A 115,343-nucleotide genomic window follows, 5' to 3' on the forward strand; every position below is an offset into this window, starting at 1 on the left:
GCCAGGACATTACTCTGGACGTGAGCCGTCGTATTTACGAAGCTGCACGCTAAGTAATTTAGTCAATTGGTTCTCGTTTTTGAGTATTTGGTCCAGACTTAAACCCTAAATAATTCAGGTTGCAGGATTAGCCAACGCCCCTGCAACTTGAATTATGTGAGTTTAATCATTAAGGAGGAATACATGGCGACTCCAACTGTAATCAAGCTCCAGGATGGAAATGTAATGCCGCAATTGGGCCTCGGTGTCTGGCAAGCCAGCAACGAGCAAGTTCTGATTGCCATCAATAAAGCGCTGGAAGTCGGCTATCGATCGATTGATACCGCCGCCGCGTATAAGAATGAAGACGGCGTGGGCAGTGCGCTAAAACAAGCGGGCATTCCGCGTGAAGAGCTGTTTATCACCACCAAACTGTGGAACGACGATCAACAACGTCCACGCCAGGCGCTGGAAGATAGCCTCGAAAAACTGCAACTGGATTATGTCGACCTCTATTTGATGCACTGGCCGGTGCCGAGCAAAGATCATTATGTTGAAGCCTGGAAAGGGATGATTGAGCTGCAAAAACTAGGCCTGGTTAAAAGCATTGGCGTGTGTAACTTCCAGCTCAACCACCTTCAGCGTTTGATTGATGAAACGGGTGTCTCACCGGTAATCAACCAGATAGAACTCCATCCGTTGCTACAACAGCGTCAACTTCATGCCTGGAATGCCACACACAAGATTCAGACCGAGTCCTGGAGCCCGCTGGCTCAGGGTGGTGACGGTGTGTTCGATAAGAAAATCATCCGCGACCTGGCCGATAAATACGGCAAAACACCGGCACAAATTGTGATTCGCTGGCACCTGGATAGCGGTCTGGTGGTTATCCCGAAATCGGTGACGCCAGCGCGTATTGCTGAGAACTTTAACGTGTTTGATTTCCGTCTTGATAAAGACGAGTTAAGCGAGATTGCGAAGTTGGATAGCAGTAAGCGTCTGGGACCAGACCCTGATGTGTTTGGGAGTTAAGGTTTAGAACAACCCTCACCCCGGCCCTCTCCCTGATGGAGAGGGAGAAAACCGTGGTAATCCTCTTCTGGGGCAGAGGGAGAAAACCGAGCAGTCCCCTCTCCTGTGGGAGAGGGTTAGGGTGAGGGCAGTAACTATGCCGGACGCTTTCTGTTCGCAGGCTTCGACGCAGCTTTAGCCGCTGGTTTTGCACCCACGTTAGGTTTCGCGCCCGCAGCAGGCTTAGCACCAACAGCAGGCTTCGCGCCCGCTTGCGGAGCACGACGCTGATGTGTCATTGGCGTATGTTTTGTCAGTGCCGGACGAGCACCACGATTGTAGCGACGCGCTTCACGCATCTCCTCAAGCGTTGGCGAAGGCACCAGACATTCACGACGGCCACCGATCAAGTGCTTTTTACCCATTTCTTCCAGCGCTTCACGAATCATCGGCCAGTTAGCAGGATCGTGATAACGCAGCAGCGCTTTGTGCAGACGACGCTGGCGGTCACCTTTCGGCACCACAACTTCTTCACTCTTGTAACTGATCTTACCCAGCGGGTTCTTGCCGGTGTAATACATGGTGGTGGAGTTCGCCAACGGTGACGGATAGAAGTTCTGTACCTGATCCAAACGGAAACGGTTTTTCTTCAGCCACAGCGCCAGATTCACCATATCTTCATCGCGCGTACCAGGGTGCGCCGAGATGAAATACGGAATCAGGTACTGCTCTTTTCCAGCTTGTTTAGAGTAGGTGTCAAACAGCTCTTTGAAGCGCTGATAGCTGCCCATACCCGGTTTCATCATCTTAGAAAGCGGCCCTTCTTCGGTATGTTCCGGGGCAATCTTCAGATATCCACCAACGTGGTGCGTCGCCAGTTCTTTGATATAGCGAGGATCTTCTACCGCGATATCGTAACGAACACCGGAAGCGATCAGGATCTTCTTAACACCTTTAATCTCACGGGCGCGGCGATACAAGTTGATCGTCGGCTCATGGTTTGTGTCCATGTGCGGACAAATGTCCGGATAGACGCACGACAGACGGCGGCAGGTTTGTTCCGCACGTGGCGATTTGCAGCGCAGCATATACATGTTAGCTGTTGGGCCACCCAGATCGGAAACCACGCCGGTGAAGCCAGGCACCGTATCGCGCATCGCTTCAATTTCGCTGATGATCGAATCTTCAGAACGGCTCTGAATAATGCGGCCTTCGTGTTCGGTGATGGAACAGAACGAACAGCCACCAAAGCAACCACGCATGATATTCACCGAGAAGCGAATCATCTCATACGCAGGAATACGCGCCTTGCCATACGCAGGATGCGGAACGCGCTTATAAGGTAGAGCAAACACACTGTCCATCTCTTCGGTGGAAAGCGGGATGGCTGGCGGGTTAATCCAGATGTAACGGTCACCGTGTTTTTGCATCAACGCACGAGCACAACCAGGGTTGGTTTCATGGTGCAAAATACGTGAAGCGTGCGCGTAGAGAACTTTGTCGTTTTTAACTTTTTCGTACGACGGCAGCAACACGTAGGTTTTTTCCCACGGTTTCATCGGTGCAGGCTTCACAACAATCGCTTTCGCTTCGTTGATTGGCTTTTCCGGTTTACCGGTTTCTGCACAAGGCAAATCTTCACCGTAAGGGTGTGGAATGGGGTCGATACGACCAGGCATATCCAGACGCGTAGAATCCACGCCAGACCAACCTGGCATCGCTTCTTTACGCATCATCGCGGTGTTACGCACATCGCCGATTTCGTCGATTTTCTCGCCCATTGCCAGGCGATGAGCCACTTCCACCAGCGGACGTTCACCGTTGCCGAAAATCAACATGTCGGCTTTGGCATCCACCAGAATGGAACGACGAACGGTATCAGACCAGTAATCGTAGTGCGCTGTACGGCGCAGGCTCGCTTCAATACCGCCAAGGATAACCGGCACATCACGCCAGGCTTCTTTGCAGCGTTGGGTATAAGCAAGTGAGGCGCGATCCGGGCGTTTACCTGCCACGTTATCAGGCGTATACGCATCGTCATGACGCAGTTTGCGGTCAGCGGTATAGCGGTTGATCATCGAATCCATGTTACCCGCAGTCACCCCGAAGAACAGGTTCGGTTTACCCAGGCGCATGAAGTCTTCTTTACTGTTCCAGTCAGGCTGGGCGATGATCCCCACGCGGAAACCCTGGGCTTCCAGCATACGGCCACAAATCGCCATACCAAAACTTGGATGGTCAACGTAAGCATCTCCGGTAACCAGAATGATGTCACAGCTATCCCAGCCTAAATCGTCCATTTCCTTACGTGACATGGGTAAAAACGGTGCCGGGCCAAAACAGGCTGCCCAGTATTGAGGCCACGAAAAGAGTTCGCGATCGGGCTGGATCAAGCTTATAGAGCTCATAATGCTTCCGAAAAATGAATAAAAAATGATTTAAAAATAACCAAAGCCGGCGATTATACGCTTTTATTGGGTAATAAATGAAGGATTATTGCGGGCGATCAATGTTTTCTTGCCCTCACCCCAACCCTCTCCCTCAGGAGAGGGGGAACACCGAATCTTCCCTCTCCCTCAGTGATCGAGGGCGGACACCGAATCTTCCCTCTCCCTCAGTGATCGAGAGCGGACACCGAATCTTCCCTCTCCCTCAGTGATCGAGGGCGGACACCGAATCGTCCCTCTCCCTCAGTGATCGAGGGTGGATACCGAATCTTCCCTCTCCCTCAGGGAGAGGGCCAGGGTGAGGGCCAGGGTGAGGGTGGTTTACGGCGCAGGCTGCACTAACAACTGCCCAATAGAGCCACGGTCCGCCATTTCCAGCGTTTGGCTGGAATAAAGGAACGGGAAATGTTCCCAGGAAGGTTGGCCAAAGTACACGAGTAGCTCGACTTGCCCATCAACCCAAACCGTATCTTTCCAGCCTCGGTCTTCACCAAACGGTGCCGCACCATTGACGTTTTTAATCAGGAAGCTCACACCTTCGATATGGAAAGATTGCGGCATATCAGCACGCACCGTCCAGCGCTCCCAGGTGCCTTGCTGAGTCTGAATATCAATGCGCTTCATATCCCACAGTTGGCCGTTAATACCAGGGTCATCACCCAGCGCAATATCACGGCTACGTGATGGGTTACCGTTGATAATCTCTTCCGGTAGCAGACGCATTGGTAACGTATCGGTTACCAAAGGCAGCAAACCGGTTGCACGAAGGGTGAGAACCAGCGTGGAGATAAGAATACTTGAGGGTTCAAAGAAGCCACGGATCCTGTCCATGATACCGGCGGCTTCACCGCAGGTTATCGACACCTCTTTGCCGTCGGTCATATCAACCAGAATCTCGCGACGCTCGCCCGGTGCCAGTGAAAGTTGCTTAACAGCAACAGGTGCCGGGAGAAAACCCTGGTCGCTTGAAATCACGTGCATCGCACGGCCATCGCTCATTTGTAGCAAATAGCGGCGCGAGTTCGAGGCGTTAAGCAAACGCAAACGCACCCAACCGCGAGAGACCTCGACATACGGCCCTTGCACACCATTCACCAGCAGCGTATCCCCCACAAAACCACCACTACCCGGCTCTTCATATTCAGGCGCCCCGAAGTTATCAAGACGCTTATCCTGAATGATTACCGGGAAGTCATCGACGCCATAATGGTTGGGAATAGGTAACGATTTGCTGACTTCATCTTCGATAAGCCACATCCCCGCCAGGCCATTGTAGACCTGTTTCGCGGTGCGGTTTGGGGTGTTAGCGTGATACCACAATGTAGCAGCCTGCTGGCGAATTGGCAGAACAGGAGCCCAGTCTACATTTGGCGACATCATTCGTGCCGCCCCCCCATTAACGGGCCTGGCACTTGCAAACCGGCAATCGTCATGGCGATGTTTTCTTGCAGACGATTGCTGTAAATCATCTTCACGTCATCGCCGCTCCATACGCGAATGGTCGGCCCAAGATAACGCCCATTCAAGCCCCAAACGGGTGCTTTAGCGCCGCCAGTAAATGACCAATGTGCCCGTTGTAACGTCAGGAATAAAGGCTGACCACGGCGAGACTCCAGTAAAGGAGGAACGGGTAAAGGTTGCTGCATACCTGCCGCATTTGCCCTCAGTGGCACCGAGCCTGCACATAGTGCGACTCCTGATGCCTGTAAAAACTGACGCCGACTGAGTGACATAATAACTCCATGTGAAACTGACTAACGTGGGGCGGCACAACACGTACCGCCAAAATAAAAGCGCTCGGTGAAACGGATGACAAACCTCTTCGTAGGTCGGATAAGCACAGCGCCATCCGACAAAACTGGCGAAAATGGTGGATGGCGCGACCGCTTATCCACCCTACAGCACCGGTTTAGTGACCTTTGTCAACAATCCGGTTCAGTTCGCTTGTTTGCTTTCAACTCGACCGGAGGCTTCTCGCTCCGCGACTTCTTTATTAAGTTCATCGATTTTTGCCATCATAATTTCACGGCAATCGGTGGCAAGTTTACGCACCTGGTCTTTACCGTAATGGCTGATATCAATCGGCTGCAGCATTTCGACAATAACTAAACCATTATTCAAACGGTTCAGTTTAATTTTATTGCTGGTGTTGGAAACACACACCGGAATAATTGGGACGCCAGCAGCAATTGCGGCATGGAATGCACCGGTTTTAAATGGCAGCAGGCCACGGCCACGGCTGCGAGTCCCTTCCGGGAACATCCACACCGACACATTACGTTTCTGAATTTGCGCCACAACCTGGGAAATGGTGCTGAGCGCTTTGGTACGATTATCACGGTCGATAAGCATATTCCCGGTAAGCCAATAAATTTGGCCAAAGAACGGGATCCACAACAGGCTTTTTTTCCCAACGGTCACCGTCGGTGGCTGCACAATACTAGCCGCCGTCACCATGTCGAAATTATTCTGATGGTTACAGATATAAATCGCCGTCGGATGATTTTCTACGCCCTCAGGCAAACGGGTTTCAACTTTCAAACCAAAGACAGGCGCAAGACGCCCAAAAAGATGACCAAACGTAGCAACATGGCGTGGGTTACGTGGGCTGAACAAGCAATAAATGCAGCCAAAAATGCACACCAGCAGGCAATAAATTATTACGATTATAAAACGTACGATGGATAGCATAACAACCTCAAAAGCCAAAACCGCTGACAAGTATACCCTAAATTCCAGGAGGAGCAGTCGCCCCACCTGCACCTGAAATATCGCGGATATATGACCTGCTTTAGCACAAAACACATCGTTCCGGCGGCCTGACGACCGCCAGAATTCGATTACTCTTCGCTGTCGCCCGCACTAGCACGCTGAGGTGAATCAACTTCAACACGATCAATGCGTTGTAGACCACGCATCAGCGTACCGCGACGACCGCGCTCACCGGTGATTTTCTGCAGTTCTTCTGGACGGAGTTTAATTTTGCGTTTGCCAACATGCAGCGTGACCGTGCTTTGTGGCGGCAAGACAAACAAATGTGCCAGTTTGTCATCACCTTTTGCCGCTTCCGCAGAAGGAATCGAGATAATTTTATTCCCTTTGCCTTTGGAAAGTTGCGGCAAATCAGCGACCGGGAACATCAGCATGCGGCCTGCAGCGGTAATCGCCAGCAGCATATCGTCAGTGCTTGAGATTTCCATCGGCGGCATCACTTTCGCATTTTCCGGCAATGAAATCAGCGTTTTACCCGCACGGTTACGCGACACTAAATCGTTGAAGGTACAAACGAAACCGTAGCCCGCATCAGATGCCATCAGCAGTTTTTGGTCGTCTGGCGCCATTAAGACATGCTCGACAACCGCACCCGGTGGTGGCGTGAGTTTACCGGTCAGCGGCTCACCCTGGCCACGTGCCGATGGTAACGTTATTGGGTCAAGTGCGTAGCTGCGTCCGGTGGAGTCAATAAACGCCACTGGCTGGTTGCTCTTCCCTTTAGCCGAACCAAGGAAGCTATCGCCTGCTTTATAGTTAAGTCCTTGCGCGTCAATGTCATGGCCTTTAGCGCTACGCACCCAGCCCATTTGTGAGAGCACAATGGTGACCGGTTCGGACGGAGTCATATCATGTTCGCTCATGGCTTTCGCTTCACCACGTTCACGCAGCGGTGAACGACGATCGTCGCCATAAGCGTCGGAATCAGCCTGCAACTCTTTCTTCAGCAAGGTATTCATTTTGCGTTCGGACGCCAGAATGCCCTGCAATTGGTCACGCTCTTTTTCCAGCTCGCTCTGCTCGCCGCGAATTTTCATCTCTTCGAGTTTTGCGAGGTGGCGCAATTTCAGCTCGAGGATAGATTCAGCCTGCGTTTCGCTTAATTCGAAACGCGACATCAACACGGGCTTGGGTTCGTCCTCGGTACGAATAATGTGAATCACTTCGTCAATATTGAGGAACGCGACCAGCAAACCTTCAAGGATGTGCAGGCGTTTGAGCACTTTCTCCAGACGATAACTCAGGCGACGGCGCACCGTTTCGCGACGATAAACCAGCCACTCAGTCAGGATTTCCAGCAGGTTTTTCACCGATGGACGATTATCCAATCCGATCATATTGAGGTTGATGCGATAGCTTTTCTCAAGATCGGTAGTAGCAAACAGGTGGTTCATCACCTGTTCGACGTCGATACGGTTGGAACGTGGAACAATCACCAGGCGCGTCGGGTTTTCGTGGTTCGATTCATCGCGCAAGTCTTCAACCATCGGCAGCTTTTTAGCACGCATCTGATTGGCAATTTGCTCCAGCACGCGCGCGCCGGAAACTTGGTGAGGTAACGCGGTAATCACCACATCGCCATCTTCTTTTTTCCAGACTGCACGCATACGCACAGAACCGCGGCCATTCTGGTAGATTTTACGAATTTCATCACGCGGGGTGATGATTTCGGCTTCGGTTGGGTAGTCCGGCCCCTGCACGATATCCAACAGCTCATCGAGCGTGGTTTTCGGCTGGTCAATCAGGGTGATTGCGGCTTTCGCCACTTCTCGCAAGTTATGTGGCGGGATGTCTGTTGCCATGCCGACTGCAATGCCAGTGGTGCCATTGAGCAGGATATTAGGCAGGCGCGCAGGTAGCATTTTCGGCTCCTGCATGGTGCCGTCAAAGTTCGGCACGTAGTCGACCGTCCCCTGCCCTAACTCACCCAGCAAGACTTCCGCATATTTTGACAGTCGCGACTCGGTATAACGCATCGCAGCGAAGGATTTCGGATCATCCGGAGCCCCCCAGTTCCCCTGCCCGTCAACTAACGGGTAGCGGTAGGAGAACGGCTGCGCCATCAGAACCATCGCTTCGTAACAGGCACTATCGCCGTGCGGATGGTATTTACCCAGAACGTCACCGACGGTACGGGCTGATTTTTTGAATTTAGCGCTGTTGCTTAACCCCAACTCTGACATCGCATAGACGATGCGACGCTGTACCGGCTTTAAGCCATCACCAATGAACGGCAGAGCGCGGTCCATAATGACGTACATGGAATAGTTGAGATACGCATTTTCCGTGAATTCGTGCAGCGCAAGGCGTTCTGCACCATCATGAGTTAAATCACTCATTAATTATTCATCCTCAAACTGACGAGCCGCATGTGGCCACAAACGGCGTAATTGCCGCCGATAGTACCTTATCTGGCAGTCGTAGTCACAGAGGAGTGAGTATCTTTGGGTGAAGCACAGCGATAAGAAATGAGCCGCAAATTGCGGCTCATTACAGAGAATTATTTCACTTTAGTAATTTGTTTCACGTCGATTTCAACGGAGTTCCAGTCTTTGTCCACTTCCCCTTGAATTTCAACATTATCTTGTGGGGTGATGGTCTGGCCGTTCCAGCGTTTCTGGTCGATATCGACGTTAATTGTGCCGGAGGTATCGCGGAAGATGTAGTGGTCACCGCCGATGCGGGACTCAATCTTACCGCGCAAAGTGACCCAAGTATCATCAGACAATGACTTCGCCTGTGCCGCCGTGGTATTGCTGCCACTTGGACCGACAAAGCCGCCCGCGGCTTGAGTTTGTGTGGCGGCCGGAGCGGCATTCGGATCAGAGAACCCGCCTTGATTTGCAGCTAGTGCAGGTGCTGCGGTGATTGCGAGAATAGTCAAAATAGCGGCTACTTTTTTCATCGTTTATTTTCCTTATATGAATGAATTTCTGAATGCTATTTAACCGGAGAGATCTTAACGAGATCTTAATTTCTCCCTGAGAAATCGTATTTTTTAGAAAATTGCGCAGCTTGCCGAAGCATCGTATTTTTCCCCTGTACACACCTGCGCAAAAGTTATTAACTTCCGCTAAATAGACAGTAAGGGACAACGCATGCGCGTATTACTCATTGAAGACGATAAGCTCATTGGTGATGGATTAAAAGCCGGACTCACCAAAATGGGCTTTACTGTCGACTGGTTCACCGATGGCCAGCAAGGCCGGTCGGCACTTGGTCTGGCTCCTTACGATGCAGCAGTACTCGATTTAAGCCTGCCAGGTATCGACGGGCTGGATATTCTAAAAACATGGCGTCGTAGTGGCCAAACTGAACCGGTACTCATTCTAACTGCCAGAGACACGCTGGAACAACGGGTTGAGGGGTTGCAGCTCGGTGCCGATGATTACTTGTGTAAACCCTTTGCGTTAATAGAAGTTGCCACCCGGCTGCAGGTTTTAATTCGTCGCAATCATGGGCAAGCACAATCGACGTTATTCCATGCAGGGGTTGAGCTCGACCCGATTAAATTAACTGTCACTCGCGATGGAGGGCCGTTGCAGTTAAAACCCAAAGAGTTTGCCTTGCTGGAATTATTCATGCGTAACGCCGGGCGCGTATTACCACGCACACTTATTGAAGAAAAACTTTATAACTGGGATGACGACGTTTCCCGAAACGCTCTGGAAGTACACATCCATCATTTACGCCGCAAACTCGGTAGCGGCTTTATTCGCACAGTGCACGGAATTGGTTATACGTTGGGCGAAGAATGATAAAAACACTGACTCAAAGTTTACGCGCCAGATTAATTGCCGGGTACATTTTGCTGACCCTTGTAGCATGGGTTGGCGCAAGCATTGCCGCCTGGCATCAAACCAGTAAAACGCTAAACAAACTGTTTGACACTCAGCAGGTGCTGTTTGCTAAACGCCTGAGTGCATTAGAACTGGATGGCGTGCAAGGTGATGCACAATTACCGCGCACTAAAACCATGATTTCCAACCATCGTGGTAAGCAAGACGACGACACGCTGGCCTTCGCCATATATACCGCCGATGGAAAGCTGTTACTCAACGATGGAGACAATGGCCGCAACCTCATCTGGCGCTACCAGCGCGACGGATTTACAGACGGAAAACTAGCTGGCGACGACGATATGTGGCGCATGGTGTGGGTCACCACACCAGATGGGAAATATCGGATTGTGGTGGGACAGGAATGGGAGTATCGGGAAGATCTGGCGCTGGATATTGTATTGTCGCAGATCACCCCATGGCTTATCGCGCTACCGCTGATTTTACTACTACTCGTATGGTTGGTTAGCCGCGCCCTTGCCCCACTTCACAAACTAGCGAATCAGTTACGTACCCGCAAACCTGACGATGACCGCGAGCTCCCGACCCAAACCTTGCCACAAGAAGTACGGCCACTGGTTATGGCACTCAATCAGCTCTTTTCGCGCACCGGGGAATTGATGCAGCGCGAACGGCGTTTTACCTCCGATGCAGCACACGAACTGCGCAGCCCTCTTGCCGCATTAAAAGTGCAGGCCGAAGTCGCGCAGCTTGCGCAGCATGACGAGCCAGTACGCGATCATGCCCTCAATAATCTCAGTGCGGGAATCGATCGCGCCACTCGCCTGGTTGATCAGTTGCTGACGCTATCACGCCTGGACTCTTTAGCGAGTTTGGATGATGTGCAGGAAGTCGCCTTTCAACTCTTGCTGCAAAATGCCGTGATGGACGCCTGGCACGAGGCACTACGTGCAGGCATCGATATTCGTCTTGATGTGCAAGACCCGAGCGTGAAACGTCAGGGGCAACCGTTGTTGCTAAGTTTAATGGTCAGAAACTTGCTGGATAACGCTATACGTTACAGCCCGCGCGGTTGCGTGGTAGACGTCGTTCTGCAAAGTCACGAAATAACGATTACTGACAACGGGCCAGGCGTCAGTCCGGAGTTTTTAACTTCATTGGGTGAACGGTTCTTCCGCCCACCAGGACAGGAAAAAACCGGCAGCGGACTGGGGTTATCTATAGTGCGGCGTATTGCTTCTTTGCATGGAATGCAAGCTCTCTTTATGAACACCAGTAGCGGCGGTTTCGAGGTTCGGATACGTTGGTAAAAAGGGTTTCACATTCGAATTATTGCGTTTTTAGCAAAAGTCTTTGCCTGTATGCGGCATTTTACAGTGACATTGATCACGGTACACTCCGCGCCATACGCAATAATTCGAGGACTAACTATGAGCAACATTCTGATTATCAATGGCGCGAAAAAATTCGCCCACTCAAACGGCCAACTTAATGACACCCTGACCGACGTCGCGGAAAGTTTTTTGCGCGACCTCGGGCATGATGTTTTGGTGACGCGTACCGACAGCGAGTACGACGTCAAAGAAGAAGTCGAAAAATATCTGTGGGCCGATACCGTGATTTACCAAATGCCGGGCTGGTGGATGGGCGCGCCGTGGACCATGAAAAAATACATCGATGATGTATTTACTGAGGGTCATGGTTCTCTGTATGCCAGCGATGGCCGTACCCGTTCAGACGCTGAGAAAAAATACGGTTCCGGTGGTCTGATTCAGGGCAAAACTTATATGCTTTCCCTGACCTGGAACGCCCCGTTACAAGCCTTTGAAGACAAAGAGCAGTTCTTCCATGGCGTGGGTGTTGATGGCGTTTATCTGCCATTCCATAAAGCTAACCAGTTCCTCGGTATGGAAGGCCTGCCGACCTTTATCGCTAACGATGTGATGAAAGTCCCTGATGTTCCGCGTTTTATCGCAGAATACCGCGAGCATCTCGGCCAAATTTTTGCTTAACTGTTGCCGTGTTTAAATGAAGGAGTCAGTCATGCTAACAGTAATAGCTGAAATTCGTACCCGTCCAGGCGCTCATCATCGCCAGGCGGTGATAGATGCTTTTGCAAAAATTATTCCTACTGTGCTCGAAGAAGAAGGTTGCTTCGGTTATGCGCCGCTGGTGGATCATAATGCGCAAGTCGCCTTCCAGACAGCCGCACCAGATTCCGTGTTTATGCTGGAAAAATGGGAAACTGTGGCTCACCTTGAAGCCCATCTGCAAACCCCGCATATGAAAGCTCACAGTGCCGCTGTCAAAGACGATGTTCTGGATGTTCATATCCATATTCTGGAAGACGCGATTAAGTAATCAACTGACGACGAAATAACGGGAGCGGTGTTTACACCTGCTCCTTTTTTTTGGCTGCAAGATTCGCATTTCTTAATACCTGCTAAGCTACTTTTTACCCCAAGTTTGTAGCGAGGCAAGAAATGAAAACGAATATGGTTTCCGATAAAGTTCTAAAACTAGCCAATTTTAATCTTAATCTGTTAACCACTTTTTGTTTGATTTACTCGACACGAAGCATTACTGAAGTCTCTGAAATTCTTGAGGTCACCCCACCGTCTGTTAGCCATGCCTTACGAAAGTTACGTCTTCATTTCGAAGACCCTTTATTTATTCGCCACGGAAACACCATCGCCCCCACTGTATTTGCCGATGACCTTTACACTCAGCTAAAACAAACTTTAGAAATAATGAGTGATTCCATAGCCAGAAGTAAGCAAACCAATAAACGAGAAACATGGGTTATCTATTCTCCATTCTCTGTCGCTGTGCATGACTTGTCATCTGCATTAATTAAAATAAAGCTGGCAAAACTTAACTTTAAAATAAAATACATCGAAACTATTCTCGGCATTCCCGATGCTGTGGGTTTGCTTAATTTGCGTAAAGCTGATTTAGTTTTCTCAGGTGCACCGGTCGTCAGCACCACATTAACCTGCGTCTTATTCTGTGAATTAACACCAGTGCTAGTGTGCCGCCAGGATAATCCTTTTCAAAAAACATCGATTAGCATTGACGATTTAAAAAATATGGATATGGTCACCCATCTCACCGGTGATGAAATGATTTATCAGCGTAAACAATCTTTGCTGGCAACCTTGAAAAATGCCCAGGTTGCCTTTGAAACTAATTCGATATTGATGCTTCTCACCCTACTGTCGGAAACCGATTGTATTGGCTTCATCACCCAGGATGCCTTTACTCGTTATCGGGATATTTTCAAATTAAGGCAATTAACACCCTTATTCCCGGTACAGAAAATTAGCGTCTATCTGGTCTATCGAAAAGAACTGGAGAAGAAAGCCAGCTTCATGCAGTTTTTGGAAGCAATGAAGAATAATTAGGTTATTGAAAGCAATGCCATTAATAAACAACACAACAGCGCAATAATAAAACTAAATCCGCAATTAAACCCGAGTAATCCCATATCTAATTACTGGCCGTATAATGCCTGCGTCCCAGACAGATAAATATCAATCACTTCCATTCCCTGATACGGTTTTATTTCTATTTAATACCGTGCAACTGTCATGCAATGAATTACTGCCGATTTACCGCGGAGAACAATGACATTCCCTTAGCGAGGCCCGGCATATTCAAACCAGACTATCGTAGAGGCACTCGTATGAAAATTATTAAGATATCGCCCGCTAACATCTCCCATAACCGCCACAAAATTGTGCTTAAAACCTCCGCCGGATTAATCGTTGGTGTGCTGAGTTTTGGTTGTGTTGACGTCAGTGCGACCGAAAGGTTGGTGAATACTATTGGTACTGCCGGGATTTGTACCCGGGGTTTATACAATGATGAAACGATAAAAATGAGCGTTGCCAATACCGCAGGCATCAAAATGGGCGACGGCGGGATTGTTTCATTGGCCAGAGGTAGCATCAAGAATAATGCCGTTTCGGCTGCAGGTTCCAAAGACCAAATCGGTGTGCACGTATTTTCTGCAAGCGGTGTCGATTTACTGGAAACCGAGGTATTGCTCGACCCCAAAACGCTGGCAGGTGCAACCATCACCGCCAATGATATGACCGCAATGCTGGTGGAATCAGGGGGGCATCTCAACCTCAAAGACTCGGCAGTCACCGTAGGCGGCGGGGCGAAGGGAAATAATAACCGCGCCGTTGTGGTGTCAGGAGCTGGTTCGCAGGCCGTTCTGGATCATTCCAAAGTACAAACTGCCTCCTGGGGAACGGTGGGCATCACGGTGACACAAGGCGGTGCAGTCAAGCTGACTAATAGCAGTGAAGTCCTGACCACGGGAGCCAGAAGTACAACAACTGGAGGAAGCCACGGTGTGTATGTCAGCGGCACGGATAGCAGGCTAAATGCTGAAAATGCCACCATCAGCACACTTGGAGCCTCAGCCTACGGAATCAAAGCACAAGACAGCAGCCAAATTACTCTCCAAGAAACTGCCATTGATACAGCAGGAGTTTACGGCCACGGCGTACTTTTAGATGGGGCAACAACGCACGGCGACATTGATGGCGGTTCGATTCAAACAGCAGGCAAAGGTGCAGTCGGTGTCTGGGCAAGAACTGGCGCAACGGCTACGCTGCATGATGGCACGGCCATCACCACTGCCGGTGCCGCAGCATCAGCAACCACGCCAGTGGACAATGAAAAGTCCCTCAGTATAAGTCATGTGTTGTTGGCAAGTGACAGCGCGACATCTATCCGCGGAAAGGGTCTACAACTCACCACCACCGCAGCGAGTGCCAGCGCCGCAAGAGCTGAAGACAATGCCCGTATTAGCTTGCAGGATAGTACGATAGAAAGTACCGGCAATGCCTCGAGCACAACCACAACCGCTGCGCTGCATGCGCTTTCTGGCGCAAACATCTCTGGTTCAAATCTGACAATAAACGTTTCTGGCGTAAACCAGGGTGGGAGCCGCGCTGAAGGGGAAAACAGTGCCATCTCCCTTGCTAATAGCACTATCAACGTCAGCGGCCAGGGAAATGCGTTGCACTCAACGGCAGCAGCGCGGGCCCTGGCTGGCGCCTCTGTTTCTGTCATAAACTCGCAAATCAGTACTTCCGGGATGCAAAGCCACGGTATCTCAGTAGAAGGTTCCGGTTCGCATACGCAGGTCAGTGGTACAACGATAGAAACACGCGGCGCACGCAGCTCTGGAATGAATATTGTTGATGGCGCTACAGCCGAGATTAGCGAAAGCAAAATAACCGCCACCGCCGCTCCTAACGCTATCGGGCCGTGGTCTCCAGGGATCTTGCTGCAAGGTGCGGGGTCCTCACTGATTTTAACAGACAGCGAAGTCTTCACCACGCAGAATCCCAGTAGTGGTATTAGCGCCAGTAACGGTAGCCAGCTTGAGGTGAACAGATCACGAATTACCACCTCGGGTAATTACGGCACCGGAATTGGGGTCGCAAATAGCACCGCGTCAATCACCCACACCCATATCAATACTTCGGGTAACGATAATGCGATGGGAATTGTGGCTGATGCTGGCGCAACGGTGAATGTGACGGGAGGAAGTGTGATGACAACAGGCAATGGCTCACCTGTGCAATCCAACCTCACCTTCCCGCATGCCGTGGCTTCCCGTAACGCCGGTTCTTTGCTGACGGTGGATGGCACCACCCTGCAGACAAAAGGTACGCAGGCTTATGGCGCAACGGCAGATGACGGTGGGAATATTATTCTGAAGAATACAACCGTCAAAACTGAGGGTGATAACTCCATCGGTTTGTATGCCGGAATTGGTGCGGCAAAACCCGGTAACGTTAGCCTGACAGCCAGTAATGTCACAATCGAGACACTCGGCAATAATGCGAGCGGCGCATTTGTCGGCCGCAAATATAAAGCAGAAACCGCTGAGATGGCACTGGATAACGTCACGCTAAATACCCACGGCGATAACTCGCGCGGTCTCTGGGCGGAAGCAGGAGCCAATCTACACGCTAAAAATACCGTGGTTCAAACCGAAGGTGCTAGTGCTGCCGGTATTCTCGCCAGCAATGGCGGGTATGTTCAGGGCGATAATATTTCTGTCGCCACCCATGGTGATAGTTCTGCTGCCCTGGCAGCCCAGGGTACAGCCACTAATCCAGGGTTAGCCACCCTCAATAACAGCATTCTGACCAGCGAGCACGGCCATGGTATTGAAACCACGGGTTATGCAGATATTGAAATGCAAAATAGCCGTGTGACGGGAGAAAGCCAGTGGCTGCAGGTAAAAAATGGGGTGATGTTGCCAGGAAATGCCAGCATCAACGCGTCAGGAAGTCTCTTCACGGGGGCTGCACTAACCGAGGAAAATGCGTTTTCTGATGTTTCATTAAACAATACCAGCCTGTGGTTTTTGACAGGCAATTCGGTGCTCAGCCAGTTGACGAATAATCAAAGCCTGATCAACTTCAGTACACCAGAAAATAACCGCTACAAGACGTTGACGGTGAATAACTATCACGGCGACAACGGAACGATTGCGTTAAACACCCATTTGCACAGCGATAATTCACCGTCGGATCAATTAGTTGTCGATGGTGGCCATGCCGACGGCTCCACCAGCCTAAAAATCACCAATACCGATGGCAGTGGCGCTCTCACTCATGGTAACGGTATCAAAGTTGTAGATACCATTAGCGGTGCGACAACGGCAACAGAAGCTTTTAGCCTGCTCAGCAAAGTGAAAGCGGGACCGTATGAATACTCGCTTTACCGTTCAAGTGTTGATGGCAGCAATGAAGAAGCCTGGTATCTGCGCTCGCATAAGCAGTTGCCTGGCATCATTGACGATAGCGAGCTTCCTCTTCCTCTGCCGCCATCACCACCGCCAGCTGATTTCACGCCAGTAGCAGAACCGCCAGTTGATAATCTTAAACCCGAAGCGCCTGCGGCTCCTCAACAGCCGATTGCGGTGCCAGATTATCGGGCAGAAACATCGCTGTATCAGGTCATTCCTCAACAGGCATTACTGTATAGCCGGATGCTGGTCGATAGCCTGCATGAGCGAACTGGCGAACAGTTTGCCAGCGTGGAGAAAATCACTGAGGCAACCGAATCGCCACATATGAGTTGGGGACGGGTGATTTTTAAAAATGGGAAATCCGACTTTGATGGCCCGCAGTCTCGATTCTCATTGAGCGCCATTCAGTTAGGCATTGATTTGTATCGTGAAAGTAAAGATGACGGGAGTTCAAATTTTGCTGGAGTGCTTGGTAATATCGGCAAAATGAGCAGCAAAGTCACTGATACTGACAACGAGTTTGCCGGGCGTAATACCCTGAAATCATGGGGGTTAGGCGGTTACTGGACGCACTTCACACCAAAGGGAAGCTATCTGGATGCCGTCGCCCAATACAACCGACTGTATGTTGAATCCAACCCCACCGATCTCAGCCCAATGAAAACCAAAGGATATGGTTTAAGTGCCTCGCTGGAAGCGGGTTATCCGTGGCAGCCGGACGCTGACGTACAGCGCTTTATTGAGCCTCAGGCCCAGTTGATTTACTCAAAAGTGAAACTGGATAACACCCATGACGAGGCATCTGCGGTTAAATTCGGTAACGCAGATTCCCTGACCGGGCGTCTGAGCCTGCGCGTCCATCAGACCTGGCATCATGATGATAAACAAAAAGTGGAGGAGGAGCGCACCAGAACGACGGCCTGGGTACGTCCGGGGATCCTGCATGAATTCAGAGGAGAAACAAAGACCGTATTTTCTTCTCAACAAGGCGACATTCCATTCGTCACCAACAGCGCCGGAACATGGGGTCAATTAAATGCGGGCGTTGATCATCAGATCAATGAGTCAGTTTCACTCACCGGTTCTTTAAGCGTAGAGAAGTCGTTTGAAGGGGACAGCATCAATTACGGCGGGATTGCGGGTGTAAAAATTAAGTTCTGATAAGGGAAAGAACTGGCGTTTTTATCAGGCGGGGATGTATTGCATCACCCGCCTGATACGATAATTAGACTTCAATATCAGCCATGTCGCCTTTATCTTGCAGCCAATTGCGTCGATCTTCAGAACGCTTTTTAGCTAGCAACATATCCATAATTGCCATGGTTTTATCGTTATCTTCATCGTCAATCGTAAGCTGTACCAGGCGGCGAGTGTTGGGATCGAGCGTCGTTTCACGTAATTGCAGTGGGTTCATCTCACCCAGCCCTTTAAAGCGCTGCACGTTCGGTTTCCCTTTCTTACGTTTAAGTTGCTCGAGCACGCCGGCTTTCTCTTCTTCGTCCAGCGCGTAGTAAACCTCTTTGCCCAAATCGATGCGGTACAACGGTGGCATCGCCACATAGACGTGACCCCCGCGAACCAGAGAGCGGAAGTGGCGCACGAACAGCGCGCATAACAACGTTGCAATGTGCAGACCATCGGAGTCCGCATCCGCCAGGATACAAACTTTGCCGTAACGCAACTGGCTCAGATCTTCACTGTCCGGATCGATGCCGATCGCTACCGAAATATCGTGCACTTCTTGCGATGCAAGCACTTCATCGGAAGATACTTCCCAGGTATTAAGGATCTTACCTTTCAGCGGCATGATCGCCTGGTATTCGCGGTCACGGGCCTGCTTGGCAGAACCGCCTGCAGAATCCCCTTCCACCAGGAACAATTCAGTACGACTCAAATCTTGCGCGGAGCAGTCGGCCAGTTTTCCAGGTAATGCCGGGCCGCTGGTTAGCTTTTTACGCACCACTTTTTTAGCGGCACGCATACGGCGTTGAGCACTGGAAATCGCCAGTTCTGCGAGTTGTTCCGCCACTTGAATATTCTGGTTCAGCCACAAGCTGAAGGCATCTTTAACGACACCGGAAACAAAGGCGGCACACTGGCGTGATGAGAGGCGCTCTTTGGTTTGCCCGGCAAACTGCGGATCCTGCATTTTCACTGACAGCACGTAGGCGCAACGTTCCCAGATATCTTCCGCTGAGAGTTTCACGCCGCGCGGCAGAATGTTGCGGTATTCGCAAAATTCACGCATCGCATCCAACAACCCCTGACGCAGACCGTTGACGTGAGTACCGCCCTGCATGGTTGGGATCAGGTTAACGTAGCTTTCTGTCAGCAGTTCGCCGCCTTCTGGCAGCCATAACAGCGCCCAATCAACCTGTTCAACATCACCGGCATAATTGCCGACAAATGGTGATTCAGGAAGCGTCGGTAAGCCGTTAATCGCTTCGCACAGGTAATCTTTCAGGCCATCCTGATAACACCAACGCTGCTCGGTATTGTTCACTTTGTCAGTAAAAGTGATTTCAACACCAGGGCACAATACTGCTTTGGCTTTCAGCAAATGGCTTAAACGGGAAACGGAAAAACGTGGGCTGTCGAAGAATGAGGCATCTGGCCAGAAGTGAACGCTGGTGCCGGTATTACGTTTGCCGCAGGTCCCGACCACCGCCAGTTCCTCGACTTTATCGCCATTTTCAAAAGCGATGCTGTAAACCTGCGCATCACGACGCACCGTGACTTCGACACGTTTTGACAAGGCGTTAACCACCGAAATGCCAACACCGTGCAAACCACCAGAGAACTGGTAGTTTTTATTGGAGAATTTACCGCCCGCGTGCAGACGACAAAGAATGAGTTCTACAGCCGGAACACCCTCTTCCGGGTGGATATCTACCGGCATGCCTCGCCCGTCATCAATGACTTCTAATGACTGATCGGCATGGAGAATAACATCAACACGCTTCGCATGACCTGCCAGCGCTTCATCCACGCTGTTATCAATGACTTCCTGACCCAAATGGTTTGGACGGGTGGTGTCGGTGTACATCCCGGGGCGGCGGCGAACAGGCTCAAGCCCGGTGAGTACCTCAATGGCATCGGCGTTATAACTGGATTGCGTCATGGTTTATTCGTTCAGATTGCGAAACAGGAATTCGACATCAGGCATTAATGCAGGCCCAGGAAGTCGATGATCTGTGAGAAATAATCTTCGAAGCCTACAAAGGCGTGATTGCCACCGGACTCTACCGTCTGTCGACAGGGGGTGTAGTACGCCACCGCCTGGCGGTAATCAAGCACTTCGTCACCCGTTTGCTGTAACAACCAGATGAGATCTGGCGCTTCTAACGGGTCAACTTGCATGACTTTAAGATCGTAAATATGGCGTGACTCTAGCACATATTGCTGCCCGGTGTAGGGGTTCTCGTTGGTGCCCAGATAATCGACAAGCAATTCAAAAGGCCGTACCGCAGGGTTTACTACTACCGCTGGCAGCATAAAACATTGCGCTAACCAGGTGGCGTAATAACCACCTAAAGAGGAGCCAACAACCCCCAGAGGTTCACCGCCATGCTTGAGTACCAGCGACTCCAGCAGCTCTGCCGCATCGGCAGGATACGGAGGGAGCTCTGGGATAATCATATTGATGTGCGGATGGTTCTGCGCCAGCCAGGCCTGCAAGCTGGTAGCCTTAGCGGAACGCGGCGAACTGTTGAAACCGTGTAAGTAAAGTAGCGTTGACATCAATACCCTTCTGAAGCGGTATCTGGGTTGAACACCGCACCTTTCAGGCGGCAAACCTCAGTGGTCACTTCACCGTTTGGATGAAGTTCCAGCCAACGCCAACCTGGTTCAATAGTGTCGAGCGTGAAGTTTGAGCAGTGCGGCTTAAATTGCACGCAAGTGGATGGCGTCGCCAGCATTCGTCTGCCGTTCCAGTCCAAATCTAGCTCCTGGTGAATATGACCGCACACCAGAGTTTTCACTTTCGGGAATTTTTGCAGAACGTTATCCAACTCTGCGGCGTTGCGCAGGCTATGTTGGTCAAGCCAGCTACAACCCGCAGGAACAGGATGATGATGCAGCAATAGCAGCGTATGGCGTTCAGGTTCAGCGGCGAGTTTACGCTCCAGCCAGTCGAGCTGATAATCGCTCAGTTCACCATGTGGGACGCCAAATACCTGGCTGTCGAGCAGCAGGATTTGCCAGTTATCACCGAGGAAAACTTGCTTCGCAGGTGAAATCCCTGCTTCCAGCAACGAGCTAAACATGGCTGGCTGGAAATCGTGATTGCCTGGCAGCCAAACGCAGGGCGCAGGAATCTCCGCAATGCCTTCAACAAAATGCTGGTAGGCCTGCGCACTGTGATCCTGGGCTAAATCCCCAGTAGCTACAATTAGGTCATACTGACGCTGCTCAGCGAGAATGGCGGCAATAACAGCCTGATAGCTCATCCAGGTATTGATACCAAGCAGCGTTTCGTTCTTTCCAGAGAACAGGTGGGTATCGGTAATTTGCAAGATCCTGATCTGGCCCCCACCGGCCACAGGAAGATTTAACAGGCTTTCCAAATGGTGTCCTTAGGTTTCACCCTCACTAACAAACCGGAACCGCCATCGCTCCATGCGCTAAACAATACCGCAGCCAATCGGCTAGAAACTGATTAATTTGATGCTTTTCGTCGCGTTGATGCAACTTTTTATTAGGATAATCATACCGTGCTTTGAAACGAAAGATCTGCTGACTTGAACACACTTCCGCGACCATGGCGTCATGATAAAGCCTGACCGACATCGACGGTAAGCTCCAGTAGCTTATCGCCGGAACAGTTTGTTCGATTTGTACTAGTGTCGTGTAACGTGTCGACTCAAGGATAGAGAGTCGATATTGAGCGCTACTTACCTGATAAGTGACTTTTTCACCCACTTCGTCATGACGAGGAAGCAAGCGTCGGAGTTGCGCGAAATTGGTTTCGCACAGGCGCATCATTTCAGGGAAGTCAGGTGTATAGCGCTTCATATTTATCGATTCCACTCTTCTCTTAATTTCTCATGATGCAATTGCAGCCAAAGCAGTGCAATGACTGAAGCCGCGTTGTCGATTTTCCCTTCTTCTACTAACTGATAAGCCTGTTCCCGGCTCACGACATGAACACGAATGTCTTCGTTTTCATCTGCCAGACCATGTATGCCATTCGCGGTGGTAGCGTCGACTTCCCCAACCAGGATCGATAAACGCTCGCTGGTCCCCCCAGGACTTGCCAGGTAGTTGATAACCGGTTTGGTGCGACCGACAATCACTCCAGCTTCTTCAGTTGCTTCACGACGCGCAACGTCCTCGACGCTTTCACCTTCTTCAATCATTCCCGCAACAAGTTCGAGCAGCCACGGGCTTTCACTGGTGTCGTACGCGGCAATCCGAATCTGTTCAATTAAGACAACTTCGTCTCGCACAGGGTCATAGGGTAGCAGTACTGCAGCGTGCCCGCGTTCTAAAATTTCACGGCAAATTTCGCCACTCATTTCGCCATTAAACAAGCGATGGCGGAAGCGATAAAGATCCAGAGAAAAAAAACCGCTATAAAGCGTTTCCCGTGCAATAATTTCAACATCGTTTTTGGCTAATGTGACGAGTTGACTGTTTTGCTTAGTCATGATGGGTTCCTGATTTTGATGGTTATGAAATGAGTAATTTCAAGCCAGTTTGACTGCCGTTTCATTTCCTATGTGATAGATTGATGAAAATTAAGAGTCAATGGCACATTACGCCAAGCACCTGAGCTGGCGGACTCTGCTAAAATCGACGATCATTTCCGGCTCTTGTCAGCGCTTACAAATAATTTTTTGCTTCACAACAAGGAATGCAAATGAAGAAACTGCTCCCAATTCTTATCGGTCTGAGCCTAACGGGTTTCAGTGCCATGAGCCAGGCAGAAAACCTGATGCAGGTTTATCAGCAGGCACGTTTAAGCAACCCGGACTTGCGCAAATCCGCTGCTGACCGTGATGCCGCATTCGAAAAAATTAACGAAGCACGTAGCCCGTTACTGCCACAACTTGGCCTTGGTGCTGATTATGAATACACCAATGGTTTTAGCGATGCGAATGGCATCGACTCCAGGGCAGCGAGTGCCTCTTTGCAATTGACGCAAACCATTTTTGATATGTCGAAATGGCGTGCGCTTACCCTGCAAGAGAAATCAGCCGGTATTCAAGATGTCACTTATCAGACAGACCAACAAACACTGATTCTGAATACTGCAACAGCCTACTTTAATGTATTGAGTGCGATTGATGCACTGTCCTTCACTGAAGCACAGAAACAGGCTATTTATCGTCAGTTGGATCAAACCACTCAGCGCTTTAACGTTGGCCTGGTCGCCATTACCGATGTACAGAACGCCCGTGCGCAATACGATAACGTATTAGCAAACGAAGTCACTGCACGAAACAATCTGGATAACGCGGTAGAAACGCTGCGCCAGGTGACCGGTAATTACTATCCATCTTTGGCATCACTGAATGTAGACGGCTTCAAAACCAACAAACCGGATGGCGTGAATAATCTGCTGAAAGAAGCGGAAAAACGTAACCTGGCATTGTTGCAAGCACGTCTGTCTCAGGACCTGGCTCGCGAGCAAATTCGCTACGCAGAAACCGGCCACATGCCAACCGTGGGTTTGACCGCTTCTACTGGTGTTTCCGATACCAGCTACAGTGGTTCTAAAACCAATAGTTCTCAGTACAACGACAGCGATATGGGCCAGAATAAAATCGGCCTGAACTTCTCCTTGCCACTGTACACTGGCGGTTCTGTTAACTCTCAAGTGAAACAAGCGCAATACAACTTTGTTGGCGCAAGTGAGCAGCTTGAAAGCGCGCATCGTAGCGTAGTGCAAACAGTTCGCTCTTCGTTCAACAACGTTAATGCGTCCATCAGTACCATCAACGCTTATAAACAAGCGGTTGTGTCTGCACAAAGCTCCCTGGATGCCATGGAAGCAGGCTATTCCGTCGGTACTCGTACCATCGTTGATGTGTTAGATGCGACCACGACGCTGTATAACGCCAAGCAACAGCTCTCCAGCGCTCGTTATAACTACCTAATCAACCAGCTGAATATTAAATCAGCACTGGGTACGCTTAACGAACAGGATCTTGTGGCGTTGAATGCAACACTGGGTAAACCAGTACCAACCACGGCTGACAGCGTGGCTCCAGAAACGCCAGACCAAAATGCTCGCGCGGATGGTTATACAGCAGATAGCGAAGCAACGACTGCTACAACACCAGCACAAGCGACTCCAGCTTCTGCGACTAGCAGCAAATCAGCTAACCCATTCGGCAACTGATCAGATATTTTGGGGGTGTGGCAACATGCCCCCATCACAACTTACGCATGCGAACGTAAGGCAAAGTAAAGATCTCCCTTCCAACATCCGTCATCGCTTTAATTTCAACCATTCATCCCCTATCCTAAGCACCATAACTACTGGGCTCAGGACAGATAAATGAAACGGACAAAAATCATAAACCACGCATCGTTCCGCAAAAGCTGGAACGCCCGCCATTTGACGCCAGTCGCATTGGCTGTTACCGCTGTGTTTATGCTAGCCGGTTGCGAACAAAATGACGAAACAGTCTCCATGTATCAAAATGCGGATGACTGTTCGCAAGCCAACCCTGGCAAAAGTGCAGAATGTACGACTTCCTTTAACAACGCACTAAAAGAAGCAGAACGTACAGCGCCAAAATACGCCTCGCGTGAAGAATGTATCGCTGAGTTTGGTGAAGGCCAATGCCAGCAAGCACCAGCTCAAGCCAGCGTGGCAGGTGAGCAAGCTCAGGCACAACCACAGCAAAGCGGCAGTTTCTGGATGCCATTGATGGCCGGTTACATGATGGGCCGATTGATGGGCGGCGGGGCGGGCTTTGCTCAGCAACCTCTGTTTACTTCGAAGAACCCTGCAAGCCCTGCTTACGGTAAATATGCCGATGCCAGCGGTAAGAGCTATGGTGCCGCGACACCAGGCCGTACGACAACCGTACCGAAAACGGCAATGGCACCTAAACCTGCCACCACCAGCACTGTGACACGCGGCGGTTTCGGTGACTCAGTGGCTAAACAATCGACTATGCAGCGCAGTAGCAGCGCAACAGGTTCTTCTCGTTCCATGGGTGGCTAAGAAATTATGGAAAGAATCGCGATTACTGAGCGCCCGGACTGGCGCGAGAAAGCCACAGAATACGGTTTCAATTTTCACACCATGTACGGCGAGCCGTACTGGTGTGAAGACGCATATTACAAGCTGACGCTTCCGCAGGTAGAACGCCTGGAAGAGGTCACCGCTGAATTACATCAAATGTGCCTGAAGGTAGTGGAAAAAGTCGTGAGCAGCGATGAACTGCTGGCCAAATTCCGCATTCCTAAACACACCTGGGAATTTGTGCGTCAGTCATGGCGTACCCAGCAACCGTCGCTTTACTCACGCCTGGATATCGCGTGGGATGGCGTTGGCGAGCCTAAGCTTTTGGAAAACAACGCCGACACGCCGACTTCTTTATACGAAGCGGCGTTCTTCCAGTGGATCTGGCTGGAAGATCAGATCCAGGCCGGTAACCTGCCAGCAGAAAGCGATCAGTTCAACAGCCTGCAAGAGAAGATCATTGAGCGTTTTGCCGAGCTGAAACAGCAACACGGTTTCAATCTGGTTCATTTTGCTTGCTGCCAGGACACAGAAGAAGATCGCGGTACCGTTCAGTATCTACAAGACTGTGCAGCCGAAGCCGAAGTGGCGAGCGAATTCGTCTACATGGAAGATATCGGTCTGGGCGAAAAAGGCCAGTTTACCGATCTGCAGGATCAGGTGATTAGCAACCTGTTCAAACTGTACCCGTGGGAGTTCATGCTGCGTGAGATGTTCTCCACCAAGCTGGAAGATGCGGGTGTACGCTGGCTGGAACCGGCCTGGAAAAGCATTATCTCCAACAAAGCATTGCTCCCAATGCTGTGGGAAATGTTCCCGGATCATCCAAATCTGCTACCTTCATATTTTGCCGAAGATAACTATCCGCCGATGGATAAATACGTGGTGAAGCCAATCTTCTCTCGCGAAGGTGCAAATGTGAAGATCATCGAAAACGGCGAAGAAATTGCCCGTGTCGATGGCCCTTACGGTGAAGAAGGGATGATCGTCCAGCAGTTCTATCAGTTACCAAAATTTGGCGACAGTTATGTGCTGATCGGCAGTTGGCTTATCAACGATCAACCTGCAGGTATTGGTATTCGTGAAGATCGCGAGTTAATCACCCAGGATCTTTCACGCTTCTATCCGCATGTGTTCGTAGAATAATTGTTTCTCCCTCTTCCTAAAGGAGAGGGAGAAACATATCAGCCGATTTGTACCGAAAGCATACTCAACGATCCCATCTCTATGCCGTCTACAGGTAACGTAATCGGCTCTTTACCATCCCACGCTCCCAGAACATACAACAACGGCAGGTAGTGATCCGGCGTTGGGTTAGATAACGATCCGCCTTCATGATCTAAGAAGTTCACCAGCGGGTGCTCGTCGACCTGCCCAAGCCATGTGAGGTTGTCTTTAACGTATTGGTTAAACGACTCGGCCCATGGATATGGTGTGTTTTCGCCGTGCCAGCGTGCGGTTCTCAGGTTATGAACCACGTTGCCACTGGCAATCAGCATGATGCCTTGATCGCGCAGTGTTGCCAGTTTTCGACCCATCTCGAAATGCCAGGCTGCTGGTTTCGTGCTGTCGATACTCAGTTGCACCATCGGGATATCAGCATTGGGGTACATCTTGATCAATACACCCCAGGAGCCATGGTCAAATCCCCAGGCTTCTTTATCCTGCATCACCGGAACAGGTGCCAGAAGATCAACTAACTGCTGCGCCAGTTCAGGTGAACCCGGTGCCGGGTAATGCGTGTCATATAACGCTTGTGGGAAACCACCGAAGTCATGAATAGTTTTTGGTGTTTCCATCGCGGTGACACCCGTGCCTTTAGTGAACCAATGTGCTGAGACCACCACAATAGCTTTTGGCCGCGGCAAGGTTTCTCCCAAATGACGCCAGGCTTGGGTATAGTGATTATCTTCCAGCACGTTCATTGGGCTACCGTGTCCGAGGAATAGCGCAGGCATTCGTTGAGTTGTCATGGTGTGTCCTTTAATCAGGTCATTCAGTTTATGAAAACTACAGTACGCGCTTTTGCACAATGAAGAACTCAGATAAGCATGATGAAGATCTTCAGGAAATTTGAATGTAAGCGATGTGTAAAGCTTCCCATCTGGCTCTCGATTTTTATCACACCGCCCATTAATATAAATGAGAATCATTATCAAAAGGAGCAATGAATGTCAGTACCCTTGATTCTGACCCTGTTAGCAGGGGGAGCCACTTTTATAGGTGCCTTTCTTGGCGTTATCGGCCAGAAACCTTCAAACCGTGTGCTGGCATTTTCTCTCGGTTTTGCAGCGGGAATTATGCTGCTTATCTCGTTAATGGAGATGTTACCCGCCGCACTTCACACACAAGGAATGTCACCCGTTTTAGGTTACGGCATGTTTATGTTGGGTTTGTTAGGCTATTTCGCTCTTGACCGCGCCCTACCCCATGCACATCCGCAAGATTTAATGGACAGTAAACCGCAGCCTCGCAATTTACGGCGTACCGCGTTGCTACTGACCCTCGGCATTAGTCTGCATAACTTCCCGGAAGGTGTTGCGACATTTGTGACGGCAAGCAGTAACCTGGAGTTAGGGATGGGAATTGCGCTCGCCGTTGCGTTGCACAACATTCCAGAAGGATTAGCGGTTGCAGGCCCGGTGTACGCGGCAACGGGATCGAAACGCAAAGCTATTTTCTGGGCAGGGATTTCGGGTCTTGCCGAAATTCTTGGTGGTGTGCTGGCCTGGCTGATTCTGGGCACAATGGTGTCGCCAGTCATCATGGCGGCTATCATGGCTGCCGTCGCAGGGATTATGGTGGCGTTATCGGTTGATGAACTGATGCCGCTTGCCAAAGAAATTGATCCCCATAACAACCCAAGTTATGGCGTGCTTTGCGGTATGGCGGTGATGGGGTTTAGTCTGACGCTGCTGCAAACCAGCGGCATTGGTTGAGGAGAAGCCCGGTTTAATAACCGGGCTTTTTGCATTTTAGCTGGCTTTGCGTTCGTGAGTCTGACGGTATTCCACCAGATCTTCAATTGTCACCACAGCCATATTGTGTTCACGTGCAAAGGTGATGCATTCAGGCGCGCGCGCCATGGTGCCATCATCGTTGGTCAATTCACACAACACACCTGCAGGTTTGAAGCCTGCCAGTGTCACCAAATCGATAGTGGCTTCTGTGTGGCCACCACGGGTTAACACGCCACCCGGTTGAGCGCGCAACGGGAACACGTGGCCCGGGCGGTTCAGGTCACTTGGTGTTGCGCCATCAGCAATCGCGGCACGCACCGTGGTAATACGGTCTGCGGCAGAAACACCGGTGGTCACGCCTTTTGCGGCTTCGATAGTCACAGTAAACCCTGTGCCATAAGCACTGGTGTTGTTCTCAACCATCATTGGCAATTCGAGTTGTTTACGGCGTTCTTCAGTCAGGCACAGGCAAACAATACCGCTACCGTGGCGAATGGTCAGAGCCATTTGCTCAACGGTCATGGTTTCGGCTGGGAAAATCATGTCGCCTTCGTTCTCGCGATCTTCATCGTCAAGAACCATTACCCCACGACCTTCACGTAATGCTTCAAGAGCATGTTCCACGCGCTGGGAAGGAGTGCCAAATGCAGAAAGGAGCGTCTGATTCATGGTAAAAAAACCTCATTAAAATTATGGTTACCAGAATCAGGGCAGTCTTAGGAGCTAAAAAAATAACGTGTGCAAGCTTACTAAAGCTTGAGCTTAGTCGTTACTCTCTCCCATCCGGACTATAACCGTCGGCTCCGGAATTACACCGGATCTGCTGACCTCCAGATTGCTCTGGAGCGCTCGCGGGCTTTCAGCGTTCACTGATTTACCGCCGGTGGGGAGTTACACCCCGCCCTGAGAATAAGCAGACTTACTATAACGCCGATGATTTTCTCTGGCAACGCCAAACCTTAGAACATTTCGGGTTTCTAACCGGCCTCACAGGCATTACAATTAGTGTTAATCGCGCAAGACAATCCCGTAAGATTATGGAAGCCACTATGATTGACCCGAAAAAAATTGAACAGATCGCACGCCAGGTCCACGAGTCAATGCCGAAAGGGATTCGTGAGTTCGGGGATGATGTTGAGAAAAAAGTACGCCAGGTACTGCAATCTCAATTAACCCGTCTGGATCTCGTTAGCCGTGAAGAGTTTGATGTACAGACTCAAGTACTGTTACGCACCAGAGAAAAACTGGCTTTGCTGGAACAACGTTTAACCGAACTGGAAAATCGTAGCGTTCAGGCGCCTGTTGTGACTCCGCCGACAGAATCGCAAGAATAATGAATAACACTACTCTCCTGTTCGCAGGAGAGTCTTAATATATCGCCCTGCCTACATATATCAAATAAATATCTTTAGATTTTATTGTCAGATATTTCACCTTCGAATAATCCGAAATAATACTTATTAAAACATACAAAAAAAGCAAAGTATTGTTTTAAAAAACAATAACCTCCACATCTGAAATAGCTATTTTCATCACTCATTGATTTAAGGTTTTATTTTTCATACATTTCCATACCTGCATCAACACTTAAATTAGCACACAAAAAAGCATTCCATCATGCCATATTCAGCCCATCGACAGTGGAAGTTAAAATGATAAACCAACTTATTCCTGATTTAAAAAATGGAACTGGCTCGAAAATAAAAATAGTAGGTGGTGCAGTGGCGGCCTTCGTTATTTTAGGCTCACTATTAGGGTCGTGGTACACCATTGATGAAACGGAACGTGGTGTTTTATTACGTAACGGCGCGGTAGTCGAAGCTATTGACCCAGGCTTGTCGTTCAAAATTCCCTTTATTGAAAGCGTAAAAATCATTTCCGTTCAAAGCCAGGTCACCGTTTATGATTCATTACAGGCTTACAGTAAAGACCAGCAATCTGCGACACTTAAAGTTTCCGTTTCCTAGCATGTTCCACCATCGGATGTCACGAAAGTCTATAGCCAGTATCAAAATGTATCTTCTCTCAATGATCGTCTAATCAGCCGCCAGGTCCCTACTCAGGTTGAGAATGTCTTTGGCGGTTATACTGCGGTTGATGCTGTACAGCACCGCTTGCAATTGGTTAACGATATTTCCAACGCTATTAAGAAAAATGTTATTGGTCCGATTATTATTGATAGCGTTCAGGTGGAAAATATCGATTTCAGTGATGCGTATGAAAAAGCGGTAGAGGCCAGAATGACGGCTGAAGTTCAGGTTAAAACACGGGAACAAGAATTGGCGACCGAACAGGTTCAGGCCCAAATCCGTGTCACTCAGGCTCAGGCAGAAGCTGATGCCCAGTTAGCCAACGCCAAAGCAGAAGCCGAAGCGACTCGTTTGCGCGGCCAGGCAGAAGCCGAAGCAATTAAAGCTCGCGCCGACGCGTTAGCCAGTAATCAAAACCTAATTGAACTGACTAAAGCCGAACGCTGGAACGGTGTATTACCAACAACCGTATTACCTTCTGGCACGTTACCGTTTATTGATACCACGCCAGGTAAATCAGGCCATTAATATTGCAGTTAAACTTGCCAGCCCATGCTCTATGCAAGGCTGGCAATTTATTTAACTATTTTCCTGAATCTTCTTAATAATGTTGGTGGTTGAACACCCATCTTCAAAGTTCAGCACCATCACTTCACCGCCATTGGCCCAGACTTCTTTACTCCCGGCAATATCATCCGGTTTGTAATCACCGCCTTTAACCAACAAATCTGGCAAAATCTGCCCAATTAAGCGTTGTGGTGTGTCTTCTTCAAACAACACTACCCAATCCACGGCTTCCAGTGCACCCAACACGATCATACGTTGATCCTGCGGATTCACCGGACGGGTCTCCCCTTTCAGGCGTTTAGTTGAAGCATCACTATTTACTGCAACAATCAGGCGATCACCCAACTTACGGGCGTTGGCCAGATACGAAACATGGCCGGCGTGAAGAATGTCGAACACACCATTGGTCATGACGACTTTCTCACCACGTTTGCGCGCCGTCGCCACCGCTACTTTCAGTTCAGCTTCGGTCATTACACCAAAACCTGAATCGGCACGGCCACGCACAGCATTTTCCAGTTCAATTGGGGAAACGGTAGAAGTACCCAGTTTACCGACCACCACGCCTGCGGCTGCATTCGCAAAGTAGCACGCTTCTTCCAGGGTGTTGCCTGCGGCAAGGGTTGCCGCCAACACGCCAATTACCGTATCACCAGCACCGGTCACATCGTAAACTTCTTGCGCCTGAGTCGGCAGATGGAATGGCTCGATACCCGGCTGTAACAACGTCATACCATGTTCAGAACGGGTGATCAGCAACGCGGAAAAATCGTATTCCGCGATAAGTTTCATGCCGCGCTCCACCAGCTCTTCGTCATTCTTGCACTTACCAACAACCGCTTCAAATTCAGAGAGATTTGGCGTCAGCAGTGTTGCACCACGATAGCGATTAAAGTCAGTACCTTTTGGATCGATAAGCACTGGCACTTTGGCTGCTCGCGCAAGGCTAATCATATGCTGAACACTTGCCAGTGCACCTTTTGCATAGTCAGACAGCACCAGCGCGCCAATATGTGGCAAAGCCTGGCTAATGCGTTCATGAATCGGTTCTGGGTCAACACCTTCGAAGCCTTCTTCAAAGTCGAGGCGAATCAGTTGCTGGTTACGGGAAAGTACACGCAGTTTGGTGATTGTCGGGTGTGTCGGCACGGAAACAAAATCGCATTTAACGTTCACGCCAGCCAGCGTTTGGCTGAGCGCACGCGCGGCATCATCGATCCCTGTCAGGCCAACCAGGCGAGAATTTGCGCCTAACGAGGCAATGTTCATTGCCACGTTTGCCGCACCACCAGGCCGTTCTTCAATGTTGTCGACTTTCACCACTGGCACCGGAGCTTCCGGGGAAATGCGGCTTGTAGGGCCATACCAGTAGCGATCCAGCATCACATCACCAACTACCATGACGCCTGCACGGCTGTATTCGGGCAGCGTTACTTTCATTCCTGACTCTCCAGAGAGGGATAAAATTTTGTCGCGGATAATATCACAATTAGTGTTAAGCGCATGTTTGCGGCTCACTCAGCCACGTTAGCCAGCTTTTTAGTACCTGCTCGCGTTCTTGAGTGAAAGTATCCATTGCCACATTCCCGGGCAGTTCCTGCAATGCCAGGTGATGGAGTTCATCGCGCAACGTCACATAAGCATGCGTCAGCGCTTTCGCTTCGTCATCACTCATGATGTCGTTTTGCGCCATTAATTCCAGAATGCGCACATTGTCTGACCAACGTGTCAGTTTTGGGGCCTGCGCCGCATAACGTAAAACCAGGTATTGAGTGATAAATTCGATATCAGTGATACCACCTTCATCAGCTTTAATATCAAAGCGTTCGATATTTTTCCCACCCAAATGCGCACGCATTTTTTCACGCATTTCTCGTACTTCAGTTTGTAGTTTTTCGCTTTCACGCCCAAGGCACAAAATATTGCGGCGGATGGCATCAAACTCCCGCTGCAACTGCGGGTCACCATACACAATACGCGCGCGAACCAGAGCCTGATGCTCCCAGGTCCAGGCTTCATTTTGCTGATAATCAGCAAAGGCTTCGGCAGTCGTTACCAGCATGCCAGCCGCACCAGACGGGCGTAAACGCGCATCCACTTCATACAAAATGCCTGATGACGTCCGGGTGCTGAACAAGTGCATCACACGCTGTGCGAGGCGCAAATAGAACTGGCGGCCATCGATTTCACGCTCACCATCCGTCATCACATCCGACGGGCAGTCATGCAGGAATACCAGGTCCAAATCAGAGCTATAACCCAGTTCCCAGCCACCGAGTTTGCCGTAGCCGACGACCGCGAAACCACGCCCTTCACGGTTCTGTAAGTGTTTTGGCTGGCCGTATCGCAAGACCATTTGCGCCCAGGCCTGCTGAACAACCGCGTCAATCATCGCTTCAGCAAGCCAGGTCAGATGGTCACTGACTTTCATCACCGGCAATGTACCGGTAATGTCAGCCGCCGCCACACGTAACAGCTGAGCCTGCTTAAACTGACGCAATGCTTCCAGTTGCTGCTCTTCATCGTCTTCAGGCACGCGCAGTAAATACTGGCGTAGCTCGTCACGATAAGCGTCCGTCGCGGTCGGTTGATAAAGCGTGTTCGGGTCGAGTAGTTCATCGAGCAGCAACGGATAACGCGCTAATTGGCTGGCAATCATCGGTGATGCCGCACACAACGTGATCAAATGCTTCAGTGCTCCAGGATATTCCGTCAGCAGCTCAAGATAGGTGGTACGCGTGACAATGCCGAGCAGCAGCGGCGTCAGGCGTGATAATGGCAGTGGCGCGTCGTGGCGCGAACAAGCTTCACACAGCAAACGCGGCATGAGCTGATCCAGCACCTGGCGGCCACGCGGGCCAATGGTGCGCTTATCAGTGTCCTGGCGGAAATCACTCACCAGACGTAACACTTCGCTACGCGCTTCCGGCGTTAAATGCTCCAGTACTGGCGTATTGGCATCCGCATCCAGCGCATCCTGCCACAGTTCGCGCCACGCTTCGGCGAGCTTATCTTCACCGGGTTCCGGTTCATCGTCGCCAATCAATTCGTTAAATACCTGCCGCACGGCATTCATATGCTGTTGCAGGGTTTCTTGCAGAGAATCCCAATTCTGCGCGTTCATGCCCCACGCCAGGCGAGCCTGGTTTAAATCATCACCAGGCAAGGTTTGAGTCTGCTCGTCATTGATGCTCTGCAACAGATTTTCGAGGCGACGCAGATATAAATAGGCCGCATTCAATTTAACCGCATCAGATTCGGGCAGCAGATGTAATTGCTGGATAGCTTCAAGGGTCGGCAATAATGAACGGGACTGTAAAGCAGGCTCACGGCCACCGCGAATCAGCTGGAAGACCTGGACGATAAACTCGGTTTCACGAATGCCGCCAGCACCGAGTTTAATGTTATCGGTCAGCCCACGGCGTCGCACTTCGCGGGCGATCATTCCTTTCATATTTCGCAGAGACTGAATAACGCTGAAGTCGATATAGCGACGGAAGATAAACGGCCGCAGCATATTGCGCAGTTCCTGGCTCCATGCGTCGTCGGTATCGCCCATGATTCGGGCTTTGACCATCGCGTAGCGTTCCCAATCGCGGCCCTGTTCCTGGTAATAGTCCTCTAACGCGGCATAGCTCAACACTAATGGGCCACTGTCGCCAAACGGACGAAGGCGCATGTCAACACGGTAAACAAAGCCGTCTTGTGTTGGCTGGTCGAGGACTTTAATCAGCCGCTGACCCAGGCGAGTAAAGAACTGTGCGTTATCGAGTTCCCGCCGTCCGCCCTGTGTCGAGCCGTTTTCTGGCCAGGCAAAAATCAGGTCGATATCGGAGGAAAAATTAAGTTCCCCCCCGCCCAGTTTACCCATGCCGAGAATCATCAGCGGCTGTGCGACTCCCGCCTGATTACAGGGTGTGCCCCACTCGCGGCAGCACGCGGCATACAACCAGTCACGAGCGGCAATAATTAACGTTTCGGCCAATACACTCAATTGCTGGAGAGAGCTTTCGGTAGGGACTTGTTGCAGTGTTTGCGCCCAGGCAATTCTCACCATGATACGGCGGCGGAACTGGCGCAGGGCGGTCATTAACGCGGGTTCGCTATCGACACCGTGTAACTCTTGCTGCAACCAGGCGGCATAGTGCTGCCATTCGTCGGCAAGCGGAGGGGACTGTTCCAGCTCCGCCATCCATGCGGGATAAGCCGCCATGCTGTCACAAACAAAATCACTAAACGCCAACACAGCTTGAGCCTCCTGGCTTAGCGTCTGGCGGTCAATATCCTGTGGCAGACGCGCCAGCGCCGCCTGCATATGCTGCTGTAAAAGTGGCGCTTGCGACATCATGGGTGTGTCCCTTACAAACGATATGCTCTAAATAATGGGTAAAGTTACTTCCCGCTATGCAACCAGAAAGGAGCCTGCGAGATCGCTTCATTACGGTAATGTTCAATTTCGACTTGTTGGCGAGTCACAATGGCATGACGCAACCCTTGCCAGTTATCCAGCCACGGTTGCGTTTTCGCATCGTCATAAACGCCTGCCAGCAGGCGAATGGAGCCAGTTTCACGTGCCAGACGCGGCAACTGATCAGCATAGCTATCGCCCAATGGACGCTGGAAAGTTTCTTTCAGTTCTGCGGCATGACGCGAAAGATGGGTATCCGCAAAGCGCTTAAACGAACCGGCCAGTTTGACATTGGCTTTATCGTCGCTAAATTTCTGCCACTGACGCCCAACCAGCCATTCAGTTAGCGCCAGTTTGGCCTGGCTGCTTTGTTCGCTGAATGCCAGTTCAGTTGCTTTCAGTTCTTGTGGAAGCATCGCTTCGTAGGTTGCCAGTAATTCACGCAGTTCTGTACTTGCTTTGCGTGGAACGATGCCGCCGAACAGCGCCAGTGCGTGTCGCACAAGGCCAACCGCCTCCAGCACCTGAGCTTTCGCTTTGCCGTTGCCACGCAACCACAGTTCTTCGTGGTATTGCCAGTGGGAAAGCGCCAGCTCCAGAGATCCTTCCAGACCTTGCTCTACTGTTGCTTTCGGTGGCACTCGCAATACGGTTAACGGCTTAATTTCGCAGTCCACATTTCCCTGTGCCAGATGGTATCCACGTGCGGCTTTGCTCAAGCTACCCTGCCGTATACCCGGTTGTGCAACCAGTTGTTTAGCAAAAGCCAGCACATCCGCCGTTTCGCCTTCCAGCAGCTCAAGCTCCAGCTCACATAAAGGTTCAACCTGTTCGCCGGCTTTCACTTCACCTAAATCCAGCGCCAGTTCGATACGGCTGTTACCGTGCGTAACGACCCATTTTTCACGGGCAAAATCAGTGCTGAATAAAGGATTAAGCTGTGACTGAATTTCGTCAGGGGAAATACCTTCCGGCCAGACTTCTGCCGGGAACAGCGCAAGTGCCAGTTCCGGTGATGTCAGCTCAACGTTGTATTCCGGGCGTTGATGCAGCCCGCCAATGACACGTCCCGCGATTTTCATCGTCATTTCATAGTGGCCGTTATCGCCACGGATACGCAGCCCCATATCATGACGGCGCAGTTGGTTATCGGCAGTTTCATAGTAGATATTGAGCAACTGGCGAGGTTCGCTGTGCTGGCTTTCCAGCGAATTTAAAGTGTTACGAATGGAATCCAGTTCAGCTGGATTAACAATAAATTTGAGCTCGATTTCTTGGGTCATCGTCTTTTTACTTTTATTTGGGTCACATCGGGTTTACACCCGGCGAACTTAATCTTTAACTGGTGGTCAGTAGATAATATTTTTCACCAAATTACCATGAGTGGCGCGTATTTCGACGGGCCACTAATCGCGAGTAAGTGGTCAAATTAACACCAGGATGATTCTCATTCAGGTTTACGGATTGCACCGTCAGACTGATGCCACTACTATCGTTCCACTATTTATGACAATAACGACGAAATCATGCACAAATTCCGCCTAATTTGCCTTACTTTGCTTTCTCTTAGCGTTTCCGTTGTGGCTCATGCCGAAGAAAAACGTTACGTATCGGACGAACTAAATACCTGGGTACGTAGTGGCCCTGGGGACAATTATCGCTTACTTGGCACCGTCAATGCCGGGGAAGAAGTGACTCTGTTGCAGAGCAATGAAGAAAGCAAATACGGTCAGGTACGCGATAGCAATGGCCGTACGTCCTGGATTCCTCTGGCGCAACTGAGCACCACGCCAAGCCTGCGTATTCGAGTGCCAGACCTGGAAAACCAAGTTAAAACGCTGACGGACAAGTTGACTAATATCGACACTACCTGGAATCAGCGTACTGCTGATATGCAGCAGAAAGTCGCGCAGAGCGACAGCGTTATCAGCGGTCTAAAAGATGAAAATCAAGAACTTAAAAACCAATTGATCGTCGCGAAGAAAAAAGTTGAAGCCGCGAATGTTCAATTGGATGACAAGCAACGCGCCATCATCATGCAATGGTTTATGTACGGCGGCGGTGTTGCAGGTTTCGGCTTACTGCTTGGCCTGTTACTGCCACACATGATTCCAAGCCGGAAGAAGAAAGATCGCTGGATGAACTGATCGCCATCCCTGTATCCTACACTTAGGTATTATCGTAATTGGTTAACAGATGCAGGGGCATTGAAGCGTGAAGATTTATCTGGTCGGTGGTGCAGTACGCGATGGGTTGTTGAGATTACCGGTCAAAGATAAAGATTGGGTGGTTGTGGGGGCAACTCCACAAGAAATGCTCGATGCGGGTTATCAGCAGGTGGGCAAAGATTTCCCGGTGTTTCTGCACCCCCAATCGCGTGAAGAGTACGCATTAGCGCGCACCGAGCGAAAATCAGGCCAGGGTTACACAGGTTTTACCTGCTACGCCGCGCCTGATGTCACGCTTGAGCAAGATTTACTGCGCCGTGATCTCACCATCAACGCCATTGCACAGGACGAACACGGCGAGTTTATCGACCCATATAACGGGCGTGCCGATATCGAAAAACGCCTGCTGCGCCATGTCTCTCCCGCTTTTAATGAAGACCCGCTACGTGTTTTACGCGTCGCGCGTTTTGCTGCACGTTACGCTCACCTAAATTTCCAGATTGCTCCTGAAACCATGGCATTGATGTCGTCGATGGCCGCCAATGGCGAGCTTGAGCATCTGACACCGGAACGCGTCTGGAAAGAAACAGAAAATGCGCTCACCACCCGCAATCCACAAGTGTATTTCGATGTACTGCGCAAATGCGGCGCACTGAAAATTCTGTTTCCAGAAATTGATGCGCTGTTTGGTGTCCCTGCGCCAGAAAAATGGCACCCGGAAATCGACACCGGCATTCACGTTTTGATGACGCTGGCGATTGCCGCGCAACTCAGCCCTGAAGTCGATGTACGCTTTGCCACCTTATGCCACGATCTGGGGAAAGGGCTGACGCCAAAAGAGTTCTGGCCGCGTCATCACGGGCATGGCCCAGCGGGGGTAAAACTCGTCGAACGAATGTGCCAGCGAATGCGTGTGCCTAATGAAATTCGCGACCTTGCCAAACTGGTCGCTGAATACCACGACCTGATTCACACCTTCGCTATTTTACAGCCAAAAACCATCATCAAGTTATTCGATGCCATTGATGCCTGGCGCAAACCGCAGCGCATTGAGCAAGTCGCTTTAACCAGCGAAGCGGATGCCCGCGGGCGCACAGGTTTTGAAGCCAATGACTATCCTCAGGGCAGATTGCTGCGTGCGGCCTGGGTTGCAGCACAAAGCGTCACCAACAAAGAGGTCATTGATGCTGGTTTTAGCGGCCCGGCGATCCGCGATGAGTTAACGCGTCGCCGTATTGCCGCTATTCAGGCATGGAAAATGACACTCTAGCGCTAGCAGCTTTGAGCCTCGGTGTTCACCAGGCGTAGCGTCAGATGATCAAAAGCCGTGAGCCTGTGCTTTTTAATCGGTTCTCCCAGTGCGTTACACAACAATGACTTCCAGCTTTGCGGAATGTCTATCGGTTGCGCAGCGGGATTACAGAACCGTAGCAGGGTTTTACCATACAACACGTCTGTTCCGCTCCACACCAGCCCTTGAGGAATCTCATCAATCAGGCTCCAGACGGTGACCGGCTTTTGGGTTATTTCCATATCGAAATTATCCAGCCGGTGAAGGTGCTTCTCTTCCTCCTGCCACTGCCAGAGCAAAGCATTGAAACTGTACTTTTGCTGGCTGATAACCACCGCTGCGGCACTTCTTTTCCCAAGGCTAAGCGCAAATTCGAAATGTAGCCAACCGGTCAAATTCGCCTCCGGTGCCGCAAGCACATGCCCGGAAGCGCGCCCAGGCCGATATAGCAGATCGTCTTTCCCCACAAAACCCGTCCCTCTGAACAACGTCAATCGCAGATCTGACCCGCTATATTCGTACTCTTTCAGACCACGGGCATACACGTGGTAATCCTCGTGGGCGCTGAGCCAGTGCATAAAAGGCTCCGTATCCACTGGCATTTCTGTATAGCCTGAAGCTGAGGTGATGTTCTGGTTATGCCGCTCAATCCAGCCGAACGGCATGTCGGCTTTCACGGAAGTGATCGCCTTACCGGTGTTAATCAGTACCTGCATACGATGCTCGCGCACCTGATTATCAACCGCCAGCGCAAAGCGTATTACGTCGTCTTCCAGTGTCACAACCAGCTCAATGGCGACTGGCCGCTGCTGCGAAACTCTCTCTGTTCGCTGCGAATTGATCGCTTCGGGCAGTTGCAATGTGGCAGATAACCGCAGCTCCTGCTTGCGTTCGCACTGACTGGCACCGAGCCATTCAAACTGGTCAAACAGCCTTTCTTCATCTCCAGCAAGCGGAGAGAAATCATATAAATCGCCATCGTTCGCGATATCCGCCAGCCGTATTAACCGCTCAATGGTGTCGCCGCTGAATTTATCAAGCAGGTCAAGATTTCCGTCCCGCCAGGTGAGTTTGTAGCGACTGTTTTCAATAGCGCTCTGAGTTAGCGGCCGCATAGTGATCATTGAATCTGCCGTGGCGCTCTCCAGCCTGAACTGAGCCATACCCATTGGCGGGACGGTAACATCAGGAATATCAATGTGATTAAGATAATAAAACTCGTCGCTCAAGGTTTCGACTTCACCATTTGGCGTTAACAGCACATGACGTGGGCGATTGATCTTCTGCTGATCCAGCAAGACAAACGGTACGCTGGCACCTTCGTTGTCGAGAATGGAAAATGCGGCGCTGGCCGAGATTAACACCTGGTCGCGGCTGTAAATGCGCGGGCTACTGGTACCATTGGTGAGTAAAAAACGGTAGGTATTCTGGCGATCATGATTTTGCAACAGCAAGCGCGCGCACAAATTATAAAGTGCTTCACCAATCTGCTGCGCCTGGCGGCAACGATGCACAACATCACGATTGGTTTCGTCACTATTACACCCACCCGCACTATCATGGGCGTGAGATTCCAGAAGCAACCGCCACGCTTTTTCGAGCATCTCTTCCGGCACGCGAAAACCATTCGCCCGCGCCAGGGCAATCATCGGTTCGACAAGGGTGATTAAACAGGCCTCAGCCTCATAATTCGCCTTTTTAATGTCATAACGCGAAGAACCGATACTTTTGTGTACCCGAGCCATACGCGGGCTGCGAAACTCGCCCTGGTATATCGACAGTGAATCAGGCTCAATGGCGGCCATAAAAGCCTCGTAGTTACTGACCCGCCAGTCATCCTCCGAGTGGCAACCCACCTGCGCCACCAGCTTTTCAAAATCCTTGTCGCAGCTCACCTGATCGCCACCGATCGGGCAAAGCAGATGTTCGCTATCGCTTAGCTGTTTCATGCGTTCCAGCAGCGGGAAGGTTTCAACATGAAAATGGTTAATATCAAAATTGCGGTATCGCGCCCCACGTTCAGGATGCCCCAGCATGTAACCGTAAGGCATCACGACCGTTTTAACTTGCTCGCCATTGGCGGCCTGCCACATCAACTCTGGCGGCCCCATCAAATCGCGGTCATAACCTCTGCGGATCAAAATATTATTCAGACCAAATGCGCTAGCGAGCTGAGGAATTTGAGCATGTGCGCCAAAAGTGTCAGGCAAATAAAGGACATCCATGCAGTAGCCAGCTTGCTTTGCATGGTAGATACCAATCCGCAAGTTTCGGAACATTGACTCGGTGCTAATAGCAAACAAATCCGGCTGGGTGTACCACGGCCCGACCAGCAAACGCTTGTCTGCCACCAGTTTCCTGACCCGTGCGGTCATCTCCGGTTTGATCTGCAAATAATCAACCAGCAAGGAGCTTTGTGCATCAAGATGGTAGTCAAAGTGCTCGTTCCCCTCTAACGCCTCCACCAGTTCGGTAAATGCTTTTACTGCCAGCACCTGGGTATCGATGGTAGTGAAATACCATTCGCGATCCCAGTGGGTATGCGACACAGCATGAATAACGCGACGATCCTTCTTTTTCATTGGATATTCCTTTTATCTAAGCCAGACAGGGTTGGTAATTAAACGAGCATGACCATCGCGATTAATACGCAGGAAAACAAAGCCTTCCGCTGCACAATCCCCGGACCAGCAGAGATATCCATTGTCGCTTTCCAGCGTTGTGATACCCCTGCCGCTATAGAGCAGAATTTCGTTCGCAGGCTCGGTCTTAAGTTTCACCACCAGTTGCCGCCCGGAAGTGGACTCGCCAATCCCTGCCCTGCTGACACTAAACTCTTCGAGCACCGTGTCATCGCACTGAAACCATGCTCGGCCAGCCTGTAATGCACTGAGAATGGCTTCACGTTCGCAACATTCGGCCCACACCCAGGTATGTGCAAGCGCCAGACCTTTTTCACGGTGGAAATCACTTCCGGCTACCGCAACACAAAATTTCCCGTCACAAAGCTGTTGATACCAGAACTGAAAGGCCTGTTCATTTTGCGTACAGCTATCCCATTCACCGTTCCAAATTTCCAGCCAGTCAAACTCTTTGATTTCACTCAGCCACGGGCAATGCTGGCAAAAAGGATGATTGATACCAATGCGCGCACCGTTTTGACGCGCTTCGCGGATGCGCGCAAAGACAGCGGATTCACTGTCGCAGGGGATGAAATTCTGAACCGGGCGATCGCAACCTACCAGGTTGACATGCCCGCGAGTGGTCGTCAGTTCCATTCCCGGTATCAGGCAAAGCTCACTGTTGATGGCGCTAATTTCTCGGTTTTGAGAGCACGTATTGTGATCGGTAAAAAACAGGTAGTGATAGCCATGCGCCTGCGCCCGCTCAACCAGTTCCCCGACACTCAATTTCCCGTCGCTGTGCAGGGAATGAATGTGTGTATCGCCTTTAAACCAGCGCCAGTGTTTCTTGTGAAAAGTGATATCAACATGAATATCGCAGGTATTGGTTACGTGATGCAGGCCAAGCAGGATGTGCCAGTTTCCTGGCGCAATGGCACTTCGCTGATAACCCGGTGTTGCATAGCATTCGCTAAGTCGCACTGCATCTCTTGCCCCCCCACTCCAGCCATGCACCGTTCCATTCGCCATCATTCCCAGATCAACTGTGTTCCCGAGGCTATAGTGATAGCGAACTTCCAGTCGTTCGATTCCTTCCGGCACACAAAAGGAAATTTGCTGGATCTGCTGCTGATCTTTTGGATATACGGTCAGATGTAACGGCAAGAGTTCGATATATTCTGTGTCGGTGGGTTTCTGAATCGTCATGATATTTTTCCCTTAACAATCCAATAATTCTTTACAATCGCCAGCAATCATTACCACCTCAGCGCCATAAATAATCTGGTAGCCCTTATCACCCACGCGGACGACACCTTTTGCCTGTAATTTTTTCTTCCAGTAATTATCAGCGGCCACTTTTTCGGGATCTTTGACTTCGACCCGTAAGCGAGAAATACAGTTATCAAAAGCAACAATATTTTCCGCACCGCCAAAGGCTTCAATGATTTGATGGGCTAGCATGTCGCCCGGCGTACTTTGTTGCTTATTTTTATAGTCGGCCTTGGTATACAATTTTATTTCTTCTGCTGTATTTTCTTCATCGTCAGGCTCACGACCTGGTGTCATGACATTAAATTTCAAAATGAGAAACCTGAATAGCACGTAATAAATACAAAAGAACAGGGGTATCAGCCAGAGATAGCCCCAACAATTAAGTTTTGAAGGCTGTAGCAGCACCGGTAAAATATCTTTAATACTTCCACCATAAATGGAAACACCTGCCATCTCAGTCAGCACAAAGGCAAGTCCAGTTAATGGCACATGCACCAGGTAAAACAACCACGGCGCGACAAATAAAAAGGTGTATTCAATCGGTTCCGTCACGCCAAAAAGAACCATGGCTGTTAATACCGGAATCAGTAAACCCGCCACCGCTTTTTTATGTTTATATTTAGCACACTGATAGATAGCTAAACCTGCGCCGGGTAAAGCACCAAAATGAATCACGGAACGACCAGACTGAAAACCTCTCACTAATAGTTCAGTTGTTTCCTCGCAAGCGAGTTGAGCCATATAAATATTCGTGGTCCCGCTAACCAACTTGTCGCAGATCTCCATTGACCCGCCCAATTCAGTTAAGCGAATCGGCGTGGTGACCAGATGATGTAAACCAATTGGCAGTAACGATTTATCGACCACCGCCCAAAGGAATGTCCCGAACAACCCGGAATTCCAGATCAATTTGCTGAACTGGGCAAGCACACCGCCTATCGGAGGCCAGATAAAGTAAAAAACAATGCCCAACATTGAACCGGTTAACAGCGCCACAATAGGCACGGTGCGTGTTCCGGCAAAAAAAGACAGCACGATGGGCAGCTTCACGTTATAAAGACGGTTATGCAAATAAGAGGTGACTAACCCGATAAGCAGGCCACCAAAAATACTCATTCGATAGGTAAACATGCCAAGCTCGTTGGTATATATCGAAGCCTTTTGGACTGCACTCACCTGCTCAAAACCTACTTGTTGAAAATAACTCGCACTGGTCGTCTGTGGGGATAAACCGTTTAAACCGAGGATGGTGCTTATGACATAGTGCATCGCCATAAACCCAACCACACCGGAAAACGCGGCCCAGCCTTTCTCTTTTTTGGCCAAACCAAAAGAGACACCACAGGCAAAAAAAAGTGGTAAATTAGTGAAAACCACATCGCCCATCGCTTTCATAATTGTGAAACCAATAAATGGCAAAGACCCCTCATAAATAAAGGAGGACAGATGTAGCGCTGCTATCACCTCTTTATTTGTAAAAGCGCTACCAAAACCCATTAACATAGAACCAATCGTGATAATAGAAATAGGGACTAACATAGCCTGCCCGACCATTTGCATCTGCTGCTTCATTGAAGATCCCTCTTATTCATATATATCAGACAGATTCGCTGCGGCACCTGTACTGACTGCACCCAATCAGTTGAATCATGACGGATATAAATAATGCATTGTGTTAAAAAGAAAAAAGACAGGAGTCACAGATTAATTAACCCTGTCATAGTGAAGTTATCTTTGCTCTCATTTAGATTTAGAAACAAACAATATCCATTACTTCCTGTTACATCCAGAAAATAAAACCACTCAATTAATAAAGCCAGGATAATTACAGTAACCACCCTAGCAAGATTTATTATTTCCTTATGTTATCTACTCTACAAAAAACAGAGATAAATAATCTTATTACACTTCAAAATACATTCATAAAACAAATAGTCTAATGGGACAGGCTCATTTCGCTATAGTCCGTTAAAGTGCCAGTTCAATAGCTAAAAGTTCGGTGATCGCGGCAGCATTCGACAACGTGTGAAGCGGTTCGCGGAATTCGCTGTGCATCAATTTGCGAGCCAGGCGCGAGAAAATCTTCATGTGATTATCTTGTTCCTGTTCGCTCACTGTCAGCATAATGACCAGATTCACATCAACATCTTCGCCCCAATTCAATGGCGCATTTAACCGCAAAAGCGAAATACTGCTGTGCAATACATGCGCTGATTTGCAATGTGGAATCGCCACTGAAAATCCGAGTGCGGTAGAAAACACGGCTTCGCGATCCCAGATAGCCCTTTCCACTAGTGCTCCGGAAACGACACGCTGCTGCACTTCAAGGTTATCAGTCAGTAATTTGATGGCTTCTTCTTTGCTGGACACACTTTTATCCAGCAACACCAACTCCGCCGCCAGCACCGTTTTTTGCGACTGTGCTCGCATGAATTGCTCAACAAGTTCCAGCACTTGTTCGCCGCTCTCACTGGCAATCGCTGTTTCAAGGAGTTGTTGGCATTGCGCAATATCCAGCGAAGTTAGCGCTTCCTTACACGGCGTGATAGCTCCCACCGCCATGCTTAACTGCGTTAATCCCATTCCAATCAGCAGCGGCAACATTTGCTTATCTGCGGCCATTTCGCCACACAAGCTAATCGCCAGCCCGGCGGCCTGCGCACGTTGCGTAATATCACGCATAAGTGCCAAAAACGTCGGGTTGCGATAATCGTAAAGGTGACGCACCTGTGGATTACCGCGATCGCACGCCAGGAAGTACTGTGTAAGGTCATTGCTACCAATAGAGACAAAATCGAGGTATTTCGCGGCTTTTTCCAGTAAATAAAGCGTAGATGGCACCTCAACCATAATACCGAGATGCCATTCACCGACGGAGATATCTTCTTGCTGCAAGGTGTGCGTGACGTGCTGGAACTGGGTGTGTAACCACTGAATTTCCTGGAGCGTGGCCACCATCGGTACCATAATATTTAGCGGGCCAACCGCGCTCGATCTGAGTAAAGCTCGCGCTTGTGTGGTGAATATTTCATGAAATTGTGGATACATGCGCACTGCGCGATAGCCGAGGAATGGGTTCTCTTCTTTGGGTAAATCGAGAAAATCACAAGGTTTATCGCCGCCGATATCCAGTGTACGAATGGTGATTTTTTTGCCTTTCGCCGCACGCAACACTTCGCTATACGCCTGATATTGTTCTTCTTCATGAGGTGGCAGACTGCGTTCACAGAAGAGCATTTCGGTGCGGAACAGGCCGACGCCATCCGCGCCTTTGCTAAACACCTCCTGCGCTTCAACAGCCAGGGCAATATTCGCCAGCACGCTCACCGATGTGCCATCCACCGTCGTAACTTGTTGCCCGCACAGCGATGCACTGCGTGCCGTAATCGCCTGCTGCTTTTCGGTTTCCAGCCGATACCAGCTTTCCATTGCGGCATTGGGATTGGCCACCAGCACACCATGGCGGCTGTCGAGAATCATCATGCTGGCGCTACGCACGAGTGCCTCAGATTGCGTCACTCCGCACAACAACGGCACACCAAATGACCGCGCCAGAATCACGGTGTGGGACGTTTCACCGCCATCGCCCATCACTATGCCTTGCAGATGTGGGTTGCGCAGCCGCAGGAACTGCCCTGGCGTCAGTACGCCGCTACATATCACGATGCTGTCTTCGGTGAGCGTCAGTTGAATTTCAAGTGGCCGCCCCAGCACATTTGCGGCAATGCTCTGGCAAAGATCGCGAATGTCGATCACCCTTTCACGCAAATATTGGCTGCTGCTTTTCAGCAAAGACTCGCTCAGTGTTTGCACCGTCAATGCGATGGCCTGCAACGCATTGCGCGCCGAGGTATGTGACAGCAAGCAGGATTTAAATGCTGGATCGCTCAGCAATTTAAGCTGTGCGGCTAACACCTGCGCAGCACCGCTATCCGACTCGGCTAACATATTCTTCGTTAAAACCCAGGCATCACACAGTTGCTGATGCTGATGTACGAGGTCAGCGGCAGGTTCATGGCGCGACAATTCATGGAGATCGACGCAATCAATATGCACTGGCACACCGCGCCCGATTCCCTTACTCACTCCATTACCACGCACATAGTCCGCGCCCGCATGTTCTATAAATACCGGCAACGGCTGTGAGTGGGTTTCCAGTGAGAAAGCCAGCGGCTCATCGCAATCGGCAAACTCATCACGCATAAAAGCCTGCAACACCTCAAAGGCTGCCTGTTGATCGCCACCTTCAATCAGAAACTGGCACGAGTCGCCGTTAGTAATATCGGCACCAATCATGCCCAGTACGCTTTTCGCATCGGCCTGGGTCTTTTTGCTGAGGTTGATAAGCGTAATCGACGCCGAAAAAGGTTGTGTGCGCTGTTCTATTTCGCTTGCCGGGCGAGCATGGATGCCGTTAGGCAAAGTACAAATAAAGTTGAGGGTTAACATGTGTTTCCCGCCCTAAAATGTGATGACAAAAGTCGCCGGCGCGCACGTTGGCACCGTTTCTGGCTGAGCTTCCAGTGCGGTTTCCGCAAGCGTTGCTGGCATGATTTCACCGTGGGTTTCAGGCACGCCACGCTGCAGCGGTTGAGCTGAGGGGTTCCAGCCACGCACCACCAGCGCATCGCGATGCTGAGCTTTTTTCAGCACGCTGAAATGCAGTTCGGTATCCCAACTTAAGACGCTGAAATGAGGCGGGAAAGTGCGGCCATGAGGATTAGTGCGAAAACGCGACCAGCCAGTAGCCAGCCACGCATGAAGGTTGCCGCGCGCGCGTTCAACGTTGCGCCAGAATGCGTTATCCGCACCGTGATTCATCGCCAGTACACTGAGTTTGAAGTGGTGCATGCCCTGTATTTGCGAATCAGGCGAAGGCAAAACCATACCGGACGCCCGCCCTGGACGGTAAGGCATATTGGCCTGCCCGAGCCAACCGACGCTGCGCAGCAAAGTCACCGCGATAACATCTTGTCTGTTTTGCGGAATTTGATATTCACGCAACCCTTCGGTCACAGCGCACAATCCCCGCTGCGCGTCATACATCATCACCTGGCTTTGCATCGGGTAGAGCGCCACCGGCGCTTCGGTCCATTGCTCGTCCTGCCAGACCGCCATTTCCGACGGCAAGTTTTGGCGTTCAATCAAGCCAAACGGCTGATCGGCAAAATGAATATGACTTTGAGCCGCAGTCGGCAGTAGCACTTGCAATCGGTGGTCGCGCACCGTGTTATTGACGCTAATTGCCACATCCAGCCAGGCGTTGCTGTCGGCAAGCGTGATAGTCATGGTGATATCGAGTGCGGCATCCGCACGCTGTTCACGGCGAGCCGCCAGATCCTGCGGCACCGCTATTTTCCAGCTTAGCGTCAGCGCACTTTGCAGCGCCCCTTGTGTGCCGCTGATTGACGTCAGGAAGCCATTACTGTTGATTAGCCAGTCATCAAACGGCGGCGAATAGTTGTAGTTATCGCCTGCATCGCCGCCATCAACCAGTTGCAGAATATTGTGATAGCTCTGCTGACTGTGCTTGTCGGTTAACGTCAAAATGCCTAGCTCGTCCACTTCCAGCCGCAGCCAGGCGTTTTCCAGTTTGTTTATCGATTTAGCCTGCTGCTCAAAGCCTGCGTTAATACCCTCTTGCAGATACAACGTTTGATAGCCACAGGCAGGAATATTGGCGACCTCCAGCAACAAACAACATTTGCGATACCAGGTGGTTTCGGTGCTGTTTGATAACTCCTGAACGATAATCGACATATCCTGGCGGCCTTCTTCGACAATCTGCCAGCGACACTCTTTGCCTTCGCTGTCGACCACGCGGAAATCTTGTTCCGGTGTGAATATTGTCAGCTCGAGCAGCCCGGCACTCATTTGCGGGTGCGCATTGAAGATGATGATTTTCTTGCCATCTTGCTGCGCTGTAATCCCTTCAGCCAGCATCTTCATATTCAGGTCAATCAACTGGTTCGCCATTTCCAGACCCGATTCAAGGCGATTTTTGACCATCGCGTTAACCCGATCTGAATTGCAGCCACCGATGCTGTCGTGGGCGTGGGATTTCATCGCTTCACGCCAGATATTATCGACGGCATGTTGCGGATACGGCAGGCCCAGCCGCCAGTTGACTGCCAGCAACGGCTCCAGATGCTGGCTCAGTGTCCGTTCCAGGCGGGCGTTAAGTTGCTTGATGTCGATGCGGGTCGAGAAAATACCGCGATGAATACGCATATATTTCGGGCTGAGAAGCTCGCCCTGATAAACCGGCAGAGTCACGTTGGTGCTTTCCAGCGCCTGGAAAAACTGGCTGAAACTACTGCGCACAAAGTGGTAGTCATCCTGCAGTGGGTTAAGCTGCTCGAGCATTGCCGGAACACGATATTCAAACGGCGACTGGTCGTTACCGTTGGGCAGCAAAACGTGGTCGGTGAGGGAGAAACGCGTCTGTTTTTCCAGTATCGGTTCCAGCGTTTTTTGGGCCGTTTGGGGATTGTCAGGCAGCCATTTGGCGCAACCATAGCCCCACGGCAACACGGCGGTGGTGACTTTGCTGCCATCGGCGGCCTGCCAGATAAATTCGCTATGCGCGACATTGTGTTCGCTCCAGCCGCGCCAGATAACGGCGTAGTCGATCGCAAATTGCTGCAAAAACATCGGCAGTTGTGCACTTTGCCCAAAAGAATCAGGCACATAACCGATTGGCATTGTGCCACCGAAACACTGGCAGTCGGCGTGGCCGAGCAATAAGTTTCGGGTTATTGATTCCGCACCAACCACCAGAAAATCGCTCTGTGTATACCACGGGCCAATCACAATACGCCCCTGCTCTATTAACTGTCGTAACCGGGTTTCCTGATGAGGCGCAACACTCAAGTAATCTTCTATAACCACCGTTTGCCCATCGAGAACAAATGGCCCTAAGGTTTTATCTTCTTCCAGACGCTGAAAAAGATCGTCCATAAAATAATAAAGTACCGCTTTTGAATCGTTCTCAGTGAAATACCACTCGCGATCCCAATGGGTATGTTGTACCAGATGAACAATTTTCATACTTCAACCTCATCATGACAATGACTGCATATTTAACCCAGCTGCCATGACTTTATTTTAAATACAGGAAACCCTGAGACTGATGAGTCTCATTGATATTTATTACTGCGCTATCAGCAAACCATTAAATAAAAGTCTAACGGCTCACTTTAAATTTAGGTGCAGCTGCTTTTTCTACTTTATTGCCCGAAGGTGTCGACTGACTGAACACCAGCAGCGAACCCATTGCGACAATTGCTGAACCTACGGCAATAGACAGGATGTAAACCGGCCAGCCATCAACGGCTAACCAACCGTAAAATCCGGAAATTGGCGCATGGTTTACCGCCCCTAAACCAACCGCCATCGCCGCCCCTGTCGCTGTACCGACCACGTTGATAATGATGATCTTTGGATTGGCTAAGGCGAAGGGGATCGCCCCTTCTGAAACACCAATCAAGCCCATTAACGTTGAGGCTTTGCCCGCTTCTTGCAGAGATTCTGGGAAGCGATGCTTCCAGATAAGAGTTGCGACGCCAAGGCCAATCGGCGGGATAATTATCGCCACTTGTGCCGCGGTGTTGGGGTCGTAAATCCCCGAGGCCAGCAGTGCCATTGCGGTGGTAACTGCGGCTTTATTGACCGGGCCGCCAAGGTCAAAGCCCACCATGCCACCGACCACTGCGGCCAGAATAATTTTGTTAGTGCCGGACATCGCCAGCAGCCACGCTTCCATACCGCGATTGAGTGCCGCCAGTGGCGTGCCAATCACAAACGCCATAATGATGCAGGTCAGCAGCGTGCCGCCAACGGGGAGAATGAAAATCGGCCCAGCAGAGGCCAGCGAGCGTGGCAGTTTTATTTTTGCGGTCAGCAAGCGGACCACGTAACCGGCGACAAAACCCGCCGCCAGCGCACCAAGAAAGCCGGTGCCGAGGTTGCTGGCTAACAGGCCGCCGACCATACCTGGTGCAATCCCCGGTTTATTGGCAATCGCAAAGCTGATGTAACCTGCCACAATCGGCAGCATTAATGACAACGCCAGGCCGCCAAAACCATCGAACTTATGCAGCATCTGCACCACCAGGCTTGCGGCCTGTTCGTGGCTGGCATCCCAAATGTTATCAATGCCATACATCGATGCACCGATACGGGCAATACCCATAATGACGGCACCGGCAATGACAAACGGCAGCATGTATGACACACCGGTCATAATGGCGTTTTTCACCTCCGTCCCGGTAGAGGATTTCACCCCGCCACCCTGAAATTTAGCCATTATTGATCTCCTGCTCAATGGCATCAAAGACGGCGTCACCAAACTTAATCGGGTCTGCCACGCTGCATTCCAGCTTTAGCATGCCATCGAAGCGCTCTTTGTTGTTAATGGCCACATCAGCGGCGATGATTACACCATCGGCACGCGCCAGATCCTCCGCGGTAATTTCATTTTCCGACCCCATACTGCCCTGGGTTTCGACTTTAATTTCGTGCCCACGGCTTTTGCCAGTGATTTCCAGAGCTTCGGCGGCCATGAAGGTATGAGCAACGCCAGTCGGACATGCAGCTACACAAACGATGTACATAGTGATTCCTCTCTCAGATGGGCGGGTACAGACAATAAAAAAAGCACAATGGCGATAAGGCGCATTGTGCTTTTTAAGCAGTAAAACAGTCTGTTATGTGAATCTGAATTCGCATCGGACTCGCCACTCAAACGGTGGCACACCAGCAACTGGTGCGCACTGCGAGTGGTGTAGCTAAATGCCAGTTCATGGCGGAGTTGCGCCACTAGTTGGGCCTGAATAGTGGTATTTACAGTGTTGGAAACGAGTGGGGTTTGTGGGCGTTTGGATAAGGTAAACAGGCTCTCGCCAGCACAATCCCACAAGCGTGACCAGCCGCCAGAAAACTCATCTTCGTTATTTTCCTGCGGGTATTCTTCGGCAACACTAAGTGATTGAACGGAGTTGAAACAGCAAAGTCCACTCAGCAATGACCTCACGCTGCTGAATTTCCCCAGCAGGCAGTAAAAGCAGTAACTGATTAATCGGTGGACTATGACGTACATATTTCCTCCAGTCTTGAGCGCATGATAATAGTCATTAACCTGTGGAGTAAATGTGATTGCTCGCACAATTCCCGTTATTCTAATCAACCAAATATTTGGAATAAAAAAGCCACTTAATTAAAGTGGCTTTTGTTATTAGTGGTTAATATTAGAAGAATACGAAATAAACCACTGCTGCGACCGCAAATCGATAAATTGCGAACGGAATGAACGAAATACGTTTAATCAGTTGCAGGAACGTTTTAATGGCAATCAACGCAACTATAAATGCTGTCATAAAACCAACGGCAAACATTGGCAAATCAGCCATGGTTAAGAAACCGATGCTCTTATAAACATCCAGCACGGTCGCACCCATCATCATTGGCACCGCCAGCAGGAACGAGAACTCAGAGGCTGCATAACGGCTGATGCCCATTAACATGCCACCTGAAATCGTGGCGCCTGAGCGCGAGAAGCCCGGCCACAGCGCTAAGCATTGGAAACAACCAATCGCAAAAGCCTGACGATAAGTAATGTCATCCACACCTTCGGCACGCGGAACCTTCGGTTTGAACATCTCAGCGGCAATCAGTAGCACACCACCAACCACCAGCGCATACATGACGTTTACCGGGTTAAATAGCGACTTGATCATGTCATGGAAAACCAGCCCCAACGCTACTGCAGGCACCATGCCCAGCAGAATGTGAATCAGCGTTAAACGCCCGGTTCCGGTACCTTCGTGAGGTTGGCGGCCAAAGTGGATACCGATAAGCCCAAACAGACGGCGCCAGAACATCACCACAACCGCCAGAATCGAACCTAACTGGATAACGACTTCAAACGTTTTCGCCGTGTCACCTTCAAATCCCAGAAGGTGACCAACAATAATCATATGACCGGTGGATGAGACGGGTAAAAACTCCGTTAACCCTTCGACAACCCCAAGAATTGCAGCAATAACTAACGAGTGCAGATCGCTCATTAAAAATCCTCTAACCCCAAAACACACAGAAAAAAAGCGGCGTCTGCCGCGAAAAGATGACAGTTTTGACTAAGCTACGCCTGTTTGGTTTAGCCAATATGAACCTAATGACTTAATTTAAGATTAATGCCACGCTCGATAACTACACCAACATTGGTGGCCTGCGCAACCGCACCTGGTTTACTGACTTTTAAACGTACCCACGGCGAGTTAAAGCGAGTGAGTAGCAGTTGTGCAACCTCTTCAGCCACGCGTTCAACCAATGCAAAACGGCCACCCGAAACATGGCTGATGACTGCATCGCTGACATCGGCATAGCTTAAACAATCTTTTACGTCGTCACTGCTGGCAGCCTGGCGGTTATCCCATGCCATTTCGATATCGAAGACCAGTTTCTGTGAGATCGTTTGTTCCCAGTCGTAAACACCAATTGTGGTGATTACAGTGAGTTGCTCTATAAATACAATATCCATCACGCCCTGCCCGGTTTTTAGTCACGCCAGATACCACTTCCGGCGAAATATGCGTATTATCCACAGATGCAGAGAATACAACGACACTTTCAAAATGGAACAGCGTTATGAGTGCAATCGCGCCAGTCATGATCCTGCTTGCGTATCTTTGCGGCTCAATTTCTAGCGCCATCCTGGTTTGCCGAGTTGCCGGTCTTCCTGATCCACGACAAAACGGTTCTGGCAATCCTGGAGCAACCAATGTCTTACGCATTGGCGGCAAAGGCGCTGCCGTAGCGGTACTGATTTTTGATGTTCTTAAAGGAATGCTACCCGTCTGGGCGGCTTACGCACTAGGCGTGACACCGTTCTGGCTGGGGCTTATCGCTATCGCAGCCTGTATCGGGCATATCTGGCCTGTATTCTTCAATTTCCACGGCGGTAAAGGCGTTGCGACGGCTTTTGGTGCTATCGCTCCCATCGGCTGGGATTTAACCGGCGTAATGGCGGGAACCTGGCTGTTGAGCGTATTACTGAGCGGTTATTCGTCTTTAGGGGCGATTATCAGCGCTCTGATTGCGCCGTTCTATGTCTGGTGGTTCAAACCGCAATTTACCTTCCCGGTTGCCATGCTGTCGTGCCTGATTTTGATGCGCCACCACGACAACATTCAACGTTTATGGCGTGGGCAGGAAGCCAAAATCTGGAAGAAACTGCGCAGAAATAAAGACAAAAAAAAGGAGTGAATTCTCACTCCCTTCTAATGATTCTGGTGAACCTTTACGCAGCAGGTAACTCAGCCAGCGGCCAACGAGGGCGCACAGTCACGCTCAATTCACCCGCTGTTCCGGCTTTCAAACGAATCATGCCAGCATAAGCAATCATCGCGCCGTTATCAGTACAAAATTCTGGGCGCGCGTAGAACACTTCCCCACGGCGTTTTGCCATCATTTCTTCCATACGCGTACGCAGAGTACGATTTGCACTGACGCCACCTGCCATTACCAGGCGTTTAAAGCCAGTATGATCCAACGCACGTTTACACTTAATCGCCAGCGTATCGACAACCGCATCTTCAAATGCGCGAGCGATATCTGCACGGGTTTGTGGATCGGCTTCATTGCCGCGAATAGTGTTCGCCGCGAACGTTTTCAGGCCGGAGAAGCTGAAATCAAGACCTGGGCGGTCAGTCATCGGGCGTGGGAAAGTAAAGCGCCCCGCAGTGCCTTGTGATGCCATTTTTGACAGCATTGGGCCGCCAGGATAATCCAGCCCCAATAGTTTGGCAGTCTTATCAAAGGCTTCACCGGCAGCATCATCAATAGACTCACCTAAAAGCTCATATTGCCCAATTCCCGTCACGCTAATCAATTGTGTATGACCGCCGGAAACCAGCAGGGCGACAAACGGGAACTCAGGTGGATTTTCTTCCAGCATCGGCGCTAATAAATGCCCTTCCATATGATGAACCGGCACAGCAGGAACATCCCAGGCAAACGCCAGCGAGCGACCAATTGTTGCGCCGACTAACAACGCACCGACCAAACCAGGCCCTGCGGTATAGGCGACACCGTCAATATCTTTTGCGGTTAATCCTGCTTCTTTTAATGCTGCCTGAATCAATGGCACTGTTTTGCGAACATGGTCGCGGGAAGCAAGCTCCGGCACCACGCCGCCATAGTCAGCGTGCAGTTTCACCTGACTATACAATTGATTAGCTAATAACCCTTTTTCATCGTCATAAATGGCGATGCCGGTTTCATCACAGGAAGTCTCTATACCCAGTACTCGCATGGCGGTCTCTACCTCAAAGTCTTGGCGCGAAGTTTAAGCTCATGGGGGCTTATTGTAAAACAATGCTCACCTATTGGCCGACGGTGGTGTATAATCCGCACCCCTGGAAGATTCCGGCCTTAAAAGCCAGGTTTCTGGTTGTCCGGTGCTTTACAAAGCAGCAGTAGTTGCAGTAAAATTCCGCACCATTTTGAAATAGCTGACGCCTAAGTCAGCGGCAAACCGAATTTATCAAAGGTGAGAGTTAATGCCGGTAATTAAAGTACGTGAAAACGAGCCATTCGACGTAGCACTGCGTCGCTTCAAGCGTTCTTGTGAGAAAGCAGGTGTTCTGGCGGAAGTTCGTCGTCGTGAGTTCTATGAAAAACCGACTACCGAACGTAAACGCGCTAAAGCTTCTGCTGTGAAACGTCACGCGAAGAAACTGGCTCGCGAAAACGCACGCCGCACTCGTCTGTACTAATTTTCTGGAGGCTCAATCCTCCAAAACAGACTAGTAGTAGTTGTAAAGGCCGTGCTTCCGAAAGGAATGCGCGGCTTATTTTCGTTCATGAACTGACATACTTCCTGCTCTTTCATGTCGCGGTTTTATCGCAATATTGAAAGAAAGCGAGTACCAAACGGGGCCTATGGCTGGACGAATTCCACGTGTATTCATCAATGACTTGCTGGCTCGCACCGACATCATCGATCTGATTGATGCCCGTGTTAAGCTCAAAAAGCAGGGCAAGAACTATCATGCGTGCTGTCCGTTCCATAACGAAAAAACCCCCTCTTTCACCGTAAACGGTGAAAAACAGTTTTACCATTGCTTCGGCTGTGGGGCACATGGCAACGCCATCGATTTTTTAATGAACTATGACAAGCTTGAGTTTGTCGAAAGCGTTGAAGAACTGTCGGCAATGCACAATCTTGAAGTGCCTTACGAAGCAGGTAGCGGACCGAGCCAGATTGAGCGTCATCAACGGCAAAGTCTTTATCAATTAATGGATGGCTTAAACGCCTTTTATCAACAATCCCTGGCTCAACAATCGGCTGAACCTGCTCGTCAGTATCTGGCACAGCGCGGTTTAAGCTCCGAAGTTATTCAACATTTCGCCATCGGCTACGCCCCTCCCGGTTGGGATAACGTTTTAAAACGTTTTGGTGGTAATACCGAAAACCGTCAAGCACTGACGGATGCGGGTATGTTGGTCACTAACGATCAGGGACGTAGTTACGACCGTTTCCGCGAAAGGGTGATGTTCCCCATCCGCGACAAGCGAGGCCGGGTAATTGGTTTTGGTGGCCGAGTGCTGGGCGATGCCCTGCCGAAGTACCTGAACTCCCCGGAAACCGATATTTTCCATAAAGGCCGCCAGTTGTATGGCCTGTATGAAGCTCAACAGAGCCAGCCCGAACCCGCACGTTTGTTAGTTGTGGAAGGCTACATGGATGTGGTGGCGTTGGCGCAATACGGTATTTCTTACGCCGTTGCCTCACTGGGCACCTCAACCACTGCCGACCATATCCAGTTGCTGTTCCGAGTGACTGATACCGTTGTCTGTTGTTATGACGGGGATCGCGCAGGACGAGATGCCGCATGGCGTGCTCTGGAAACTGCACTACCTTATATGACGGACGGCCGTCAGTTGCGCTTTATGTTCCTGCCTGACGGTGAAGACCCCGACACGCTGGTGCGCAAAGAAGGCAAAGAAACATTTGAAGCGCGCATGGAACATGCTCAGCCGCTTTCTACGTTTCTTTTTAACAGCCTGATGCCGCAGGTCGATTTGAGCTCACCGGATGGCCGAGCGCGACTGAGTACTCTTGCATTACCCCTGATTAGTCAGGTACCTGGTGAAACTTTGCGCATTTATCTGCGCCAGGAGCTGGGTAACAAACTGGGCATTCTGGACGATAGCCAGCTTGAAAAATTGATGCCAAAGCTTGCGGAAAACAGCACGCCGCGCCCAGCCCCACAGCTAAAACGCACAACCATGCGTATACTGATAGGACTGCTGGTGCAGAATCCAGAGCTGGCACCGAATGTGCCACCGCTAAACGGTCTGGAGCAGGCTAAGTTGCCAGGGCTGACACTGTTTATCAATTTGGTGAACACCTGTCTGGCACAACCAGGTTTAACCACCGGGCAGCTTTTAGAGCTATATCGCGGTACAGAAGAAGCCGCCACCCTTGAAAAACTCTCTTCATGGGACGATATAGCAGATAAGGACATTGCAGAAAAAACATTCAACGACGCACTCGAACACATGTTTGATTCAGTGCTGGAATTGAGGTTTGAAGAATTGATGGCACGTTCCAGAACTACAGGGCTAACGCCTGCGGAGCGTGAGGAAGTCCGTGTGATAACAGAATCACGCGCGAAAAAGTAATTATTATCGGCTTAACTGCCGAACATTGATCGGGTCAAACCCGAACGCCGCAAGGATGGGCAGCGGCAATAAAATAAGTCAGCCCTCGTTACGTTATTGTTGGCGGTTTCGCCGACCGACACCAACCCTAATACTGAAGTGTGGATACCGTCTTATGGAGCAAAACCCGCAGTCACAGCTTAAACTTCTTGTTACCAAGGGCAAGGAGCAAGGCTATCTGACCTATGCCGAGGTCAATGACCATCTGCCGGAAGATATCGTCGACTCTGATCAGATCGAAGACATCATCCAAATGATCAATGACATGGGCATTCAGGTGATGGAAGAAGCACCTGACGCCGATGACCTGTTGCTTGCTGAAAACTCAAACAACACAGACGAAGATGCGGAAGAAGCTGCTGCACAGGTTCTGTCCAGCGTTGAATCCGAAATCGGGCGTACTACTGACCCGGTTCGCATGTACATGCGTGAAATGGGTACCGTTGAGCTGTTAACCCGTGAGGGTGAAATCGATATCGCTAAGCGTATCGAAGACGGTATCAACCAGGTGCAGTGCTCCGTTGCCGAATACCCGGAAGCGATCACTTATCTGCTTGAGCAGTATGACCGCGTCGAAGCAGAAGAAGCACGTCTGTCTGATTTGATCACCGGATTTGTTGACCCGAATGCAGAAGAAGACCTTGCCCCTACCGCCACTCACATTGGTTCTGAACTGACCACCGAAGAAAACAGTGACAGTGACGATGAGGAAGACGACGACGACGCGGACGATGACAACAGCATCGACCCTGAACTCGCTCGTGAGAAATTTGGCGAACTGCGTACGCAGTACGAAAGAACTCGCGACACGATTAAAGCGAAAGGCCGTGCTCACGCAGACTCTGCCGCTGAAATCTTGCAATTGTCTGAAGTCTTCAAACAGTTCCGCCTGGTACCGAAGCAATTCGATTACCTGGTAAACAGCATGCGCGTCATGATGGACCGCGTTCGTACGCAAGAACGTCTGATCATGAGATTGTGTGTTGAACAGTGCAAAATGCCGAAGAAAAACTTCATCACACTGTTCACCGGCAACGAAACCAGCGAAACCTGGTTCAAAGCCGCTATCGCAATGAACAAGCCGTGGTCTGAAAAACTGCATGACGTTGCTGACGACGTTCATCGTAGCTTGCAGAAACTGCAACAGATTGAAGAAGAAACCGGCCTGACTATCGAGCAGGTTAAAGACATTAACCGTCGTATGTCCATCGGTGAAGCGAAAGCTCGTCGTGCGAAGAAAGAGATGGTGGAAGCAAACTTACGTCTGGTTATTTCGATCGCCAAGAAATACACCAACCGTGGTCTGCAATTCCTCGACCTGATTCAGGAAGGTAACATCGGCCTGATGAAAGCGGTTGATAAGTTTGAATACCGCCGTGGTTATAAGTTCTCGACTTACGCCACATGGTGGATTCGCCAGGCTATCACTCGCTCTATCGCTGACCAGGCGCGTACCATCCGTATTCCGGTGCATATGATTGAGACTATCAACAAACTCAACCGTATTTCGCGCCAGATGCTGCAAGAGATGGGTCGTGAGCCAACGCCGGAAGAACTGGCTGAACGCATGTTAATGCCGGAAGACAAAATCCGTAAAGTGCTGAAGATCGCCAAAGAACCTATCTCCATGGAAACGCCGATCGGCGACGATGAAGATTCGCATCTGGGTGATTTCATCGAGGATACCACCCTCGAGCTGCCACTGGACTCTGCAACGTCTGAAAGCCTGCGTAACGCAACTCACGACGTTCTGGCGGGCCTGACAGCGCGTGAAGCGAAAGTTCTGCGTATGCGTTTCGGTATCGACATGAATACCGACCACACGCTGGAAGAAGTGGGCAAACAGTTCGACGTTACCCGCGAACGTATCCGTCAGATCGAAGCGAAGGCACTGCGCAAACTGCGTCACCCAAGCCGCTCTGAAGTACTGCGTAGCTTCCTGGACGACTAATCACATCGCCCCTCTCAAGAGCCCTCCATCGCGAGGGCTTTTTTATTTCTGCCCGCTAACAATAGCTGAGCAAAATATCAGAAGCGGGAAATATAAGAGTTTGATTAGGCTTTGATTATAAAAGCGGCAGATGTCACGCAATCACTGGATTGCAGCCCAGAGTTACATTATAATCCTGCGCCACGGCCCCTTAGCTCAGTTGGTTAGAGCAGGCGACTCATAATCGCTTGGTCACTGGTTCAAGTCCAGTAGGGGCCACCAAATTTTAGCTTTAAAATCATATAATTAAGCCACTTCAAACGAAGTGGCTTTTTTTTTCTGATTTTCGATGGCGATAGAATGGCGGTAGATTTTTATCGCCATCATAAAAAAACCCGCTCCAGGCGGGTTCTATTACATCCACAGCTGACGCTGACCGGTTGGTAATGGATGTGGTGGCGCAGGATTTACCTTGCCCGGAGTGACGATAAATCGCTCTACGGACTCCATTGTTACAAAAGTGCAACTGCAATTTATGTTAGTGCATTGGTGATAACGCTCTTTAGTATTCTCACTAAGATAGCGGCTTGTACGCGCATGTGCTGCGTGCTGACACTGTGGACAATGAAACATAATCACCCCAAAACTCCCAATAAGTGAATAAATAGTACACCTTAATTCATTAATTGTGAATTTTGATATTTTCTCAAGATAAGGACGTTTTATGTCACCGATTAAACTTACCCTTCTGGGTTCAATGTTAGTCATCTCCTCCTCTGCCCTAGCCCAGAACGTAAACACTAAAGTCCTGAACAAATACCTCGCCCCATGGCAACCTGTCGAAATTACAGCTGAGAAAGAAGGTGTTTTAGTCGCCCTCCCGAGTCGCAGCATTACCCCTGAGATTTACGATTTAGTTATAAAAACTGGCGTCTGTAATTCAATATGGACTAAAGATGCTCCGTCTTCATATCTGGTCGGAGTAAAAAACCTGCATATCACTAATCAATTTAAAGCGACTGGCTACTCTCTTGAGACCCCACTTAATACATGTAAGGAAATGGGGGATCTATCACCAACTGATGCAAAAACACTGATGCTTTCAAAAACCCATTTGTTTACAGGCAGCCTCAAGTAACTACCACAAAACTGACAACCTGCTGCAAAAGCGGGTTGTTTTAGTTAATCTTCATTATCTGCTTCGTAATCAACATCTTTTAACCTCACCTCAAGCTCTAAGGTTGTCGTGAAGCCGCTATTACTGAGTGAGTGCATCACCTTAGTGATCGTCCATGCCTGCTCGTCGATGACGCGCTTGAAGCCTGACACCGTGACAGGTGTTTCCGGGTAAAGATCTGCGCGCCCCATCGCGAGGCTAATCGAAAACTCCGCCACCCCGCGTTGCAGTTTGTCCCATTTGGCCTGAGCCGCGCGCATCGCCTGCGTCTTGCTGGCGTAGATAGTGGTCAGGGCAAACACGTTATCCTCCTCACCGGCCATATACTCGCCCTCGCGCGCCTCCTTTTCTTTGGGTGTCTTCTTCTCTTTCACCGGCTTCGCTTTCGGATGCTGGAGGGCGCGCAGGTTCTGCGGTTTGGCCTTACGCCTGAGTTTGACCTGCTGCTTTTGTTCTTTCGGCTCTTTGGTGTGCAGCCATTTAGCAGTCACGCCGGTGTAAGCCCCACGGTCGGCAATGGCAAACTGGTGACGGTCACCGTCGCGGCGCTCGATGCTCATCTGCGCAATGGGTTTGCCGCTGGCGGTGACACCGGCACCCGCTTTGATGAACAGCAGTTTACCGGCCTTGACTGATACCTCCGCGCCGTTGCGCTCCGCCAGGCGGGTGAGAAATTTCGCGTCGGATTCCTGCGTCTGGTCGATATGCGGGATGGCAATCGCGGCAAACTGTGGCGCAACACTGGCCGTCAGTTTGTTGCGGCTGGCGATAGTGTTGAGCACTTCTCCGAGGGTGGTGTCGTGATAGGACGCCTCGCGGCGTGAGTTGAGTGTGCCACGAAAATCTGCACTGCGCGCCCGGATAGTCAGCGTGTCCGGTGCGCCCCGGTGTTCAATTTCATCGACCGTGAACTGACCTTTCCCCAGCAGCGCCGAACCCTGCCAGCCGAGGAACAGTGACAGCACCGCCCCGCGCACCGGTAACTCAATCAGGCCGTCAGTGTCATCGAGTTCAATGTCGAGCTGGTCAGCCTCAAAACCCCGGTTATCGGTCATGCTGAGGCTAATCAACCGGTCACTGATATTGCGAGTGATGTCCTGCTGATTGAGGGTGAGCATAAACGCCGGTGCCATGCTTGCCCCGGCATCGAGTGTCATTCCGGTCAGCATTAAAATAACCCTCCGATTTTACTCTGCACGTTCCCGACCAGACTTTCAGCCTGCCTTTCAATATCACCAAACATCGCCGTCAGCGACTCATCCACGCGCGTCAGGCTGACGGTAAAATCAATCTTCATGGCTGAGCCGTCGGCAAAAAATTCGCTGTGGGTTTCGCTGACTGAATTAATCACAAACATGCCGTAAATGGTGCCGCTGCCATCGAGCAGCGACCAGGCGCGCCCCTCATCCGCCATCAGGTTGAGTGCCAGCAGTGACAGCCTGCCGCCGGTGATTTCCGGCAACAGGCTTCCACTCAGGACAATTTTTTCCTCATTCACGCCGAGGAACTGCATCGCCGGTCGCAGGCCAACGCGGCTGTTCGACGGCCAGCGATAATCCACATCCCTTTGCAGGCTCTGGTAAGGCAGTGTCTGTAGCTGAAATACAAACATGCCGAGGGCAAGCATCATGGTGATACCTCCTTAGTCGTGCATCATGCTGGCACGCTGTTTCGCTCGTTTCTCGCGCTCGTATTTTTCCAGGCTGTCGCGCAGCTGGCGGTCAAGTTCACCGCCGTTCTGCACGCCACCGCCAATGGCGATGTGATATTCGTTGCGACTCTGGTCGGTGTAAGTTTTGCCACTGCTGGCCGTGACCGGCTGATAACCACCGGTACCGCTGGCATAAGCGTTGACCTTTTCGGCCTGCACACTGAGCTGACCGGACTCCTGGTTGATGAGGCCGAGCTTGTCGAGTACCCACTCGATACCGTCACGCAGGGCGGTAAACGGTGTCATCGCGAGCCGGAAAGCACCGGCCAGTGCCTGACCAAACGCCACGCCGGATTCCTTGCAACTGTCGAGCGTGTCCTTGCTGGCTTTCACCGGGGCAATCAGCTCTTTGAACCACTGCCAGACCCCCTGAACTTTCTGCCCGATAGCGTCAAACACCGGAGCCAGTGGCGCGAACATCTCAGCCACCGGCGCAAAGGCAGCCTTCAGTCCTTCCACCACACCACTGAAGAAGGCGCTCAGCGGCTCCCAGTATTTATAGATGAGCAGCGCACCCCCGGCGATGGCGGCACCGATGGCGACAATCGGCCAGCTGAGTGTGCCGAGCACCGTCATCATCGCACCACCGGCCACCGTAAACGCGGTGCCGAGCAGACTGGCCGCCGCAATCAGGGCATTGACTCCGGCAATCACCGGCCATGCCACCAGACCAATCGCCCCGACCAGACCCACAACCGCCAGCGCCACGCCCCCGACCTTGAGCAGGGTCTGCGCCAAACCTTTGTTCTGCACAATCCAGTGGTCAAGTTTCAGCACATATTTGGTGGTGGTCTGTGTCAACTGGCGCAGGGAAGATTCCTGCTGGTCAAACAGGTCAGTCCCCACCGCCTCATACGCCGACTGAAACTCTTTAAAGTCGCCGCCGAGGTTGTCCTGCATCACCTTCACCAGTTCGGCGGTTTTCCCGTCCGAGGCTTTAAAGGTGGCGGTGAGTTTATCGAGCTTACCGGTCATGGCGTCGGTCATCAGCACCGCCGCCGCCGAGCTGGCTTCCTCGCCAAAGATGACTTTCATGTACTCGGCACGCTGCGCCGTACCAAGCTTGCTTTTCTCAAAACTGCCCTGCATTTCTTTCAGGATGGTAAACAGCGGGCGCATGTTGCCCTTGCTGTCGGCGGTGCTGACTTTCAGCTCAGTGAGTGCCGTTTTCGCCTGGCCGACCGGTGCCTGCAAACGGCTGATGACCGCGCGGCTTCCGGTGCCTGCCATCGAGCCGGTGATTTTCGCATCGTGCAGCGCACCGGCCATCGCGGCGGTTTCTTCGATACTGATACCGGCATTTTTCGCCACCGGCGCGATATAGGTCAGGGCATCACTCAGCCCGTTAAAGTCGGCGGCGGTTTTGTTCATCGTGGTCGAAAGCACATCGCCAATGTGCGCGACCTTGTCGTCGGAAAGCTGGAACGCCGAGCGCATCCCCATCAGCAGCGCGGCGTTTTCTTCCATCGTGCGCTGGTTGGCGAGCGCCATATTCAGCGTGACCGGTGTCGCCGCCTGAATGGCCGCCGCATCCCCGCCGGATTTGGCGATAATAATCTGCGCACCGGCGGCATCATCTGCTGACGCTGCGGTGTTATCGCCGAGCTGGCGCGCCTGTTTACGCAGGGCTTCCATTTCCGGTGAGGTTTTTTCCACCCCGAGTACCGCCTGCAACTCGGAGTTTTTCTGCGCAAAGTCATAGCCTGGCTTGAGGATACCGACACTGGCGGCCACACCGGCGGTTGCCATGCCGACACCTGCCGCCCCGACCGCGCCCGCTGTTCCGGCCAACTCCTTACCAGCCTGATAACGGTTGTTGACGGCGTTGAGCCTGTCCTGCTGTCGACTGACCCGCGCCAGGGCTTCCCGCTGGCGATTAAGCTGCGAGGTGGTTTCGCTGAGCGAGTTTCTCAAACGGCGCTCGTCGGCTGACAGGGTGCGGGTGTTAATCCCCGCCTGTGCCAGCTCCTGCCGCTGGCGCTGGACCGACTGACGCAGCCCGTTATATTTGGTCTGCAATTCCGAAGCCGAACGCTTTGCGGCGTCCAGTGCCTGCGCCTGTGCACGCGTCGGGCTGGCGGTATTCCGGAACTGCACCGCCAGCGCGGCGGCTTCCTGTTTGGCTTTTGCCAGTGACTGACCGGTGACCGCGAGCTGCGAGCTGGTTTTACGAAAACCGTCAATACGCGATGCCTGGCCGTTTAAATCCTTGAGGGTTTTCTGCGTGTTGCGGATATCCCCCGCCAGCGCCTTGCTCGCCGTCTGGATGTGTTTAAACGGGCGCGTCGCCTGGTCAACGGCTTTAAGCAGCACTTCGATTCTGACGTTATTACTCATGAGAATTTCCGCTACGTTTTAGCGCCATCTCGCGCCAGCTGATGAGGTCGCTCAGGCTCAGGGCGTAGAGTTCTGATGGCGGCCAGTGGAAGATCACCGCAATATCCGCCATCAGGTCGTCGACCGATAAACCCGACGGGAAGCTTAAGCCGCCGAAGCCGGAGCCAAAAAACCGATCACCTTCGCGGCCAGCGTCATCATATCCGGCAACTCCAGTGCGGCAACATCCGACTCGGTCAGGCTCGGATAGGTCATGCGCGGCAGCACTTTAATCAGTGCGTTCACATCTGAGCTGGCGACATCAGCCAGACTCACCCCGCGCAGGGTGCCTGCGGTCGGCTTAATCAGGGTGACCGTTTCAATCACAATCTCACCGCGTTTAACCGGCTTCACCAGGGTCACAATGTTCGGGTTATCAGAGGTGTTCTTGTATTTTTTAGCGTTGCTCATGGGGTATATCTCCGGGAATTAAAAAAGGGTTAACCGGGCAGCAAACCTGACCGGCAATGGTATTAAGACAGGCCGATATTGCGGCGGCGCTGCTCAAGACGGTCGACGCCGTTCACTTTCTCAATCATGTTGAGGGTGTCGATTTCAATCAGCTCTTTACCGTTCATCGTCAGCTTGTAATAGGTGCACACCGTGGTGATTTTGGTTTCGGTGTCCTCACCCTGTTTGCTGTCGCCGCCGTCAAATTCTTTGTGACGGCCACGCACCACCACCTCGACGGCGGTTTCTTCTTCGGTGTCGTCGCGCTGGTAGGAGCCTGCAAAACGCAGCGGCACACTGGACGCCCCCGGCAGCGCGTACTGCGCCCAGAGTTCTTCATCCGGAAAACCGCCGAGCGTCCACTCAATCGTGAGTGCATCATCGTCGAGACCAAAATCCACCTGCGCGGCACCGTTCATGCCGCCGCCGCGATAATTTTCCAGCTTGCGGGTGAGCTTCGGCAGCGTCACCGAGGACACCACGCCCATATAGCTGAGGCCGTCGTTAAACAGGTTGAGTGATTTAAGCTTGCGGGGCATTGCCATGATTCAGCACTCCTTATCCGTTGACCGAGGCGATCAGGTTCACCAGATATTTATCGGTGATGCGCTGACGCAAAGTGAGGTTTTCCAGTGGTGGCACCGGCGTGTAGTCGTAATCGAGATAGAGTTTCCCGGCTTTGAGCGATTCCTTGTCGTTGGCGGTTTCGTCAAACCAGCAATCTGCATCGACGATGTAACCAGCGGTTTTCAGCTCGCGGAATTTGGCCTTGATGCCGTCAACAATGTCGCGGATGAGCACCGGTGTGATCGGCTTATCCACCGCCCACATATGCCCCTCGGCCATCGTGTCGGCGATCACCTGCGCGGTGCGGGTGTAGTTCTCAAACAGGAATAACGGGTCGTCAGAACAGGTGCGGTTACCCCAGAAGCGGAAACCATCTTTGCGGATAAGCGTTGTGACTCCTGCCTCATTGAGCAGGTCAGCATCGGTGCCGGAGGCCTGCAAATCCCAGAACACCGAAGCACTGATGCCGGTGACACCCTGCACCCCGACGTTAGACAGGGTTTTATGCCAGCCGATGGTCTGGTCGATAAAGGCACGCAAACCGAGTGCGCGCGCCGTGGCATACGCCGGAGCACTGGCGTTCTTCTCCGTATCCCAGGCGATAAAGTCCGGCCAGATAACCATCAGCTCACGCTGACTGAAATTGTCGCGGTACTTGATGGCGTCAGAAATCGTTTTGCAGTTCCACGCACTGACATAACCAAAGGCGCGCAGGCTGACGCACACCGATGCCAGCGCAACCGCCACTTCCTGCGAATCCAGCCCCGGCACGCCGAGAATGCGCGGTTTTACACCGGTGACGGCTGAAGCGGTCAGCAGTGCTTTAATGCCAGTGTATTTACCGTTCACATCGGTGCCACCAATGATATTGCTGATGGTCTGCGCGCGGGCGGCGTCCTCATCTTCGTCGTCACCTTCTTCGACGCGCACCACGATGGTTACCGGCTTGCACTGGTCGGCAATCGCCTGGAGGGAAGCAGCCAGCGTGCCTTTGGTTCCGGCCTTGCCGATAGCCGCCTGCACATTAGTAATTAACACCGGCTCATTAAGGGGAAAGGTCTGCGCGTCGGCATCGCTGGCGGTACACACCATACCGATGACCGCCGTCGAGACCGTGGAAATAACACGCGTGCCGTCATTGATTTCAATAACCTGCACGCCGTGGTGATAGTCAACCATCCGGGTCACTCCGTAGTTTTCAGAAGTGTCTATTTTCAGGTGTTGTGCCGTCAGCGTGCGAGCAATCAGCGCTCGCTCATATAAGGCACAACAAACCAGAAAACAGAGCAAAATCAACGGGAAAAATGTGACGGTAATTGATCGGCGAGAGCGATCAATTGGCGAGAATTGATCGTTTATATCCATTATCTATAACGGAATATTGCCGCTATCGTTTCCGGCATTAAGGGAGGCGACGCAATGCAATACGTTTTATGGGGAGTGGCGGCACTGGTCGTCTGGTTACTGGCAGGGTATTTCTGGTGTCTGTGGTTTGTCGATGATGAAGAAGATGAGTATCAGGAATGTCCGTATGACTAGCCCGCTTTGCGCGGGCTTTTTTGTGCCTGTTACTTTGTATCTGGCGCGACCGGCCAATCAATATCAGGCGCAAGCGTGGTGTCCACACGACTGACCATCACCCGGAAGCGTTTCCACTCGGTCAGCAGTGCGCTTTCTTCCCCGGTTGCCATACCCACATCAACCGCGTCCTGAAGTGGCGCGATCGCTTTAGTGGCCTGAATCAGCAGTTCGTTTTGGGTGATGCCCGCCAGTTCCTGCGGGGGTAACGTAAACGCTGTAATTTTCCCGTCTTTGAAAACATAGGGCTTGCTCCCGATATCAGCCTGGTAATCCGCAGCATTAATTTCGTAAACGCTCAGGCCTTCATGAAGCGTCAGGAAATTGGGATTCAGCGCACCGGTAGTGATAAAACCGTCTGGTGAAACCGCGATAAATGCCGTTTTACCTGTCCAGGTTTTATCACGCAGTGTGTACCAGTCTCGCCCCTTGTCATCTTCAAAATAGAGAAAGGGTAAGGCCATGCCTTTCTCAATCACCCGCTTTGAAATACGGATATTTTTAAACTGGATCATTACGCAATACTCCCGACCTGGCGCCAGCCACCATTAAATACCCGGACAACCAGCGCACGATAATATTTCCCCATCTGCCGACAATCTCCGAGATCGTGCCGGATATTCAGTCCTGTCATATAACACCCATCCGGGGTTTCCCAGACCTGCTCCATCGCATGACCAGGATTGGATAATGCCTGCCCGCCGCGTGCGACATCCATGATGTAACGACCATCGGACTGATTGACCACATCATTGACACGTCCATTGACCCAGTTTTGCACTTCACCTACACGCCCGTTGACCCATTCCTGAAAAGCGACACTTCGGCTACCTGCCTGGTTGAAATAAGAAATTCCACCCGATGCGAAATCAAACATCCATCGTGCCCACTGACCATTGTCCCCTGTGGCCGAAATAACCGGGCAGCCGAACCCATTGCCAGCCGGAATGTATTGACCAAACGAGGTAAAGGTAGGGAAACCGGTATTTTTTTGCACTCCTCCCGTCATCATGGGGCACCATGTATCGCCATTGCCGACATTTAAATACGAGGCATTAAAGGGTGAGTGGGTCTGGTTACCATATTCCGTATTCCATGCACCCGCCGCAGCCAGTCCGATATACTTCCCCTGGTTATTCAGGATTGCTCTGCCGCTTCTGCTTTGCAGCAGTAACTGATTATCGGCATCGTTGTAGAGTCTGATGTTAAAATCATCGGAGTCGTTTCTCAGATGGAAGTCGACAATCGCATTACCCCCCGTCAGCTCAATTGCCGGCGTCTGCAATCCGGAATTAGCCTGAAAATATCTGTCGAGTACAAACTTGCTGCTGTTCCACCAACCAATATTGGTATTGTCAGCACGAATAAACGTGCTCCCGTCACCATTTGCCAGGAATCCAGAGTCACTGTCGCCGATGTTAATCGCGCGCGCAGCGGTGAAGTCGCCATTAGCACTGAACCGGAAGCTGGCATCCCCCACAAACATTTGAACCTGATTAGCGCCAATGGAGAATGTGCCTCCGTTGACGAGCGCACGCCCGGGAGTGACATCCGCGCTTGAGGTCTGAGCGTCACACAAGGCGGCGGATTTCAGCCCGAGGTTTTCCCGCGCCTGTTCCTTGTTTTCCACATCAGAAAGGTTTTTGTCTTTCTGCAGGGCGTTAACAATACGCGCGTCGTCACCCGCCGCCACCGTTCCCGCCGTGGTGCCGGTATCCATCACCGCCGCATCTTTCAGCCCGAGATGCTGGCGAGCCTGACCAGCATCAGGTAAATCCGACAGGTTGTTTTCTTTGAGCAAGCGGCTGTCGGCATTTTTGTTCGCCTTATCGCCCATATCAAATGCGGCTTTCACCGCTTTCGGCGTGGCGGCCAGCACCTCGCTGTCGCTGTCGGTCGCACTGCTCAGTTGGGTAAAACCCTTAGCCTCCAGCGTGGCATCAGGATGTCGGCGTGAGCGCTCATGCTCCGCGAGTTGATTATCAACGTAGTCCTGGGTCGCCATCACCGTGGTGGTGTCGATGGTCAGGTCAACCGACTCAATGGCACTGACCATAATCACCATGCGCACGGTTTGCGCACGACCGGAACCCTCAGCCAGCTCCGGCTTGTAGCTTTCGGCCATATTGGCAATGGCGATGAGTGTGCCATCAGCATCAAACAAGCCCATTTCCCGCATCCAGAATCCGCCCCGTTCCGGCGGAATAACCAGCTCGGCCACCACGTAATTATCGTGATTGACATCGATGCTGATTTTATTCAGTGCTGCACGCCATTTTTCACGGATGAGGGCTGTCTGGCTGACATCCGGCTCAGGTAGCGTGCCGCCTCCATCCCCGACAGCCATGTGCGTGAGGCTAATCAGTGTGCCACCTGCGGTGGCAGCAGCAAGCTTTGCCGCCCCGGCGGTAGTAACGAGTGTTTTATATTTCACAGTCATAATGGTCTCTTTATCCGGGGTACACGGTAATAATGTCGCCGTCATAGCTCAGGCCACCGACGTAAAATTCGCCCCTGACATCCTGGGTAATATTCAGGCCAGTCAGATGACGGCTGGCGGCTTTTGCATCAGCAATCAGGCGCTCCATTTCAAGATACATTTCCTCGGTAATGCCGCTTTCCAGCACACCAATATCCAGCCGAAACGTGCCAGGTATATCGTTGCTTTGCCACCACTCGGTGACATTAATCAGATAGCCGAGCGGCTCCACCACACGGCGGATAGCGCCGATGGTGCCTTTGTGTTTGTGAATGTATTTGGCGGTCTGGATAACGTTGCGTTTGGCTTCTTCCGTCCAGTTCTCATCCCAGCGATCAACCGAAAACGCCCACGCCAGATACGGCAGCAGCGGCGCGGGGCATTCCAGCGGGTTCCAGAGCTGGCGCAGCGGCACCGGTACGCGCGTCAGTTCGGCACAGGCTTTTTCGGCGGCCAGCTCCAGCTCAGAGGAGCCAACCGGCAGCAGCCGGACGTTATTCATCAGCACCCCCGATAACGATTTGATAATCAGCACAGTACGAGGCCTGAGTGTCATCGAGCACGATGTCGACCAGCGGTTTAGCCAGCTCGACGCGCTGCACACCCTCCACATGTAAAGCGGCATAAATGGCCGACTTGCGAATATCGCGCCCGAGGCGGTGCTGCGCGCTGATATAGGTTTTCAGTTTGGCCTCGGCAGCCTGCCTCACCGGCTCCAGTTCGGGTCCAGGGTAAAGGTAAAGTGTCGCGTCAATTTCATAGTCGACAATGACCGCCGACTGCACCGTCACACGGTCAGCCACCGGGCGCACGTTCTCATCATTCAGGGCAAGGCTGACAATGTTCACCAGCTCATCACTGGCGGTGCCGTTCCCTTCACGCGAGAGCACGGAAATCGTTACGCAGGCCGGTGACGGGCTGATCACCGACACATCCGCGACCCGCCCGTCGGCACTGCGGCCATGAAACTGATACGCCCCGACCGGCCCCGCCACGCTTAACCCTTCAAAGGACTGCTGAATACGCAGACGGAAATCACTGTCCGACTCCATCACCGCCGCCACCGGTGGGATGGCCGTGTCATCGGCGGGTGTAATGACAAGGCGCGTGACGTTATTGTTTGCGCCGAGCACATCGAGGTCGTTTGCCCTGGAAAATGCCAGCATCACCGCCAGCGCCGACTCGTTAACCCGCTGGCGTAACAACAGCTCACGATACGCGTTCTCCTCCAGCAGCTTGACGATGGGGTCGGATTCCAGCGCCAGCACCCGCGCAACGGCTTCCTGCTCCTCTTCCGGATACAGGGAAATCAGCGTCGCTTTACGCTCAGCCAGCAGGGTTTCATAGTCCAGTACCTCGACCACATCCGGCGGCGGTAACTGGCTCAGGTCAATGGTTGCCATAATCTCAGCTCAGGGGAATGGTTAAAGAAAAAGGCGCGCCGCCGCTTCCGGTACGCGTGCCGGTAATATCGACAAACAGCTCGCCAGCTTTGGTGCTCTCAAAGGTGATAGCGGTCAGCCTGACGCGGGGTTCCCATTTCAGGATGGCGATGTAGCAGGCCGACATAATTTGCAGGCGCAGTGCGGGGTTATCAGGCTGGTCAATCAGTGCTGATAACAGCGAGCCGTAATCGCGGCGCATCACGCGTGAGCCAATGGGGGTGATAAGAATGTCGCGCACGCTTTGACTGATATGTCCGGAATCGGACAAACTCAGGCCGGTGGCACGATCCATGCCGAGATAACGAGCCGTCACAGGATACCCTCCGTCAGACTTCCGCCACGCTGCACTCCACCGTGGTCGTGGTCATCAACCTGCACGCCGTTGGATTTAAACGTGCCGCCGCTGTGCTCGATATTGCCGCTCATGCTGCCGCCCTGTTTCACTTCCAGCGTGCCGGTGGTGAGCTTGTTCGTGCAGACCACTTCCGGTGTATCGAGGGTGATTTTCTGGCTGGCTTTGACGGTCACAAGCGGCACTGTGACGACCACAGATTCAGACGCCGTAACCATGGCGGTTTTAATACCCGAAACAGTCAGTGCACCGGTCTCCGGTTCGTATTCGAGAATTGCACCATCAGGGAAAGAAACGTGTAGCGCGTCGGCGGAGACTGACGGCGCGGGGTTATCATCGGAGTAGATGCCAGGCAGAACGAAAGCGGTGTCCAGCTCGCCGCCCATCGCCAGCACTAACACCTGCTCGCCGACAGACGGTGCCCACCATGTACGTGAGCGACCAGCGCGGGGTGTCAGCCAGTGCAACCAGTCGGTGATGATACCGCCGGTTTCAACCCGGCATAATGCCCGCACGGTGTCGACATCGGTCACGACGCCGGTGCGGATAAGGTTGCGCAGCAGGCGCGCGAGATCCTGGAGTGATGAGAGAGTATTCATGAGGGAAAGGATGCCGCCTGTACGGGCGAGCAGCAACGCAAGAGCGTTATCTGATTGATAGCACAACCAGACCAGGATGTAATCTTACTGAAGCTGTAAAACCGTCCAGCTTATATGTTAGTCGCAACTTATTGCGAAATATCCATTTAGTCTATTTCAAGCTTGATTTAATTATGTCTGCAGCAACGCTAACCCCAATTTTGGTGGCTACATCCAAACACCAACTCGCAGCCCCCTTGAGGCGGCCAAGAATTTTACTTATATCACCAGTTCCCTCCCTAGCGGCTTCCTCTGCTTCAGCTAAAACACCAAGTGCAATGTCATGCTCGGGAAGTGAATCATCCCTTAATGCTAACTCTCGTCTCAGCTCCCTACGAAGTTCAGATAACTGGCTTGCCAGCACAACCAGATCTATAGATTCGCGTGTAGTAATTTCGGTATCTCGTCGATTTGAAATGTCTTGAGCGGTTGAGTGAATAAGCACAACATTCCCTTCTCCTACGTTATACTTATCGCCCATATGCACCTCATCAGAATAGATGGTAAGCAAAGACTGAAAATAGTTTTTTGATATTTCCAACCCACGCTTATATGCTTTTAACCAGCCAAAATCATCGTTACGAATTGTGTTGGAAAGTGCAAATGATGAGGGTGCTATCCACTCGCTTTCTTCAGGTATCTCACCTTTAATATCGAAAACAATATTCTTCAGTAATGTCTCAAAATTTTCTAATTCGCGTTGATGATACTGAGCCTCTTCAGGTAAAGGGCGACCCGCAGCATCCGCTGCAAGCATACGTTTGGCACGTTCGATCAGTTGCACATGCTGTGCTATTGCTATGAGTACTCGTTGTTTGCTCATTGTTAACCTCGACAACTAATGCCAAACAAATGCAGTTCATTAAAAAAACACAGAATTAATACGAAAATTAGTAAATTGATTTGGGAGAAATAAATTACTTGGTTGGTGTTATTGATAGCTTAGGACTATTTGTAAGTATAAATACATCAACGTAATGCAAAGTATTAATTTAGTATTAGTAAAAGACTGTAGCTAAACCTTTGCAAGATGACTGATAATTATATCCTCGACTAATTGTCGCTCGTCTTGATTAACTCCCAACAATGGCCGTGCCTCATACTGCACACCCTCACTATACCGGTTTGGCTTATCCCTTAACCCCTCCTGATGCACACGCGCCATGCGCTGCACGCGTCCGGTAAATTCCACCACCGCAGCCTCGTTAGAGCCTTTCGCCTTCATATACCGGTTGGTGCGTAGTTTGGTAAACATCTCACGTTTCACCCGGCCTTTTTTACCTTTCACCGGCTGGCGTTTACGGGCGGCATACGGCGTGCCGTCCGGGGCTTGTTGACGTTTGATGCGCTGTTGTTGCGAGGTTCTGAGCTGTTTCGCAATCTCAGCCGACATCCTGCGGCGCGCAGCCGGTGACAGGCTGGCAATCAGACCGGCGAGCTTATCTTCAAAGGGTTTGAATTCATTCATGCCACTGACTCACCAGTTCGCCGTGCACATAGAGTTCCATCGGGCGGGTGACATTGTCCGGCAAGGGTGGCTCGGCGGCGTGCTTCACGTGCAGCGTTTCCCCTTCCTGCCTGACCAGCGTGCGCTCAGTCAGCAACAGGCTGATACTCACGTCAACACTTTCGTCGTCGTTAATATCGGCGATATACGTGAAGCCTTTTTTGCGCCCTTCATCGGTGGTCATGATGTCGGGCTGATGTTCCCGCAGCCAGGCATTGACCGGCACGATAAGGTAATCCAGATCGCCGTGATAATCGGTGACCACGATGTTGAGCGTGTACTGATTTTCAAACGACAGCGAGGTCGCAAGGGTCGCGGCAATTTTCCCGCTGTCGATAAAAATGCGCAGCATATCCGGGTTATTTCTCAGCACCGGTGCGGCGTCACAGAGCGCTTTGCGCAGGCTGGCGGGCTTGAGCATCGAGTTCGTCCTGGCAGTGTTTGATGGTTTCGACCTGGAGCGCGCAGTTAGCGAGCGCGCCCTCAAGCTGGCGAATATCCGCGCTTAAATCGCCGTTAGTGCGCGGGCTGCTTGCCGGTATCGGGCACAGCGCCACTTTCGGACAGCCACTGTAAATAACCGGCGGTGGTGGTGAAGGCGGGACGGGTGTGCAGCCGGATAATGTCATCAGGCAAATCAGACTCATACCACTCACGCAGCGCTTTATTTTCATTGAGTAACCTCGTCACGGTGATGCCACGGTTCTCCGCCAGCGTGTTTGCGGTGGCGAGCTGGTTGCGTAAATCGACCTGCGCCTGTTCATTCCGCTGCCTGAGTTTTGCAGCAACATCGAGCTGATTGCGTAGCATTATGTTCTGGGTTTTCTGCTCACCGGCGACACGGTTTGCCTTTTCAAATGAGCGGGTCAGCGTGTTGTTTTCGCGCTTCATCCACATCAGACCGGCGACGGCCAGCAACAGCAAAATCATCAGTGTTTTCATTCCATCCCCCTGAGACAGTAAGCGCGCTCCCGAGCGCGGCGGTTTTCCAGCCCGCTGCTTTTCTTCCCGTTGACATACACCCAGCGTGGAAGCTGGTTGCACGCCTGCGCCCATTGCTGGCGTTTGATAAACGAAACCAGCGTCGAGCGGCAGGCCGCACCGGTGCCAACGTTAAACGCAAAACTCACCACTGCGTCATACACCTGCTGCGGCATATCGACCGGCACACAGACGGCGAGGCGGCGCTCAACATTGAGCACGTCGCTGACCAAGTTCTGTGCGGCCTGTCGCTCGGTAATATCGCCTTTTGGCGTAACGCCTGCGGTGTGACCGATGCCTGACGTCCAGACACCGGCGCTGCACTGGTACGGCTTCAGGCGACACCCTTCGAGGTCGGCAATCAGTGCCAGCCCGTCGGGTGAGGTTTTCAGTAATGAGAAATCCGGCACCAGCACGGCGAGTGCCAGCACCACGGCCACGCTGCAACGTTTAACGATTGATGCCACGGATCACCCCCTCATCCAGCCCCATCGCGCGCAGATAGCGGAAGGTCTGGCGGCGATACCAGAAATTCACCAGCGCGGTGAAAATCGCGCAGCCCCCGCCGACATACAGCGCCAGCTTTTCCGGCGTTTGCGTACCGAAATACGCCAGCGCCACCGACAGCCAGTAGGTGACAAACGTGGTGATTTTTTCCATTGTCAGTCCCATAAATTCAGGGTCTCCGTAACGGGTGAGGAATCGACATCCGGCAGTTCAACGGCGGTGCCGTGTGGCAGCTCCTCACCGAGTTCTGCAAGACCTGGGTTGGCGAGTAACACCGCTTCGACCACACCCTCGGTGCGCCGGTAATGGCGCGCACACAGTGCGTCGAGGGTGTCGCCCTGGAGCGCAAAAACCTTCATCAGATTTGCCCGATGATGCAGCGGGATTTATCCTGGAGGCGCGACACCGCCCAGCGCATATCCCGCCACATCTCATCAATGGTGCTCTCGATGCTGTCGGCTTTTTTATCCCCTTTAGCGCTCGCATCCACGCCGCGATAGTTCTCATAAAGCTTCGCGGTGGTCATCGCGGTCACGGCTTGCAAGTAGTAAAAACACCGCACACTTTCACCATCAATTGCGTCAGCCGGTACGGCGTCCAGGCTCTCATACCCGAGTGCCATCTGCTCACGGCGGTAGTCACGCAGCTCGGCGTTGGTTTCGGCCATCCCGTCAATAATCGCCACACGCAGCCGAACCGGTGTGATGGTGTGCTCAAGGCGCAGCAGCTCGCGAATGCGCAGCGGCTCAACGTCCGGGAAAAAATCCGTATTTCTAATGGCCGCTTCCGCGACCGGGCGCGGGGGAATAACCACCCCAGCCTGCGGGGTTTCAGGTTTGCTGATAATCACTGTCGTCATGACAACCTCAAAATAGGTGGACGGTGGACGCCGGTATCGATGAGGAATAAATCCAGTCTCAACCGGCGTGCCGTCCGGCGCGGGGCGCATTCTTAACCGGTGGTGTTATCCACTTTGCGGGGGCGACCGCGTTTGCCTGGTGTGGTCGCAGGTTTACCCGCTCGCGGTTTTTTTTGGGGTTTTTTAACCGGTGCGGGTTTGGGTTTCAGCGCGCTTTCGAGGCGCTCAATGTCCTTTTTCACCCCCGCCTGTGCATCGAGCTGCATCGCGCGCCTGAGTTGTGCCAGTGCATCCGCCAGCAGCCCCGCCTCACGCAGGACCAGCCCGGTGATTTTGTGCAGGCGCCCACGCACTTTGTCGGGCATATCGGCGGTACTGGTCAGGGTCTGGGTCGCCAGCAACAGCCCAACGTCGACCGGCTCACCGGCAGCATGAGCGCGCATGACCGCCAGTGCCACATCTTCGGCCAGCACATACGGCGTGGTGCGTTTGTGCTGGGCTGGCATGGTCAACCCGTACTGCATGGCATAGCGGCCAATCTCCAGCGCACCGGCAATATCACCGGCATCGAGCTTCCACAGCATGACGGTCATCACGATGTCATCCTGCGCGCCTTTGCCTTCGGCCAGCACACCGGCGACCCACGGCGCATAGGATGGCAACAGCGCGCGCTTTTTGTCGGCCTTGCGCTCGATGGAATGAATGGTTTTTAAAATGCGCTGGTCGGCGGCCAGTTTGACCAGCATCTGCTCGTAAGCATTTGCATGGCGCAGCGGGTTATCGTCCCGCTGCGCGGTCACAATGGCCGAGACCCGCATCATGTGTCGTGCAGCGGGACTCGTCATGGTTTATGCCTCCTGCGCCGGTTCATCTTTCGGCGGCGCAGGGAACTCACCGAGCTGGATGTTTTCAACTAGGCAACCAGCGGCGTAATCCTCGATCACGTAATCAATGTTCATGGATTCGTAGTTTTCGATACGGTCGAGCTTGCCATTCTCATCAATGATGCGGCGATGGCTGTCATCCATGTAGTAAATCGACAGGTTTTCCAGCGTGGTCACCATCAGTCCATTCGCCGGGAAGAACGGCACGCGTACCGCTGGCAGGTTACCGATGCGTTTCTGGCTGACAATCACGTCCGCCGCCATCGCTTCGGTGTTGGCCTGCTCCTGGTTCACAATCGGGAAATATTTGTCGGCCAGTAACTGACGGCCACAGATGACCACCAAATCCGGGTCTTCCTGATACCACGGCGCAATCATGGTATTGGTGGCATCCATCACCAGCGCATCAAGGTTGGCGTAATCGCCGTGTTTACCCACGCGGATCACATCCGAAACAGTGCCATCTTCAGCGGTATGTTTGTTCATCACGCGCGCAGGCGCTTCGTTGCGGTATTTCTGCAACCAGCCGACCGCCACGTCCTGCAACAGCGGATTTTTGCTGCGGTCAGACGTCGGCGCACGCTTAATGCCGTTGAAACCGGCCATCATTAAATCAAGCGACTGACGTTTGATAATGGCGTTACGAATACGCAGCTGGAAGTCCTGGAAACGCGCCCATAAATCGAGGGTACGAAAACGAATATGGAAATCGAAATTGACCTGATCACATTCGTATTTATTGGACTCCAGCGCGGTGAAATCTTCGGTCTGACGCTCATGACCACTGGCGGTATCGGCGGTGCTGGCAATTGAGCCGGAGACACCGACACCGATTTTTTCACCCTTCATTTCAGCGACCGGCACCATGTTGATGCGGGTCAGAAAGTCAGATGACTCCTGCATGGTATTCATCAGTGTTTGCGTGACGGACGGGTCAACGCTGAATTTTTTGGTCATGTCACCAGCGTCGACGTTGTTGAGCTTCGCCACCTGGGTGAGGTAGGCGTTAAATTTAAAGCGGGTTTGTGGGCGCATTGTTTTTCCTGATTAATGAGTTTGTTCGGGCTTAACAGTTGGTCAGCACTGAGTCGCCATTGCCGCCGCTTGCCGGTTCACGACGGCGCTGCGTAAAGCTCTCGGTGTTGTCGAGTGAGGTTTCCAGCGTGGAGAGTTCGCCTTTCAGGGTGTTGAATGACAGCTCCATCGCATTCAGGCGCTGCTCAGTGGCGTCGTGGTTGGCCTGCACCTGCTCAGTAACTACCGTCACCGCTTCGTGCACATCGTTAAAACGCGCATCGTCATCAGCCTGTTTACGGCTGAAAATGCCTTTCACGGTATCGGTCAGTTTGTTCAGCAGAGTGTCGGGCTGGTCTTCAAATTCCAGCTCGGCCAGTGTGGCAACCGAGAACAAATCCTCCGGACGTTCCTTGCGACCAGAAAGCGGATTGGTTTTGGCACGCGAGCAGAATTCCAGATATTCAGTGCCGAGACTTGCCGGGTCATCAGTGACGGCGAGACCAATCAGATAGCACTTGCCGGAGTTGGAGAAATTCGGGCGAATTTCCATCGAGGTGTAAACCTTCTGGCCTTTGCCGACCATTTCCACCAGGTTCGCCAGCGGGGTGATGCGGGCAAACAGCGCGAGCTTGCCATTCAGTACCGAATCATCATCAATGGTTTCGGCTTTCAGCTCGGTGACATCGCCGTAGCGGCAAAACGGGCTGTCAGGTAACACACTGGTGATATGTTCGAGATTGATGCGTGCGCCGTAAACGCGCGGGTCGAATGAATCGGCCATTTCCTGAATGTCGCTGCCGCTGATCACGCGACCGTCGCAGGTGTCACCTTCGACACCGATGCGGAACCATTTAGAAACTTTCTTTGCCATGTTCAGGAGTCCTGAGTGTGGGGGTGATTGGGTCAGGCTTAGTTTCCTGACTCTGCACCCGACCTGCCATTCATCCCGGATGGCTTACCCCTGACACAACAGCACCTTAGCGCGCATCGCACCCCGCTTCAGTAGCCTTGCCTCTGTCGAATAACGCGAGGCCACCATGACCATCACCACCGATACCTCCATTCTTAAAGATCCACGACGGCAGGCGTCATTGCTCTACTGGCAGGGGTTTTCCGTGCCACAGATTGCCGAAATGCTCGGACAGAAACGCCCGACGGTGCAGAGCTGGAAGCAGCGCGACGGCTGGGACAGCATTGCGCCCATTAGCCGTGTTGAAAACAGTCTCGAAGCGCGGCTTATTCAGCTGATTACCAAGCCGAAAAAAGACGGCGGCGACTTCAAAGAAATTGACCTGTTAGGCCGACAGATTGAGCGGCTGGCACGGGTGAATCGCTATAACCAGACCGGCAGTGAAGCAGATTTAAATCCGAACGTGGCGAACCGCAATAAGGGCGAGCGTAAGAAGCCGAAAAAGAACTATTTCAGCGATGAGGCTATCGAAAAGCTCGAGGAGATTTTCTTTGCCGAATCCTTTGAATATCAGCTCGGCTGGCATCAGGCAGGACTGCAACACCGTATCCGCAATATCCTTAAATCCCGCCAGATTGGGGCAACGTTTTATTTCTCGCGTGAGTCACTGCTGCGCGCCTTGAAAACCGGCCATAACCAGATTTTCCTCTCAGCCAGTAAAACGCAGGCGTATGTGTTCCGCGAGTACATCATCCAGTTTGCGCGCCTGGTTGATGTCGACCTGACCGGCGACCCGATTGTCATCGGCAACAACGGCGCAAAACTGATTTTTCTCGGCACCAATTCCAACACCGCACAGAGCCATAACGGTGACCTGCTGGTCGATGAGATTTTCTGGATCCCCAACTTTCAGAAGCTGCGCAAAGTCGCATCGGGCATGGCTTCGCAACAGCACCTGCGCTCCACCTATTTTTCGACCCCGTCGACGCTGGCGCATGGTGCGTACCCGTTCTGGTCAGGCGAGCTGTTTAACAAAGGCCGGTCGGATAAAAGCGAGTGTGTTGACCTTGATATCAGCCACACGGCGTTAAAAAACGGCATGGCCTGCGCCGATGGTCAGTGGCGGCAGATTGTCACCATCGAGGATGCGCTCGCCGGGGGCTGCGACCTGTTTAACCTCGACACGTTGAAGCGCGAAAACAGCGCCGAGGATTTCCGCAATTTGTTCATGTGTGAATTTGTCGACGACAAAGCGTCGGTGTTTCCGTTCGAGGAGCTGCAACGCTGCATGGTCGACAGCATGGAAGCCTGGGCGGATGACTGGCAGCCGTTCGCCACGCGTCCGTTTGGTTATCGCCCGGTGTGGATTGGTTACGATCCTTCACACACCGGTGACAGTGCCGGATGTGTGGTGCTGGCACCGCCAGTGGTTGCCGGTGGCAAGTTCCGCATTCTGGAGCGCCACCAGTGGAAGGGGATGGACTTCGCGACGCAGGCCGAATCCATCAAAAAGCTGACAGAAAAATACCACGTCGAATATATCGGTATCGATGCGACCGGTATCGGCCAGGGTGTGTACCAGCTCGTGCGCGCGTTCTATCCGGCAGCGCGTGAAATTCGCTACAGCCCCGAGGTGAAAACCGCGATGGTGCTCAAAGCCAAAGACACCATTGCGCGCGGATGCCTGGAGTACGACGTGAGTTACACCGATATCACCGCCTCGTTTATGGCTATCCGTAAAACCATGACCAGCAGCGGGCGCAGTGCCACCTATGACGCCAGCCGCAGTGAAGAAGCCAGCCACGCCGATGTCGCATGGGCAACCATGCACGCGCTGTTAAATGAGCCACTCACCGCCGGTAGTGGCCACGCATCCACCTCAATTCTGGAGTTCAACTGATGGCGAAGAAACGCAAACATCACGCAGCAAAAAATACCATCACACCACCGGCTGCTGCACCGCAAAAAATGGAAGCCTTTACCTTTGGTGAGCCGTCGCCGGTGCTCGATCGCCGTGACATTCTGGATTACACCGAGTGCGTCGGTAACGGGAAATGGTTTGAGCCACCGGTGAGTTTTACCGGTCTTGCCAAAACGCTGCGCGCTGCCGTTCACCACAGCTCGCCGATTTACGTAAAGCGCAATATTCTGGCCTCAACCTTTATCCCGCACCCGCTGTTATCACAGCAGGATTTCAGCCGCTTTGCGCTGGATTTTCTGGTGTTCGGCAATGCGTTTTTAGAAAAGCGCATGAGTGTCACCGGCAAGCTATTACGGCTGGAAACCTCCCCGGCCAAATACACCCGCAAAGGCACCGGCGAGGATGCGTACTGGTTTGTGCAGTCGTTTGTCACCCCGCATGAGTTCGCGCCGGGTTCTGTGTTTCATTTGCTGGAGCCGGACATTAATCAGGAGCTGTACGGCCTGCCGGAATATCTCAGCGCGCTTAACTCCGCCTGGCTGAACGAATCGGCAACCTTGTTCCGCCGTAAGTATTACCAGAACGGTGCGCACGCGGGTTACATCATGTATGTGACGGACGCCGCACAGAGCAGCGCCGACGTGGAAGCCCTGCGCGAAGCGATGCGCAGTTCAAAGGGACTGGGGAACTTCAAGAACCTGTTTTTCTATGCACCTAACGGCAAACCGGACGGGATTAAAATCGTGCCGCTCAGCGAAGTGGCGACCAAAGACGATTTCTTTAACATCAAGAAAGCCAGTGCCGAGGACTTAATGAGCGCACACCGCGTACCGCCACAGATGATGGGTGTCATCCCCAACAATACCGGTGGTTTCGGTGACGTGGTGAAGGCCGCACAGGTGTTTGTGCGTAATGAGCTGACACCATTGCAGGAGCGCATCAAGGAGGTGAATGAATGGATTGGTGCTGAGGTGATCCGCTTTAAACCTTACGAGCTGACCCCCGCCGAATAACTTCCGATTGCAGCCGCTGATATAGCGGCTTTTTTACACCCTCGCCTCACGCCCTCAGACGCGCTACACGGTGCGTACACCGCCAACCACACCCAAGCGAAACGGCACACCCAAAAACGCCATCACGATGTGCTCAGGCGCAAATTAAATAAAATAAATACCACGCCAGCGCGCAATGCTATCCCCGCCACGCCTGCCCGCTTCATGAGTCGGTTTTAATGCAGTTGCATGACCACTCGAGATCCACGCCAGCTCTGGCGGCGCGCGGCCAGAACAGGCAAACATGACGCATGCAAAACCATGCATCTGATGCATGCACAGCTAAAAAACGGGGAAATCGAAGAAAGTTGGTATAAAAAACGGGGTCTATTCGCAAACAAATTTAAAAGTCAGCTCTGAGCGAACAGCGGCCGTACCGAGCCAATAAAAAAATTACGCCCAAAATAAAGTGTACTTAAATTAGCGTACGCCTATCGTTAGAAGGTAAAAAAATTCGATATCACCAGTCAGGAGGTAAATTTGCGACGAACTGCTGACCGATATATGGGCGCAAATGCTCACTGTTGGTGGTTAATTGGCGTGAACCGATACTGACCCAGGGGGGATCCACCTCGGAGATGTTCTCCTCTCCTGCATCAGTGCTGAACTACGAAGCGCCGGAAAAATCTGTGCCGATGAAGGGCTAAAATCAAAACGGGCCATAATACCCCGCTTTGATGGTTTTTGAATAAATCAGGTCAGGAGTGAATAATTTTCACTAACCTAAAAAATCCTCACGTTGCGGGGTAAAGGTATCCAGTAGCGTACCCGCTTCTAAACACACACATCCGTGCATAACGTCAGGTTTCTTATACAGCGTATCGCCTGCTACGACTTCGCGGGTTTCACCTTCAATAGTAAAACTGAATCGACCAGATAAAATATAGGTTAATTGCTCATGCGGATGGCTATGCATTGGACCAATTGCATCTTTTTCAAAATTGACTTCAACCGCCATCATTGTGCCGCCATGGGCAAGAATTCGACGTGTAATACCATTACCTAAATTTTGTAAAACAGTGTCTTTAATAAATTTGAACATGGAAATCCTCGTCAAGCCCTGGTCATTAGTCAAATAAATTCTGCGGCAATTTTGCCAGATACAGAGCAGGTTCTCCCTCGTAGTCTGAGGTGAAAAGCACATGTTGATTATCTGGTGTAAATGAAGGATGCGGATGAGTAACCTGGCGGTCACCATTCAATACACGCCATGTGCTATTATGCGCAGCTAATCGTGCCTGGCGTTTCTGCTTCACATCAAAAATATACAACCACGGATCATTTTCGATGGTGTAGCCTTTCGCATCCTGGACATCAACCGGCGTGCCCGACCCGTCACCAACTAATAAATCACCATCATAGTTACTCATTAAATGTGAACACGATGGCATGGCCATTATCACTTCGTTAATGCCACTCTCTGGGTCGAAACGGAAGATATTGCGTTCCTGCTGCCCTTTCATATAAGACACATACATCAAGGCCGAGCCGTCTGGCACCCAAAACTCATGGGTACAGCTCTCACCTTCGGCATGCGTTTTCACTTTACGTACATCCGTGCCATCTTCATTCACTAACCACATGCGGGCATCAACGAGATCATGCGGTCCTTCATGGCAGAACGCCACACAATGGTCGTTGAATGGGCGATAAATCGGATGCCCAAGCCAGACATTGTTCTGGTGTATTGTGCGTGATTTACCTGTAAGCAAATCAATTCGTAACAAGCGGCAGCGTGGTTTTTTGGTAAAGAATGTATGGAAAATGTTCCAGTCCGTCAGCGGCGTCCAGTCTGCACGGTCAATTTCAATGCCTACCAGGCTGGTACACTCACTGTTTGCCACCCAGGTACCGTAACCAACCCAATTTTCAGGAACCTGATATACCGTCGTTTCAATGAAGTCGGTCAAACTCACGCGGCGAAGTTCGCGTTCATTTTTAACATAGTAAAAGAAGCCGTCATCTGGAGATAAGAACCCTCCAAAAGTGTTGTCGCCTGCACCTTCGGTGAGTTGAACGGCTTGCTGTGTCTTCAAGTCCAGCAAGTAATAGTTGCGATGATCGCCAAACTCACCAGCGAAGAGAAGCTTGCAGCCATCGCGAGTGAAGCACTTCTGGTAAAAATAGTTGCGGTGACACAACACATCTACAGGCGTGAGGCGTACCAGCTCGGCACCAGTATCAGCGTCTTGGAATGTGTGAAAATCAAGCTGGATGATTGAACCTTTAGCCATACGGCCCTCCTTAATGTGAATTTAATCTTTTCGTTTAAATAATCAGCTTAGTGATAATAAAATATTATTTCAATTTTTTAAAAATACAGCAATACACAAATACTGACCAGACTTATAAGTAAATTAATGAGGCGCAAAATGCACAGGTAAAACAAATATAAGTTGCATTATTATTGCTATATTGCATTTAAAATGTAATTGGAATATATCAAACACAATGAAATCCAAAAATAAACAAAATATCAATTTACATTAATTAATATCGTTAAATTAAGAACATCAAATATAAAGTAACAATTTATTGTTTTTTTGAGTCGCATCACATATCACACCTTTAATATAAAGTATAAAAAGCAAATTCAAAATTTATGAAATATTGGTTCAATATATTTAGAGGATTTAAATGCTAACAACAAATTCGCAACCGCCTGGCACAGGACGGAAGGTCACGCTTGGCCACCAACTCGCCTATGGCGGGGGAAATTTACTGGGCAGTGGTGCACTTGCAATTGCAGGCGCATGGTTACTGTATTTTTACACCACATTTTGTGGTCTGACACTGATTGAAGCCTCGCTGATTTTCTCAGTAGCGAGTGTGATTGACGCCATCAGCAACCCCATAATGGGATATCTGACCGACAATTTCGGCAATACATGGTTAGGTAAGCGTTTTGGCCGCCGACGTTTCTTTGTGCTGATTGGGGCACCGCTGATGGTGTTCTACCCGCTATTATGGGTCGAAGGATTCGGTTTCTGGTATTACCTCACTACATACGTTATTTTTGAGCTGATCTACACCTCGGTGATGGTGCCATATGAAACACTGGCCACTGAAATGACCGATGACTTTGCGATGCGCTCTAAGCTCACCGGTTACAAAGCCATCTTTGGTAAAATGGCGAATTTTTTGGCGGCATTTATCCCTGGTCAGTTCATTCTCATTTATGGTAAAGAGTCAGCGCAGCCTTTCCTTTATACCGGTATCACCTATGGTGTGATCCTGTTCATCGCGATCGCCATGTTGTATCTGTTCTCATGGGAGAACAAAGACAGCGGGCATGTTGTCGCTCAGCAAAAACGCTCGTTGTGGCAAACTCTTACCTCGCTTGCACGTGATATGCAGTCCACGTTCTATTTACGCGTTTTCCGTAAGCACCTAGGTATGTACCTGTTTGGTTTTGGTGCGGAATGGTTGTTCGCTTCCGTATTCACCTATTATGTGATTTTTGTTCTGCAATACGATCCAGCGATTCTTGCAGGCTTAAACAGCTTAAACGCCATTCTACAGTTAATCTCCACCGCCATCTTTATCGCAATTTGTGTGAAGCGCGGCTTTAGCAAGCCTTATACCTGGGCACTCAGCATCGTTATTTTCGCCGTGTGTTGCTATTCCTTGTTGCACTTCTTTAACTTGCCAGCACACATTGCCACCATTGCAATCATCGGTATTACCGTGATCTTTGGATTAGGTACTGGTGGTGTGTATTACATCCCATGGACTGTTTACACCTTCCTGGCCGATGTGGACGAAGTCTTCACCGGGCGCCGCCGCGAAGGGATTTATGCCGGGGCAATGACGTTCTCGGGCAAAATTACACGCTCGATTATCGTCTTTTCGATGGGGGCTATTCTGAGTTATTACGGTTTCCAGTCCAAGTCACATACTCAGCCTGAAAGTGCTATCAATGCCATATCCTGGGTATTCTTTGGCGGTGTTGTTGTACTGGCTCTGGTCGCTATTATCTTCAGCCGCCAGATGACGCTTAACCGCAAAACACATAAGGTTGTGTTAGAAGAAGTCGCGCGCATCAAAGCCGGCGGCGCCATCAAAGATATCAAACCGGACGTGCGTGAAATTATTGAAACGCTGGTTGGATATCCTTACGAGCAATGCTGGGGGAACAGCGATATTTGCAAAAAAATGCTCCCTTCCGCTGAACTGGCCTCTGCTATTAATCCCGCTTAATCTGAATAAACGCCCGTATTTACCTGCCACTAAGTCACCGTCCCGCTCTATGAGTGGGACTTTTTTTGCTCCCAGCCTAATGGGAACAAATGCGACAGTAACATCTCCTTTAGCTTCGGTCCCTTATGTATTAAGCCTGGTTCGCCCTTTCTATATAGGAGGTTCGGGAGCAGTGGAGGGGTTGAGGGACAACCGTACGAAAACGTACGGTAAGCGAAAAATGAACGTCTGAAAAATCGATTAGTAGACAACGCTGTCCGTTAAATACCATTTTCGATTAAAAAGACACCATTTTAAGGGCATTTTTCTATGTCCATTATGTTTTGATATATCAGGCAGTTACTTCACAAACGTACGTTTTCGTTCCATTGGACCTCAAACCCCTTTAACAGCTTTACTTAAACTAAGTTGGTTAACTTATTAACCGAATTAATAGTGATATTGCAGTTGTTTTCTAGCGTTGCATCGACCAATTGAACTCACAGCAAAAAGCTGCCTGTCAGATTAGGTTAAGCTCGTAGGCTGTAACAGAGTCAGACAAAATCTGAGCTAATACATATTACGGTACCCATGATTTTCCTATGTATGTAATCCCCATACAAACAATCCCATGCTATCAAACATGGGATCAAGGTTTGTACCATTTTCAGTAACTAACGCCAGCTCTCATCTTCCCAAACTTCCTGAAGTATATTATCCAGCGCCTCACGGTCAGAATCCTTATCAAACCCCACCAACTCTATGCCTGTCGTCGAACCTTTTTTGACTACGACATGCGTTGATGGGAAAACAGACTGTATTCGCCTGGTCAACTCGCCTTGGAAAGCATCTACAATCTGCTGGCCAATTTGTTGGTCTTTATCCAACGTGATGTTTACTCTTACCTCCCCCACTCGTTTTAATTTTTCTTCAAAGGGCGTCGGAGCAAAAACCACTGAAAAAGAGTCACTTTTTAATAAGTTCCCCCTCGCAATTTCAGCAATTAAATTCAAGGCAATTTCACGGTCTCTTTCCTGACAAGCGCCTTCAGCCGTTAGACGCGCAATCATTTCGACCCGCTCAATCATAACGTGCTCATTCAACTCTCTATCCACACATCCTCCATTACGAGACACTGTATATAAACACAGTAGCATAAATTAACTGAATGTGCGAAATGAAATCATCAAGAAAGACATTGTATGTGCATGATAAAGATGAATATTAATGGCATTTTTTCATAACTGACTCTGCTAAATCCGTTACACGACTTACGATTTCCTGAGCTTTTGCATAATATTTCCTGGCCTTTGCATGTTGGGATGGAGCAGCGGAAAAGATTTCTCCAGTGGCCGAACCTTTCAGCCATTTACCATCAAAGCTACTGCGACCACCGGCAATCAGGTGCAACGCTTCGCCCCGGCTAATGGTAACGCCAGTGGTCAAATGTATCTCGCTGACCGTTTTTTCTATCACACCGTTCTGCTCATCCAGTCCGTGAATAAATTTTCTTCCGGTAGGCAATTTGGGCTTTCTTATTCGGTTCGTCAACTCTCGTTTTTCACGCCGACTAAGTGGATTTAATAAATCCAACTCCGGTAGGTCGCTTTCGCTTCCCGTACAGTTATTGACAGAACTCCGAGAGGGCGAAGGATCGCCCTTAAGGTCAACGTCAAAATCAAGGGCGAGTTTCGGGACAATCTTCCACTGGATGAGGCGGGTTAAAATCGGGGTGTCACTGCCGACGGTGGTATCAAACACACCTTTAATACGCGTGCATTCCTCACCGTATTCATTGAGGGTTTCGGCTGGTTCATACCAGGTGCGCACCTGTAACTCATCACGCCGAACAAACGGGCCACCCTGTGCATTGACGTATTCCGCCCACTGACCCGCATCAGCCGCATCATGTACCGCAGCAAACTCAATACTGAGCGCGTGAGCGGTCTCGCTGTCAGCCATTTTTCGCAGCTCACGATAAACCGTCACCGGCGCACCGCCCACAAACTGAAACTGACGGATACGCCAGCGAGCCGCCCAGGCAGCAACAGCCGGAGCCGTTTCTTTTAACAGTTCACCGCTTTCGTCATCACGTTCACCATCCAGCGCAAAACCATCAATGTTTTTACTGATGTATTTCGCCACGTAGCCAGTGGCGCTGCCTTTTTCGGGGTCGATAGCTTCGGCATGAAAGCGAGCTTTACGGGCTTTATCACTCACCAGCTCTGCGGCATCTTCCTGATGCGCATATTTCAGCATCACGGCGCGCACGCGAGAAACATCCTCGGGGCGCATGAATATCAGCATGTGCCAGTGAGGTGTGCCATCATGATGCGGCTCTGCAACCCGGATACCAAAAATACGCAATTCATCACGGTGAAGTTTGGCGCGAATACGCGACCAGACGGAGGTTAAGTAGTTTTGCGTATCTGAGGGGCTGGCACCGTTCCACTTGCTGTTGCGGTAGCCTGCTTTCGTTGTGGCATGGTATTTCGACGGTGCGGTGAGGGTGTAGAACTCACCCACATAACCCAGCTCGTTTGAGATCTTTTCAAAGCCGCTGATGCGCGTCATTAATTCACCGCGACGGATGGCTGGATTTGCCACGCTGCCATCGTATTTATCAATCAGGCTGATGCGGTTTCCTTCCTCGTCTTCCAGATCCATTCCCTTGAGAAATTCACGGGTGCGCCGTCTTTGTTCACGCCATTCAGCAACGCATGATTTGCTGGCGTATGGAGTGCGCTTTTTGCTGACATTGCCCAGGGCGATTTGCAGATGTTCACGCCATTCAGAAGCGACACGGCGTAAACGCCCACGCCACCATTTTTCATTGACCATGCGGAGTACGGCAGGGCCAATATCATCAAGCGAAACTAATTTAGTGGTGACGCGCTCCCACAAAGGAGGCTGAAATCTGAAATGACGGGCTATCTGTGCCGCACGCATATAAATCGCATGCAGCACTTTAAGACTGCTGACATCCCCCCGATAGTCCCTATCTCACCGTTAATATAATTGGCAATATCAGCGGCCAGCAGCTCAATGTCGGCTTTGGACATATCCTGCAGGCGGTTATATCGGGCGGTCAGGTTCACCAGTTTTGAGGCAAGAAAACGGATGTCCGGCGCATCAAAACAACCGCCAAACAACTGATGTGAAAGATGGCTGTCGATACCGGTGATTTGATAAATACCGGCGACCAGCTCAAGCCGTGGCAATGCTCGCCTGACAAATGTCACGAGGTGAGCATTGGCTCGTTGAGCACCGAAGTTACGCTCTAAATAATCAACCCGGCGATTAATATCGTAGCGCACACATTCTGGCTGTTTAGCCAGTGCATCACGCACACGCAGCAACGCCGCAATCTCTCGATCACGGCGATGCTGTTCTTTGTAGGTCAGATAGGGGCTGGCAATCGCCTGCCGTGCCGCGTTCCACTGCCAGGCGAAGTTAATGCGGTTCATATCGCATTCTTGTAGTGCTGGTTTTTCAGCTCTGCGATTTCCTGACAGGTAATGCAGTGCGTGACACCGGGCACCACAACGCGACGTGCTTCGGGAATAGCAGCGTCACATTCTTCGCAAAAGAACGCGCTGGCGGCACGCTGAGGCAGTGAACGAGCCTGTTTAATATTGCGCGCCAGTTCCTCATCCACGCGCTGTTGTACTAAATCCATTGCATCGGCCATCAGTGCAGCTCCTGAGATTCGTTTTCATAGCGAAGTGCTTCGCGGCGCAGCAGATCTGCGGCTTCTTTCCCGTCCATACCCTCGCGGGTGATATGAATAGCCAATGCCTCAAGGCGCAATGAGACAGCCAGTGCACGGTCTTTCCGTTCTTCGTTTTTTGCTTTGTTCAGCAGAGAAACCAAAGCAGTGTTCTCAGTTTCAAAATTGCGGTTTTCGATGTTTCGCATATCTCTGTTTCCTGATTTTGGGCAAAAGAATGCCCGGCGGGTTTACGCCTAATTTTAGGGATGGGTTAATTAGCTAAATAACAGTCGTGCTTTGAAAATCTCGCTGGGAGTAAAGTCCCCCAACGGGTAATTTCATTCATTGAACGGATAATCAGTAAGCGGCGTGCCTGCTCGAAATATTCAAAGGGCTTGCCGACTTCATCAGGCTTGAATGATGACGGCTCCAGACGATTAGCCAGGGTCAGAACGACGAATTTAAAATTGTTGTCGAGCTTATTAAAATTGCGCAGCGCCGTGTTGTTGGTCGCTTTTAATTGCTGACGGAAACGCGCGAGACATTCGTCACCGGTCATTTTTAACGGGGCATCAATCCGCGCATGTATCAGGTACACATTGTTAAACGCCGTTTGTGGTGCCTTTACGGGTTCAGCCAGAGCAGCACTTTTCATTGAGTCCTCCAGCGCTTAATCAGCCTGGTAACGAGTGAAGGTTTGCGAGTACGCAGCCCATTTAACAATGCAGACTGGTCGCGGCTCGGGTGCCAGCGATGGTTGTTATCACCCATGATCCAACCGTGGCCGTAGCTCATCGACGGGCTTTGGCGTTTCAGTAATGAAGCAAATGACGGTTCCATATGCTTCACCTCAAATTAATCCAAATGACGCACCGATACCGCTCATGGTATCGACCACGCTCGACATTGCGGGGTTGGCCTGGAGTCGTGCCTGTAATGCCAACGCAGAGAGTGACAACATGCGAATACCAGTATTAACACTCTCAATCATGTTGTGCTTACGTGCAGAGGTCAGGCGCTCATCTGATACCACACCGCTTGCCAGCTCACCAAGTTCACTCATTGCACGCATGACATAAGTCTGTAATTTGTCTTTAGCCAACTCATTAACCGGCACACATGGCAGACAATGAATCTGAGCCAAGAAGCCATCGACCAAGGTCGAATCTTCGGTAAGGTCTGTCAGCGTCCAAATCTCGCGCGGTGTTAATTGGTGCGGTTGTTCAGGGTTTAATTTGTTGTAAAGCGTATGAGGCTTGATGCCTGCCTTGTCAGCCAGTTCTTTAACGTTGTGCGCGGCTGCAAATTTTCTGCATGCATCGTCGAAGTGTGCATGTGAGGAAATGCGGAAATCTAACATGTTCAATCCTTATTATTCACATAAAGTGAATTAAGCACCGATAACGAGTTGAAAACGTGAATGTCCTAATGCCTTACGTAACTGTTCTTCTTTCCATCGCGCATAATAAATGCGTACCGGGCCGCCCGCTTTCTTGCAGCCTTTACGGATTTTACGTGGTTCGATCGGTACGCAAGGATTATCACCTGTCGTCCAACGATAAGCAGTACGTTCAGAGACGCCCTCCAGCTCTGCAAACTGTTGCAGAGATACCAAAGGGGCTGGAATTTTGAAGATTGCGATTTCGGAAGCCATGTTGCATCATTCCCTATTTGCCAATATTTGCCATATGGTTGCCAACGTTTGCCACTGATTGCCACCATTAACAGCGATACTAATGCTAATTTTAGTATTGCGCAACATAAGGATGCTAATTTTAATGTTCAATGCCAATTTTAATAACGAGGCATTACTAAATAGGATATGCGAGGTTTATGGGTTTACTCAGAAAATCCAATTAGCTAATCACTTCAAAATCGCTGCCAGCTCCTTACAGAACCGCTACACGCGCGGCAATATGTCTTATGACTTTGCGGTTCATTGCGCTCTTGAAACAGGGGCAGACCTAAGATGGCTAATGACTGGAGAGGGTGATAAAAACCTTTCATCTGTAGAGCCTAATCCATCAAAGGAATTACCTTTTTTCACTTTAAGTGAAGGTAACCTTAACAACTTAGGCGTTTTGAGTATCGACAATCAGCTTTTTAGTAAGCAACTCAAGAATGCAATCTGCATTAAAAGCGAGAGCAGCAGCTACATCACCGAGAAAGATGCCCCTTTAGCTGATGGTTTATGGGTTGTTGACGTCGAAGGGGCAATTAGTCTCCGTGAGCTGACGGTGCTACCTGGTAAAAGGTTGCATGTTGCTGGCGGTAAAGTGCCTTTTGAGTGCGGCATTGAAGAGATAAAAATGGTTGGCCGTGTTGTGGGTGTATACAGCGAGGTTAATTGATGACTGTCCGTAAAAATCCGGCTGGCGGTTGGATATGTGAACTCTACCCGAACGGGGCAAAAGGCAAGCGAATCAGAAAGAAATTCGCCACTAAAGGCGAGGCACTGGCCTTTGAACAGCACACCGTCCAAAATCCGTGGCAGGAAGAAAAAGAAGACAGGCGCACGTTAAAAGACTTGATTGATGCGTGGTATAGCGCACATGGCATCACCCTCAAGGACGGCCTAAAACGTCAGTTAGCAATGCACCATGCATTTGATTGCATGGGTGAGCCGCTCGCACGTGATTTCGATGCCCAAATATTCTCCCGCTATAGAGAGAAGCGCCTGAAAGGTGATTACGCCCGCTCGAACAGGGTAAAGGAGGTATCACCTCGCACGCTTAATCTTGAGCTGGCCTACTTTCGTGCCGTGTTCAATGAACTGAATCGTCTCGGGGAATGGAAAGGGGAAAACCCACTTAAAAATATGCGCCCATTCCGCACGGAAGAGATGGAAATGGCCTGGCTAACTCAAGAGCAGATTTTGTCACTGCTCGGAGAATGTAAACGACATGACCACCCAGATTTAGAAATTGTGGTCAAAATTTGCCTCGCCACTGGCGCGCGGTGGTCTGAAGCAGAGGGCTTGAAAAAAAGCCAACTCGCAAAATACAAAATCACTTACACCAATACAAAGGGTAGAAAAAATCGCACCGTTCCTATCAGCAATGAGCTTTATGACACGCTCCCTAATGATAAAAAAGGCAGGTTATTTAGTGATTGTTACGGCGCGTTTCGATCGGCACTGGAAAGAACAAGTATCGAATTACCTGCAGGGCAACTTACTCACGTTTTGCGGCACACCTTCGCCAGCCATTTTATGATGAATGGTGGTAACATTTTGGTCTTACAAAGAGTACTCGGCCATACCGACATTAAAATGACTATGCGTTATTCACACTTTGCCCCAGATCATTTAGAAGATGCTGTTAAACTAAATCCTTTATCGCAGATTAATGTTAATTAAATAGAAAAGGAGGGTTTATGTCAGTTCGATTAGCACCCGATGGTACTTTTGTATACGGACAACCAAGACTTGCTCCCGATGGTACCTATGTAGGGGGAGGCGTTCCTCGCTTAGCACCCGACGGGACTTATGTTGGTGGAATTCCTCGTTTAGCCCCTAATGGAAAATACGTTGCTGGTAAACCTACGCTTGCCCCTGATGGTACTTATGTTGGTGGTAAATTTTACTTAACGCCAAAAGGAACCTATGTTGGCGATGGGTCTGTTTAATAACTTAATGAAGTGGCGATAAAGTGGCGGTAAAGATGGCAAATGCTGTCATCTTTTTGGCAAACAATGGCAAACTATGTCAATGATAAATAACGCAAACTATTGATTTTCGGTTGTTATGTTAGGAACTCATAATCGCTTGGTCACTGGTTCAAGTCCAGTAGGGGCCACCAAATAAAAAAAGGACCTGGATAAGAAATTATCCGGGTCCTTTTTGTTTGCTACATTAAATAGATATTCGAATCTTTGCTATTAAGGTACGACAACCGATGACCGCTGATAGTCTCTGTACATAACTCTCAACAAAACCAACCCAATCAACAAAGCATTGTCAGGCTAAAGTGGGATTACAATTACTCATCAACGATTCCATAAATACACGAAGAATCGTCGGTTGTGTTGCTGCGCGTTTTGTGACAGAAGAAAACGGCCATTTAGAGCCAAATTGCTGCGGCACAATCTGGCGCATATGGCCGGAATCAACCCATTGGCGGGCGTAATGTATAGGAAGGAATCCGATGTAAGCCCCGGTCAAAATGAGAATGGCCTGCGCCTCAACATTGTCTACAGTCGCCGCTGCACTACCTGATTTGAGCAATTGCAGATCGCGTTGTTGCAGGAAGCCACGCGCCACAATTTGACTATCACGGACCGCTGCAATCAGGCCATCACCCTCTGCCTGGTTATTGAAAAGCGGATGGTAGCAACTGCAGTACAAGCCATCCTCCTCATCGTATACCTGCGTATAGGCCAACCCCGCCACCTCGAATGGAAAATGTCCTATGGCGACGTGCAGTCGTCCATCCAATACGCGTTCCTCCAACTCGGCTGGTGTACCAATGTAGATATCCAGTTGCACATCATGCCCAAGCGAGACGAACTGTCGCAAAGTGCGTGACAGAACGCTGCCACTATCGGTAACGGTATTGTCGATGATGCCCAGATAGAGTCTGCCCGATATATGCCGCTTGAGCGCTGAGGTATCCATACAAAAGGTGTCTACTGCCAATAACAAGCGTTGTGCTGCCTCGTAAGTCGCCGCGCCATGTTCAGTAAGCCGAAAGCCACTTCGTCCCCGTTCACACAATTTGACACCAAGCCGTGTCTCAAGGCTGGTCATCTGTTCACTAATAGTGGACTGACTGACATTCAGGGCTGCCTGAGCGGCCGAAAAGCCATTGCATTTCACAATTGTCATGAAAATTCTCAGTAGCTTTAGGTCAATATTGTGCAGTTGATTCACTTCTCTTTCCTCTTACGCATTGCTTCGGAAATGCCGATATGAACATCTGATGTTTTCTATTTTTATACTGCAAATTGTTGACCATAGTCATTGTTAAGGCAAATAAACAAGTGCCTGCCGTTCATCAGAAAATCCACAGATGGGGAGAGAAAATGGGGAACAATAACTATGAGACTGGACGATTAAACTTACCGTTTGTCGGGCATTGTACTTTTGCCAAATCGCCGGTATGCCTCAACTGGGAAGAGATTGATGCCGACGTGGCGATTCTTGGAGCCCCAAATGATATGGGGACCCAATGGCGCGCAGGATCCCGTTTTGGGCCACGCGGTATTCGCGAGGCATCTACTTTGTTTTCATTTGGTCATGCCGGTGCTTATGACCATGAAGATGATGCGCTCTACCTGACACAAGATCAGGTACGCATGGTCGATGTGGGTGATGCTGACATCGTGCATACCGACATGGTCAGTAGTAACGCAAACATCGAGCTTGCAGTACGAAAAATTCTTGCCTCCGGCGCCATGCCGGTGGTGCTGGGGGGTGACCATTCGATTCACGCACCTGTCATCAAGGCATATGCAGGACGAGGACCGATTCACATCGTTCACTTTGACGCCCACCTCGACTTTGTCGATGAACGTCACGGCGTGCGCTATGGCCATGGCAGCCCACTACGCCGTGCATCAGAAATGGACCATATCGTCGGCATGACACAGCTTGGCATCAGGAATGTCTCCTCATCCAACCGCAGCGACTACGACGCAGCCCGCGCAGCAGGTTCGAACATCCTGTCAGTGCGTGACGTGCGCCGTTTAGGCACTGAGGCTGTACTAGCGCAAATACCTGAGGGTTGTAACTACTATCTCACTATCGATATCGACGGTTTCGACCCCTCTATTGCACCAGGTACCGGTACGCCGAGCCACGGCGGATTCCAGTACTACGAGGTCCTGGAAATCATTCAGGCATTGGCCAAACGCAGCAGTGGAAACATTATCGGGATGGATTTGGTCGAAGTAGCCCCTGCCTACGATCCCACTGGTGTGACCTCAATTCTGGCCGCCCAACTGCTGATGAACAGTATTGGTTTCATTTTCTACGAGCGTAAGCAGGCGTTGTCTCGCTGAGAACTATAAAGAGAGGATGATCAAATGGATGCAACAGTAAAACACTATCTCGACCAATACGGTATTTCCGAGGCAACGCGACGCTTTTTGGCCAAACCGCAGAAAATGTTTATCGGTGGCCAGTGGGTTGACGGTAGCGAAGGAGAAGTCAGTGCCGTCACTGAGCCGTCCACCCAGGGCCTTTTGACGTCGATTCCGCTCGCAACGACCACTGACCTGGACCGAGCAGTAGCTGCGGCCCGCTACCAGTTCGACCACGGTGAATGGCGTCGCCTGAAGCCACTGGAACGCGAGCGCCTGATGCACCGCCTGGCCGACCTGATAGAAGCCAACGCCGATGAACTGGCTGAGATCGAATCAATTGATATGGGGAAATCGGTATCGCAAGCGCGTGACGTCGATATCCAGGGCACCATCGACACCTTCCGCTATTTCGCTGGCTGGGCCTCTAAGCTGCATGGTCGCACTGTCGAGCCATCCCTGCCGGGCAATTATCTGGCATATACCCGCAAAGAACCGATTGGTGTCGTTGCCGCTATTGTGCCGTGGAACTTCCCACTGCAAACCATGGCATGGAAACTGGCGGCCGCACTAGCGGTAGGCTGTACGGCCGTGATTAAACCCGCTGAACTAACATCATTGTCGACGCTGCGCTTTGCTGAATTAGTACAGGAAGCTGGTATTCCTGACGGCGTTATCAATATCATCACCGGGCATGGCCATGTGATTGGCGCAGCCATGGCCAGCCACCCGGGGATCGACAAGGTAACCTTTACCGGCTCCACCCCTGTTGGTCGTGAAGTCGGGCATACCGCCGTCGAGAACATCAAGCGTGTCACCCTTGAATTGGGAGGCAAATCTCCCGTTCTGGTACTAGAAGATGCCGATATCCCCGCCGCAGCTCAGGCGGTCGCCAACGGTGTGTTCTTTAACTCTGGCCAAGTGTGCGATGCCGGTACCCGAGCCTATATTCACCGCAGTATCTACGATCGCTTTTTGACGGCACTTGCCGACTACACCTCGACGCTGAAGATTGCGCCAGGTCTGGATCGGGAGTGTTTCATCAGCCCACTAGTATCGGCCAGGCAGAAGGACTCGGTACTGTCTTACATTGATGCTGGCGTGCGCGAAGGTGCGACACTTTACTACGGTGGTCGTCCTCAGCAAGAAGAGGGTTTCTTCGTTGAGCCAACCATCTTTGCTCACTGCCGCAACGATATGCGTATCGTACAGGAAGAGATCTTCGGCCCGGTGCTAGTGACCGCCCCGTTCGATACAGTCGAAGAGGCAATTGAGCTCGCCAACGATTCACCGTTTGGCCTGGCTGCCGCTATTTATTCAAACGACCTGGCCCGCGTACACACGCTAATTCCCCAGCTACATGCCGGCTCGGTGTATGTCAATGCGCACAGCACCATCGACCCGGCACTGCCATTCGGTGGTTTCAAAGATTCTGGTTTTGGTAAAGATCTGGGCCCTGAGCAGCTTGACCACCTGATGGAAACCAAAACGGTGTGGATCACCTTGCCTTCATAGTCCGACTCGCCAGCCACTTCCGAAGCAAGCCGCTGCTGTTCGGAAGTGGCCAGATAGCGCACAACACACTGAACTAGTGAGCCGGTTACTACCTGGCTTAATGAATTCTTATTGCTTCACCCTTATCGAGTACGGGGTATTTTATGCAAACAGAATCAACAGCAGTGAAAGCCACCAGCAACGATCAAAGCCCTATTGAAGGACGCTCGATCGATTTTGTACCAGAACAAGAGCGTACCGATAAACTCTCAAGCCAGGGGCCATTCTGGTTCGTCGGCAACTTTACCTTCTTCACCATGACTATTGGCTTTGTTGGTCCGAGTGTCGGTCTTGATGCACTGTGGACCACGATTGCTGGCACTCTGGGCATCATGTTCGGTACGTTATTTATGGCTTTCCATGGCTCACAAGGGCCACACCTGGGGCTACCACAGATGATCCAGTCACGCGCACAATTTGGTTATCGTGGCGTGGTGCTGGTCTTGATAGCGACACTGTTTGTGTTCGCGGGCTTTAATATCGTCAACCTGGTGCTGATGATGCAGGGGCTGAAAACACTGTTCAGTTGGGATCCTTTGCAGGTTGCGCTGGCAGTGACTGTTCCCGCTACCATTCTGGCCATACTCGGCCACGACTGGATGCACAAAACCTTCAAATGGTCGCTGTATCTATCGTTGCCTTTGTATGGACTGGTCACTCTGGCGGTGCTGATGGGCTGGGTTCATGATGCTCCAGTAGTTGAAGGGGCGGTGCAGGAAGCACCGCTGGGCTTCAACTGGACAGGATTTATTGCACAGTTTGCTGCCGCCGCCAGTTACAACATAGCCTACGCGCCGTATGTGTCCGACTATTCGCGCTATCTGCCTAAAAATACCTCAAGCAGCAAGCTTATCACGGCGGTATTTCTGGGCGCATCGCTATCAGGTGCCTGGATGATCTCAGTAGGTGGCTGGTTGGCTGCCCATCTGCATGCGACTGATGTACTGGTGGCACTCAATACTGTTGGCACCGGCTTTGCTCCACATCTGGGTACCTTTATGGTGGCTATCACCATTCTGGCCTTCCTGCCTGTTATTGCGATGAACATTTACAGCGCCAAACTCACGGCCATAACCAGTGTGGATTCCTTCAGGAAGATTGAACCGACTGCCAAAACCCGCATTGTGGCGATCTTCTTAGTCGTGTTCCTGCAATTGGGTGTAGCAATGAGTATCTACAACTCCGGCTCTGGCTTGTCGGTGCTCAACATCTATCTGGTTGTGATGCTGTACTTCCTTGTGCCATGGACAGCAGTCAACCTCACAGACTATTTCTTTGTGCGCAAAGGACGCTATGCCATCCCACACTTCTTCTTGCCACACGGCAACCTCTATGGCCGCTGGGGAGCTCGTGGTTTGCTCTCCTACATGGTGGGTTTCATGGCGATGGTCCCATTCTTCTGCATCTTTGAAGGGAGTCGCGAGGTGTATGTCGGCCCGATAGCACGTGCAATGGGTAGCGTTGATCTGGCCTGGCTGGTGGGGCTTATCGTATCCAGCATCGTCTACTACCTGTCTTGTCGTTCGCTGAACCTACATCACGAAGAAGCGGTGATCGCGCAAATCGAAATCAATATGCCGGAGTACACCACCGGGAATAAATGACGCGTCTGAGGTTGTTGTCCAGAACATGAATGGAGCAAGAGCAATATGTCTACCAAACAATTTGACTATATCATCGTGGGTGCCGGATCAGCGGGTTGCGTGCTGGCAAATCGTCTGACCGAAGATTCAAGTGTAAGTGTGCTGGTGATTGAGTTCGGCGGCAGCGATAAAAGCATTATCATCCAGATGCCCAGCGCGTTCTCAATACCGATGAACACTAAAAAATATAACTGGCACTACGAAACGGAACCCGAGCCACATCTGGATGGGCGTCGCCTGCACTGCCCACGTGGAAAAGTGCTTGGCGGTTCGTCGTCCATCAATGGCCTGGTCTACATCCGTGGCCATGCGTGCGACTTTGATGAATGGGAGTCGTCAGGTGCCAAAAATTGGGGTTATCGCAACTGCCTGCCCTATTTTCGCAAAGCAGAGAATTTCAAGTTTGGTGGCGACGACTACCGCGGTTCAGAAGGCCCGCTCAGCACTAACAACGGCAACAATATGCAAAACCCCCTTTATGGGGCCTGGGTAGAGGCTGGTACACAGGCGGGCTACATAAAGACCGACGATACCAACGGTTACATGCAGGAAGGCTTTGGCGCAATGCATATGACGGTCAAGAATGGTGTGCGATGGTCCACCGCTAATGCCTATTTACGTCCTGCCATGGAACGGCCCAACCTGACCGTCATCACCAATGCAATGACGCGTAAACTAGTACTGGAAGGTAAGCGTGTGGTGGGCGTCGAATATGAACACGGCGGGGAAATACACACCGTGCGCTGCACCCGTGAGGTGTTGGTTTCTTCAGGTCCGATCGGTTCCCCCCATCTCTTGCAGCGTTCAGGCATCGGCCCAGCCGAAGTATTGCGTCAAGCCGGTATTGAAGTGAAACACGACCTACCCGGTGTTGGGGAAAACTTGCAAGATCACTCTGAGATTTACATTCAATTTGAATGTAAGGAACCCGTTTCTCTTAACAGCAAAATGGGGTTGATCCCTAAGGCACTGATTGGGTTGCGCTGGTTACTCTTCAAAGATGGTCTGGGTGCGAGCAACCATTTTGAGGCGGGTGGTTTCATCCGCTCAGAGAAAGGATTGCGCTGGCCAGATATCCAGTTCCATTTTTTACCCGCGGCGATGCGTTACGACGGTGACAAGCCGTTCAAGGGACACGGTTTCATGGTACTGACAGGGCCAAATAAGCCGAAAAGTCGTGGTTATGTACGGGTGCGATCTGCCGATCCGTATGAACATCCTGAAATCCGTTTTAACTATTTGGAGCGGGAAGAGGACCGTGAAGGTTTTCGCCGTTGCGTGCGCCTGACACGCGAGATTATCGGTCAGCCTGCCATGGACAAATTTCGTGGCGTGGAACTTGCCCCCGGCCCGAACGTGAAAACTGACGAAGAAATTGATGCTTTTGTGCGTGCCAACATGGAAAGTACAATGCATCCATGTGGTTCTTGCCGGATGGGTGAGGACGATTTGGCTGTCGTCGATTCTGAATTGCGCGTGCACGGCCTACAAGGGCTACGCGTAATTGATTCATCCGTATTCCCAACAGAACCTAACGGCAACCTGAATGCGCCGACTATCATGCTGGCAGAGCGCGCGGCTGATCTGATTCGTGGTCATTCGATGCTTGCGCCGTCCAATGCTCAGGTCGGTCTGGCAGACAAGTGGCAAACGCAGCAACGCACCAGCGAGCCCCGCCGCAAAGTCACCGTCTAGCTCATCCAGTTTAGATAATGTTCGGTTTCCAGTGCTTTGATTAAACCCACCAGCCCAATAAACGGCTGGTGGCCTCGCCCTAAGCTGACAGACTTGCTACCCTCTTTAACAACCTCTTGGCTGGCGTCGATGATTTGTCTCATATTCCGTTAAGATCACTACCGCCGGCGCCCGCTCTATAAGTATTTATAAGGGTTCATCGATAATGGCGACTCAAACACCTAAAACCCCAAGCGCTCCGGTATCGTCAAAAGCACCGTTTAGCCCAGAAAGCCTGCAATTCCTGAATAAGCTCGCACAAAACAATTCACGCGATTGGTTTAAAGACCATCAGGATGAATACGAAAATAACGTCAGAAGCCCTGCTCTACGTTTTATCGAACAGATGCAGCCTGGCATTCTGGCCATATCGTCCAAACTGACCGCCGTGCCGAAAAAAGTGGGGGGTAGTCTGATGCGCCCTCAGCGCGACAGTCGTTTTAGCAAAGACAAAACGCCTTATAAAACCAATGTCGGCATTCAATTTCGTCATTTCCAGGGGAAAGATGTCCATGCTCCTGGGCTCTATGTTCATATTGCCCCGGAAGGTTGTTTTATTGCGGCCGGGATTTGGCACCCAGAATCTAAAGCCCTGAATGCCATTCGCATGTGTATAGATGAAAATCCAAATGCTTATCGGAAGGCGTTGCAGACCTTGCAAAACCAGGGGTTTATAATGGATGGCGATAGCTTAAGTCGCCCGCCAAAGGGTTTTGATAAGACGCATCCCCTGCTAACAGAATTGAAGCGCAAAGATTTTATCGCCGTCAAAAATATCGATTTCGAAGAGTTGTGTAAGCCTGGTGCCATCAGCTTTTGTGCCGAACAGTTTCAGCATTGCGCACCATTGATGGCCTACCTCTGTTTCGCACTTGAGCTCGATTTCTAGAACCCTCGATCAAGTTGCCAAAATGTTAAGTTCGTCACACTAATGGTGTTACACTACGCGGCTTTATCGCAGTAACGACGCCAGGTGACGAAATGAGTGAGCATATTGAAGGAACCATCGAACCGAGGGTCGTCGCGCGGCCTAATTGGTCGGCGGTATTTGCCGTGGCATTCTGCGTCGCATGCCTGATCACCGTAGAGTTTTTACCGGTCAGTTTGCTGACGCCGATGGCGCAGGAATTAGGCATTTCTGAAGGTGTCGCGGGGCAGTCCGTTACCGTTACTGCCTTCGTCGCCATGTTCGCAAGCCTGTTTGTGACCAGTATTATCCGCTCAACCGATCGCCGCTACGTAGTGTTCCTGTTTGCCATTCTGCTTACTATCTCCTGCCTGCTGGTTTCCTTTGCGAGCAACTTTACGATGCTGCTGATGGGCCGAGCCTGTCTGGGCGTTGCGCTGGGTGGTTTCTGGGCGATGTCCGCTTCATTAACCATGCGCCTGGTCCCGGCTCGAACGGTGCCAAAAGCGTTGTCGGTTATCTTTGGCGCAGTGTCTATCGCACTAGTGATTGCCGCGCCGTTAGGCAGTTTTTTAGGTGGGATTATTGGCTGGCGCAACGTCTTTAATGGCGCGGCGCTGATGGGCGTGGTGTGCATTATTTGGGTGTGGAAAGCGCTACCATCGCTACCGGGTGAATCAACCCAGCACAAGCAAAACATGTTTGTCCTGCTTAAACGCCCTGGCGTTTTGGCTGGGATGGCTGCGATTTTTACCGCCTTCGCCGGGCAGTTTGCCTTCTTCACTTATATTCGCCCGGTTTATATGACGCTAGCCGGATTCGACGTCGACGGCCTGACACTGGTGCTACTGAGCTTCGGGATCGCCAGTTTTGTCGGGACTTCGCTTTCTGCCGTTTTCCTGAAGCGCTCGCTCAAGCTGGCGCTGACCTGCGCACCGCTGATACTGGCGCTTAGCGCCTTAACACTGGTGTTGTGGGGATCGGATAAGATTGTCGCTTCTGTCGTTGCCATAATTTGGGGCTTTGCCTTCGCGCTTATTCCGGTCGGCTGGTCAACGTGGATCACCCGCTCGCTGGCGGATCAAGCTGAAAAAGCGGGATCTATTCAGGTCGCCGTGATCCAGTTGGCAAACACCTGCGGTGCAGCAATTGGTGGGCTCGCGCTTGATAACCTCGGCATATTCTCGCCGCTGGTGTTGTCTGGCAGTTTGATGCTACTGACTGCGCTATTGGTAGCGGCAAAAGTGCGGGTGAAGTAGTTGTGTCGGATGGCGCTAGCGCTTATCCGACCTACAAGCCGACAAATCACTGCAACCCATTAACCCCGCCAGAAAGGTTTGTCTCCCAGAACCGTCGCACGGTGCATAATGCGCCGCGCTGGCAGATAATCCGCGTTAGCATAATGCTGTGTGACGCGGTTATCCCAGAGAGCAATGTCGTTTTCCTGCCAACGCCAGCGCACCTGGAACTCCGGTTTTGTAATATGCGCGAACAGGAATGCGAGCAGTGCATCGCTTTCTTTTTGCGAGATATCGACAATTCGCGTCGTAAACCCCTCATTAACAAACAATACCTGCTTGCCGCTGACCGGATGGGTGCGAATCACCGGATGCAGCAACGGGGGATTTTTAACGACCGCTTCGCGCCAGCGCTGATGTTCCTCTTCGCTGCTCAAATGTTTATATTCCGGGAATGACTTCCTGAAGTCATGCTCTGCCCGCAGTCCAGACAATAAACGCTTAAACGGTTCTGAAAGCGCCTCGTACGCCGCAATACCGCTGGTCCACAAGGTGTCGCCACCCGTTTCAGGAATAAGCTTTGCCGCCAGAATCGCCCCGGCAGGCGGCGTTTCAATAAAGGTCACGTCGGTGTGCCAGTTGTCGTTATCCGGCGGATTATCGTTATGCGTATCCAGCACAATAATCTCTTCCACCCCTTCCGCATGCGGGTAAACCGGGTGGATATGCAGGTCGCCAAACCGCTGCGCCAGCGCTCGCTGTTGTGCAGGAGTAATCGGCTGGTCGCGCAGGAACAACACCTGATGGCGGATCAGTGCGTGATAAAGCTGCTCAAACTGGTTATCGGTCAAACCCCGGCTTAGAGTTACGCCACTGACCTGCGCACCAATGTACGGCCCCAACGGCACAACATTCACTTTTTCACTCATTGCCCTTCTCCATGCCATGGGGTTAAGCGGCGCTGCAAGGCGCGTAAACCCAGCTCTAAACAAAATGCAATAACTGCAATCACGCCGATCCCCGCCAGCACCACGTCGGTTGCCAAAAACTCACCGGCTGACTGCACCATAAAACCTAATCCACGCGTGGCGGCGATAAGCTCCGCGGCAACCAGCGTTGACCAGCCAACGCCAAGCCCGATACGAAAGCCGGTGAGGATTTCCGGCAGCGCACCGGGTAAAATCACATGCCATACCACCTGAAGGCGTGATGCCCCCAAAGCCTCGGCAGCACGAATGCGCACCTGTTTCGCACCGCGTACGCCAGCCATCGTCGACATCGCAACAGGAGCGAATATCGCCAGATAAATCAGCAAGATCTTTGAGGTTTCACCGATGCCGAACCAAATCACCATCAGTGGTAAATAAGCCAGCGGCGGCACCGGGCGATACAGCTCAATCAACGGATCGAGAATGCCGCGCACCGTTGGGCTAAGCCCCATAGCAATACCGACCGGAATGCCAATCAGCACCGCAGCCAAAAGTGCCGTGAGAATGCGTAACAGGCTGGCGGCGAGATGCTGCCAAAGTGTGGCATCCATAAATCCTTGTGGCCCGGCGATGCTAATCAGCTTCATCAATACCTGGCCTGGCGGTGGCAAAAATAGCGGGCTTATCCAAAGCTGTGCCGCCACCCACCACCACAGCAAAATGATTGCCGTCACCGTTGTGAGGCTGAGCGTTATCTGGCGCGAGAATGGCCAGCGCACCGCCAGCCGTTTGCGACGGGCTTTATCCTGAATAACGATGCTCATAAAAAACCCTCGCGTTGTTCAAACACCCGGCTCAGCACGTACTCGCGCTTAGCGATAAATTCCGGGTCGGATTTGATGTTTCGGCACGGTTCACCTTCAGCAAACCTGCGGCCAAAATCGAGCGGTAAACGCTCCAACACGCGCCCCGGTCCTGGTGAAAGCAACACGAGTTCGGTTGCCAGGAACACGGCTTCTTCAATGTCATGCGTAATCAACAACACCTGGCGACGACTTTCGTGCCATTGTTTTAACAGCAGGGTTTGCATTTGCTCGCGAGTAAATGCATCCAGCGCGCCAAAAGGTTCATCGAGCAGTAACAGTTGCGGACGCGTGGCTAGTGCGCGAGCAATTCCCACACGCTGGCGCTGCCCGCCGGAGAGCTGCCAGATGGCGCGCTTCGCCTTATCTTCCAGCCCGACTTTGCGCAGCATATCGATCGCGATTTCCTCACGCTCTGGCTTTGGTTGCCCGGCAAGTTGCAGGCCGAACGCGACGTTATCCAGCACGGTTCGCCACGGCAGCAGACCTTCATGCTGAAACACCACACCGCGCTCAGCGCCTGGTCCGGTAACCTGCTTACCCGCAAGCGTGATGCTGCCGGAGTGATAAGGAACAAAGCCAGCTATCAGGTTCAGCAGCGTAGTTTTCCCGCAGCCGGATGGGCCGAGAACCACCAGTAACTCACCTTCATCCACGGTCAGATTGATATCGTTGAGAACGGTTTTACCATCGAAATCTGCGCTTAAATGCGAAACCTGTAACATGGCTAACTCCTTACTGCGCCAGTGTTTTCACGAAGCGGTCGGTGACAAACTGGCTGTAATCCGTCTCTACCGCCGGGACTTTGCCCTGCGCTTTGAGGAACTGAGCGGTGTCGACAATCGCCTTGTTTACCGGGCCGCTGAGTTGCTCAGTTTGCTGGCTGGCAGTGAGATAGGTATTGCCTTTAACCAGCACCGGAACATCGCTTTCGGGCACACCGCTCAGACGCGAAAGTTTGCTGAGGTTATCTGGCTGTTTCAGCCATTCATCGGGATTATCGATATAACTTTTCTGCGCGGCGAGAGCGCTTTTGGCAAAGGCTTCAACAACTTCAGGATGGGCCTTAGCAAAGTCTTTACGCACCACCCAGACATCCAGCGTTGGTGCGCCCCATTTACCCACTTGCGCGGAATCGGTCAGCACGGTGCCCTCTTTTTCCAGCTCGTTGACCGCTGGTGCCCAAACATAAGCCCCGTCGATATCACCGCGCTGCCAGGCGGCAATAATCGCCGGAGGCTGAAGGTTAAGGACTTCAACCTGACCCGGTTTGATACCCCAGTGTTTCAGAGCCGCAAGCAGGCTGTAATGTGTAGTGGAGATAAACGGCACGGCAATGCGTTTGCCAATCAGATCTTTCGGGCTGGTGATGCTCTTCTTCACGACCAGCGCTTCAGAGTTACCCAGTTGCGAGGCCAGCAGGAACACTTCGATTGGCACTTTTTGGCTGGCGGCCACCGCAAGCGGGCTTGAGCCGATATTGCCAATCTGCACATCGCCAGACGCCAGCGCACGTACTACACTCGCGCCACTATCGAACTTGCGCCATTCCACTTTTGCGCCACTATCTTTGGCGAAAGCGTTATCGGCCTGCGCGACTTTGGCGGGTTCAGCAGATGTTTGGTACGCGACGGTGACATCCACTGCGAATGCCGGTGCTGCAATAAGGGCCAGAGCGGCCAGCCAGAGAGAATGTCGTTTTGTTACCATGATGAGTGCTCCTGTATCGGGGTTAGGAGCAGTATTTCCAATGGCGAGGATTAGATAAAAGAATTAAAAATTATCGCTAATGCTTTTATATTTTTAGATTAATTTTGGGGAAGGATAGTTGGGAAGTGGGAATGGAGTAAAACGCGTTCTGAAAAAGAAACGGGCCCGATGGCCCGCTGGGATTAATGTTCCAACTCAAGCTCGCGAGCCCGAGTCGCTTGCTGGCAATATTGCTCGTAACGCTTCCGAAACCAGGCCTGCTGATCGGTGCTCATGTTGCCGGTTACAGCCTGAATATCAACCACTTGCCCAAGTGCATACATACGAGCAAAACTACGTGCCAGAAAATCGAAATTGTTTACTGCCTGTAGGTCTCTTTTCATCAGCATATTCCTCTGGTTAGCTCATTTCTGGTGAAAGGCCATATGCTTTATCTGGTCTCAGTATTCGCCAGTTTTTGAATGTTTATTGAGCTAAATGTGCGTACTTTTACCAGAAAAAGGAATAACACTCGAAGGCTTGAAGCTGCTCACAAAACGGACAAATTGATACGACCTTTCAGCAGCTCGGAGAAAGAATGAAAATATTAAAAAGCAGCATCAGAGATGTGACAGCCAGCGATGATGTCACAGTATGCGAACCGGCAAATCTCTACGAATGTACCCTGCACGATGGTGTATTTGTCGGCCCTTTTGTCGAGATTCAAAGGCACTGTATTATTGGTGCGGGCACACGCATCCAGTCACATTCATTCCTTTGCGAGAAAGTGATAACGGGCAAAAACTGCTTCATCGGTCATAACGTAACGTTCGCCAACGACCTTTTCCGCTCCGGAAGGCTCAACCCAGATCCTGAAAGCTGGGTCAGTATTCAGCTGGGCAATAATGTGATTATCGGCAGCGGTAGTACGATCCTGACTGAACATATCTGTAGCGGTGCGGTGATCGGTGCCGGAAGTGTGGTGACGAAGGATATTGTTAAGCCGGGGATTTATGCAGGGAACCCAGCTCGATTGTTGCGAGAGATTTAGAGCCACAAGGGCTTTGCCGTTTTATGATGAATGGGAACGCACTGGCTTCAGGTCCAGTGTGTTCCGTTCGTCAACCACGTATCGCCGCTTCGATAGCTGCAACGTCTATTTTCTTCATCGACATCATCGCCCCAAATGCACGGCTGGCGATATCCCCACCCATGGCGAGGGCTTCGGTTAGTACCCGCGGGGTAATTTGCCAGCTAACACCCCATTTATCTTTGCACCAACCGCATTCGCTTTCCTGGCCGCCGTTACCGACTATAGCATTCCAGTAGCGGTCCGTTTCGGCCTGATCTTCGGTGGATATCTGAAAGGAGAAGGCTTCACTATGTTTGAAATGTGGTCCGCCATTGAGGCCGATACATGACACACCTGCAACGACAAACTCAACAACTATTGTGTCACCAGCTTTGCCATCCGGATAGTCGCCAGGCGCTGGGATGACGGCACCTACGCTACTGTCTGGAAAGGTCGCAGCATAGAAACGAGCAGCATCTTCCGCATCATGATCGTACCAAATACAGATAGTATTCTTAGCCATAAGTTAGCCTGCCTGGCATTGCGCCTTTGGTGGTTTTTCAACCATAAGTATGTACCGAATCGGTTTTTTGTGGGTGTAAGAGGCTTTTTCTGTGGTCTGTATCGCTTAAATAACGAGGAAATTGCATAAATCGCAGACAGCAAAAAGCCCTGTACGTCAGTACAGGGCTTGTATTCGTATCATCCTGATACTCACCCCTCCGGGGCCGTCGCGAGCGACGTGCAACATTGTTCCCGACAATGTTGTCCACTTATCAGGCACAAAAAAGCCCCATGCTTTCGCATGAGGCTTGTTTGTTTAGTTGGAGCCTGGCAGTTCCCTACTCTCGCATGGGGAGACCCCACACTACCATCGGCGCTACGGCGTTTCACTTCTGAGTTCGGCATGGGGTCAGGTGGGACCACCGCGCTAGTGCCGCCAGGCATATTCTGTTTTGTTAACCGTTGCGTTATTCACACAACCATCAACTTAATCTCGGTTCAAGCTGAAAATCAAAATGCTTAGTCTCTCAACCAAAACACCTTCGGTGTTGTAAGGTTAAGCCTCACGGATCATTAGTACTGGTTAGCTCAACGTATCGCTACGCTTACACACCCAGCCTATCAACGTCGTAGTCTTCAACGTTCCTTCAGGACCCTTAAAGGGTCAGGGAGAACTCATCTCGGGGCAAGTTTCGCGCTTAGATGCTTTCAGCGCTTATCTTTTCCGCATTTAGCTACCGGGCAATGCCATTGGCATGACAACCCGAACACCAGTGATGCGTCCACTCCGGTCCTCTCGTACTAGGAGCAGCCCCCCTCAATTCTCCAGCGCCCACGGCAGATAGGGACCGAACTGTCTCACGACGTTCTAAACCCAGCTCGCGTACCACTTTAAATGGCGAACAGCCATACCCTTGGGACCTACTTCAGCCCCAGGATGTGATGAGCCGACATCGAGGTGCCAAACACCGCCGTCGATATGAACTCTTGGGCGGTATCAGCCTGTTATCCCCGGAGTACCTTTTATCCGTTGAGCGATGGCCCTTCCATTCAGAACCACCGGATCACTAAGACCTGCTTTCGCACCTGCTCGAGCCGTCACTCTCGCAGTCAAGCTAGCTTATGCCTTTGCACTAACCTCACGATGTCCGACCGTGATTAGCTAACCTTCGTGCTCCTCCGTTACGCTTTAGGAGGAGACCGCCCCAGTCAAACTACCCACCAGACACTGTCCGCAACCCGGATTACGGGTCTACGTTAGAACACCAGCCATTAAAGGGTGGTATTTCAAGGTTGGCTCCACAAGAACTGGCGTCCTCGCTTCAAAGCCTCCCACCTATCCTACACATCAAGGACCAGTGTTCAGTGTCAAGCTATAGTAAAGGTTCACGGGGTCTTTCCGTCTTGCCGCGGGTACACTGCATCTTCACAGCGATTTCAATTTCACTGAGTCTCGGGTGGAGACAGCCTGGCCATCATTACGCCATTCGTGCAGGTCGGAACTTACCCGACAAGGAATTTCGCTACCTTAGGACCGTTATAGTTACGGCCGCCGTTTACCGGGGCTTCGATCAAGAGCTTCAGCTTGCGCTTAACCCCATCAATTAACCTTCCGGCACCGGGCAGGCGTCACACCGTATACGTCCACTTTCGTGTTTGCACAGTGCTGTGTTTTTAATAAACAGTTGCAGCCAGCTGGTATCTTCGACTGCCTTCAGCTCCATCCGCAAGGGACTTCACCTACCGACAGCGTGCCTTCTCCCGAAGTTACGGCACCATTTTGCCTAGTTCCTTCACCCGAGTTCTCTCAAGCGCCTTGGTATTCTCTACCTGACCACCTGTGTCGGTTTGGGGTACGATTTGATGTTACCTGATGCTTAGAGGCTTTTCCTGGAAGTGCGGCATTTGTTACTTCAGCACCGTAGTACCTCGTCATCACACCTCAGCGTTAGATAAGAGTCCGGATTTACCTAAACTCTCCGCCTACATGCTTAAACCGGGACAACCGTCGCCCGGCTAACATAGCCCTCTCCGTCCCCCTTCGCAGTAACACCGAGTACAGGAATATTAACCTGTTTCCCATCGACTACGCCTTTCGGCCTCGCCTTAGGGGTCGACTCACCCTGCCCCGATTAACGTTGGACAGGAACCCTTGGTCTTCCGGCGAGCGGGTTTTTCACCCGCTTTATCGTTACTTATGTCAGCATTCGCACTTCTGATACCTCCACCAGACCTCACAGTCCAGCTTCAACGGCTTACAGAACGCTCCCCTACCCAACAACGCATAAGCGTCGCTGCCGCAGCTTCGGTGCATGGTTTAGCCCCGTTACATCTTCCGCGCAGGCCGACTCGACCAGTGAGCTATTACGCTTTCTTTAAATGATGGCTGCTTCTAAGCCAACATCCTGGCTGTCTGTGCCTTCCCACATCGTTTCCCACTTAACCATGACTTTGGGACCTTAGCTGGCGGTCTGGGTTGTTTCCCTCTTCACGACGGACGTTAGCACCCGCCGTGTGTCTCCCGTGATAACATTCTTCGGTATTCGGAGTTTGCATCGGGTTGGTAAGCCGGGATGGCCCCCTAGCCGAAACAGTGCTCTACCCCCGAAGATGAGTTCACGAGGCGCTACCTAAATAGCTTTCGGGGAGAACCAGCTATCTCCCGGTTTGATTGGCCTTTCACCCCCAGCCACAAGTCATCCGCTAATTTTTCAACATTAGTCGGTTCGGTCCTCCAGTTAGTGTTACCCAACCTTCAACCTGCCCATGGCTAGATCACCGGGTTTCGGGTCTATACCCTGCAACTTAACGCCCAGTTAAGACTCGGTTTCCCTGCGGCTCCCCTATACGGTTAACCTTGCTACAGAATATAAGTCGCTGACCCATTATACAAAAGGTACGCAGTCACCCCATAAAAGAGGCTCCCACTGCTTGTACGTACACGGTTTCAGGTTCTGTTTCACTCCCCTCGCCGGGGTTCTTTTCGCCTTTCCCTCACGGTACTGGTTCACTATCGGTCAGTCAGGAGTATTTAGCCTTGGAGGATGGTCCCCCCATATTCAGACAGGATACCACGTGTCCCGCCCTACTCTTCGAGTTCACAGTATGTGCATTTTTGTGTACGGGAGTATCACCCTGTACCCTGCGACTTTCCAGACGCTTCCACTAATACACAAACTGATTCAGACTCTGGGCTGCTCCCCGTTCGCTCGCCGCTACTGGGGGAATCTCGGTTGATTTCTTTTCCTCGGGGTACTTAGATGTTTCAGTTCCCCCGGTTCGCTTCGTTAAGCTATGTATTCACTTAACGATAGTGCAACGAATTGCACTGGGTTTCCCCATTCGGAAATCGTCGGTTATAACGGTTCATATCACCTTACCGACGCTTATCGCAGATTAGCACGTCCTTCATCGCCTCTGACTGCCAGGGCATCCACCGTGTACGCTTAGTCGCTTAACCTCACAACCCGAAGATGTCTCGTAAGACACAATCGTATGTTGTGAAAATTTGAGAGACTCGAACATATCGTATTCCCATTCCTTATTACGGAGGAATGAGACGACATGTCGTTTCAATTTTCAGCTTGTTCCGGATTTTTAAAGAGCAATATCTCAAACATAACTCACTGAGTTAGTTTTGAGATATTCGGTGATAATGTCTTTCACACATTATCGGAGATGGCGTCCCCAAGGGGATTCGAACCCCTGTTACAGCCGTGAAAGGGCAGTGTCCTGGGCCTCTAGACGATGGGGACACGAATAATCCTTTGCAGGATATCGCTTTTTGCTCATTTACTTTCATCAGACAATCTGTGTGAGCACTACGCAAGTTCGTATCTATTAGGTAAGGAGGTGATCCAACCGCAGGTTCCCCTACGGTTACCTTGTTACGACTTCACCCCAGTCATGAATCACAAAGTGGTAAGCGCCCTCCCGAAGGTTAAGCTACCTACTTCTTTTGCAACCCACTCCCATGGTGTGACGGGCGGTGTGTACAAGGCCCGGGAACGTATTCACCGTAGCATTCTGATCTACGATTACTAGCGATTCCGACTTCACGGAGTCGAGTTGCAGACTCCGATCCGGACTACGACGCACTTTATGAGGTCCGCTTGCTCTCGCGAGGTCGCTTCTCTTTGTATGCGCCATTGTAGCACGTGTGTAGCCCTACTCGTAAGGGCCATGATGACTTGACGTCATCCCCACCTTCCTCCAGTTTATCACTGGCAGTCTCCTTTGAGTTCCCGGCCGAACCGCTGGCAACAAAGGATAAGGGTTGCGCTCGTTGCGGGACTTAACCCAACATTTCACAACACGAGCTGACGACAGCCATGCAGCACCTGTCTCACAGTTCCCGAAGGCACTAAGGCATCTCTGCCGAATTCTGTGGATGTCAAGAGTAGGTAAGGTTCTTCGCGTTGCATCGAATTAAACCACATGCTCCACCGCTTGTGCGGGCCCCCGTCAATTCATTTGAGTTTTAACCTTGCGGCCGTACTCCCCAGGCGGTCGACTTAACGCGTTAGCTCCGGAAGCCACTCCTCAAGGGAACAACCTCCAAGTCGACATCGTTTACGGCGTGGACTACCAGGGTATCTAATCCTGTTTGCTCCCCACGCTTTCGCACCTGAGCGTCAGTCTTTGTCCAGGGGGCCGCCTTCGCCACCGGTATTCCTCCAGATCTCTACGCATTTCACCGCTACACCTGGAATTCTACCCCCCTCTACAAGACTCTAGCCTGCCAGTTTCGAATGCAGTTCCCAGGTTGAGCCCGGGGATTTCACATCCGACTTGACAGACCGCCTGCGTGCGCTTTACGCCCAGTAATTCCGATTAACGCTTGCACCCTCCGTATTACCGCGGCTGCTGGCACGGAGTTAGCCGGTGCTTCTTCTGCGAGTAACGTCAATCGCCAAGGTTATTAACCTTAACGCCTTCCTCCTCGCTGAAAGTACTTTACAACCCGAAGGCCTTCTTCATACACGCGGCATGGCTGCATCAGGCTTGCGCCCATTGTGCAATATTCCCCACTGCTGCCTCCCGTAGGAGTCTGGACCGTGTCTCAGTTCCAGTGTGGCTGGTCATCCTCTCAGACCAGCTAGGGATCGTCGCCTAGGTGAGCCATTACCTCACCTACTAGCTAATCCCATCTGGGCACATCTGATGGCAAGAGGCCCGAAGGTCCCCCTCTTTGGTCCGAAGACGTTATGCGGTATTAGCTACCGTTTCCAGTAGTTATCCCCCTCCATCAGGCAGTTTCCCAGACATTACTCACCCGTCCGCCGCTCGTCACCCAGGAGCAAGCTCCCTGTGCTACCGCTCGACTTGCATGTGTTAGGCCTGCCGCCAGCGTTCAATCTGAGCCATGATCAAACTCTTCAATTAAAAGCTTGATTTGCTTCAACTCGTGAAGCGGTGCTCAAAAATTAACTTTCGTAGTACTTCTTTAGTTAAACAAGTCAACTAAATGAATTACTGCTTGGTCACTCTTCAAGACTTGATATTTTTTTGATACCCGAAGGTATCTGAGATATCAATCCTGCGAGTGCCCACACAGATTGTCTGATAAATTGTTAAAGAGCAGTGAGTTACGCGCTTTCGCTTGCTAACTCGAGGTGGCGTATATTACGCTTTCCTCTTTCAGAGTCAACCCTTAATTTCAGGATATTTGACTCTCATCGCCGCCGTTACTCTGTGATGTTGTTCACATGTTCCGTGTCGATGGAGGCGCATTATAGGGAGTTCTGCTGAGGCTGCAAGCCTAAATATGCAGTAATTTTACTGACTGCTGCAATCCCCAGCAAAACCCCGCTTTATACGCAGTTACACACAAAGTTATCCACAAAACGAATCGACTCCCCTTGATAAACTCACCTCAAAGTCAGTAATAACGTCATCAGCAACACCAGAAACGCCCCATGAAGACGCATTTTTCTGCCTCACCGTTCATTTATAACCTCCGCGAAGCCGAGGTTAACGTTCCTAACCACGAGTTCTGCCTTAAACATGCCATTTCCTGTTCTTCCTTTTATATATAGGAAGGTGTAAGAAGTTTGGCGACATGGAGAGCAAAGCTTTTGATGGCGGCAGCATCGTGCGTGAATGTATCCGGCTTCTCGCAAGTGAACAGTTGTTACAGCCGAGCCACGATGAACCCCGCACGCATCGTTCCTTTATAAGTACACTTCGGGCTTTCGGTACTACCTGCTTTCGGCCTGCGTCGATTCGCAGTTGTGTTATCCGCTTAAACACCGCAAACATGTAAAACGTATGCGAACCGGTTTAGCTATATAAATGTACGCTGCACGATGATGTCTTTGTCGACCTGTTCGTGAACTGCGTGATGGGTGCCTGGCGCGTAATAAAGAAGGAAATCGTTAAGCTCGGGGATTTACGCGGGGAGCCAGGCTTGGGTGTTGCGGAAGGATTGGCTTTTCTTGATTCTTTAGTTCCATTCAGGAGCGACTACGAACTCCGTAGTATCCAGCGTTTTACTGTCCCTCTAAATTACCCATCTACTTAACAAGAATCGTTATTGGTGTAAGAACGGAGGGAATCATGACTAATGGTTGGCATCAGGCAGATATCATCGCTGGTTTACGAAAGAAAGGTACGTCGCTGGCAGCACTTTCGCGAGCGGCTGGTTTGAGTTCATCTACACTAGCGAACGCTTTAACGCGCCCCTGGCCTAAAGGGGAGTTTTTGATTGCTGAGGCGCTTGGGGTACATCCGAGTGAAATTTGGCCGGAGAGGTATTTTGGGGAGGATGGGGAGCCGTTTGATCGAGCGATTTTAATGAAAAATGCGACATCACGATTGAAAGGGGCGAAAACCAAAGAAAACCCACTCTTCATTGATTAACCAGAAGTTTCACTGAACTTCGCTGGATAGAATTTCCAATATGTTATCTAGCGAAGCCCTGATAGTAATCATAATTCTATGAAGTCCAAATTTACCTCTAAGAAATCCGGCTAGCTCTCATCATCCTTTTTCTATCTATGACATTTCCCTGTTTATCGAAGTAACGGCTGGGCCAAATTTCCGAAGGGGGAATCCCTAACGCAACAGCTATTAAAAACTCCCCTTTCGGCCACGGACGAGAGAGTGCATTTGCCAGCGTAGAAGAACTTAAACCTGCTTGGCGAGATAAAGCAGCCAGCGATAATTTTTGTTTCTTCAATTTTGCAATAATATCAGCCGGATGCATGTCGATTCTTTCCATCTAATTCACTCCTTTGTTTTAGGTCAACAGTTCAACTTATCGCCATAAATACTAAGTATTACTTAGTACATTTTCAACTAGCAGCTACCAAAATCGTGATTCTGTTTCCAAACTTTCAGGATCATCATGCTCCCGCACCGTTTAAAAGAAGCGCGTCTTAAAGCTGGTTTATCCCAGCAACGTTTAGGGATTCTTGCGGGTATTGATGAAGCCACCGCCAGCGCACGAATGAATCAATATGAGCGTGGGATTCATACGCCCGAATTTGCGTTGGCTTGTAAGTTGGCAGAAGTGCTAAAGATTCCGGCCTGTTACTTTTATACGGTCGAAGATGATTTGGCTGAGGTTGTTATGGATTGGTTTAAATAAAAGCGATTGCTCAGTTAAGGAGAGAATAAATGCCCAGAATGACGGAAGAACAACTAAGATTCTTAAATGCTGAAGCAGGTGCTTTTTCTATAGTGACTGAACGAGAAGCCAATGAGGATAAATGTATAACCCTCGATATAGAAGAAAAGAGAGTGTTAACATCTCGATACCAGCCTGACTCCTTTATACGACGAGGTAATCACATATCTAATAATTCTGATGACAGAAAAATTTTTAATACAATAATTAATGATGACATAACCAGCCATGCTGAAAAAGAAATTCTTATTGTGCATCCCAAAAGCAGTGGCAATGAATTAAGA

Annotated in this window: 105 protein-coding genes, 2 tRNA genes, 3 rRNA genes, 3 pseudogenes and 1 riboswitch (2 of these 114 only partly in view); of the genes and pseudogenes, 38 read left to right on the forward strand and 75 right to left on the reverse strand. The window is 51.1% G+C overall.

All coding sequences use genetic code 11. The features are described from left to right. Together yqhD and dkgA are read left to right on the forward strand one after the other, a co-directional pair. Positions 1–53, forward strand: the 3' portion of a protein-coding gene (yqhD, locus tag D8682_RS11925) for an alcohol dehydrogenase (protein ID WP_064540068.1). It extends 1,111 nt beyond the left edge of the window; only the last 53 of its 1,164 coding nucleotides appear in the window; the start codon falls outside the window, past its left edge; its stop codon occupies positions 51–53. A 130-nt stretch (positions 54–183) separates the two neighbouring features. Next, a complete protein-coding gene (gene dkgA, locus D8682_RS11930) occupies positions 184–1,011 on the forward strand; it encodes a 2,5-didehydrogluconate reductase DkgA (RefSeq protein ID WP_121814331.1) in 828 nt (275 codons plus the stop codon). 134 nt (positions 1,012–1,145) lie between these two features. On the opposite strand, the gene D8682_RS11935 is transcribed toward dkgA, so the two are convergent. The 5 genes and pseudogenes from D8682_RS11935 to D8682_RS11955 form a co-directional block, all read right to left on the reverse strand. Then, entirely contained in the window at positions 1,146–3,398 is a 2,253-nt protein-coding gene (locus tag D8682_RS11935) for a YgiQ family radical SAM protein (protein WP_064540072.1), read from the reverse strand. 360 nt (positions 3,399–3,758) lie between these two features. Further along, a pseudogene (gene ftsP, locus D8682_RS11940) lies at positions 3,759–5,170 on the reverse strand (cell division protein FtsP). Positions 5,171–5,372: 202 nt separating this feature from the next. Next, a complete protein-coding gene (locus D8682_RS11945) occupies positions 5,373–6,128 on the reverse strand; it encodes a 1-acylglycerol-3-phosphate O-acyltransferase (protein ID WP_064540258.1) in 756 nt (251 codons plus the stop codon). A 149-nt stretch (positions 6,129–6,277) separates the two neighbouring features. After that, positions 6,278–8,548, reverse strand: coding sequence for a DNA topoisomerase IV subunit A (parC, locus tag D8682_RS11950; protein ID WP_064540076.1), 2,271 nt, complete (start codon positions 8,546–8,548; stop codon positions 6,278–6,280). 161 nt (positions 8,549–8,709) lie between these two features. Then, the gene (locus tag D8682_RS11955; RefSeq protein ID WP_121814332.1) at positions 8,710–9,114 is read right to left on the reverse strand and encodes a YgiW/YdeI family stress tolerance OB fold protein; all 405 of its coding nucleotides are present in this window, start codon (positions 9,112–9,114) and stop codon (positions 8,710–8,712) included. A 193-nt stretch (positions 9,115–9,307) separates the two neighbouring features. On the opposite strand from D8682_RS11955, the gene qseB reads away from it, so the two are divergent. From qseB to D8682_RS11985, 6 genes are all read left to right on the forward strand, one after another. After that, positions 9,308–9,967, forward strand: coding sequence for a quorum sensing response regulator transcription factor QseB (gene qseB, locus D8682_RS11960; protein ID WP_121814333.1), 660 nt, complete (start codon positions 9,308–9,310; stop codon positions 9,965–9,967). Next, positions 9,964–11,319, forward strand: coding sequence for a quorum sensing histidine kinase QseC (gene qseC, locus D8682_RS11965; RefSeq protein WP_202914386.1), 1,356 nt, complete (start codon positions 9,964–9,966; stop codon positions 11,317–11,319). The genes qseB and qseC overlap by 4 nt, the downstream gene beginning before the upstream one ends. A 120-nt stretch (positions 11,320–11,439) precedes the next feature. Continuing rightward, positions 11,440–12,021, forward strand: coding sequence for an NAD(P)H-dependent oxidoreductase (locus D8682_RS11970; RefSeq protein WP_064540084.1), 582 nt, complete (start codon positions 11,440–11,442; stop codon positions 12,019–12,021). A gap of 31 nt (positions 12,022–12,052) precedes the next feature. Beyond that, complete coding sequence (locus tag D8682_RS11975) at positions 12,053–12,370, forward strand: putative quinol monooxygenase (RefSeq protein ID WP_064540086.1); 318 nt, start codon at positions 12,053–12,055, stop codon at positions 12,368–12,370. Between the two features lie 122 nt (positions 12,371–12,492). Next, on the forward strand, positions 12,493–13,413 hold the full coding sequence (locus tag D8682_RS11980; RefSeq protein ID WP_121814334.1) for a LysR family transcriptional regulator: 921 nt from the start codon (positions 12,493–12,495) through the stop codon (positions 13,411–13,413). Between the two features lie 281 nt (positions 13,414–13,694). Next, a complete protein-coding gene (locus D8682_RS11985; protein WP_162303016.1) occupies positions 13,695–17,954 on the forward strand; it encodes an autotransporter outer membrane beta-barrel domain-containing protein in 4,260 nt (1,419 codons plus the stop codon). 64 nt (positions 17,955–18,018) lie between these two features. On the opposite strand, the gene parE is transcribed toward D8682_RS11985, so the two are convergent. The 5 genes from parE to nudF are packed head-to-tail and all read right to left on the reverse strand — an operon-like array spanning position 18,019 to position 22,444. After that, a complete protein-coding gene (gene parE / locus D8682_RS11990) occupies positions 18,019–19,914 on the reverse strand; it encodes a DNA topoisomerase IV subunit B (protein ID WP_064540092.1) in 1,896 nt (631 codons plus the stop codon). A 44-nt stretch (positions 19,915–19,958) separates the two neighbouring features. After that, positions 19,959–20,534 carry an esterase YqiA gene (gene yqiA / locus D8682_RS11995; protein WP_064540094.1) on the reverse strand — a complete coding sequence of 192 codons (576 nt, stop codon included), beginning with the start codon at positions 20,532–20,534 and terminating at the stop codon, positions 19,959–19,961. Continuing rightward, positions 20,534–21,361, reverse strand: a complete 828-nt coding sequence (gene cpdA, locus D8682_RS12000) for a 3',5'-cyclic-AMP phosphodiesterase (protein WP_064540096.1) — start codon at positions 21,359–21,361, stop codon at positions 20,534–20,536. The genes yqiA and cpdA overlap by 1 nt, the downstream gene beginning before the upstream one ends. 25 nt (positions 21,362–21,386) lie before the next feature. Beyond that, complete coding sequence (locus D8682_RS12005; protein ID WP_064540098.1) at positions 21,387–21,809, reverse strand: DUF1249 family protein; 423 nt, start codon at positions 21,807–21,809, stop codon at positions 21,387–21,389. 2 nt (positions 21,810–21,811) lie between these two features. After that, on the reverse strand, positions 21,812–22,444 hold the full coding sequence (gene nudF / locus D8682_RS12010) for an ADP-ribose diphosphatase (protein ID WP_064540100.1): 633 nt from the start codon (positions 22,442–22,444) through the stop codon (positions 21,812–21,814). 212 nt (positions 22,445–22,656) lie between these two features. Here nudF and tolC point away from each other — a divergent pair, with 212 nt between their 5' ends. From tolC to D8682_RS12025, 3 genes are all read left to right on the forward strand, one after another. Beyond that, entirely contained in the window at positions 22,657–24,141 is a 1,485-nt protein-coding gene (tolC, locus tag D8682_RS12015; protein WP_064540101.1) for an outer membrane channel protein TolC, read from the forward strand. Positions 24,142–24,300: 159 nt separating this feature from the next. Further along, positions 24,301–24,975 carry a DUF1190 family protein gene (locus D8682_RS12020; protein ID WP_064540103.1) on the forward strand — a complete coding sequence of 225 codons (675 nt, stop codon included), beginning with the start codon at positions 24,301–24,303 and terminating at the stop codon, positions 24,973–24,975. A 6-nt stretch (positions 24,976–24,981) separates the two neighbouring features. Further along, complete coding sequence (locus D8682_RS12025; protein ID WP_064540106.1) at positions 24,982–26,142, forward strand: glutathionylspermidine synthase family protein; 1,161 nt, start codon at positions 24,982–24,984, stop codon at positions 26,140–26,142. A 38-nt stretch (positions 26,143–26,180) separates the two neighbouring features. Here D8682_RS12025 and ygiD read toward each other — a convergent pair whose 3' ends face one another. After that, the gene (gene ygiD, locus D8682_RS12030) at positions 26,181–26,969 is read right to left on the reverse strand and encodes a 4,5-DOPA dioxygenase extradiol (protein WP_121814336.1); all 789 of its coding nucleotides are present in this window, start codon (positions 26,967–26,969) and stop codon (positions 26,181–26,183) included. 198 nt (positions 26,970–27,167) lie between these two features. On the opposite strand from ygiD, the gene zupT reads away from it, so the two are divergent. Further along, complete coding sequence (gene zupT / locus D8682_RS12035; RefSeq protein WP_064540110.1) at positions 27,168–27,935, forward strand: zinc transporter ZupT; 768 nt, start codon at positions 27,168–27,170, stop codon at positions 27,933–27,935. Positions 27,936–27,971: 36 nt separating this feature from the next. Here zupT and ribB read toward each other — a convergent pair whose 3' ends face one another. Further along, positions 27,972–28,625 carry a 3,4-dihydroxy-2-butanone-4-phosphate synthase gene (gene ribB, locus D8682_RS12040; RefSeq protein WP_121814337.1) on the reverse strand — a complete coding sequence of 218 codons (654 nt, stop codon included), beginning with the start codon at positions 28,623–28,625 and terminating at the stop codon, positions 27,972–27,974. 98 nt (positions 28,626–28,723) lie between these two features. Continuing rightward, a riboswitch (FMN riboswitch) is annotated at positions 28,724–28,871 on the reverse strand. A 134-nt stretch (positions 28,872–29,005) separates the two neighbouring features. Here ribB and ubiK point away from each other — a divergent pair. Both ubiK and D8682_RS12050 read left to right on the forward strand, forming a co-directional pair. Continuing rightward, positions 29,006–29,290, forward strand: coding sequence for a ubiquinone biosynthesis accessory factor UbiK (gene ubiK, locus D8682_RS12045; RefSeq protein WP_064540114.1), 285 nt, complete (start codon positions 29,006–29,008; stop codon positions 29,288–29,290). Positions 29,291–29,608: 318 nt separating this feature from the next. After that, a pseudogene (locus D8682_RS12050) lies at positions 29,609–30,514 on the forward strand (SPFH domain-containing protein). A gap of 51 nt (positions 30,515–30,565) precedes the next feature. Here D8682_RS12050 and hldE read toward each other — a convergent pair. The 3 genes from hldE to D8682_RS12065 are packed head-to-tail and all read right to left on the reverse strand — an operon-like array spanning position 30,566 to position 36,244. Beyond that, positions 30,566–31,993 carry a bifunctional D-glycero-beta-D-manno-heptose-7-phosphate kinase/D-glycero-beta-D-manno-heptose 1-phosphate adenylyltransferase HldE gene (gene hldE, locus D8682_RS12055; RefSeq protein WP_121814338.1) on the reverse strand — a complete coding sequence of 476 codons (1,428 nt, stop codon included), beginning with the start codon at positions 31,991–31,993 and terminating at the stop codon, positions 30,566–30,568. Between the two features lie 55 nt (positions 31,994–32,048). Then, positions 32,049–34,901, reverse strand: coding sequence for a bifunctional [glutamate--ammonia ligase]-adenylyl-L-tyrosine phosphorylase/[glutamate--ammonia-ligase] adenylyltransferase (glnE, locus tag D8682_RS12060; protein WP_370090843.1), 2,853 nt, complete (start codon positions 34,899–34,901; stop codon positions 32,049–32,051). 44 nt (positions 34,902–34,945) lie between these two features. Beyond that, positions 34,946–36,244 (reverse strand): inorganic triphosphatase, encoded by a 1,299-nt coding sequence (locus tag D8682_RS12065; protein ID WP_121814339.1) that lies wholly within the window; start codon positions 36,242–36,244, stop codon positions 34,946–34,948. Positions 36,245–36,487: 243 nt separating this feature from the next. On the opposite strand from D8682_RS12065, the gene D8682_RS12070 reads away from it, so the two are divergent. After that, positions 36,488–37,108, forward strand: a complete 621-nt coding sequence (locus D8682_RS12070; protein WP_064540122.1) for a TIGR04211 family SH3 domain-containing protein — start codon at positions 36,488–36,490, stop codon at positions 37,106–37,108. Between the two features lie 67 nt (positions 37,109–37,175). Further along, on the forward strand, positions 37,176–38,399 hold the full coding sequence (locus D8682_RS12075; protein ID WP_121814340.1) for a multifunctional CCA addition/repair protein: 1,224 nt from the start codon (positions 37,176–37,178) through the stop codon (positions 38,397–38,399). Positions 38,400–38,401: 2 nt separating this feature from the next. Here D8682_RS12075 and D8682_RS12080 read toward each other — a convergent pair whose 3' ends face one another. The 10 genes from D8682_RS12080 to folB form a co-directional block, all read right to left on the reverse strand. Then, the gene (locus D8682_RS12080; protein WP_121814341.1) at positions 38,402–41,002 is read right to left on the reverse strand and encodes a glycoside hydrolase family 38 C-terminal domain-containing protein; all 2,601 of its coding nucleotides are present in this window, start codon (positions 41,000–41,002) and stop codon (positions 38,402–38,404) included. A gap of 12 nt (positions 41,003–41,014) precedes the next feature. Continuing rightward, on the reverse strand, positions 41,015–42,250 hold the full coding sequence (locus D8682_RS12085; protein WP_121814342.1) for a CehA/McbA family metallohydrolase: 1,236 nt from the start codon (positions 42,248–42,250) through the stop codon (positions 41,015–41,017). A gap of 12 nt (positions 42,251–42,262) precedes the next feature. Further along, positions 42,263–43,888 (reverse strand): PTS transporter subunit EIIC, encoded by a 1,626-nt coding sequence (locus tag D8682_RS12090; protein ID WP_121814343.1) that lies wholly within the window; start codon positions 43,886–43,888, stop codon positions 42,263–42,265. A gap of 396 nt (positions 43,889–44,284) precedes the next feature. After that, complete coding sequence (gene ptsP, locus D8682_RS12095) at positions 44,285–46,765, reverse strand: phosphoenolpyruvate--protein phosphotransferase (protein ID WP_121814344.1); 2,481 nt, start codon at positions 46,763–46,765, stop codon at positions 44,285–44,287. 12 nt (positions 46,766–46,777) lie between these two features. Next, positions 46,778–49,366, reverse strand: a complete 2,589-nt coding sequence (locus D8682_RS12100; protein WP_121814345.1) for a glycoside hydrolase family 38 C-terminal domain-containing protein — start codon at positions 49,364–49,366, stop codon at positions 46,778–46,780. 136 nt (positions 49,367–49,502) lie between these two features. Then, positions 49,503–50,624, reverse strand: a complete 1,122-nt coding sequence (locus tag D8682_RS12105) for a PTS fructose transporter subunit IIC (RefSeq protein WP_121814346.1) — start codon at positions 50,622–50,624, stop codon at positions 49,503–49,505. Next, positions 50,617–50,931 (reverse strand): PTS fructose transporter subunit IIB, encoded by a 315-nt coding sequence (locus D8682_RS12110; RefSeq protein WP_064540140.1) that lies wholly within the window; start codon positions 50,929–50,931, stop codon positions 50,617–50,619. Before D8682_RS12110 ends, D8682_RS12105 begins: the two co-directional genes overlap by 8 nt. Continuing rightward, positions 50,913–51,416: a hypothetical protein gene (locus tag D8682_RS12115; protein WP_064540142.1), complete on the reverse strand. Its 504-nt coding sequence runs from the start codon at positions 51,414–51,416 to the stop codon at positions 50,913–50,915. Before D8682_RS12115 ends, D8682_RS12110 begins: the two co-directional genes overlap by 19 nt. A gap of 148 nt (positions 51,417–51,564) precedes the next feature. Next, positions 51,565–52,383 (reverse strand): undecaprenyl-diphosphate phosphatase, encoded by an 819-nt coding sequence (bacA, locus tag D8682_RS12120; protein ID WP_064540145.1) that lies wholly within the window; start codon positions 52,381–52,383, stop codon positions 51,565–51,567. A 104-nt stretch (positions 52,384–52,487) separates the two neighbouring features. Then, entirely contained in the window at positions 52,488–52,856 is a 369-nt protein-coding gene (gene folB / locus D8682_RS12125) for a bifunctional dihydroneopterin aldolase/7,8-dihydroneopterin epimerase (protein ID WP_121814347.1), read from the reverse strand. A gap of 107 nt (positions 52,857–52,963) precedes the next feature. Between folB and plsY the strand changes: the two genes are divergently transcribed. Continuing rightward, on the forward strand, positions 52,964–53,581 hold the full coding sequence (gene plsY / locus D8682_RS12130) for a glycerol-3-phosphate 1-O-acyltransferase PlsY (protein WP_064540149.1): 618 nt from the start codon (positions 52,964–52,966) through the stop codon (positions 53,579–53,581). A gap of 34 nt (positions 53,582–53,615) precedes the next feature. Here plsY and tsaD read toward each other — a convergent pair whose 3' ends face one another. Continuing rightward, on the reverse strand, positions 53,616–54,629 hold the full coding sequence (tsaD, locus tag D8682_RS12135; RefSeq protein WP_064540151.1) for a tRNA (adenosine(37)-N6)-threonylcarbamoyltransferase complex transferase subunit TsaD: 1,014 nt from the start codon (positions 54,627–54,629) through the stop codon (positions 53,616–53,618). A gap of 247 nt (positions 54,630–54,876) precedes the next feature. On the opposite strand from tsaD, the gene rpsU reads away from it, so the two are divergent. From rpsU to D8682_RS12155, 4 genes are all read left to right on the forward strand, one after another. After that, complete coding sequence (gene rpsU, locus D8682_RS12140) at positions 54,877–55,092, forward strand: 30S ribosomal protein S21 (RefSeq protein WP_001144069.1); 216 nt, start codon at positions 54,877–54,879, stop codon at positions 55,090–55,092. A gap of 166 nt (positions 55,093–55,258) precedes the next feature. After that, positions 55,259–57,004, forward strand: a complete 1,746-nt coding sequence (gene dnaG, locus D8682_RS12145) for a DNA primase (protein WP_121814348.1) — start codon at positions 55,259–55,261, stop codon at positions 57,002–57,004. A gap of 154 nt (positions 57,005–57,158) precedes the next feature. Beyond that, positions 57,159–58,994: an RNA polymerase sigma factor RpoD gene (gene rpoD, locus D8682_RS12150; RefSeq protein ID WP_121814349.1), complete on the forward strand. Its 1,836-nt coding sequence runs from the start codon at positions 57,159–57,161 to the stop codon at positions 58,992–58,994. Positions 58,995–59,178: 184 nt separating this feature from the next. Further along, positions 59,179–59,255, forward strand: a tRNA-Ile gene (locus D8682_RS12155). Positions 59,256–59,387: 132 nt separating this feature from the next. Here the strand turns inward: D8682_RS12155 and D8682_RS12160 are convergent. Then, positions 59,388–59,606, reverse strand: coding sequence for a DNA-binding transcriptional regulator (locus D8682_RS12160; protein WP_115630999.1), 219 nt, complete (start codon positions 59,604–59,606; stop codon positions 59,388–59,390). 91 nt (positions 59,607–59,697) lie between these two features. Here D8682_RS12160 and D8682_RS12165 point away from each other — a divergent pair, with 91 nt between their 5' ends. Continuing rightward, positions 59,698–60,111 (forward strand): hypothetical protein, encoded by a 414-nt coding sequence (locus D8682_RS12165; RefSeq protein ID WP_115631001.1) that lies wholly within the window; start codon positions 59,698–59,700, stop codon positions 60,109–60,111. A gap of 44 nt (positions 60,112–60,155) precedes the next feature. Here D8682_RS12165 and D8682_RS12170 read toward each other — a convergent pair whose 3' ends face one another. From D8682_RS12170 to D8682_RS12290, 25 genes are all read right to left on the reverse strand, one after another. After that, entirely contained in the window at positions 60,156–61,319 is a 1,164-nt protein-coding gene (locus D8682_RS12170) for a phage late control D family protein (protein WP_121814350.1), read from the reverse strand. Then, complete coding sequence (locus D8682_RS12175; protein ID WP_121814351.1) at positions 61,319–61,780, reverse strand: phage tail protein; 462 nt, start codon at positions 61,778–61,780, stop codon at positions 61,319–61,321. Before D8682_RS12175 ends, D8682_RS12170 begins: the two co-directional genes overlap by 1 nt. A 12-nt stretch (positions 61,781–61,792) precedes the next feature. Continuing rightward, positions 61,793–64,198 (reverse strand): phage tail tape measure protein, encoded by a 2,406-nt coding sequence (locus D8682_RS12180; RefSeq protein WP_121814352.1) that lies wholly within the window; start codon positions 64,196–64,198, stop codon positions 61,793–61,795. Next, positions 64,191–64,310, reverse strand: a complete 120-nt coding sequence (locus tag D8682_RS12185) for a GpE family phage tail protein (RefSeq protein WP_121814353.1) — start codon at positions 64,308–64,310, stop codon at positions 64,191–64,193. Before D8682_RS12185 ends, D8682_RS12180 begins: the two co-directional genes overlap by 8 nt. Before the next feature lie 32 nt (positions 64,311–64,342). After that, positions 64,343–64,648 (reverse strand): phage tail assembly protein, encoded by a 306-nt coding sequence (locus tag D8682_RS12190; protein ID WP_121814354.1) that lies wholly within the window; start codon positions 64,646–64,648, stop codon positions 64,343–64,345. A gap of 62 nt (positions 64,649–64,710) precedes the next feature. Then, positions 64,711–65,232: a phage major tail tube protein gene (locus D8682_RS12195; RefSeq protein WP_121814355.1), complete on the reverse strand. Its 522-nt coding sequence runs from the start codon at positions 65,230–65,232 to the stop codon at positions 64,711–64,713. Between the two features lie 13 nt (positions 65,233–65,245). Further along, entirely contained in the window at positions 65,246–66,433 is a 1,188-nt protein-coding gene (locus D8682_RS12200; RefSeq protein ID WP_121815696.1) for a phage tail sheath protein, read from the reverse strand. Positions 66,434–66,822: 389 nt separating this feature from the next. After that, a complete protein-coding gene (locus D8682_RS12205; protein WP_121814356.1) occupies positions 66,823–67,347 on the reverse strand; it encodes a tail fiber assembly protein in 525 nt (174 codons plus the stop codon). Beyond that, positions 67,347–69,272 carry a phage tail protein gene (locus D8682_RS12210; protein ID WP_121814357.1) on the reverse strand — a complete coding sequence of 642 codons (1,926 nt, stop codon included), beginning with the start codon at positions 69,270–69,272 and terminating at the stop codon, positions 67,347–67,349. Before D8682_RS12210 ends, D8682_RS12205 begins: the two co-directional genes overlap by 1 nt. A 10-nt stretch (positions 69,273–69,282) precedes the next feature. Next, a complete protein-coding gene (locus D8682_RS12215; RefSeq protein WP_121814358.1) occupies positions 69,283–69,813 on the reverse strand; it encodes a phage tail protein I in 531 nt (176 codons plus the stop codon). Beyond that, a complete protein-coding gene (locus D8682_RS12220; RefSeq protein ID WP_121814359.1) occupies positions 69,806–70,714 on the reverse strand; it encodes a baseplate assembly protein in 909 nt (302 codons plus the stop codon). The genes D8682_RS12215 and D8682_RS12220 overlap by 8 nt, the downstream gene beginning before the upstream one ends. A 4-nt stretch (positions 70,715–70,718) precedes the next feature. Continuing rightward, positions 70,719–71,069, reverse strand: coding sequence for a GPW/gp25 family protein (locus tag D8682_RS12225; protein WP_121814360.1), 351 nt, complete (start codon positions 71,067–71,069; stop codon positions 70,719–70,721). Further along, the gene (locus tag D8682_RS12230; RefSeq protein ID WP_121814361.1) at positions 71,066–71,707 is read right to left on the reverse strand and encodes a phage baseplate assembly protein V; all 642 of its coding nucleotides are present in this window, start codon (positions 71,705–71,707) and stop codon (positions 71,066–71,068) included. Before D8682_RS12230 ends, D8682_RS12225 begins: the two co-directional genes overlap by 4 nt. Before the next feature lie 151 nt (positions 71,708–71,858). After that, positions 71,859–72,569, reverse strand: coding sequence for a hypothetical protein (locus D8682_RS12235; RefSeq protein ID WP_121814362.1), 711 nt, complete (start codon positions 72,567–72,569; stop codon positions 71,859–71,861). 192 nt (positions 72,570–72,761) lie between these two features. Further along, complete coding sequence (locus tag D8682_RS12240; RefSeq protein ID WP_121814363.1) at positions 72,762–73,214, reverse strand: phage virion morphogenesis protein; 453 nt, start codon at positions 73,212–73,214, stop codon at positions 72,762–72,764. Further along, positions 73,207–73,674: a phage tail protein gene (locus D8682_RS12245; RefSeq protein WP_121814364.1), complete on the reverse strand. Its 468-nt coding sequence runs from the start codon at positions 73,672–73,674 to the stop codon at positions 73,207–73,209. Before D8682_RS12245 ends, D8682_RS12240 begins: the two co-directional genes overlap by 8 nt. Then, complete coding sequence (gene lysC, locus D8682_RS27215; RefSeq protein WP_121814365.1) at positions 73,637–73,882, reverse strand: Rz1-like lysis system protein LysC; 246 nt, start codon at positions 73,880–73,882, stop codon at positions 73,637–73,639. Before lysC ends, D8682_RS12245 begins: the two co-directional genes overlap by 38 nt. Continuing rightward, the gene (lysB, locus tag D8682_RS12255) at positions 73,770–74,195 is read right to left on the reverse strand and encodes an Rz-like lysis system protein LysB (RefSeq protein ID WP_121814366.1); all 426 of its coding nucleotides are present in this window, start codon (positions 74,193–74,195) and stop codon (positions 73,770–73,772) included. Before lysB ends, lysC begins: the two co-directional genes overlap by 113 nt. Further along, positions 74,192–74,701, reverse strand: a complete 510-nt coding sequence (locus tag D8682_RS12260; protein WP_121814367.1) for a lysozyme — start codon at positions 74,699–74,701, stop codon at positions 74,192–74,194. The genes lysB and D8682_RS12260 overlap by 4 nt, the downstream gene beginning before the upstream one ends. Continuing rightward, complete coding sequence (locus tag D8682_RS12265; RefSeq protein ID WP_121814368.1) at positions 74,685–74,906, reverse strand: primosomal protein; 222 nt, start codon at positions 74,904–74,906, stop codon at positions 74,685–74,687. Before D8682_RS12265 ends, D8682_RS12260 begins: the two co-directional genes overlap by 17 nt. Next, complete coding sequence (locus D8682_RS12270) at positions 74,897–75,100, reverse strand: tail protein X (RefSeq protein WP_121814369.1); 204 nt, start codon at positions 75,098–75,100, stop codon at positions 74,897–74,899. The genes D8682_RS12265 and D8682_RS12270 overlap by 10 nt, the downstream gene beginning before the upstream one ends. Next, positions 75,100–75,600 (reverse strand): head completion/stabilization protein, encoded by a 501-nt coding sequence (locus tag D8682_RS12275; RefSeq protein WP_121815697.1) that lies wholly within the window; start codon positions 75,598–75,600, stop codon positions 75,100–75,102. Before D8682_RS12275 ends, D8682_RS12270 begins: the two co-directional genes overlap by 1 nt. 92 nt (positions 75,601–75,692) lie before the next feature. Further along, positions 75,693–76,445, reverse strand: coding sequence for a terminase endonuclease subunit (locus D8682_RS12280; RefSeq protein WP_121814370.1), 753 nt, complete (start codon positions 76,443–76,445; stop codon positions 75,693–75,695). Between the two features lie 3 nt (positions 76,446–76,448). Beyond that, positions 76,449–77,519, reverse strand: a complete 1,071-nt coding sequence (locus D8682_RS12285; RefSeq protein ID WP_121814371.1) for a phage major capsid protein, P2 family — start codon at positions 77,517–77,519, stop codon at positions 76,449–76,451. Positions 77,520–77,550: 31 nt separating this feature from the next. After that, positions 77,551–78,372, reverse strand: a complete 822-nt coding sequence (locus D8682_RS12290; protein WP_121814372.1) for a GPO family capsid scaffolding protein — start codon at positions 78,370–78,372, stop codon at positions 77,551–77,553. 166 nt (positions 78,373–78,538) lie between these two features. Here D8682_RS12290 and D8682_RS12295 point away from each other — a divergent pair, with 166 nt between their 5' ends. Continuing rightward, complete coding sequence (locus tag D8682_RS12295) at positions 78,539–80,311, forward strand: terminase ATPase subunit family protein (RefSeq protein WP_121814373.1); 1,773 nt, start codon at positions 78,539–78,541, stop codon at positions 80,309–80,311. Next, positions 80,311–81,345 (forward strand): phage portal protein, encoded by a 1,035-nt coding sequence (locus D8682_RS12300; RefSeq protein ID WP_121814374.1) that lies wholly within the window; start codon positions 80,311–80,313, stop codon positions 81,343–81,345. Before D8682_RS12295 ends, D8682_RS12300 begins: the two co-directional genes overlap by 1 nt. 144 nt (positions 81,346–81,489) lie before the next feature. Here the strand turns inward: D8682_RS12300 and D8682_RS26760 are convergent, their stop codons facing one another. From D8682_RS26760 to D8682_RS12310, 3 genes are all read right to left on the reverse strand, one after another. Next, complete coding sequence (locus D8682_RS26760) at positions 81,490–81,651, reverse strand: hypothetical protein (protein ID WP_162302962.1); 162 nt, start codon at positions 81,649–81,651, stop codon at positions 81,490–81,492. A gap of 451 nt (positions 81,652–82,102) precedes the next feature. Continuing rightward, positions 82,103–82,426 (reverse strand): cupin domain-containing protein, encoded by a 324-nt coding sequence (locus D8682_RS12305; protein ID WP_121814375.1) that lies wholly within the window; start codon positions 82,424–82,426, stop codon positions 82,103–82,105. A 25-nt stretch (positions 82,427–82,451) separates the two neighbouring features. Beyond that, positions 82,452–83,618 carry an oligogalacturonate lyase family protein gene (locus D8682_RS12310; RefSeq protein ID WP_121814376.1) on the reverse strand — a complete coding sequence of 389 codons (1,167 nt, stop codon included), beginning with the start codon at positions 83,616–83,618 and terminating at the stop codon, positions 82,452–82,454. A 403-nt stretch (positions 83,619–84,021) separates the two neighbouring features. Between D8682_RS12310 and D8682_RS12315 the strand changes: the two genes are divergently transcribed. After that, positions 84,022–85,584: an MFS transporter gene (locus D8682_RS12315; protein WP_121814377.1), complete on the forward strand. Its 1,563-nt coding sequence runs from the start codon at positions 84,022–84,024 to the stop codon at positions 85,582–85,584. A gap of 653 nt (positions 85,585–86,237) precedes the next feature. Here D8682_RS12315 and D8682_RS12320 read toward each other — a convergent pair. From D8682_RS12320 to D8682_RS12355, 8 genes and pseudogenes are all read right to left on the reverse strand, one after another. Then, a complete protein-coding gene (locus tag D8682_RS12320; protein ID WP_121814378.1) occupies positions 86,238–86,678 on the reverse strand; it encodes a DinI-like family protein in 441 nt (146 codons plus the stop codon). Between the two features lie 109 nt (positions 86,679–86,787). Then, positions 86,788–89,030: pseudogene (locus tag D8682_RS12325) on the reverse strand (replication endonuclease). After that, a complete protein-coding gene (locus D8682_RS12330; protein ID WP_121814379.1) occupies positions 89,027–89,254 on the reverse strand; it encodes a TraR/DksA family transcriptional regulator in 228 nt (75 codons plus the stop codon). The pseudogene D8682_RS12325 and the gene D8682_RS12330 overlap by 4 nt, the downstream one beginning before the upstream one ends. After that, positions 89,254–89,481: a DUF2732 family protein gene (locus D8682_RS12335; protein WP_121814380.1), complete on the reverse strand. Its 228-nt coding sequence runs from the start codon at positions 89,479–89,481 to the stop codon at positions 89,254–89,256. Before D8682_RS12335 ends, D8682_RS12330 begins: the two co-directional genes overlap by 1 nt. A gap of 65 nt (positions 89,482–89,546) precedes the next feature. Beyond that, on the reverse strand, positions 89,547–89,930 hold the full coding sequence (locus D8682_RS12340) for a hypothetical protein (RefSeq protein ID WP_238392843.1): 384 nt from the start codon (positions 89,928–89,930) through the stop codon (positions 89,547–89,549). After that, entirely contained in the window at positions 89,927–90,115 is a 189-nt protein-coding gene (locus D8682_RS12345) for a phage filamentation protein Fil family protein (RefSeq protein ID WP_121814381.1), read from the reverse strand. The genes D8682_RS12340 and D8682_RS12345 overlap by 4 nt, the downstream gene beginning before the upstream one ends. Before the next feature lie 10 nt (positions 90,116–90,125). Continuing rightward, on the reverse strand, positions 90,126–90,635 hold the full coding sequence (locus D8682_RS12350; protein WP_121814382.1) for a phage regulatory CII family protein: 510 nt from the start codon (positions 90,633–90,635) through the stop codon (positions 90,126–90,128). Between the two features lie 30 nt (positions 90,636–90,665). Beyond that, entirely contained in the window at positions 90,666–90,929 is a 264-nt protein-coding gene (locus D8682_RS12355) for a hypothetical protein (protein ID WP_121814383.1), read from the reverse strand. Between the two features lie 124 nt (positions 90,930–91,053). On the opposite strand from D8682_RS12355, the gene D8682_RS12360 reads away from it, so the two are divergent. The 3 genes from D8682_RS12360 to D8682_RS12370 are packed head-to-tail and all read left to right on the forward strand — an operon-like array spanning position 91,054 to position 92,902. Further along, positions 91,054–91,626 carry a phage repressor protein CI gene (locus D8682_RS12360; protein ID WP_121814384.1) on the forward strand — a complete coding sequence of 191 codons (573 nt, stop codon included), beginning with the start codon at positions 91,054–91,056 and terminating at the stop codon, positions 91,624–91,626. Beyond that, positions 91,626–92,633: a tyrosine-type recombinase/integrase gene (locus tag D8682_RS12365; RefSeq protein ID WP_121814385.1), complete on the forward strand. Its 1,008-nt coding sequence runs from the start codon at positions 91,626–91,628 to the stop codon at positions 92,631–92,633. The genes D8682_RS12360 and D8682_RS12365 overlap by 1 nt, the downstream gene beginning before the upstream one ends. Before the next feature lie 17 nt (positions 92,634–92,650). Continuing rightward, complete coding sequence (locus D8682_RS12370; protein WP_121814386.1) at positions 92,651–92,902, forward strand: hypothetical protein; 252 nt, start codon at positions 92,651–92,653, stop codon at positions 92,900–92,902. A gap of 331 nt (positions 92,903–93,233) precedes the next feature. Here the strand turns inward: D8682_RS12370 and D8682_RS12375 are convergent, their stop codons facing one another. Then, complete coding sequence (locus D8682_RS12375; protein ID WP_121814387.1) at positions 93,234–94,145, reverse strand: LysR family transcriptional regulator; 912 nt, start codon at positions 94,143–94,145, stop codon at positions 93,234–93,236. A gap of 152 nt (positions 94,146–94,297) precedes the next feature. On the opposite strand from D8682_RS12375, the gene speB reads away from it, so the two are divergent. The 6 genes from speB (at position 94,298) to nepI (ending at position 102,393) form a co-directional block, all read left to right on the forward strand. Further along, on the forward strand, positions 94,298–95,275 hold the full coding sequence (gene speB, locus D8682_RS12380) for an agmatinase (RefSeq protein ID WP_121814388.1): 978 nt from the start codon (positions 94,298–94,300) through the stop codon (positions 95,273–95,275). A gap of 24 nt (positions 95,276–95,299) precedes the next feature. Then, positions 95,300–96,811 carry an aldehyde dehydrogenase gene (locus tag D8682_RS12385; protein WP_121814389.1) on the forward strand — a complete coding sequence of 504 codons (1,512 nt, stop codon included), beginning with the start codon at positions 95,300–95,302 and terminating at the stop codon, positions 96,809–96,811. 143 nt (positions 96,812–96,954) lie between these two features. Then, positions 96,955–98,454, forward strand: coding sequence for a cytosine permease (locus D8682_RS12390; protein WP_064540280.1), 1,500 nt, complete (start codon positions 96,955–96,957; stop codon positions 98,452–98,454). Positions 98,455–98,499: 45 nt separating this feature from the next. Beyond that, positions 98,500–100,188: a choline dehydrogenase gene (betA, locus tag D8682_RS12395; RefSeq protein WP_121814390.1), complete on the forward strand. Its 1,689-nt coding sequence runs from the start codon at positions 98,500–98,502 to the stop codon at positions 100,186–100,188. A gap of 205 nt (positions 100,189–100,393) precedes the next feature. Next, positions 100,394–101,116 carry a DUF2461 domain-containing protein gene (locus tag D8682_RS12400; protein WP_121814391.1) on the forward strand — a complete coding sequence of 241 codons (723 nt, stop codon included), beginning with the start codon at positions 100,394–100,396 and terminating at the stop codon, positions 101,114–101,116. Positions 101,117–101,208: 92 nt separating this feature from the next. Further along, positions 101,209–102,393: a purine ribonucleoside efflux pump NepI gene (gene nepI / locus D8682_RS12405; protein ID WP_121814392.1), complete on the forward strand. Its 1,185-nt coding sequence runs from the start codon at positions 101,209–101,211 to the stop codon at positions 102,391–102,393. A 59-nt stretch (positions 102,394–102,452) separates the two neighbouring features. On the opposite strand, the gene tauD is transcribed toward nepI, so the two are convergent. The 5 genes from tauD to glgS all read right to left on the reverse strand — a co-directional run bounded on the left by tauD (position 102,453) and on the right by glgS (position 106,263). Continuing rightward, positions 102,453–103,301: a taurine dioxygenase gene (gene tauD / locus D8682_RS12410; RefSeq protein ID WP_121814393.1), complete on the reverse strand. Its 849-nt coding sequence runs from the start codon at positions 103,299–103,301 to the stop codon at positions 102,453–102,455. Then, positions 103,298–104,125: a taurine ABC transporter permease TauC gene (tauC, locus tag D8682_RS12415; RefSeq protein WP_121814394.1), complete on the reverse strand. Its 828-nt coding sequence runs from the start codon at positions 104,123–104,125 to the stop codon at positions 103,298–103,300. The genes tauD and tauC overlap by 4 nt, the downstream gene beginning before the upstream one ends. Next, a complete protein-coding gene (gene tauB / locus D8682_RS12420; RefSeq protein WP_121814395.1) occupies positions 104,122–104,889 on the reverse strand; it encodes a taurine ABC transporter ATP-binding subunit in 768 nt (255 codons plus the stop codon). Before tauB ends, tauC begins: the two co-directional genes overlap by 4 nt. A gap of 10 nt (positions 104,890–104,899) precedes the next feature. Continuing rightward, entirely contained in the window at positions 104,900–105,874 is a 975-nt protein-coding gene (gene tauA / locus D8682_RS12425) for a taurine ABC transporter substrate-binding protein (RefSeq protein WP_370090844.1), read from the reverse strand. A 182-nt stretch (positions 105,875–106,056) separates the two neighbouring features. Then, positions 106,057–106,263: a cell surface composition regulator GlgS gene (gene glgS, locus D8682_RS12430; RefSeq protein ID WP_121814397.1), complete on the reverse strand. Its 207-nt coding sequence runs from the start codon at positions 106,261–106,263 to the stop codon at positions 106,057–106,059. 188 nt (positions 106,264–106,451) lie between these two features. Here glgS and D8682_RS12435 point away from each other — a divergent pair, with 188 nt between their 5' ends. After that, the gene (locus D8682_RS12435; RefSeq protein WP_064540304.1) at positions 106,452–106,904 is read left to right on the forward strand and encodes an acyltransferase; all 453 of its coding nucleotides are present in this window, start codon (positions 106,452–106,454) and stop codon (positions 106,902–106,904) included. Between the two features lie 70 nt (positions 106,905–106,974). Here D8682_RS12435 and D8682_RS12440 read toward each other — a convergent pair whose 3' ends face one another. From D8682_RS12440 to D8682_RS12460, 5 genes are all read right to left on the reverse strand, one after another. After that, entirely contained in the window at positions 106,975–107,448 is a 474-nt protein-coding gene (locus tag D8682_RS12440) for a VOC family protein (protein WP_064540307.1), read from the reverse strand. 306 nt (positions 107,449–107,754) lie between these two features. Next, a 5S ribosomal RNA gene (rrf, locus tag D8682_RS12445) occupies positions 107,755–107,870 on the reverse strand. Positions 107,871–107,981: 111 nt separating this feature from the next. Beyond that, positions 107,982–110,889: ribosomal RNA gene (locus tag D8682_RS12450) — 23S ribosomal RNA — on the reverse strand. 219 nt (positions 110,890–111,108) lie between these two features. Beyond that, a tRNA-Glu gene (locus D8682_RS12455) sits at positions 111,109–111,184 on the reverse strand. Between the two features lie 90 nt (positions 111,185–111,274). Then, positions 111,275–112,814: ribosomal RNA gene (locus tag D8682_RS12460) — 16S ribosomal RNA — on the reverse strand. Together the 16S, 23S and 5S rRNA genes with 1 tRNA gene alongside form the textbook arrangement of a ribosomal RNA operon. 1,173 nt (positions 112,815–113,987) lie before the next feature. Between D8682_RS12460 and D8682_RS12465 the strand changes: the two genes are divergently transcribed. Further along, on the forward strand, positions 113,988–114,290 hold the full coding sequence (locus tag D8682_RS12465) for a helix-turn-helix transcriptional regulator (protein ID WP_121814398.1): 303 nt from the start codon (positions 113,988–113,990) through the stop codon (positions 114,288–114,290). A 97-nt stretch (positions 114,291–114,387) separates the two neighbouring features. Here D8682_RS12465 and D8682_RS12470 read toward each other — a convergent pair whose 3' ends face one another. Continuing rightward, positions 114,388–114,651 carry a helix-turn-helix transcriptional regulator gene (locus tag D8682_RS12470; RefSeq protein ID WP_121814399.1) on the reverse strand — a complete coding sequence of 88 codons (264 nt, stop codon included), beginning with the start codon at positions 114,649–114,651 and terminating at the stop codon, positions 114,388–114,390. Between the two features lie 126 nt (positions 114,652–114,777). On the opposite strand from D8682_RS12470, the gene D8682_RS12475 reads away from it, so the two are divergent. Then, positions 114,778–115,020, forward strand: coding sequence for a helix-turn-helix transcriptional regulator (locus D8682_RS12475; protein WP_121814400.1), 243 nt, complete (start codon positions 114,778–114,780; stop codon positions 115,018–115,020). A gap of 29 nt (positions 115,021–115,049) precedes the next feature. After that, on the forward strand, positions 115,050–115,343 hold the 5' end (the start) of the coding sequence (locus D8682_RS12480) for an HNH endonuclease (RefSeq protein WP_121814401.1). The gene runs 585 nt beyond the window's last position; 294 of the gene's 879 nt are visible here — the first part of the coding sequence; the start codon lies at positions 115,050–115,052; its stop codon lies beyond the right edge, outside the window.

The organism is Buttiauxella sp. 3AFRM03 (genome assembly GCF_003675305.1).
GTDB lineage: Bacteria > Pseudomonadota > Gammaproteobacteria > Enterobacterales > Enterobacteriaceae > Buttiauxella > Buttiauxella ferragutiae.

Coding starts and splice junctions, on each gene's coding strand:
- dkgA (WP_121814331.1), top strand. CDS start 184: ATGGCGACTCCAACTGTAATCAAGCTCCAGGATGGAAATGTAATGCCG.
- D8682_RS11935 (WP_064540072.1), bottom strand. CDS start 3,398: ATGAGCTCTATAAGCTTGATCCAGCCCGATCGCGAACTCTTTTCGTGG.
- D8682_RS11945 (WP_064540258.1), bottom strand. CDS start 6,128: ATGCTATCCATCGTACGTTTTATAATCGTAATAATTTATTGCCTGCTG.
- parC (WP_064540076.1), bottom strand. CDS start 8,548: ATGAGTGATTTAACTCATGATGGTGCAGAACGCCTTGCGCTGCACGAA.
- D8682_RS11955 (WP_121814332.1), bottom strand. CDS start 9,114: ATGAAAAAAGTAGCCGCTATTTTGACTATTCTCGCAATCACCGCAGCA.
- qseB (WP_121814333.1), top strand. CDS start 9,308: ATGCGCGTATTACTCATTGAAGACGATAAGCTCATTGGTGATGGATTA.
- qseC (WP_202914386.1), top strand. CDS start 9,964: ATGATAAAAACACTGACTCAAAGTTTACGCGCCAGATTAATTGCCGGG.
- D8682_RS11970 (WP_064540084.1), top strand. CDS start 11,440: ATGAGCAACATTCTGATTATCAATGGCGCGAAAAAATTCGCCCACTCA.
- D8682_RS11975 (WP_064540086.1), top strand. CDS start 12,053: ATGCTAACAGTAATAGCTGAAATTCGTACCCGTCCAGGCGCTCATCAT.
- D8682_RS11980 (WP_121814334.1), top strand. CDS start 12,493: ATGAAAACGAATATGGTTTCCGATAAAGTTCTAAAACTAGCCAATTTT.
- D8682_RS11985 (WP_162303016.1), top strand. CDS start 13,695: ATGAAAATTATTAAGATATCGCCCGCTAACATCTCCCATAACCGCCAC.
- parE (WP_064540092.1), bottom strand. CDS start 19,914: ATGACGCAATCCAGTTATAACGCCGATGCCATTGAGGTACTCACCGGG.
- yqiA (WP_064540094.1), bottom strand. CDS start 20,534: ATGTCAACGCTACTTTACTTACACGGTTTCAACAGTTCGCCGCGTTCC.
- D8682_RS12005 (WP_064540098.1), bottom strand. CDS start 21,809: ATGAAGCGCTATACACCTGACTTCCCTGAAATGATGCGCCTGTGCGAA.
- nudF (WP_064540100.1), bottom strand. CDS start 22,444: ATGACTAAGCAAAACAGTCAACTCGTCACATTAGCCAAAAACGATGTT.
- tolC (WP_064540101.1), top strand. CDS start 22,657: ATGAAGAAACTGCTCCCAATTCTTATCGGTCTGAGCCTAACGGGTTTC.
- D8682_RS12020 (WP_064540103.1), top strand. CDS start 24,301: ATGAAACGGACAAAAATCATAAACCACGCATCGTTCCGCAAAAGCTGG.
- D8682_RS12025 (WP_064540106.1), top strand. CDS start 24,982: ATGGAAAGAATCGCGATTACTGAGCGCCCGGACTGGCGCGAGAAAGCC.
- ygiD (WP_121814336.1), bottom strand. CDS start 26,969: ATGACAACTCAACGAATGCCTGCGCTATTCCTCGGACACGGTAGCCCA.
- zupT (WP_064540110.1), top strand. CDS start 27,168: ATGTCAGTACCCTTGATTCTGACCCTGTTAGCAGGGGGAGCCACTTTT.
- ribB (WP_121814337.1), bottom strand. CDS start 28,625: ATGAATCAGACGCTCCTTTCTGCATTTGGCACTCCTTCCCAGCGCGTG.
- ubiK (WP_064540114.1), top strand. CDS start 29,006: ATGATTGACCCGAAAAAAATTGAACAGATCGCACGCCAGGTCCACGAG.
- hldE (WP_121814338.1), bottom strand. CDS start 31,993: ATGAAAGTAACGCTGCCCGAATACAGCCGTGCAGGCGTCATGGTAGTT.
- glnE (WP_370090843.1), bottom strand. CDS start 34,901: ATGATGTCGCAAGCGCCACTTTTACAGCAGCATATGCAGGCGGCGCTG.
- D8682_RS12065 (WP_121814339.1), bottom strand. CDS start 36,244: ATGACCCAAGAAATCGAGCTCAAATTTATTGTTAATCCAGCTGAACTG.
- D8682_RS12070 (WP_064540122.1), top strand. CDS start 36,488: ATGCACAAATTCCGCCTAATTTGCCTTACTTTGCTTTCTCTTAGCGTT.
- D8682_RS12080 (WP_121814341.1), bottom strand. CDS start 41,002: ATGAAAAAGAAGGATCGTCGCGTTATTCATGCTGTGTCGCATACCCAC.
- D8682_RS12085 (WP_121814342.1), bottom strand. CDS start 42,250: ATGACGATTCAGAAACCCACCGACACAGAATATATCGAACTCTTGCCG.
- D8682_RS12090 (WP_121814343.1), bottom strand. CDS start 43,888: ATGAAGCAGCAGATGCAAATGGTCGGGCAGGCTATGTTAGTCCCTATT.
- ptsP (WP_121814344.1), bottom strand. CDS start 46,765: ATGTTAACCCTCAACTTTATTTGTACTTTGCCTAACGGCATCCATGCT.
- D8682_RS12100 (WP_121814345.1), bottom strand. CDS start 49,366: ATGAAAATTGTTCATCTGGTACAACATACCCATTGGGATCGCGAGTGG.
- D8682_RS12105 (WP_121814346.1), bottom strand. CDS start 50,624: ATGGCTAAATTTCAGGGTGGCGGGGTGAAATCCTCTACCGGGACGGAG.
- D8682_RS12110 (WP_064540140.1), bottom strand. CDS start 50,931: ATGTACATCGTTTGTGTAGCTGCATGTCCGACTGGCGTTGCTCATACC.
- D8682_RS12115 (WP_064540142.1), bottom strand. CDS start 51,416: ATGTACGTCATAGTCCACCGATTAATCAGTTACTGCTTTTACTGCCTG.
- bacA (WP_064540145.1), bottom strand. CDS start 52,383: ATGAGCGATCTGCACTCGTTAGTTATTGCTGCAATTCTTGGGGTTGTC.
- folB (WP_121814347.1), bottom strand. CDS start 52,856: ATGGATATTGTATTTATAGAGCAACTCACTGTAATCACCACAATTGGT.
- plsY (WP_064540149.1), top strand. CDS start 52,964: ATGAGTGCAATCGCGCCAGTCATGATCCTGCTTGCGTATCTTTGCGGC.
- tsaD (WP_064540151.1), bottom strand. CDS start 54,629: ATGCGAGTACTGGGTATAGAGACTTCCTGTGATGAAACCGGCATCGCC.
- rpsU (WP_001144069.1), top strand. CDS start 54,877: ATGCCGGTAATTAAAGTACGTGAAAACGAGCCATTCGACGTAGCACTG.
- dnaG (WP_121814348.1), top strand. CDS start 55,259: ATGGCTGGACGAATTCCACGTGTATTCATCAATGACTTGCTGGCTCGC.
- rpoD (WP_121814349.1), top strand. CDS start 57,159: ATGGAGCAAAACCCGCAGTCACAGCTTAAACTTCTTGTTACCAAGGGC.
- D8682_RS12160 (WP_115630999.1), bottom strand. CDS start 59,606: ATGTTTCATTGTCCACAGTGTCAGCACGCAGCACATGCGCGTACAAGC.
- D8682_RS12165 (WP_115631001.1), top strand. CDS start 59,698: ATGTCACCGATTAAACTTACCCTTCTGGGTTCAATGTTAGTCATCTCC.
- D8682_RS12170 (WP_121814350.1), bottom strand. CDS start 61,319: ATGCTGACCGGAATGACACTCGATGCCGGGGCAAGCATGGCACCGGCG.
- D8682_RS12175 (WP_121814351.1), bottom strand. CDS start 61,780: ATGATGCTTGCCCTCGGCATGTTTGTATTTCAGCTACAGACACTGCCT.
- D8682_RS12180 (WP_121814352.1), bottom strand. CDS start 64,198: ATGAGTAATAACGTCAGAATCGAAGTGCTGCTTAAAGCCGTTGACCAG.
- D8682_RS12185 (WP_121814353.1), bottom strand. CDS start 64,310: ATGGCGGATATTGCGGTGATCTTCCACTGGCCGCCATCAGAACTCTAC.
- D8682_RS12190 (WP_121814354.1), bottom strand. CDS start 64,648: ATGAGCAACGCTAAAAAATACAAGAACACCTCTGATAACCCGAACATT.
- D8682_RS12195 (WP_121814355.1), bottom strand. CDS start 65,232: ATGGCAATGCCCCGCAAGCTTAAATCACTCAACCTGTTTAACGACGGC.
- D8682_RS12200 (WP_121815696.1), bottom strand. CDS start 66,433: ATGGTTGACTATCACCACGGCGTGCAGGTTATTGAAATCAATGACGGC.
- D8682_RS12205 (WP_121814356.1), bottom strand. CDS start 67,347: ATGATCCAGTTTAAAAATATCCGTATTTCAAAGCGGGTGATTGAGAAA.
- D8682_RS12210 (WP_121814357.1), bottom strand. CDS start 69,272: ATGACTGTGAAATATAAAACACTCGTTACTACCGCCGGGGCGGCAAAG.
- D8682_RS12215 (WP_121814358.1), bottom strand. CDS start 69,813: ATGAATAACGTCCGGCTGCTGCCGGTTGGCTCCTCTGAGCTGGAGCTG.
- D8682_RS12220 (WP_121814359.1), bottom strand. CDS start 70,714: ATGGCAACCATTGACCTGAGCCAGTTACCGCCGCCGGATGTGGTCGAG.
- D8682_RS12230 (WP_121814361.1), bottom strand. CDS start 71,707: ATGAATACTCTCTCATCACTCCAGGATCTCGCGCGCCTGCTGCGCAAC.
- D8682_RS12235 (WP_121814362.1), bottom strand. CDS start 72,569: ATGAGCAAACAACGAGTACTCATAGCAATAGCACAGCATGTGCAACTG.
- D8682_RS12240 (WP_121814363.1), bottom strand. CDS start 73,214: ATGAATGAATTCAAACCCTTTGAAGATAAGCTCGCCGGTCTGATTGCC.
- D8682_RS12245 (WP_121814364.1), bottom strand. CDS start 73,674: ATGCTCAAGCCCGCCAGCCTGCGCAAAGCGCTCTGTGACGCCGCACCG.
- lysC (WP_121814365.1), bottom strand. CDS start 73,882: ATGACATTATCCGGCTGCACACCCGTCCCGCCTTCACCACCACCGCCG.
- lysB (WP_121814366.1), bottom strand. CDS start 74,195: ATGAAAACACTGATGATTTTGCTGTTGCTGGCCGTCGCCGGTCTGATG.
- D8682_RS12265 (WP_121814368.1), bottom strand. CDS start 74,906: ATGGGACTGACAATGGAAAAAATCACCACGTTTGTCACCTACTGGCTG.
- D8682_RS12270 (WP_121814369.1), bottom strand. CDS start 75,100: ATGAAGGTTTTTGCGCTCCAGGGCGACACCCTCGACGCACTGTGTGCG.
- D8682_RS12275 (WP_121815697.1), bottom strand. CDS start 75,600: ATGACGACAGTGATTATCAGCAAACCTGAAACCCCGCAGGCTGGGGTG.
- D8682_RS12280 (WP_121814370.1), bottom strand. CDS start 76,445: ATGACGAGTCCCGCTGCACGACACATGATGCGGGTCTCGGCCATTGTG.
- D8682_RS12285 (WP_121814371.1), bottom strand. CDS start 77,519: ATGCGCCCACAAACCCGCTTTAAATTTAACGCCTACCTCACCCAGGTG.
- D8682_RS12290 (WP_121814372.1), bottom strand. CDS start 78,372: ATGGCAAAGAAAGTTTCTAAATGGTTCCGCATCGGTGTCGAAGGTGAC.
- D8682_RS12295 (WP_121814373.1), top strand. CDS start 78,539: ATGACCATCACCACCGATACCTCCATTCTTAAAGATCCACGACGGCAG.
- D8682_RS12300 (WP_121814374.1), top strand. CDS start 80,311: ATGGCGAAGAAACGCAAACATCACGCAGCAAAAAATACCATCACACCA.
- D8682_RS26760 (WP_162302962.1), bottom strand. CDS start 81,651: ATGCATGGTTTTGCATGCGTCATGTTTGCCTGTTCTGGCCGCGCGCCG.
- D8682_RS12305 (WP_121814375.1), bottom strand. CDS start 82,426: ATGTTCAAATTTATTAAAGACACTGTTTTACAAAATTTAGGTAATGGT.
- D8682_RS12310 (WP_121814376.1), bottom strand. CDS start 83,618: ATGGCTAAAGGTTCAATCATCCAGCTTGATTTTCACACATTCCAAGAC.
- D8682_RS12315 (WP_121814377.1), top strand. CDS start 84,022: ATGCTAACAACAAATTCGCAACCGCCTGGCACAGGACGGAAGGTCACG.
- D8682_RS12330 (WP_121814379.1), bottom strand. CDS start 89,254: ATGGCCGATGCAATGGATTTAGTACAACAGCGCGTGGATGAGGAACTG.
- D8682_RS12335 (WP_121814380.1), bottom strand. CDS start 89,481: ATGCGAAACATCGAAAACCGCAATTTTGAAACTGAGAACACTGCTTTG.
- D8682_RS12340 (WP_238392843.1), bottom strand. CDS start 89,930: ATGAAAAGTGCTGCTCTGGCTGAACCCGTAAAGGCACCACAAACGGCG.
- D8682_RS12345 (WP_121814381.1), bottom strand. CDS start 90,115: ATGGAACCGTCATTTGCTTCATTACTGAAACGCCAAAGCCCGTCGATG.
- D8682_RS12350 (WP_121814382.1), bottom strand. CDS start 90,635: ATGTTAGATTTCCGCATTTCCTCACATGCACACTTCGACGATGCATGC.
- D8682_RS12355 (WP_121814383.1), bottom strand. CDS start 90,929: ATGGCTTCCGAAATCGCAATCTTCAAAATTCCAGCCCCTTTGGTATCT.
- D8682_RS12360 (WP_121814384.1), top strand. CDS start 91,054: ATGTTCAATGCCAATTTTAATAACGAGGCATTACTAAATAGGATATGC.
- D8682_RS12365 (WP_121814385.1), top strand. CDS start 91,626: ATGACTGTCCGTAAAAATCCGGCTGGCGGTTGGATATGTGAACTCTAC.
- D8682_RS12370 (WP_121814386.1), top strand. CDS start 92,651: ATGTCAGTTCGATTAGCACCCGATGGTACTTTTGTATACGGACAACCA.
- speB (WP_121814388.1), top strand. CDS start 94,298: ATGGGGAACAATAACTATGAGACTGGACGATTAAACTTACCGTTTGTC.
- D8682_RS12385 (WP_121814389.1), top strand. CDS start 95,300: ATGGATGCAACAGTAAAACACTATCTCGACCAATACGGTATTTCCGAG.
- D8682_RS12390 (WP_064540280.1), top strand. CDS start 96,955: ATGCAAACAGAATCAACAGCAGTGAAAGCCACCAGCAACGATCAAAGC.
- betA (WP_121814390.1), top strand. CDS start 98,500: ATGTCTACCAAACAATTTGACTATATCATCGTGGGTGCCGGATCAGCG.
- D8682_RS12400 (WP_121814391.1), top strand. CDS start 100,394: ATGGCGACTCAAACACCTAAAACCCCAAGCGCTCCGGTATCGTCAAAA.
- nepI (WP_121814392.1), top strand. CDS start 101,209: ATGAGTGAGCATATTGAAGGAACCATCGAACCGAGGGTCGTCGCGCGG.
- tauD (WP_121814393.1), bottom strand. CDS start 103,301: ATGAGTGAAAAAGTGAATGTTGTGCCGTTGGGGCCGTACATTGGTGCG.
- tauC (WP_121814394.1), bottom strand. CDS start 104,125: ATGAGCATCGTTATTCAGGATAAAGCCCGTCGCAAACGGCTGGCGGTG.
- tauB (WP_121814395.1), bottom strand. CDS start 104,889: ATGTTACAGGTTTCGCATTTAAGCGCAGATTTCGATGGTAAAACCGTT.
- tauA (WP_370090844.1), bottom strand. CDS start 105,874: ATGGTAACAAAACGACATTCTCTCTGGCTGGCCGCTCTGGCCCTTATT.
- glgS (WP_121814397.1), bottom strand. CDS start 106,263: ATGCTGATGAAAAGAGACCTACAGGCAGTAAACAATTTCGATTTTCTG.
- D8682_RS12435 (WP_064540304.1), top strand. CDS start 106,452: ATGAAAATATTAAAAAGCAGCATCAGAGATGTGACAGCCAGCGATGAT.
- D8682_RS12440 (WP_064540307.1), bottom strand. CDS start 107,448: ATGGCTAAGAATACTATCTGTATTTGGTACGATCATGATGCGGAAGAT.
- D8682_RS12465 (WP_121814398.1), top strand. CDS start 113,988: ATGACTAATGGTTGGCATCAGGCAGATATCATCGCTGGTTTACGAAAG.
- D8682_RS12470 (WP_121814399.1), bottom strand. CDS start 114,651: ATGGAAAGAATCGACATGCATCCGGCTGATATTATTGCAAAATTGAAG.
- D8682_RS12475 (WP_121814400.1), top strand. CDS start 114,778: ATGCTCCCGCACCGTTTAAAAGAAGCGCGTCTTAAAGCTGGTTTATCC.